The 115,343-nt window shown below is 67.3% G+C and carries 93 protein-coding genes and 1 tRNA gene (1 of these 94 cut by a window edge); 35 read left to right on the top strand and 59 right to left on the bottom strand.

The genetic code is table 11. The features are described from left to right. Nucleotides 1–1,157, bottom strand: partial view of a TonB-dependent receptor gene (locus tag XAN126_RS0119705; RefSeq protein WP_024280283.1) — the 5' portion only. It extends 1,090 nt beyond the left edge of the window; only the first 1,157 of its 2,247 coding nucleotides appear in the window; the start codon lies at nt 1,155–1,157; its stop codon lies off the left edge, out of view. 420 nt (nt 1,158–1,577) lie between these two features. Between XAN126_RS0119705 and XAN126_RS27315 the strand changes: the two genes are divergently transcribed. Both XAN126_RS27315 and XAN126_RS0119715 read left to right on the top strand, forming a co-directional pair. Further along, on the top strand, nt 1,578–2,090 hold the full coding sequence (locus XAN126_RS27315) for a LysR family transcriptional regulator (RefSeq protein ID WP_024280284.1): 513 nt from the start codon (nt 1,578–1,580) through the stop codon (nt 2,088–2,090). Beyond that, nucleotides 2,087–3,151 (top strand): iron ABC transporter permease, encoded by a 1,065-nt coding sequence (locus XAN126_RS0119715; protein ID WP_024280285.1) that lies wholly within the window; start codon nt 2,087–2,089, stop codon nt 3,149–3,151. The genes XAN126_RS27315 and XAN126_RS0119715 overlap by 4 nt, the downstream gene beginning before the upstream one ends. A gap of 226 nt (nt 3,152–3,377) precedes the next feature. Here the strand turns inward: XAN126_RS0119715 and XAN126_RS0119720 are convergent, their stop codons facing one another. The 6 genes from XAN126_RS0119720 to XAN126_RS0119745 all read right to left on the bottom strand — a co-directional run bounded on the left by XAN126_RS0119720 (nt 3,378) and on the right by XAN126_RS0119745 (nt 11,053). Next, on the bottom strand, nt 3,378–3,791 hold the full coding sequence (locus XAN126_RS0119720; protein ID WP_029877467.1) for a hypothetical protein: 414 nt from the start codon (nt 3,789–3,791) through the stop codon (nt 3,378–3,380). A 5-nt stretch (nt 3,792–3,796) separates the two neighbouring features. After that, nucleotides 3,797–5,776, bottom strand: a complete 1,980-nt coding sequence (locus XAN126_RS0119725; RefSeq protein WP_024280286.1) for a conjugal transfer protein TraG — start codon at nt 5,774–5,776, stop codon at nt 3,797–3,799. Nucleotides 5,777–5,800: 24 nt separating this feature from the next. Continuing rightward, nucleotides 5,801–7,462: a DUF3363 domain-containing protein gene (locus tag XAN126_RS28785; RefSeq protein WP_245272299.1), complete on the bottom strand. Its 1,662-nt coding sequence runs from the start codon at nt 7,460–7,462 to the stop codon at nt 5,801–5,803. Next, nucleotides 7,357–8,691: a ParB/RepB/Spo0J family partition protein gene (locus XAN126_RS28790; RefSeq protein WP_024280288.1), complete on the bottom strand. Its 1,335-nt coding sequence runs from the start codon at nt 8,689–8,691 to the stop codon at nt 7,357–7,359. The genes XAN126_RS28785 and XAN126_RS28790 overlap by 106 nt, the downstream gene beginning before the upstream one ends. Nucleotides 8,692–8,864: 173 nt before the next feature. Beyond that, nucleotides 8,865–10,061 (bottom strand): hypothetical protein, encoded by a 1,197-nt coding sequence (locus tag XAN126_RS0119740; protein ID WP_024280289.1) that lies wholly within the window; start codon nt 10,059–10,061, stop codon nt 8,865–8,867. A gap of 428 nt (nt 10,062–10,489) precedes the next feature. Beyond that, nucleotides 10,490–11,053 (bottom strand): TetR/AcrR family transcriptional regulator, encoded by a 564-nt coding sequence (locus tag XAN126_RS0119745; protein WP_024280290.1) that lies wholly within the window; start codon nt 11,051–11,053, stop codon nt 10,490–10,492. Nucleotides 11,054–11,162: 109 nt separating this feature from the next. On the opposite strand from XAN126_RS0119745, the gene XAN126_RS0119750 reads away from it, so the two are divergent. From XAN126_RS0119750 to XAN126_RS0119760, 3 genes are all read left to right on the top strand, one after another. Next, a complete protein-coding gene (locus tag XAN126_RS0119750; protein ID WP_024280291.1) occupies nt 11,163–11,951 on the top strand; it encodes an SDR family oxidoreductase in 789 nt (262 codons plus the stop codon). Nucleotides 11,952–12,043: 92 nt separating this feature from the next. Then, nucleotides 12,044–13,045 (top strand): NADP-dependent oxidoreductase, encoded by a 1,002-nt coding sequence (locus XAN126_RS0119755; protein WP_024280292.1) that lies wholly within the window; start codon nt 12,044–12,046, stop codon nt 13,043–13,045. 114 nt (nt 13,046–13,159) lie between these two features. Next, nucleotides 13,160–13,975 carry an oxidoreductase gene (locus XAN126_RS0119760; RefSeq protein ID WP_024280293.1) on the top strand — a complete coding sequence of 272 codons (816 nt, stop codon included), beginning with the start codon at nt 13,160–13,162 and terminating at the stop codon, nt 13,973–13,975. A gap of 823 nt (nt 13,976–14,798) precedes the next feature. On the opposite strand, the gene XAN126_RS0119765 is transcribed toward XAN126_RS0119760, so the two are convergent. Together XAN126_RS0119765 and XAN126_RS0119770 are read right to left on the bottom strand one after the other, a co-directional pair. Beyond that, nucleotides 14,799–14,875, bottom strand: a tRNA-Arg gene (locus XAN126_RS0119765). Nucleotides 14,876–15,228: 353 nt separating this feature from the next. Continuing rightward, nucleotides 15,229–15,903 (bottom strand): GntR family transcriptional regulator, encoded by a 675-nt coding sequence (locus tag XAN126_RS0119770; RefSeq protein ID WP_024280294.1) that lies wholly within the window; start codon nt 15,901–15,903, stop codon nt 15,229–15,231. Between the two features lie 304 nt (nt 15,904–16,207). On the opposite strand from XAN126_RS0119770, the gene XAN126_RS0119775 reads away from it, so the two are divergent. The 5 genes from XAN126_RS0119775 to XAN126_RS0119795 all read left to right on the top strand — a co-directional run bounded on the left by XAN126_RS0119775 (nt 16,208) and on the right by XAN126_RS0119795 (nt 22,332). Continuing rightward, nucleotides 16,208–17,578 (top strand): malonyl-CoA decarboxylase, encoded by a 1,371-nt coding sequence (locus tag XAN126_RS0119775; RefSeq protein WP_024280295.1) that lies wholly within the window; start codon nt 16,208–16,210, stop codon nt 17,576–17,578. A gap of 92 nt (nt 17,579–17,670) precedes the next feature. Continuing rightward, entirely contained in the window at nt 17,671–19,200 is a 1,530-nt protein-coding gene (locus XAN126_RS0119780; protein ID WP_024280296.1) for a malonyl-CoA synthase, read from the top strand. A gap of 176 nt (nt 19,201–19,376) precedes the next feature. After that, on the top strand, nt 19,377–20,426 hold the full coding sequence (gene dctP, locus XAN126_RS0119785) for a TRAP transporter substrate-binding protein DctP (RefSeq protein WP_024280297.1): 1,050 nt from the start codon (nt 19,377–19,379) through the stop codon (nt 20,424–20,426). Then, complete coding sequence (locus XAN126_RS0119790; protein ID WP_024280298.1) at nt 20,423–20,983, top strand: TRAP transporter small permease; 561 nt, start codon at nt 20,423–20,425, stop codon at nt 20,981–20,983. The genes dctP and XAN126_RS0119790 overlap by 4 nt, the downstream gene beginning before the upstream one ends. Beyond that, complete coding sequence (locus tag XAN126_RS0119795; protein WP_024280299.1) at nt 20,980–22,332, top strand: TRAP transporter large permease; 1,353 nt, start codon at nt 20,980–20,982, stop codon at nt 22,330–22,332. Before XAN126_RS0119790 ends, XAN126_RS0119795 begins: the two co-directional genes overlap by 4 nt. A 43-nt stretch (nt 22,333–22,375) precedes the next feature. On the opposite strand, the gene XAN126_RS0119800 is transcribed toward XAN126_RS0119795, so the two are convergent. The 5 genes from XAN126_RS0119800 to XAN126_RS0119820 all read right to left on the bottom strand — a co-directional run bounded on the left by XAN126_RS0119800 (nt 22,376) and on the right by XAN126_RS0119820 (nt 34,144). Further along, nucleotides 22,376–23,263, bottom strand: coding sequence for a transglutaminase family protein (locus XAN126_RS0119800; protein ID WP_024280300.1), 888 nt, complete (start codon nt 23,261–23,263; stop codon nt 22,376–22,378). 11 nt (nt 23,264–23,274) lie between these two features. Next, nucleotides 23,275–25,782: a circularly permuted type 2 ATP-grasp protein gene (locus XAN126_RS0119805; protein ID WP_029555240.1), complete on the bottom strand. Its 2,508-nt coding sequence runs from the start codon at nt 25,780–25,782 to the stop codon at nt 23,275–23,277. Between the two features lie 170 nt (nt 25,783–25,952). Then, entirely contained in the window at nt 25,953–29,378 is a 3,426-nt protein-coding gene (locus tag XAN126_RS0119810) for a transglutaminase family protein (RefSeq protein WP_024280302.1), read from the bottom strand. Nucleotides 29,379–29,596: 218 nt separating this feature from the next. After that, nucleotides 29,597–32,818 (bottom strand): efflux RND transporter permease subunit, encoded by a 3,222-nt coding sequence (locus XAN126_RS0119815; protein WP_024280303.1) that lies wholly within the window; start codon nt 32,816–32,818, stop codon nt 29,597–29,599. A 27-nt stretch (nt 32,819–32,845) separates the two neighbouring features. Then, the gene (locus XAN126_RS0119820; RefSeq protein ID WP_245272300.1) at nt 32,846–34,144 is read right to left on the bottom strand and encodes an efflux RND transporter periplasmic adaptor subunit; all 1,299 of its coding nucleotides are present in this window, start codon (nt 34,142–34,144) and stop codon (nt 32,846–32,848) included. Nucleotides 34,145–34,312: 168 nt separating this feature from the next. On the opposite strand from XAN126_RS0119820, the gene XAN126_RS0119825 reads away from it, so the two are divergent. Both XAN126_RS0119825 and secA read left to right on the top strand, forming a co-directional pair. Further along, nucleotides 34,313–34,783: a hypothetical protein gene (locus tag XAN126_RS0119825; protein WP_155982361.1), complete on the top strand. Its 471-nt coding sequence runs from the start codon at nt 34,313–34,315 to the stop codon at nt 34,781–34,783. Between the two features lie 192 nt (nt 34,784–34,975). Next, nucleotides 34,976–37,756, top strand: a complete 2,781-nt coding sequence (gene secA / locus XAN126_RS0119830; RefSeq protein ID WP_024280306.1) for a preprotein translocase subunit SecA — start codon at nt 34,976–34,978, stop codon at nt 37,754–37,756. 51 nt (nt 37,757–37,807) lie between these two features. Here secA and XAN126_RS0119835 read toward each other — a convergent pair whose 3' ends face one another. From XAN126_RS0119835 to XAN126_RS0119850, 5 genes are all read right to left on the bottom strand, one after another. Continuing rightward, nucleotides 37,808–38,437: a Pr6Pr family membrane protein gene (locus XAN126_RS0119835; protein ID WP_029877470.1), complete on the bottom strand. Its 630-nt coding sequence runs from the start codon at nt 38,435–38,437 to the stop codon at nt 37,808–37,810. Between the two features lie 89 nt (nt 38,438–38,526). Continuing rightward, nucleotides 38,527–38,808, bottom strand: a complete 282-nt coding sequence (locus tag XAN126_RS28795) for a hypothetical protein (RefSeq protein ID WP_197024069.1) — start codon at nt 38,806–38,808, stop codon at nt 38,527–38,529. Next, nucleotides 38,805–39,386, bottom strand: a complete 582-nt coding sequence (locus XAN126_RS26570) for an FkbM family methyltransferase (protein WP_197024070.1) — start codon at nt 39,384–39,386, stop codon at nt 38,805–38,807. Before XAN126_RS26570 ends, XAN126_RS28795 begins: the two co-directional genes overlap by 4 nt. A 15-nt stretch (nt 39,387–39,401) precedes the next feature. After that, a complete protein-coding gene (locus tag XAN126_RS0119845) occupies nt 39,402–40,646 on the bottom strand; it encodes a murein L,D-transpeptidase family protein (protein ID WP_051460651.1) in 1,245 nt (414 codons plus the stop codon). A 229-nt stretch (nt 40,647–40,875) separates the two neighbouring features. Then, nucleotides 40,876–41,829, bottom strand: coding sequence for an acetyl-CoA carboxylase carboxyltransferase subunit alpha (locus XAN126_RS0119850; RefSeq protein ID WP_024280308.1), 954 nt, complete (start codon nt 41,827–41,829; stop codon nt 40,876–40,878). Nucleotides 41,830–42,040: 211 nt separating this feature from the next. Between XAN126_RS0119850 and XAN126_RS0119855 the strand changes: the two genes are divergently transcribed. The 3 genes from XAN126_RS0119855 (at nt 42,041) to XAN126_RS0119865 (ending at nt 42,969) form a co-directional block, all read left to right on the top strand. Further along, nucleotides 42,041–42,247, top strand: a complete 207-nt coding sequence (locus tag XAN126_RS0119855) for a hypothetical protein (protein WP_024280309.1) — start codon at nt 42,041–42,043, stop codon at nt 42,245–42,247. Between the two features lie 97 nt (nt 42,248–42,344). Continuing rightward, nucleotides 42,345–42,635 (top strand): YggT family protein, encoded by a 291-nt coding sequence (locus XAN126_RS0119860; RefSeq protein WP_024280310.1) that lies wholly within the window; start codon nt 42,345–42,347, stop codon nt 42,633–42,635. Between the two features lie 10 nt (nt 42,636–42,645). Continuing rightward, a complete protein-coding gene (locus tag XAN126_RS0119865; RefSeq protein ID WP_024280311.1) occupies nt 42,646–42,969 on the top strand; it encodes a DUF167 family protein in 324 nt (107 codons plus the stop codon). Between the two features lie 3 nt (nt 42,970–42,972). Here XAN126_RS0119865 and XAN126_RS0119870 read toward each other — a convergent pair whose 3' ends face one another. The 7 genes from XAN126_RS0119870 to XAN126_RS0119900 form a co-directional block, all read right to left on the bottom strand. Then, complete coding sequence (locus tag XAN126_RS0119870) at nt 42,973–43,323, bottom strand: cupin domain-containing protein (RefSeq protein WP_024280312.1); 351 nt, start codon at nt 43,321–43,323, stop codon at nt 42,973–42,975. Nucleotides 43,324–43,335: 12 nt separating this feature from the next. Continuing rightward, nucleotides 43,336–44,097, bottom strand: coding sequence for a 2-dehydro-3-deoxy-D-gluconate 5-dehydrogenase KduD (gene kduD / locus XAN126_RS0119875; protein WP_024280313.1), 762 nt, complete (start codon nt 44,095–44,097; stop codon nt 43,336–43,338). Further along, entirely contained in the window at nt 44,094–44,933 is an 840-nt protein-coding gene (gene kduI / locus XAN126_RS0119880) for a 5-dehydro-4-deoxy-D-glucuronate isomerase (RefSeq protein ID WP_024280314.1), read from the bottom strand. Before kduI ends, kduD begins: the two co-directional genes overlap by 4 nt. 43 nt (nt 44,934–44,976) lie before the next feature. Further along, nucleotides 44,977–46,257, bottom strand: a complete 1,281-nt coding sequence (locus XAN126_RS0119885) for a TRAP transporter large permease (RefSeq protein WP_024280315.1) — start codon at nt 46,255–46,257, stop codon at nt 44,977–44,979. 15 nt (nt 46,258–46,272) lie between these two features. After that, nucleotides 46,273–46,848 (bottom strand): TRAP transporter small permease, encoded by a 576-nt coding sequence (locus tag XAN126_RS0119890; RefSeq protein ID WP_024280316.1) that lies wholly within the window; start codon nt 46,846–46,848, stop codon nt 46,273–46,275. A 55-nt stretch (nt 46,849–46,903) separates the two neighbouring features. Further along, the gene (locus tag XAN126_RS0119895; RefSeq protein WP_024280317.1) at nt 46,904–47,908 is read right to left on the bottom strand and encodes a TRAP transporter substrate-binding protein; all 1,005 of its coding nucleotides are present in this window, start codon (nt 47,906–47,908) and stop codon (nt 46,904–46,906) included. An 80-nt stretch (nt 47,909–47,988) separates the two neighbouring features. Continuing rightward, complete coding sequence (locus tag XAN126_RS0119900) at nt 47,989–49,503, bottom strand: altronate dehydratase family protein (RefSeq protein ID WP_024280318.1); 1,515 nt, start codon at nt 49,501–49,503, stop codon at nt 47,989–47,991. Between the two features lie 99 nt (nt 49,504–49,602). Here XAN126_RS0119900 and XAN126_RS0119905 point away from each other — a divergent pair, with 99 nt between their 5' ends. The 3 genes from XAN126_RS0119905 to XAN126_RS0119915 are packed head-to-tail and all read left to right on the top strand — an operon-like array spanning nt 49,603 to nt 53,314. Beyond that, nucleotides 49,603–50,421 carry a GntR family transcriptional regulator gene (locus XAN126_RS0119905; RefSeq protein ID WP_029877476.1) on the top strand — a complete coding sequence of 273 codons (819 nt, stop codon included), beginning with the start codon at nt 49,603–49,605 and terminating at the stop codon, nt 50,419–50,421. 5 nt (nt 50,422–50,426) lie between these two features. Further along, nucleotides 50,427–51,839: a glucuronate isomerase gene (gene uxaC, locus XAN126_RS0119910; RefSeq protein WP_024280320.1), complete on the top strand. Its 1,413-nt coding sequence runs from the start codon at nt 50,427–50,429 to the stop codon at nt 51,837–51,839. Further along, nucleotides 51,836–53,314: a mannitol dehydrogenase family protein gene (locus XAN126_RS0119915; protein WP_024280321.1), complete on the top strand. Its 1,479-nt coding sequence runs from the start codon at nt 51,836–51,838 to the stop codon at nt 53,312–53,314. The genes uxaC and XAN126_RS0119915 overlap by 4 nt, the downstream gene beginning before the upstream one ends. A gap of 65 nt (nt 53,315–53,379) precedes the next feature. Here XAN126_RS0119915 and XAN126_RS0119920 read toward each other — a convergent pair whose 3' ends face one another. The 5 genes from XAN126_RS0119920 to ugpC all read right to left on the bottom strand — a co-directional run bounded on the left by XAN126_RS0119920 (nt 53,380) and on the right by ugpC (nt 58,639). Further along, nucleotides 53,380–53,883, bottom strand: coding sequence for a TIGR00645 family protein (locus XAN126_RS0119920; protein ID WP_197024071.1), 504 nt, complete (start codon nt 53,881–53,883; stop codon nt 53,380–53,382). A gap of 124 nt (nt 53,884–54,007) precedes the next feature. Then, the gene (locus tag XAN126_RS0119925; RefSeq protein WP_024280323.1) at nt 54,008–54,898 is read right to left on the bottom strand and encodes a carbohydrate ABC transporter permease; all 891 of its coding nucleotides are present in this window, start codon (nt 54,896–54,898) and stop codon (nt 54,008–54,010) included. Nucleotides 54,899–54,945: 47 nt separating this feature from the next. Then, nucleotides 54,946–55,887 (bottom strand): sugar ABC transporter permease, encoded by a 942-nt coding sequence (locus XAN126_RS0119930; RefSeq protein ID WP_024280324.1) that lies wholly within the window; start codon nt 55,885–55,887, stop codon nt 54,946–54,948. A 252-nt stretch (nt 55,888–56,139) separates the two neighbouring features. After that, a complete protein-coding gene (locus tag XAN126_RS0119935; RefSeq protein ID WP_024280325.1) occupies nt 56,140–57,453 on the bottom strand; it encodes an ABC transporter substrate-binding protein in 1,314 nt (437 codons plus the stop codon). Nucleotides 57,454–57,565: 112 nt separating this feature from the next. Continuing rightward, nucleotides 57,566–58,639, bottom strand: a complete 1,074-nt coding sequence (ugpC, locus tag XAN126_RS0119940) for a sn-glycerol-3-phosphate ABC transporter ATP-binding protein UgpC (RefSeq protein WP_024280326.1) — start codon at nt 58,637–58,639, stop codon at nt 57,566–57,568. 357 nt (nt 58,640–58,996) lie between these two features. Between ugpC and XAN126_RS0119945 the strand changes: the two genes are divergently transcribed. The 3 genes from XAN126_RS0119945 to XAN126_RS0119955 all read left to right on the top strand — a co-directional run bounded on the left by XAN126_RS0119945 (nt 58,997) and on the right by XAN126_RS0119955 (nt 62,236). Then, entirely contained in the window at nt 58,997–59,968 is a 972-nt protein-coding gene (locus tag XAN126_RS0119945) for a 2-hydroxyacid dehydrogenase (protein WP_197024072.1), read from the top strand. A gap of 137 nt (nt 59,969–60,105) precedes the next feature. After that, complete coding sequence (locus XAN126_RS0119950; protein WP_024280328.1) at nt 60,106–60,918, top strand: protease inhibitor Inh/omp19 family protein; 813 nt, start codon at nt 60,106–60,108, stop codon at nt 60,916–60,918. 379 nt (nt 60,919–61,297) lie between these two features. Further along, nucleotides 61,298–62,236 carry a TorF family putative porin gene (locus XAN126_RS0119955; RefSeq protein WP_024280329.1) on the top strand — a complete coding sequence of 313 codons (939 nt, stop codon included), beginning with the start codon at nt 61,298–61,300 and terminating at the stop codon, nt 62,234–62,236. A gap of 177 nt (nt 62,237–62,413) precedes the next feature. On the opposite strand, the gene XAN126_RS0119960 is transcribed toward XAN126_RS0119955, so the two are convergent. Together XAN126_RS0119960 and XAN126_RS0119965 are read right to left on the bottom strand one after the other, a co-directional pair. Continuing rightward, the gene (locus XAN126_RS0119960; protein ID WP_024280330.1) at nt 62,414–63,154 is read right to left on the bottom strand and encodes a hypothetical protein; all 741 of its coding nucleotides are present in this window, start codon (nt 63,152–63,154) and stop codon (nt 62,414–62,416) included. Between the two features lie 121 nt (nt 63,155–63,275). Then, a complete protein-coding gene (locus XAN126_RS0119965) occupies nt 63,276–63,953 on the bottom strand; it encodes an MBL fold metallo-hydrolase (protein ID WP_024280331.1) in 678 nt (225 codons plus the stop codon). A 187-nt stretch (nt 63,954–64,140) separates the two neighbouring features. Here XAN126_RS0119965 and XAN126_RS27985 point away from each other — a divergent pair, with 187 nt between their 5' ends. The 3 genes from XAN126_RS27985 to XAN126_RS0119980 all read left to right on the top strand — a co-directional run bounded on the left by XAN126_RS27985 (nt 64,141) and on the right by XAN126_RS0119980 (nt 67,482). Further along, on the top strand, nt 64,141–64,281 hold the full coding sequence (locus XAN126_RS27985; protein WP_081762717.1) for a DUF3096 domain-containing protein: 141 nt from the start codon (nt 64,141–64,143) through the stop codon (nt 64,279–64,281). Nucleotides 64,282–64,402: 121 nt separating this feature from the next. Beyond that, nucleotides 64,403–67,060, top strand: a complete 2,658-nt coding sequence (gene ppdK, locus XAN126_RS0119975) for a pyruvate, phosphate dikinase (RefSeq protein ID WP_024280332.1) — start codon at nt 64,403–64,405, stop codon at nt 67,058–67,060. 170 nt (nt 67,061–67,230) lie between these two features. Next, nucleotides 67,231–67,482, top strand: a complete 252-nt coding sequence (locus XAN126_RS0119980) for a GlsB/YeaQ/YmgE family stress response membrane protein (protein ID WP_024280333.1) — start codon at nt 67,231–67,233, stop codon at nt 67,480–67,482. 21 nt (nt 67,483–67,503) lie between these two features. Here XAN126_RS0119980 and XAN126_RS0119985 read toward each other — a convergent pair whose 3' ends face one another. The 12 genes from XAN126_RS0119985 to XAN126_RS0120040 form a co-directional block, all read right to left on the bottom strand. Continuing rightward, entirely contained in the window at nt 67,504–68,277 is a 774-nt protein-coding gene (locus XAN126_RS0119985; protein ID WP_024280334.1) for a fumarylacetoacetate hydrolase family protein, read from the bottom strand. A 201-nt stretch (nt 68,278–68,478) separates the two neighbouring features. Beyond that, nucleotides 68,479–69,363 (bottom strand): succinate--CoA ligase subunit alpha, encoded by an 885-nt coding sequence (gene sucD, locus XAN126_RS0119990; protein WP_024280335.1) that lies wholly within the window; start codon nt 69,361–69,363, stop codon nt 68,479–68,481. Beyond that, entirely contained in the window at nt 69,363–70,592 is a 1,230-nt protein-coding gene (gene sucC, locus XAN126_RS0119995; RefSeq protein WP_024280336.1) for an ADP-forming succinate--CoA ligase subunit beta, read from the bottom strand. The genes sucD and sucC overlap by 1 nt, the downstream gene beginning before the upstream one ends. 448 nt (nt 70,593–71,040) lie before the next feature. Further along, on the bottom strand, nt 71,041–72,294 hold the full coding sequence (gene frc, locus XAN126_RS0120000) for a formyl-CoA transferase (RefSeq protein ID WP_024280337.1): 1,254 nt from the start codon (nt 72,292–72,294) through the stop codon (nt 71,041–71,043). 130 nt (nt 72,295–72,424) lie between these two features. Beyond that, a complete protein-coding gene (locus XAN126_RS0120005; protein ID WP_024280338.1) occupies nt 72,425–72,868 on the bottom strand; it encodes a PAS domain S-box protein in 444 nt (147 codons plus the stop codon). Between the two features lie 84 nt (nt 72,869–72,952). Beyond that, complete coding sequence (gene frc / locus XAN126_RS0120010; RefSeq protein WP_024280339.1) at nt 72,953–74,230, bottom strand: formyl-CoA transferase; 1,278 nt, start codon at nt 74,228–74,230, stop codon at nt 72,953–72,955. Between the two features lie 141 nt (nt 74,231–74,371). Further along, nucleotides 74,372–76,132: an oxalyl-CoA decarboxylase gene (gene oxc, locus XAN126_RS0120015; protein WP_024280340.1), complete on the bottom strand. Its 1,761-nt coding sequence runs from the start codon at nt 76,130–76,132 to the stop codon at nt 74,372–74,374. Nucleotides 76,133–76,172: 40 nt separating this feature from the next. Beyond that, a complete protein-coding gene (locus XAN126_RS0120020) occupies nt 76,173–76,808 on the bottom strand; it encodes a GntR family transcriptional regulator (RefSeq protein WP_051460935.1) in 636 nt (211 codons plus the stop codon). Between the two features lie 288 nt (nt 76,809–77,096). After that, entirely contained in the window at nt 77,097–78,611 is a 1,515-nt protein-coding gene (locus XAN126_RS0120025) for a tripartite tricarboxylate transporter permease (RefSeq protein ID WP_024280342.1), read from the bottom strand. 211 nt (nt 78,612–78,822) lie between these two features. Continuing rightward, nucleotides 78,823–79,347, bottom strand: coding sequence for a tripartite tricarboxylate transporter TctB family protein (locus XAN126_RS0120030; protein WP_024280343.1), 525 nt, complete (start codon nt 79,345–79,347; stop codon nt 78,823–78,825). Nucleotides 79,348–79,621: 274 nt separating this feature from the next. Beyond that, the gene (locus tag XAN126_RS0120035; protein WP_024280344.1) at nt 79,622–80,650 is read right to left on the bottom strand and encodes a tripartite tricarboxylate transporter substrate-binding protein; all 1,029 of its coding nucleotides are present in this window, start codon (nt 80,648–80,650) and stop codon (nt 79,622–79,624) included. Nucleotides 80,651–81,007: 357 nt separating this feature from the next. Next, on the bottom strand, nt 81,008–81,862 hold the full coding sequence (locus XAN126_RS0120040) for an IclR family transcriptional regulator C-terminal domain-containing protein (RefSeq protein WP_024280345.1): 855 nt from the start codon (nt 81,860–81,862) through the stop codon (nt 81,008–81,010). Between the two features lie 207 nt (nt 81,863–82,069). Between XAN126_RS0120040 and XAN126_RS0120045 the strand changes: the two genes are divergently transcribed. After that, nucleotides 82,070–83,110, top strand: coding sequence for a 2-dehydropantoate 2-reductase (locus tag XAN126_RS0120045; RefSeq protein WP_024280346.1), 1,041 nt, complete (start codon nt 82,070–82,072; stop codon nt 83,108–83,110). A gap of 208 nt (nt 83,111–83,318) precedes the next feature. On the opposite strand, the gene XAN126_RS29330 is transcribed toward XAN126_RS0120045, so the two are convergent. Beyond that, nucleotides 83,319–83,453: a hypothetical protein gene (locus XAN126_RS29330; RefSeq protein WP_280938294.1), complete on the bottom strand. Its 135-nt coding sequence runs from the start codon at nt 83,451–83,453 to the stop codon at nt 83,319–83,321. A 474-nt stretch (nt 83,454–83,927) separates the two neighbouring features. On the opposite strand from XAN126_RS29330, the gene XAN126_RS0120055 reads away from it, so the two are divergent. Beyond that, nucleotides 83,928–84,509 (top strand): YqaA family protein, encoded by a 582-nt coding sequence (locus XAN126_RS0120055; protein ID WP_024280347.1) that lies wholly within the window; start codon nt 83,928–83,930, stop codon nt 84,507–84,509. A 15-nt stretch (nt 84,510–84,524) separates the two neighbouring features. On the opposite strand, the gene XAN126_RS27320 is transcribed toward XAN126_RS0120055, so the two are convergent. Further along, a complete protein-coding gene (locus XAN126_RS27320) occupies nt 84,525–85,406 on the bottom strand; it encodes a hypothetical protein (protein ID WP_024280348.1) in 882 nt (293 codons plus the stop codon). 649 nt (nt 85,407–86,055) lie between these two features. On the opposite strand from XAN126_RS27320, the gene gltB reads away from it, so the two are divergent. Next, nucleotides 86,056–90,759 carry a glutamate synthase large subunit gene (gltB, locus tag XAN126_RS0120065; protein ID WP_024280349.1) on the top strand — a complete coding sequence of 1,568 codons (4,704 nt, stop codon included), beginning with the start codon at nt 86,056–86,058 and terminating at the stop codon, nt 90,757–90,759. A gap of 198 nt (nt 90,760–90,957) precedes the next feature. Continuing rightward, nucleotides 90,958–92,379: a glutamate synthase subunit beta gene (locus XAN126_RS0120070; protein ID WP_024280350.1), complete on the top strand. Its 1,422-nt coding sequence runs from the start codon at nt 90,958–90,960 to the stop codon at nt 92,377–92,379. Nucleotides 92,380–92,700: 321 nt separating this feature from the next. Here the strand turns inward: XAN126_RS0120070 and XAN126_RS0120075 are convergent, their stop codons facing one another. From XAN126_RS0120075 to XAN126_RS0120095, 5 genes are all read right to left on the bottom strand, one after another. Beyond that, a complete protein-coding gene (locus tag XAN126_RS0120075; protein WP_024280351.1) occupies nt 92,701–93,651 on the bottom strand; it encodes a 3-keto-5-aminohexanoate cleavage protein in 951 nt (316 codons plus the stop codon). A 45-nt stretch (nt 93,652–93,696) separates the two neighbouring features. After that, nucleotides 93,697–94,644 carry a 3-hydroxyacyl-CoA dehydrogenase gene (locus XAN126_RS0120080; protein ID WP_024280352.1) on the bottom strand — a complete coding sequence of 316 codons (948 nt, stop codon included), beginning with the start codon at nt 94,642–94,644 and terminating at the stop codon, nt 93,697–93,699. A 177-nt stretch (nt 94,645–94,821) separates the two neighbouring features. Next, nucleotides 94,822–97,347, bottom strand: coding sequence for a branched-chain amino acid ABC transporter ATP-binding protein/permease (locus XAN126_RS0120085; protein ID WP_024280353.1), 2,526 nt, complete (start codon nt 97,345–97,347; stop codon nt 94,822–94,824). 86 nt (nt 97,348–97,433) lie between these two features. Continuing rightward, nucleotides 97,434–98,309, bottom strand: coding sequence for a branched-chain amino acid ABC transporter permease (locus XAN126_RS0120090; protein ID WP_024280354.1), 876 nt, complete (start codon nt 98,307–98,309; stop codon nt 97,434–97,436). Between the two features lie 443 nt (nt 98,310–98,752). Continuing rightward, entirely contained in the window at nt 98,753–100,033 is a 1,281-nt protein-coding gene (locus tag XAN126_RS0120095) for an ABC transporter substrate-binding protein (protein WP_024280355.1), read from the bottom strand. A 132-nt stretch (nt 100,034–100,165) separates the two neighbouring features. Here XAN126_RS0120095 and XAN126_RS0120100 point away from each other — a divergent pair, with 132 nt between their 5' ends. Both XAN126_RS0120100 and XAN126_RS0120105 read left to right on the top strand, forming a co-directional pair. Next, nucleotides 100,166–100,921, top strand: a complete 756-nt coding sequence (locus tag XAN126_RS0120100) for a GntR family transcriptional regulator (RefSeq protein WP_024280356.1) — start codon at nt 100,166–100,168, stop codon at nt 100,919–100,921. 72 nt (nt 100,922–100,993) lie between these two features. Beyond that, nucleotides 100,994–101,770, top strand: a complete 777-nt coding sequence (locus XAN126_RS0120105; protein ID WP_024280357.1) for an SDR family oxidoreductase — start codon at nt 100,994–100,996, stop codon at nt 101,768–101,770. Nucleotides 101,771–101,836: 66 nt separating this feature from the next. On the opposite strand, the gene XAN126_RS0120110 is transcribed toward XAN126_RS0120105, so the two are convergent. Then, nucleotides 101,837–103,279, bottom strand: a complete 1,443-nt coding sequence (locus XAN126_RS0120110; RefSeq protein WP_024280358.1) for an NAD-dependent succinate-semialdehyde dehydrogenase — start codon at nt 103,277–103,279, stop codon at nt 101,837–101,839. Nucleotides 103,280–103,576: 297 nt separating this feature from the next. Here XAN126_RS0120110 and XAN126_RS0120115 point away from each other — a divergent pair, with 297 nt between their 5' ends. Together XAN126_RS0120115 and XAN126_RS26580 are read left to right on the top strand one after the other, a co-directional pair. Further along, entirely contained in the window at nt 103,577–103,870 is a 294-nt protein-coding gene (locus XAN126_RS0120115; RefSeq protein WP_024280359.1) for a hypothetical protein, read from the top strand. Between the two features lie 241 nt (nt 103,871–104,111). Further along, nucleotides 104,112–104,519 (top strand): FUSC family protein, encoded by a 408-nt coding sequence (locus XAN126_RS26580; RefSeq protein ID WP_348550922.1) that lies wholly within the window; start codon nt 104,112–104,114, stop codon nt 104,517–104,519. Nucleotides 104,520–104,535: 16 nt separating this feature from the next. Here the strand turns inward: XAN126_RS26580 and XAN126_RS0120125 are convergent, their stop codons facing one another. The 4 genes from XAN126_RS0120125 to XAN126_RS0120140 form a co-directional block, all read right to left on the bottom strand. Then, nucleotides 104,536–105,162, bottom strand: a complete 627-nt coding sequence (locus XAN126_RS0120125) for an FkbM family methyltransferase (protein WP_024280361.1) — start codon at nt 105,160–105,162, stop codon at nt 104,536–104,538. A gap of 248 nt (nt 105,163–105,410) precedes the next feature. Continuing rightward, complete coding sequence (locus XAN126_RS0120130; RefSeq protein WP_024280362.1) at nt 105,411–106,166, bottom strand: response regulator; 756 nt, start codon at nt 106,164–106,166, stop codon at nt 105,411–105,413. 353 nt (nt 106,167–106,519) lie between these two features. After that, entirely contained in the window at nt 106,520–107,416 is an 897-nt protein-coding gene (rpoH, locus tag XAN126_RS0120135; protein WP_024280363.1) for an RNA polymerase sigma factor RpoH, read from the bottom strand. A 160-nt stretch (nt 107,417–107,576) separates the two neighbouring features. Then, nucleotides 107,577–108,647 carry an RluA family pseudouridine synthase gene (locus tag XAN126_RS0120140; protein WP_024280364.1) on the bottom strand — a complete coding sequence of 357 codons (1,071 nt, stop codon included), beginning with the start codon at nt 108,645–108,647 and terminating at the stop codon, nt 107,577–107,579. A 29-nt stretch (nt 108,648–108,676) separates the two neighbouring features. Between XAN126_RS0120140 and XAN126_RS0120145 the strand changes: the two genes are divergently transcribed. After that, on the top strand, nt 108,677–109,024 hold the full coding sequence (locus XAN126_RS0120145) for a hypothetical protein (RefSeq protein WP_024280365.1): 348 nt from the start codon (nt 108,677–108,679) through the stop codon (nt 109,022–109,024). Nucleotide 109,025: 1 nt separating this feature from the next. Here XAN126_RS0120145 and XAN126_RS0120150 read toward each other — a convergent pair whose 3' ends face one another. Both XAN126_RS0120150 and trxA read right to left on the bottom strand, forming a co-directional pair. After that, on the bottom strand, nt 109,026–109,697 hold the full coding sequence (locus tag XAN126_RS0120150) for an LON peptidase substrate-binding domain-containing protein (protein ID WP_024280366.1): 672 nt from the start codon (nt 109,695–109,697) through the stop codon (nt 109,026–109,028). A gap of 111 nt (nt 109,698–109,808) precedes the next feature. Then, nucleotides 109,809–110,735, bottom strand: coding sequence for a thioredoxin (trxA, locus tag XAN126_RS0120155; protein WP_024280367.1), 927 nt, complete (start codon nt 110,733–110,735; stop codon nt 109,809–109,811). 338 nt (nt 110,736–111,073) lie between these two features. Here trxA and smc point away from each other — a divergent pair, with 338 nt between their 5' ends. Then, nucleotides 111,074–114,526 carry a chromosome segregation protein SMC gene (gene smc, locus XAN126_RS0120160; protein ID WP_024280368.1) on the top strand — a complete coding sequence of 1,151 codons (3,453 nt, stop codon included), beginning with the start codon at nt 111,074–111,076 and terminating at the stop codon, nt 114,524–114,526. Between the two features lie 254 nt (nt 114,527–114,780). Next, complete coding sequence (locus tag XAN126_RS0120165) at nt 114,781–115,164, top strand: AtpZ/AtpI family protein (protein WP_024280369.1); 384 nt, start codon at nt 114,781–114,783, stop codon at nt 115,162–115,164. Nucleotides 115,165–115,343: the final 179 nt, after the last annotated feature.

Here is a 115,343-nt window from a genome sequence, read left to right on the forward strand (position 1 = left end):
TAGGCCGTATTTCCGTTGTAGTAGAAATTGGTGTTCTTTCCGGCAATCTGGTAGTAAAGACCGGAATTGTCGGTAACGAGGTTCACCGTGTAGATGTTGTTGCGCGTCGCCACATCCGAATTATAGGCCGCGGCGCGCACGGTGAAGATGTCGTTCAGGTCCCATTTCGATTCCGCGCCGACACGGTTCTGCTGGGCCCAGTATCCGCTCCAGGGCTGGCCCCAGTTCAGCGAGGCATCCGGCGCAGAGGGGTGACGCACGGCGCTTGAGCCATCCTCATTGGTGGCGAAGCTCCAGAAGGCGTCCGTACCGGTCACCTTCTGGTCGGAATGGGAAGCGAGCACCATCAGCTCAAAAGTATCGATCGGCTTGTAGGTGAACGCCGCGGTGAGAAGGTCCCGCGACACGCTCTGCTGATCGACCGATGTATCCCCGTCCTGGCCGAGTATATTGAGCCGGTAGGTCAATACGCCCTGGGAATCGACCTTGCCGCCGAAATCACCGTGAATAAAGCCCGATCCGCCACCATAATTGCCAGCCTCCACGCTGGCGATGGTTTCTTCCGTCGGGCGCTTATAGACATAGTTCACGAGGCCGCCCACATTGGCCGGGCCAAACAGGAAGCTTGTGAGCCCGGTGAAGGTCTCGATGCGCGCCTTGTCCTCGATGGGCTCCACATAAAGGTTCTGCAGGCGCATGCCATCGAGCGCCGTGCCGTAGCCGTTGATGAGGGTGAAGCCACGGATGACCATGTTGGGCGAGAAGCCTCGCGTGCTGGTCGTATAGGGCTGGATCTGGGGATTGATCTGATAGAAATCATCCGCAGAAGATGCCAGTGTATTCTCCAGCAGCGCGCTCGACACGACGTTCACCGAATAGGGAACATCCAGTATGTTCATGGTTCCGAGCGGTCCGACGCCCGAGACAGTGGAGGGACGATAGCCGGCGGCTTCACTCCCTTCCTCCGCGCCATCTTTGTCGGATGAGACCTCGACGGGCGGCAGCGATACGCTCTGGGCCCGCGCCCGCTCGCTCGCGCACAAGGCCAGCATGGACACGCACAGGCCGAGGGCCCGCACCAGGTGATGATTGCCAGACACCCTGCCGCCGACCACGGTCAGGCCGGGCCGCCCGGCCCGCGAGACAACAGACATCATTACGAAACCCCCGCAGAAAATAATGAGGTTACGATTATTTTTATACTTATTTTATATATTATAACTTAATTATATACTTTGACCTGACGGGCCGCGCAGACGAACGAGCTGCCCGCCGTATTTCGGTGAGAATACACACGCGCAGATGCTCCTGCCCCGGGGTGGGGGCCAGCGTTGCGCCCTGTTTCATCTGTCGATCGCCCCTCAGCTATGTACGAGTGGATATAGCGTAGATATGCCAGCCCTTACATGAAGTCAACTACATCTTTGAGGCGCGGTCCGGACTGCCGCACAATCGGGAATGCCCCGAATTCCTCCATGTTCTCCCATAGCAGCAATGGCTTGACGTCATTGACAGGCAGACAGTCGCCGGTTCGTCTGCTATAAGCCGAGTACATTTTTCGAATTGCGGACGCTTGCATGGCCGCCTGGCTGTTTCTGAAACTCCATTTCAATCGCTCGAACGGTGGCGCCATCGGCCCCGGCCGTGTGGCCATCATGGAGGCCATCAGCCGGTTCGGCTCCCTCACCAGCGCAGCCCAGGAACTGGGCCTGACATACCGGCACGTGTGGAACGTGGTCCAAACCATCAATTCTGAATTTGATGAACTGGTTGTCGTAAAACGTGGCCGACACGGGGGCGGCGCTGTATTGACCCCGCGCGGAGTGGAGCTTGTGAATTATTTTCGTGCTATGGAGCAGAAATTCTACAATGTCTTCTCCGACGACCTGAGGCGGATGGAAAGCCTGCTCGGCGAAACCCCGGACGTCCCCTATCCCGTTCCCCAGGACATGCGGGTCTTTCCGCCCTCTCCTCCCGAACCGCTTGCCGCGCCCGAGACGACAGCCCGCAAGGCGCCATCCAAGCGGGCCCTCCCCGGTGGCGAAAAAGCGAAGGCGAAGGGGACCGGCAAGCCCCGCGTCGGGTCATGAGCGTGGGCAAAGCAACCGCTGCTCGCGCCTCGGGCGCGTGGGCCGGCCGCAACTTTCCTCTTTTGCCGGTGCTCGGCCTCGCGCTCGCGCTCACCATGGCCGCGTCGCTCACGATGGGTCGCTATCCCCTTGGCCTATGGGAGGTGTTGCGGCTGCTAGCAACGACGAATCCGTTCGGCGCGAGCGGCACCTATGCGGACAAGGCCTTCATTGCCGTGGAGCTGGTGCGGCTGCCACGGGTGCTACTGGTGACCCTATGCGGCATGGGACTCGCCTTGTCTGGTGCGGCGATGCAGGGGGTGTTCCGCAATCCGCTGGTGGGGCCGGAAGTGACCGGCGTCACCTCCGGGGCGGCGCTTGGCGGAGTCGCGGCCCTCATGTTCGGCGTATCGGTATTCGGTGTGGTCGGGCTGGCATTCTGCGGCGGGCTTCTCGCGCTCGCCTGTGCCTTTGCACTGGCCACACTCGCTGGGCGCGAGGGCACTCTCGCCCTCGTCCTGTCCGGCGTCATCGTGGGAGGCTTCTGCTCCGCCGTGGTCGGCCTATTGGAACTGGTGGCGGATCCGACGACGCAATTGCCGTCCATCGTCTTCTGGCTGCTCGGCAGCTTCGTGGGCGCCACCTACGACAAAGCCGCAGTTGCGGCCGCAGCGCTGCTGGCGGGCGGCGCACCATTGCTACTCCTGCGCTGGCGCATCAACCTGCTCGCGTTGGGCACAGCAGATGCCCGCGCCCTGGGTGTGCGTGTGGAGGCACTGCGCTGGGCCATCATGGGGCTGGTGACGCTGATCGTGGCGGCGCAGGTCTCGGTCAGCGGCGGGGTGGGCTGGGTCGGGCTCATCGTGCCGCACCTGGCGCGGGTAATGGTGGGGCCAGACCATAGCCGGCTCCTGCCAGCGTCGGCTCTCCTTGGAGGCCTCTATCTCTTGGCCATGGACGACCTCGCCCGTTCGGCCCTGGCAAGCGAGATCCCCATTGGCCTGCTGACTAGCCTTCTGGGAACGCCGGTCTTCGCAATCCTGTTCTGGCGTTTGCAATGCCGGGGATGGCACCAGCTGTGACCGAACGACGGCGGCACTTCCGATAAGCGTTGCGTTGGCGATACCCTGCCTTCGCTTCCACACAGACCCTTTCGGATCGGAGAAAGGTTCGGCTAGGATCGCCCCCAACGGCTTTGTTCGGAACGCCGTCGTGGCGAGCGGATCGCGCCCAAGGTCGGCCCTGCGAACGAGAGCCAATGTCTCCTCCTGGCGCGAAAGCCCCTTTTCTTAAGGCACTGGCAGCACGTCAGCCCTCCTCTGCAATCTCCTGCGCCAGCCTCGGCCCCTTCGCGAGCCGCCGCCCCAGCGCCGCGACAAACGCTTCGTACCGCTCCGCCGCCTTGGCTCGGGCCGCCTGGGCCGCCGGCTCCGCCACGGTGGGAGTGGTGGCCAACCAGAACCGCACGAATACCGCCAGCGTCTCAACGGCAATGCCGAGGTCCCGCTCCAGTCGAGCCGTCCGTCGGTCCAACTGGTCGAGGCGTTTGGCGACGGCAGCTTCCCGTTGCTCGGCCGCGTCGGGCGACAAGAACGACGCGATGGCGGCCTCCGCGATCAGGGACTGGGGCTGATCCCGCCGCGCGGCATAGTCGGCCAGCAGCCCCATCGTCGTCGGATCCAGATAGACCGAGATCTGCGCCTTCTTCTTGCGAGGGGCCATCGCCGTCACAGCTCCATTCCATCGTTGGGATCGAGCGCGACCTGACGCGCGACGCCCTGCATGACACGGGTCATGCGACTGGCCTGGGCCACATCGTCCTCGCTGTCATCGACCAGATCGATCTCGAACTCGTTGCGGGGGTGCGCAGGGGCCTCCACCGTCTCCACCCGCGCCAGCTCCGGCTGGCGCCGTTGCTCCGAACCCGTAGTGTCCTCGTCGTCGCTTCCCTCGACTATCAGGTTGAGCTGTGACGGCACCGGCAGCGGAAAGACGCTCCAGTCGTCGGGCTGGCGATCGCGAGGGACCAAGAGCTCTGGCGGGTACAGCAACCGTTCCCGAAACCGCTCATCCTCGTAGTAGCGCGCCTTCTTCGCCCGGATGGGCGGCGTGCCAGCGACCATGACGATCTCGTCCGCAGGCGGAAGCTGCATCACCTCGCCCGGCGTCAGAAGCGGGCGCGCCGTCTCCGAGCGCGAGACCATGAGGTGACCGAGCCACGGGGAGAGCCGGTGCCCGGCATAGTTCTTCATGGCCTTCATCTCGGTGGCGGTACCAAGGGCGTCGGAGACGCGTTTGGCGGTGCGCTCGTCATTGGTGGCGAAGCTCACCCGCACGTGGCAGTTGTCGAGGATGGAGTTGTTCGGACCGTAAGCCTTCTCGATCTGGTTGAGGGATTGAGCGATGAGGAAGCTCTTGAGCCCATAGCCCGCCATGAAGGCGAGCGCGCTCTCGAAGAAGTCGAGCCTCCCGAGCGCGGGGAACTCGTCCAGCATGAGCAGGAGGCGAGGCCGGCCGGCCTTCGCCTGCAGGTCTTCCGTGAGGCGGCGCCCGACCTGGTTGAGGATCAGTCGGATGAGCGGCTTGGTGCGATTGATGTCCGAGGGCGGCACAACGAGGTAGAGCGTGGTCGGCTGGATCCCTGAAACGAGATCGGTGATGCGCCAGTCACAGCGCCGCGTCACCTCTGCCACCACGGGATCACGGTAGAGCCCGAGGAAGGACATGGCGGTGGAGAGCACGCCGGACCGTTCGTTCTCGGATTTGTTGAGGAGCTCGCGGGCGGCGCTGGCGATTACGGGATGAGGACCCTCCTCTCCGAGGTGAGCCGTCGCCATCATGGCGGCGAGGGTCGTCTCGATGGGCCGCCGGGGATCGGAGAGGAAAGCGGCGACACCGGCCAGCGTCTTGTCCCGCTCGGCATAGAGGACGTGAAGGATGGCGCCGACGAGGAGAGCGTGGCTGGTCTTCTCCCAGTGGTTGCGCTTTTCCAGCGAGCCCTCGGGGTCCACGAGGATGTCGGCGATGTTCTGGACGTCGCGGACCTCCCATTCCCCGCGGCGGACCTCCAAGAGGGGATTGTAGGCGGATGAGTGGACGTTGGTGGGGTCAAACAGCAGCACACGCCCGTGCCGGGCCCGGAAGCCGGCGGTAAGCTGCCAGTTCTCGCCCTTGATATCGTGGACGATGGCCGAGCCCGGCCAGGTGAGCAGGGAGGGCACGACGAGGCCCACGCCCTTGCCGGACCGGGTCGGGGCGAAGCACAGGACATGCTCGGGACCATCATGGCGCAGATAGTCCCGACCATGGCGCCCCAACACCACGCCGTCGGGCCCGAGCAGCCCCGCCGCGCTGATCTCCTCCGGCTCGGCCCAGCGGGCGGAACCATAGGTCTCGACGCGTCTTGCCTCCCGCGCCCGCCAGACCGAGAGGCTGATGGCGGCGGCGATGGACAGGAAGCCACCCGAGGCGGCGATGATCGCGCCCTCGGTGAAGACCGCCGGCGCATAGGCGTCGTAGAAATACCACCACCAGAAGAAGGCCGGCGGGGGATAGACGGGCCAGGGCCCCAGCAGGAACCAGGGCGGGCCGAGCTGGTCCTGGAAGCCCAGCCGCCACGCCACGAACTGTGTGGCGCCCCAGGTGGTGGCCAGCACGATGGCGAGGACGAGGAGGATCTGGCCCCAAAGGATCTTGGTCGCGGACATGCGGCGCTCCGGTGAGGGATGAGGTCAGAGACTGAGGCCGCGCTTGCGGCCGAAGGACCAGTCGATGCCGCCGTCGGTGCGGGCGACGCCGGAGATGTGCTTGCCGAGTTGCTTCTCCAGGGAGGGTGACCAGGGCACGAGCTGGAAGCCGAGGCCGTCGTCCAGCATGGCGAAGCGGCCGGAGGCGAGCGCCATACGCCGACGGTAGGTGCCGGAGACATACTCTCCGTTTCCAGACCGCCGGAACGGCAAGCCGCTCTCGACAGCGATTTTCTCGCCCAACGTGTCGACCTCTCGCCGGCGCATTGTCTCGATCAGGTCACGGGCGAAGGTGACGCGCTGGCCCTGCCGCTCAGCCAGCCCCTCCCGGACCAGATGGTCGGCCCGGCGATCCATAGCCTCACACACCTCGGCGCCGAAGCCGCCTTCGGAGAGCGATGTCGGCGCGCGGCTGAGCGCCTGCCGGTCGAGCCAGGTGGCGCCCGAAGCTGTGACCTGTTGTTCGATGGCGAGATCGGAGCGGACGGCCAGGGCGACCCGCTGCTGGCCGCGCCCGTCCTCGAACCGCCGGAGCTCCACGATGGCGCCGGACGCGCCGTCACTGGCCGCATCGAGGTCGGGCAGCCGGATGTGATGGGTGCGGCCGTCGACGCCGTCCACCACGGCATAGGCCGTGCCCTTCAGTTCGTCATCGAGACCGCGGTCAATGAGGCGGCCGATGATGGGCGCGGCCAGGCTCTCTCCCGCGAGCACATAGCTCGCTGTTCCGCGCTCGATCCCCTGTGCCGTGAGGGCGCGGTGCATCCGCTTGATGATGTCGCCGCGTTCGCCAAGGGCACGCAGCGTCGCCTCGGCCTTCTCGTCGATCACCCACTGGCCGGGGCCGATCTCATCGGCGAGCCCGAGGGCCTCGAGTTTGCGCAGCCGGCCGACCTTCAGAGGGAGGAAGGCGTCCGGCCCGCCATCGGCGTTATGCGCCACGTCGATGACGCCCGCCTCGCGCTGATCGCGAACCAACTGGCGATCGAGCTGGGTCCAGCCCTCCGCCTCCACCTGTCGCTCGACGGCGCGGTGGATGTCGAGGTCGGCGCGTGGGCCCAGCTCCTGCGTGACCAGATCCTGCGCGCGAGCGCGCATGCCCTCCTTGATGTAGTCGCGGGAGATGACGAGGTCCTGGCCGTCATAGGTCCGGCCCTGCACCAGGATATGCAGGTGGGGATTGTCGGTGTTCCAGTGGTCGACGCCGACCCAGTCGAGCCGCGTGCCGAGGTCCTTCTCCATCTGTCCCATGAGGTCGCGGGCGAACGACCGGAGGTCGGCCATGTCCCAGAGCGCACCCGGCTCCTTGGGCAACGCCTTCGCCCAGCTCTCGTGCCGGACGCGGATGGCCTCAGCCGAGACGCTGCCGTTGAGGCCCGGTGCTTGGGCGTTGAACGACACGCTCTTGAGATCGAGCTCGAGGCAGCTATCCGAGCCATAGGCGTAGAAGGCCTTCAGCGTCAGGGCGTGGACCGCCGCGAGGAATGCGATGTCGGGCTGTTCGCCCAGCGCATGGCGCAGGCCGAGGGTCCGATGGGTCGTCAGCTCCGTGAGCAACCGGTCGGAGATCGGAGTGAGGCCGTCCTCCTCCTCGGGCTCAGCAGGGGCATCGGGTGTGGCCGCCTGCTGGAGAGAAGTCGATGCCACATGGTCTGCATCATCGGTCTCGGTGGAAGTGGCATGCTCCTCTTCGACCGGCACCTCGTCCTCCGGGCGGACATAACCCCGCTCCACCCGGAGCTTGCCGTCCTGGGCGATGCTGACGAAGGCGCCGGCGCGGCCACCTCCGCCGGATCGAACGCAAGGGGCCGCGTCTCGAAGGCCTCCAGCATCGCTTCAAGCTCGCCGAGCCGTGCATCCACCTCCTCCGGCAGATCGTCGGCATCGGCATGTTGGTCGGACAGACGATCGTATTCCGCCTGGGCGGTCTCTCGTGCAGCCTCCTCCTCCTCGGTCACCGACGCGGGCTCGCCCCGCAACTGGCGCAGGCCGTAAGTGTGGCCATAGGCGAAGTCCGGCGCCACCTCGATCCACTTCCAGCCTTCACTCCGGATCGCCTCGGCATCAGCGGCAAGCTTCTCCGCCACCATCCGGTCGACGAGGGTTACGTCCTGCAGCCAACCGCCATCATCACTCTGGAACAGGTCGCGCAGCACCGTGCCGCCGGCCGTCCCGTAGGCTTCGATGCCGATGAAGCGGGCCCGCTTGTCGCAGGCCCGAACCGCGCCTTCGGTCAGCATGCGCCGGATGGCATAGGGCTGCTTGTCGTAAGTCTGGGCGAGACGCTCCAGCACCTGCTCCTGCCGCTCATGGTCGCCCGACACGGTGAATGCCATGAGCTGGTCGAGGCTGAGGCCATCCTCGGCATAGGTGTCGAGCAGCTTTTGAGAAAGGGAGGCGAGCTTCAGCCGCTGCTTCACGACCGCGACGGAGACGAAGAAGGCCGCCGCGATCTCCTCCTCCGACTGGCCCTTCTCCCGAAGGGCGAGGAAGGCGCGGAACTGGTCGAGGGGATGCAGCGGTGCGCGCTGGACGTTCTCGGCCAGGGAATCCTCCTCGGCGATGCCGCCCTCGCGGACGATGCAGGGCACTGGCGCGGTCCGGGCGAGGCGCTTGCGCTTCACCAGAAGCTCCAGCGCCCGATAGCGCCGCCCGCCGGCGGGGATCTCGTACATGCCGGTCTCGACGCCATCGGCATCGACCACGGCGCGGACGTTGAGGCCCTGGAGCAGACCGCGTCGGGCGATGTCCTCGGCGAGTTCCTCGATGGAAATGCCCGCCTTCACCCGGCGAACGTTGGACTGGCTGAGCACCAGCTTGTTGAAGGGGATGTCCCGCGAGGACGAAAGGGTGATCTTCTGAACAGCCGTGGCCATGGGTATTTCTCCGCGACGGGCGGCCGGAGAACCTTTCTCTGACCTCCAACCCGTCACTAAGCACGGCGCCGCCCTCTCCCTCTGGAGGACGGCGCCGTAAAGCCCACGATCCGGAAAGCTGAAACGACACAAAGCGGGAGAGACGACGATCCGCATCTCCGGCTTTGCGGATCTCAGGCGGCCCGGTCGAGGAGCTTCTTTGCCCGGGCCTCCAGATCGAGGCGGGCATCTTGGTGCGGCTTGTCCCGGGCCACGGCGGTGATGCCCTGCACGAAGTCGAAGATGCTCTCGGGTTTCCGGCCCTCCTCGGCGAGCACAGTGTCGATCACCTTCTGCGTCTCCGCCTTGGAAAACCCCTTGCGGCGCAGGAACTCGGAGCGGTCCTCGTCGCTACGCGCCACGATGCGCTCGCGGGCCGCCCTGATACCGTTGACGAAGGGCAGGGGCGAGGAATTGGCAAAGCGCTCCAGGGCCGGCGCGGCCTGATGGGCGAAGCGCGAGGCGGCGTATTTCGAGTGGCGGATGGTGATCTCCTCGAAATCCTCCACGCCCCAGAGGTTGCGGTTCTGGCAGACGGCCCGCAGATAGAAGCTGGCGATGCCGAGCGTCTTCGCCCCCACCTCCGAGTTCCAGCAATAGAAGCCCCGAAAGAACAGGTCGGGCGAGCCATCCGGCAGCCGACCGGCCTCGATGGGGTTGAGGTCGTCCACCAGGAACAGGAAGACGTCCCGGTCCGAGGCGTAGAGCGTGGTCGTGTCCTTGGTGATGTCGACGCGGGGATTATAGATGCCGGTCGACCAGTCGAGTACGCCTGGCACCTTCCATCGGGTGTCGCCGGTGCCATTGCCGGCAATGCGGCGCACGGCGTCCACCAGCTGATGGTCATAGATGCGGCCGTAGTCGGGACCGGTCACGGCGCGAAGCTCGACCCGGCCATCCTCCACCTCCAGCGTCTTCACCTGCTCGGCGCGGTGCGACAGCAGGCCGTGCTGCAGGTTGATGCCGGCCAACGGTGCTGGGAGCTGACGCAGATAGGAGGCCGGTGCCCCAACGAGGCTCGCAAGCTGGCCGAAGCTCCAGTGGGTCGGGGCCACAGGCGCCTCCGCCCCGGGCAGCGCGAGCGTCAGCCGGTCCGGAGCCTCCCGGCTCGCCTCGACGCGGATGGCGGCGCTCTCCACGGTGCGCGTCCGGCTCCGGTCGGACCGCCCGCGCACCGCGCCATAGAGCTCAGACAGGGACAGGTAGCGCTCGTCCGCCGGGCGGGAGAACCACTCGGAGGACACGCGGCCGATCACCCCGCCGCGGTTCGCATCCACCCTGTATCCGCCTGCCACTTCCCGGCTCGTCTCTAGAACCTGAACCTCAGTCATGGGACCAAACTCCGTGACGGGCGCCGGAAGCCTCTCTCCCGATCTTCAACCCGTCACGGAAATCCGATCCAACCTCTCACTCTCGACAATGCGGTCGGAACGCCGGCCGAATACCGAAGAGCGTCTCGCTCCGGTGGATGGTATCCCGCCGGATTGACGCGTGAGGGAGCGAGGCTGTCACTGCCTCGGGAGCGCCGTAAGCAGAAGTTCGCTGCGGTGAGGACGAACGGCCGGTATGGGGCCGGTGGCAGACTGGCCGCTATTGGGGACTTCAAACGAGCAGCGGACATATCTCCCCGATGAATTGCCAAAGGGTGGAGCTGACCAAAAGGTACCTTCGAAACCTCCGCTTCGAAGTCCATGTCAAATTGCTGGGTGGTCTACTGCCAGCCGAGGATGCGATCCAACACCGTTCGCAGGCCTCGGAACTACAAGGCTGACCCGTCCGTGATCCCCGCTTCGATCCAGGCGCGCGTTTGCGCCAGGATCTCGTCCGAAAGAGCGGGGTCATCAATGGCGCGGGCGAGGATGACGGCGCCCACCATAGCCGCCCAGCTTCCAATCGCGGTGCGGCGCCGGTCTGCCGGATGCGCCTGCGGGAGCGCCGTCTCGATACGGGCGATCTGCGAGCGAAGCCCTTCCGTCATCGCCGCGCGTGCCGCTGGGGTCTGGTGGCGTATGGCGGCGGCAAGGCCCGCCGTGGGGCAACCCGCGGCCGGATTGTCACGATGGCGTGGCGACAGATAGGTGCTCAGATAATGGCTGAAATCGCCGTTTTCGTCTGAGCCCGCCGCGAGGACATGGGCCAGCGTCTGCGCGACCAGATCGTCCTTTGAACTGAAATGCCCATAGAAGCCGCCATGGGTGAGCCCGGCGGCCTTCATCACCTCGGCAACGCTGACCGCGTCGAACCCCCGGTCGCGAAACAGCAAGCTGGCGGCTTCGAGGATGCGGCGGCGGTTCTCCGCCATCTGCTCGCGGCTGACCTTCATTTCAGATTCCTCCGCCCCCGTCATTGACAGTTACATGATGATCATCATATTTATGGTCAAACATGATGATCATCATGTATATGCCCACGAATTGAAGAGAGAGCAACCCATGGCCGCACACCCCTCCGTTCTCGTGACCGGCGCCTCGACCGGCATCGGCGCGGCTTATGCCGAGCGTTTCGCCCGCCGTGGGCATGATCTGGTGCTGGTTGCCCGCAACACGGCGCGCATGGAGGCGCTGGCGGCTCGGCTGCGTGAAGAGACCGGCGTGGCGATCGAGATCGTCACGGCTGACCTGACCCAGCCCGCCGACCTCGCGGTCGTTGAGGCCCGCCTGCGCGACGACGCCCGCATCGGCATCCTCATCAACAATGCCGGAACGGCCATTGGGGGCAGCTTCATCGAGCAGAGCACTGACGCCGTCGCGCAGTTGCTCGCCCTCAACACCACCGCCGTCCTGCGGCTGGCTAGTGCCATCGCGCCGCGTCTGGCACAGGCCGGCGCGGGCGCGATCGTCAATATCGGCTCGGTGGTCGGGCTGGCGCCGGAATTCGCCATGACCGTCTACGGTGCCACCAAGGCTTTCGTGCTGTTCCTGTCGCAGGGGCTCAGCCTCGAGCTCGGCCCGAAGGGCGTCTATGTCCAGGCAGTGCTTCCCGCCGCCACGCGTACCGAGATCTGGGGTCACGTCGGCGCGGACGTCGACGCCATGGCCGGGGTGATGGACGTCAATGAGCTGGTCGACGCGGCCATGATCGGGTTCGACCGCCGCGAGGCCGTCACGATCCCGCCGCTGCCGGATGTGGAGCAGTGGAACGCCTTCCAGGCCGCGCGTCAGGCCATGCTGCCGAACACACGCCAGGAACACGCCGCCGCGCGCTACCGGACGGCCAACTGAGCCTTTGCCCGCCACGGCCCGGCGCGCCGGCAACAGTCCCGTCCTTCCGACCCGCGGCGGGCAATCCGCAGGAAACCAGAAAGCACACCATCATGAAGGCCTTCACCCTCGACAAGTACAAAAAGAGCGGCATCCTGCGCTTTGGCGAAAGGCCGGAGCCCTCATTGGGTGATGAGGATGTCCTGGTCGAGATTCACGCCGCCGGGCTGAACCCTCTGGATTCCAAGATCCGGGATGGCGCCTTCAAGCCCCTTCTTCCGTATCGCCCGCCTTTCGTGCTGGGACACGACATGGCGGGACGGGTCGCGCGGGTTGGCGCGAAGGCCCGCCGCTTCAAGGCGGGGGATGAGGTCTATGCCCGTCCGCGCGATGGCCGGGTCGGAACCTTCGCGGAGCGGATTTCCATCCATGAGGATGATCTCGCGCTGAAGCCGAAGAACCTGACCATGGAGGAAGCGGCGTCCATCCCTCTGGTCGGGCTGACGGCCTGGCAGGCCCTGGTCGACCGCGCCGATTTGCGCAAGGGACAGAAGATCCTCATCCACGCGGGCTCGGGCGGCGTTGGGACATTCGCCATTCAACTGGCCAAGCATCTCGGCGCGACGGTCGCGACGACCACAAGCACCGCCAATGTCGGTCTGGTCCGAAACCTCGGCGCCGATGTCGTGATCGACTACAAGACGCAGAACTTCGAGAAAGTCCTGACGGGCTACGATGTCGTCCTGAACAGCCTGGACGGCGATACGCTCAAGAAGTCCCTGAGCGTGCTGAAACCCGGCGGGAAGCTGATTTCGATCTCCGGCCCACCTGACGCCGATTTCGCGCGGCAGCAGAGGCTGAACTGGATGCTGAGTCAGCTCATGCGCCTTCTGAGCTTCGGCATCCGCAGGAAGGCCAAAGCCCGGGGTGTCCACTACTCCTTCCTGTTCATGCGGGCGGATGGCGGGCAACTGAGCCAGGTCACGGCGCTGATCGAGGCCGGGATCATCCGCCCGATCATGGACCGGGTCTTCCCGTTTGAAGCGACCAACGAAGCCCTGACCTATCTCGACACCGGACGGTCCAAAGGCAAAGTCGTCGTCCGGCTGAAGTGACGGTGGCGTCGCCCTCATCCTGGCTCCGGCCGCCGCCGCAGAGCCAGCCGGCGTTGAATATTGGGGCCGCGATGGCGGACCCGTTCCCTCGTCCAGCAAACAGGATCAGCAGCTATGTCCTCTACATCTCTGAAAACGGCTCTCGTGACGGGGGCATCATCCGGCATCGGCCGTGCGAGCGCCGAGGCCCTGGCGCGGGCCGGCTTCACCGTCTTCGGCACCAGCCGCAAACCGGGCGGAACCGCCCGGAGCCAGGTCACGATGCTGGCCTGCGACGTGACGGATGACAGCTCTGTAGCCGCCCTCGTGTCGGAGGTGCTCGCGCGCACGGGGCGCATTGATGTTCTCGTCAACAATGCCGGCGTCGGCATGTTCGGAGGCGCCGAGGAATCCTCGGCCGCGCAGGTTCAGCGCCTTTACGACGTCAATCTGTTCGGCGTTGTCCGTGTCATCAACGCGGTGCTGCCGTCAATGCGGGCGCGCGGGCAGGGCCGCATCATCAATCTCAGCAGCGCACTGGGGTTTATCCCCGCGCCGTATTCGGCCCATTATGCCGGAAGCAAGTTCGCTGTTGAGGGCTATTCCGAGTCGCTCGATCACGAGGTCCGCGCCTTCAATGTCCGCGTCTGCCTGATCGAGCCCGGAACGGTGACCGGCAATTTCGACCAGAGCGCGCTGGAGCCCGACGCCAAGAAGGCGGAGTATGATGGCGGCCGCGCCTGGGTGCATGACTTCCTCAGGAAGTCGTTGCCGAAGGCGGTCACGCCGGAAGAAGTGGCAGAGGCGGTACTTCTGGCGGCCACGGCTTCGCGCCACAGCCTGCGTTACCCGGTCGGCAAGGTCGCGAAACAGGTTAGCCTGCTGCGTCGCCTGATGCCCGCGCGGCTGTTCGACAAGGCTCTGCGCCAGCAATTTGGCCTGCCCAGTTGAGGACGCTGCAGCCCCGCTCTTGCTGAGTGCTGGTCATACTGCGGAAGACCAGGACTCGGCGCGAACCAGAATGCGATGAGGTATGCAGGAAGGCCAGTTGGAACGGCGTTGCCGTGCAACCTTGGCAGGACGGGCTCAGTTACTCGGCCCAATGTCCGTTCGTGGACGACCCGCCGACTTTAGCTTCTGGCGAAAGGGTGGCGGCGAACCATTTCTCGCGGATGTCCGCTTTTGGGCTGCGACCGTTCCCAGCTCAATGTCAGCAATGGGGGCGCAAAGCGGACGTCGCTGCAGGGCAGTCGAGGGTCGGCCAAGGGTCACTTTGACTCTTGCAAACAGCGCTACCCTCTTCGGCCGATCGTTAGGGCTCAACAAATCCTGAAGCGCAGTCCCGTTAAAAGCGGCAGCAGGGACGGCGGTTGCGGTTGCTGTGCCCCATCATTTAGATCGGCAGGATGGCGCCCTCTCTCGCACGTCGGATCCGTCACGGAGATTGTCAGATCGGCGAACAAGCAGCGAGAAGTGAGGGCGAGGGCTGGGCCGCATGGTGAAAGACGGAGGCTATCCTAGGGCTTTTAAACGAAGACTTGATCGTGGCGGAGGGACGACATCGGCGTCTACCGACCTCATGACAAACCAGAGGCCCTGGCAGCACGGATTGCCAAGCCGAGCATCTCATAGACCATTGAATTTGGAGCAGACGGGATTCGGATGCAGGAACGATCCGCGCCACGCCCCTGCCAAGGCGTGCCAATCAGCTTCCAGCACGAGGACAAAAACGGGGCGCCTGCCACGCAAACACCAAAGCAACTCTTAGTTGCAATGGCGCACCCGACACGATTCGAACGTGTGGCCTCCGCCTTCGGAGGGCGGCGCTCTATCCAGCTGAGCTACGGGTGCCTGCTGCTTACGCAGTGCTTACTCGGATTTCCTGCGAAAGTGAAGCCCTCGGCGATACGCTCGCAAGTCATTGAATTCAAAAACGCTTTTCTTCACACTTTTCGCACCAGCCGGCTTGACACGTGCCTTCGGAGGGCGGCGCTCTATCCAGCTGAGCTACGGGTGCGTGGCGCAGGAGCGGGTTCCTTTTAACGGAAGGCTTGCGGCGCGGCAACAGGGGATGGAGCCGTGTCCACGGCGGCTTGCGGCGAATGCCCGTGCCTTGCGGGAGAACGGGTGGTCCGGTTCGGCGGGGGTGTGGGGCAGGCACCTGGGGCGCTTCAGGCGGCGCGGAGGGGCGCACGCCGGAGCCATCAGCCCGCGTCCTCCAGCGCCTCCGATTCGGCCTGGAGCGCGGCGAGGAGGGTCATGAAACGCTCGCCCTGGACCAGCACGTGAGCCCTGAGGCGCTCGGCGGCGCGGGGGCCGTCGCCGGCGAAGAGTGCATCGACGATGCCCTGGTGCTCGGCGAAAGACGCCTCCACCCGCCGCGGCACTTTCAGCTGAAGACGACGGTAGGGCTGGAGGGCGCGCTGCAATCTCAGCGCCTCCCCCGCCAGAACCCGGTTGCCGGTGGCGGCATAGATGGCGCCGTGGAAACGGGCATTGGCGGGATAATAGGCTTCCTCGTCACCGGCATCGGCGGCGATGCGGCAGGTCTCGTGTGCCTCCGAGATCGCCTCGCGGTCGGAGGGGCCCATGCGCTGCACGGCGAGCCGGCCGCAGGAGGCCTCGATCTCGGCCATCAGCTCGAAGGATTCGATCAGTTCGCGCGGGCCGAGCAGCACCACGAAGGCGCCGCGGCGGGGGCGGATCTCCACCAAGCCCGATGACGAGAGCTGGATCAGCGCCTCGCGGATGGGCGTGCGCGAAACGCCGAACCGCTCGGCGAGGCCCACCTCGTCGAGCCGCTGCCCGGGCTTCAGCCGGCCGGCGACGATATCGTCCTCCAGCGCCTCCCTGAGCCTCGGCGTCTGCTCTCCCCGCACGACGGCGCTCCTTGCGATCTCCCCGTCATCAGAAAGCCGAGTCCGATCATTCAATGCAAGAGAGAAAATCTTGCATACATGATCGTTGACAAAAAATGCAATCTGATCTCTATTGGCCAAAGACGCCGCGGGGATCCTGAAAGATGCCACATCTTGATACCGGAGCGCCATTTTCGCCCCAGACCGAAGGCGGGATCACCCGAAAGAGAACGCCCCGACCCGTCCCCATGGGCTTGCCTTCGCGGACCGGGCACCGTCCCATGATGGCAGGGACATCCGGCAGCGGGGCTGGTGGAGTGCGGCGATGAGTTCGAATACGTCCTTCTTCGGCGATCTTCTCACCACCATCGCGGATCGCGGCCGTGCCCTGCTCGACCGCAACACACGCACGTCCGGCGCCACCAAGGCGGCGACGCTGGTGGAGCGGTGCGAGCAGCTTCTCTCCGGCCGCGGCGAAGCCTCGGGCGTCGCCCTCGCTACCGACATTCTCGATCGCTACGCCCGCATGAAGACCGGCGAGCGCATCGCCTTCTTCGAGGCGCTCGCCGAGACCTTCGGGCCGGACCGCGCCCGTCTTGATGCCGCCATCGCCAGCTATGGCCGCACCGGGTCGGATGCGGCTGTGGCCGAACTCCACCTCGCCAGCGAGCCGCGCCGGCAGGAGCTGTTCCGCCGCTTCAACATGGCCGCCGGCGCGACGCTCTCCCTCGTCCGCATGCGCGAGCACCTGATGGACGCCATGGTGCACCGGCGCGACCTCGCCGCCGTGGATCGCGATTTCAGCCACCTGTTCTCGTCCTGGTTCAACCGGGGGTTCCTCGTGCTGCGACGCATCGACTGGTCGACGCCCGCCAACGTGCTGGAGAAGATCATCCGCTACGAGGCGGTGCACGCCATCCGCGACTGGAACGATCTGCGCGCCCGCGTCGACAGCCCGGACCGGCGTTGCTACGCCTTCTTCCATCCGGCGCTGGTGGACGAGCCGCTGATCTTCGTGGAAGTGGCGCTCACAAAGGACATTCCCGGCGCCATCGCCCCGGTGCTGGACCAGTCGCGCGAGCTGCTGGAGCCGGAGAAGGCCACCACGGCGGTCTTCTATTCCATCTCCAACTGCCAGCGCGGGCTCGGTGGCGTCTCCTTCGGCAATTTCCTCATCAAGCAGGTAGTGGAGGAGATTTCCCGCGAGATTCCCTCGCTCACCACCTTCGTCACCCTCTCCCCCGTCCCCGGCTTCCGCGCGTGGCTGGACGGCGAGCGCAAGGCCGAGACGCCGGCCGCCCTCACCGCCGCCGACAAGGAGACCCTCAAGGCGCTCGATACGCCGGACTGGGCCGAGAAGGCGGAGGTGCGCGAGGCCCTGACACCGGTGCTGAGCGCCGCCGCGGCCTATTACTTCCTCGTCGCCCGCACGTCCAAGGGCAAGCCGGTGGACCCGGTGGCCCGCTTCCACCTCGGCAACGGCGCGCGGCTGGAGAAGATCAATCCCATGGGCGACCTCTCGCCCAAGGGCATCGCCCAGGCGGCGGGGCTCATGGTGAACTACCGCTATGTCCTCGCCGACATCGAGAAGAACCACGAGACCTTCGCCGGCAAGGGCGAGGTGGTCGCGAGCCCGGCGGTGAAGAAGCTGCTGCGGGCGGATGCGGGCGCCCGTGCGCTTGTTCCGGTGTCCTGACCTGCCGGTGTCCTGAACGGCCGGTTTCCTGAACTGCCCGTGTCCTGAGCTGCCCGCCGCCCCACAGGCACTGTCGCCAACGAGACGAAGACATGAGCGAGAACCACCTCTTCAGCGCCATCCGCGCCGCCATCCCGGCGATGGACAAGCCCCTCGCCCGCCTCATCGACGGGACGGTGGAGACCTATGGCGACGCCCTCGCCCTTTCCGCCCGCCTCGCCAACCTCCTGGTGGCGCGCGGCGTGAAGCCCGGCGACCGGGTGGCGGTGCAGGTGGAGAAATCCTGGCCCGCGCTCGCGCTCTATCTCGGTGCGATCCGCGCGGGCGCGGTCTACCTGCCGCTCAACACGGCCTATACGCTGAACGAAGTCGAATATTTCCTCTCCGATGCCGAGCCCACCGTGTTCGTGTGCCGGCCGGAGATCGAACAGGACGCGCGGGCGCTGGCCGCCCGGCTCGGCGTCGGCGCGGTGGAGACGCTGGGCACCGACGGCAAGGGGGCGCTGACCGAGGCCGCCGCGGGCTTCCCCGACACGTTCGCGGATGTGGCGAGCGGGCCGGACGATCTCGGCGGCATCCTCTATACCTCGGGCACCACGGGCCGCGCCAAGGGCGCCATGCTCACCCACGACAACCTGCTCTCCAACACCAGTGCGCTGAAGGACTACTGGCGCTTCACAGCGGACGACGTGCTGCTGCATGCGCTGCCCATCTTCCACACCCATGGCCTGTTCGTGGCCACGAACATCGTGCTTCTGGCGGGCGCGAGCATGGAGTTCCGCTCCAAATTCGACCCGAAGGAGGCCATCGCGCTGATGGCGGCGGGCAAGGTGACGACGCTCATGGGCGTGCCCACCTTCTACACCCGCCTCCTCGACCAGCCGGGCCTCACACGCGAGGCGACGAAGGGCATGCGCCTGTTCGTCTCCGGCTCCGCGCCGCTGCTGGCCGAAACGCATCGCGCCTTCGAGGAGCGCACCGGCCACGCCATTCTCGAGCGCTACGGCATGACCGAGACGGGGATGAACACCTCCAACCCCTATGACGGCGCGCGCATCGCCGGCACGGTGGGCTATCCCCTGCCCGGCATCAGCGTGCGCGTCACGGATCCCGAGACCGGCGCGGTGCTCCCCACCGGCGAGATCGGCATGATCGAGGTCCAGGGCCCGAACGTGTTCAAGGGCTACTGGCGGATGCCGGAGAAAACGGCCTCCGAATTCCGCGACGGCTTCTTCATCACCGGCGATCTCGGCAAGATCGACGAGACCGGCTACGTCCACATCGTCGGCCGCGGCAAGGATCTGGTCATCACCGGCGGCTTCAACGTCTATCCCAAGGAAGTGGAAGGCGAGATCGACGCCATCCCGGGCGTCGTGGAAAGCGCGGTCATCGGCGTGCCCCACCCGGATTTCGGCGAGGGCGTCACCGCCGTCATCGTCGCCCAGAAGGATGCGAGCCTCACGGAGGAGGCCATCCACCGGGCCCTCGAAAATCGTCTTGCCAAGTTCAAGCAGCCGAAGCGCGTCTTCTTCGTCTCCGAGCTGCCGCGCAACACCATGGGCAAGGTGCAGAAGAATATCCTTCGGGACACCTACAAGGACATCTATCGTAACGTCGCCTGACCCAAGGGACCGCGCCGCCGGCAACGCCAATCAGCCGCCGGCCAGTCCCCGCCAAGTATCTGGTCCCTCAAGGATTATGAAGTCGACCTGCCGGACCCCGGATCAACCGGGGCCGGCCACATGAAACGGGAAGAAACGCCACAGGCCCACAGCCACCGGGCCAAGAGAGGAAACGCATGTCCAACGACCATTCCCTCATCCATCGCCCGGTTTCCCGCCGCCTCGTGCTCGCCGGCGCTCTGGCCGCGCCTGCCGTGCTGCGCTTCACCGGCACCGCTCATGCGGCGACGACCCTCAAGATCTCCCATCAGTTCCCCTCCTCCTCCGGCGAGGAGGGCGACTTTCGCGACCGGCTCGTGCGCCGTTTCGCGGCGGAGGTGACGAAGCGCACCAACGGGGAGCTGGCCTTCGAGGTCTATCCCGGCTCGTCCCTGATGAAGACGAACGCCCAGTTCTCGGCCCTGCGCAAGGGCGCCCTCGACCTCTCGCTCTATCCCATCTCATACGCGGGCGGCGAGGCGCCGGAGTGCAACATCGGCCTCATGCCGGGGTTGGTGGTCTCCTACGACCAGGGTCTCGCCTGGCGCACCAAGCCGGTGGGGCAGGCGTTCTCGGAATATCTCGAAGGCAAGGGCGTCAAGATCCTCACCTGGGTCTGGCAGGCGGGCGGCGTCGCCAGCCGCGAGAAGCCGCTCATCGCGCCCGAGGATGCCAAGGGCATGAAGATCCGCGGCGGCTCGCGCGAGATGGATATGGTGCTGCAGGCCGCCGGCGCCGCCGTGCTGTCACTGCCGTCCAACGAGCTTTACGTCGCCATGCAGACGGGCGCGTGCGACGCCGGCATCACCTCTTCCACCTCCCTCATCTCCTTCCGTCTGGAAGAGCTGGCGAAGCAGCTCACCACCGGGCGCGGCAAGTCCTACTGGTTCATGCTGGAGCCGTTGCTGATCTCCAAGGCGGTGTTCGACAAGCTGCCCAAGGCGCAGCAGGACGTGCTGACCGCCGTGGGTCTGGAGATAGAGGCCTTTGGCAAGGCCGGCGCCATGGCCGACGACACCAAGGTCGCCGAGGTGTTCGCCAAGGCCGGCGCCAAGATCCACGATCTCGACGCCGCGACGGTGGAGAAGTGGCGCGCAATCGCCCGCGACACCGCGTGGAAGGACTATTCCGCCAAGTCCGCCGGCTGCGCCAATCTCATGAAGCTCGCGCAGGAGGTGCCGGCATGAGCCACGGGCTCGATCTCGGCCACGGCGCGGGCGCGCGGGCGGAGGCGACTCACGCCCCTCCCCTGCTGGCGGCGGCGCACGGGCTGCTCAGGCGGGCCAACCGGCTCATCCTCGCCCTCGGCTCGATCGCCCTCGTGGCGGCGAGCCTCATCCTCTCCTACAGCGTGGTGTCGCGCTTCTTCTTCCACGCGCCCACCTATTGGCAGGACGAGGCCTCCGTCTTCCTGCTGGTGGGCGTCACCTTCATGACCGCCGCCTTCGTGCAGAGCCAGCGCGGCCATGTGGCCATCGATGCCCTCGCCCACATGCTGCCGCCGGGCCTGAACCGGGTGCGGCAGTTCGTGGTGGATCTGTTCAGTTTCGCCTTCTGCGCCTTCTTCACCTGGAAATCCTTCACCCTGTGGCACGAGGCGTGGGTGGACGGGCAGGTGACCTCCTCCACCTGGGCGCCGCCCCTCTCCATCCCCTACGGCGTGATGACCGCCGGCATGGGCCTGCTCTCGCTGCAGATCCTCATTCAGGTTCTCGCCGGACTTCTGGAAAGGGTGGAACGATGAGCACGGCTCTCGTCGGCCTCCTCTATGGCGGGGCCACCCTCGGCACCATGTTCCTCGGCATGCCCATCGCCTTTGCGCTGGGCGCGGTTGCGGTGCTGTTCATGGTCGGCTTCATGCCGGCCGCCTCCCTCGATACGGTGACGCAGAACGTCTACGAGGAGATGGCCTCCATCACCCTCCTGTCGATCCCGCTCTTCATCCTGAAGGGGGCGGCCATCGGCAAGTCGCGGGCGGGGCAGGACCTCTATTCGGCGCTGCACGCCTGGATGCACAAGATCCCCGGCGGCCTCGGCATCGCCAACGTGTTCGCCTGCGCCCTGTTCGCCGCCATGGCCGGCTCCTCGCCCGCCACCTGCTCGGCCATCGGCTCGGCCGGCATTCCGGAGATGCGCAAGCGCGGCTATTCCGGCGCCTTCGCCGCCGGGCTGATCGCAGCCGGCGGCACGCTCGGCATCCTGCTGCCCCCGTCCATCACCATGATCCTCTATGCGGTGGCGGCCGAGCAGTCGCTGGGCCGCCTGTTCCTCGCCGGTCTGGGGCCGGGGCTGCTACTGGTGACGCTGTTCGCCGGCTACGCCATGGTGCGCTTCCGGCAGGAATATGCGGCGGCGAAGAAGGCCTATGCGGAGACCGGGGCGCCCTCCGCCTTGCTGCACGAGGAAAATCTCACGTTGCGCGACCGCTTCGCCGCCCTGCCCCGGGTGCTGCCCTTCGTGGTGCTGCTCACCGGCGTGATGGTGGCGCTTTATGGCGGCTATGCGACCCCCTCGGAGACTGCGGGCCTCGGCGGCGTGCTGGCGCTGGCGCTCATCGCTTTGATCTACGGCGTTTGGACGCCGAAGGAGCTGTCGCCCATCCTCACCTCGACCATCCGCGAATCCACCATGCTGATGATGATCATCGGCATGTCCCTGCTCTATTCCTACGTCATGAGCTACCTGCACATCAGCCAGGCAGCGGCGCAGGCGATCGTGGCGCTCAATTTGTCCAAATGGCTGCTGCTTGCCACCATCCTGGTGCTGGTGGTGGTGCTGGGCTTCTTCCTGCCGCCGGTGTCCATCATCCTGATGACCGCGCCGATCATCCTGCCGCCGCTGAAGGCGGCCGGCTTCGACCTGATCTGGTTCGGCGTGGTGATGACCATCGTCATGGAGATGGGGCTCATCCACCCGCCGGTGGGGCTCAACATCTTCGTCATCAAGAACATCGCGCCCGACATCCCGCTGAAGGACGTGATCTGGGGCACGGTGCCCTTCGTGCTGCTGATGCTGCTGGCGGTGATCCTGCTCTGCCTGTTCCCGCAGATCGCCACCGGCTTCCCCGACCTCGTGATGGGCAAAGGCCGCTGAGGCGGCCGACGTAACGGGAAAGGGCCGCTGACGCCCCGCGACCCTATCGTCCCTGCACCGGCACCACGTCCACGCCCACGGCGAGGATGTGGTCGCCGGAGGAGACGATCACCCCGTCCACCGGCGAGACATCCGCATAGTCGCGCCCCACGGCGAGGATGATGTGGTCGTCCCCCGCCGGGATGGCGTTGGTGGGGTCGAGCCCGATCCAGCCGAAGGCCGGCCCGCACCACACCTCGGCCCAGGCGTGGGTCGCATCCGCCCCCTCCAGCCGCGGCTGGCCCTCGGGCGGGATGGTGCGCAGATAGCCGGAAACGTAGCGCGCCGGCAGGCCGAGCCCGCGCAGGCCGGCGATCATCACCTGCGCGAAATCCTGGCACACGCCCGCCTTTGCCGCGAAGGCCTCGTGGGGCGAGGTGGTGACGATGGTGGCGCCCGGCTCGTAGGTGAATTCGTCATGCACCCGGTGCATCAGCTCCAGCGCCGCTTCCAGCACGGGGCGGTCGCCGCGGAAGCTGGTCGCCGTCCAGTCGGTGATCTCGTTGTCGATGGGCACCGCCCGGCTCGGGAACAGGCCGTGGGCGGCCGCGTCCGGCCCGAGGTCCATCTCCTCCAGCGCGGCGGCGCGCACCTCGTCCACCAGCGGGGTCGTCGCCGGGTCCGGCAGTGGCGTCGAGGTCACGTCCACCCGGCTGCGGGTGGTGATGGAGAGATGGCCGTGCGGCTGGTCGATGGTGAGCCAGGTCAGGCCGTTGCCGAAGAAATCGGTGCCCTGCTCCAGCTCCGCCGGCTCGGGGTCCACATCGAGGATGTGGGCGATGACGTGCTGATGGCCGAAGCGGTCCACCGGCGTCATCCGCAGCACCTGCCGCACCACGCGCACCGGCACCTGATAGCTGTAGGTGGTGGTCTGGCGAATATCATAGAGCATTGGATATCGCCTCACATGCCGAAGGTCAGCGTCATCTCCGGGGAATGTCCCTGGAGGAAGTAGTGCGACGACACCTCGTCGGAGAGCTGCATCAGCATCTTCTCCATGGCGTCGAACCATTGCGGCTCGAAGCTCTCGGCCGTGCTGGCGGCCAGCTCCGCCTGCATGCGGGCGACGATGCGCTCCCACAAGGGCGGCGGCGCATCCTGGTCGCGGCCGGGGAGCACCTTCAGATGGTTCGCCATGCGGTGCACCTGGAAGGCCACCGAGCGCGGATTGTCCGGGTCCAGCAGCACGAGGTCGAGCACCGGCCCGCGGGCCTCCATCATCACATAGCGCGTGCGGTAGGTGATGAGGCTGTCCGCCACCTGCAGCAGCGCGTCGAGCGAGCCCTGCGGGGCGCCGATCTCGCCGAAGGTGCGGGCGAAGCGCAGGGTGCCGATGGCGCGCTCCGTGCGCCGGCCGATCTCCAGGAAGCGCCAGCCGGTGAGCCGGTTCATGTTCTCCGAGGCGAGGCCCGAGAAGGCGGCGATGATGCGCAATGCCGCGTCCGCCCGCTCCGCCACATCGGCTTCGGAGGGGGCGGCGGGGACCGGCTGGGAGACGCAGGTCTCGAGATCCACCAGCGCGCGCCACGCATCCGGCGAGAAGCGGTCGCGGATGACGGAAGCCGCCGAACGCGCCGCCTGCACCAGCTGCGGCAGCGCGCCGGGCACGTCGCGGCGGGTGAGCACGGCCACGGCATAGCGGGTGGGCGTGGCGCGGGCGAGATCGCGCGGCATGGCGCCCCACGCCCCGAGCAGGCCCAGCAGGCGTGACACCAGCGGGCTGGTGCCGGTGTCGCCGCTCTCGGCGAGGCGGCCCACCAGCACGCGGGAGAGGCGCAGCGTCGCCTCGGCCCGTTCCACATAGCGGCCGAGCCAGAACAGATTGTCGGCGGCTCGGCTCGGCAGGGTGCCGGACGAGCGGCGGACCTTCACATTGTCCGGGCTCGGCAGAAGCGTGGTGTCAGCCACCTCGCCGTCCGCCAGCACCCACACGTCCGCCGAGCGGTCGCCCTTCTGCATGGAGACGGCGCGGGCATCGGCGGCCGAGGAGATGCGGCAGAAGCCGCCCGGCATAACCGACCAGCCCTTTTCGGTGGCGGTGAGGAACACCCGCAGCATGAACGGGCGGGGGGTCAGCTTTTCCCCGGTCCACACCGGCGTGGTGGAGAGGCGGGCGATGTCCTGTCCCACCACGTCCGCCCCGCGCCGGGCGAGCAGGGTGGAGAGGCGCCGCCGGTCGGCCTGGGTCAGGTCCGCCCCCAGCACCGATCCGCCATCCGGCAGGCCCGGCAGCGCCCGGCCGAAGGCGGAGGAGATGACCAGTTCGTCCAGATGCTCCATCACCTGCGCCCGCTCGGCCGGCTGGCCGCACCACCATGTGGCCACATGCGGGAGGCTGAGCGGCCGCCCGGTGAGCCGGGTGGCGATGCGCGGCAGGAAGGCGAGCAGCGCCGGCGCCTCGATGATGCCGGTGCCCAGCGCATTGGCCATCGCCACGCCGCCCATGCGGACTGACTGGACGAGACCCGGCACGCCGAGGCGCGAGCCGGCGTTCAATTCCAGCGGATCGGCGAAATCGGAATCGAGGCGGCGCAGCAGCACGTCAATGCGCCTGAGGCCCGCCACGGTGCGCACATGCAGCGTATCGCCCCGCACGGTGAGGTCCTCGCCCTCCACCAGCAGGAAGCCGAGATAGCGGGCGAGCAGCGCGTGTTCGAAATAGGTCTCGTTCAGCGGCCCGGGGGTGAGGAGGCCGATGCGGCCCTCCCCCGACCGGTCGAGCTTCATCAGCGAAGTGCGCAGCGCCTGGAAGAAGGCGGCGACGCGCTTCATGTTCAGGTTGCGCGAGACGTCCGGCAGCGCGCGGGTGGAGGCGAGGCGGTTCTCCAGCGCATAGCCGGCGCCGGATGGCGCCTGGGTTCGGTCGGCGAGCACCCACCAGCGCCCGTCCGGGCCACGGCCCACGTCGGCCGCATAGACCCGCAGGAAGCGCCCGCCCTCGGGACGCACGCCCACCAGCGGACGCAGGAATTCCGGACTGCCGGCCACGGCTGCCGCCGGCAGATCGCCATCGGCGACCAGATGGGCGTCGCCATAGAGGTCCTGAAGCACCTCTTCCAGCAGCTCGGCGCGCTCGATGAGGCCGGCGGAGAGGGCTTCCCAGTCCGAATTGCCGATGATGAGGGGCATGTGGCTGAGCGACCACGGCCGCTCGCCGCCCCCAGCGTCATCATAGACGCGATAGAAGACGCCGCTGTCCCGGAGATAACGGTCCGCGGCGGAGAACCGCCGACGCAATTCCTCGGGGCCAAGCTCGGCCAGTGCGGCGAGGAAGGGCTGCCAGTGACGGCGCGGCTGGCCGTCCGCATCCATCATCTCGTCGCGGGTGGCCGGAAGGGTGCGGTAGCCGCCGATCAGGCTTTCCGCCGCGGCCCGCTCGAATACCTCGCTCCGCTGCTCCGCCCCCGACACGATCACCCCTTCCGCGGGCACCCCTGCCCGCGTGTCATCTTCCTGCGCCCGGTGGGTCCGGGTTCTCCATTATGACCGTGGCGGCGCCAGATGCACCCCTCTTCCGAGCGCTTCCAGCCTGCGCCCGCCGCGGGACTGGTCCGCGACGGCGCCTCGGGGATGGTTGTCGATCAGGCGCTTGCCGGGCGCCTGAGGTCGAGGGTGGTCGGGAACTCGTCCGGCGCCGTCTCCAGCACCACGTCGAGGGTGCCGGGGGTGTGGCCAAAGGTCTGGAAGCGGGCGAGGCGCCGCGCCTCCGCCTCATAAGAGTTCACCGGGAAGGTATCGTAGTTCCGCCCGCCCGGATGGGAGACGTAATAGAGGCAACCGCCCCGCGACCGCTCGCTCCAGGTGTCCACGAGATCGAACGTGAGCGGCGTGTGCACCGGGATGGTCGGGTGCAGGCCCGACCACGGCTGCCACGCCTTGTAGCGCACGCCCGCGACATAGGTGCCATTGCGGCCCGTGGGGGCCAGCGGCATCTTGCGGCCGTTGCAGGTGAGGATGTGGCGCGAGGGGTTGAAGCCCTCCACCTTCACCTGCAGGCGCTCCACGGAGGAGTCCACGTAGCGGGCCGTGCCGCCGGTGACGCCTTCCTCGCCGAGCACGTGCCAGCATTCCAGCGCCTGCCGCACCTCGATGTCCACGCCCGCCTGCTGGACCTTGCCGAAGGCGGGGAAGCGGAACTCGAACTGGGCGCGGAACCACTCGGGATCGATCTGGTAGCCGGCGTCGGAGAGGTCTTCCACCACGTCGAGGAAGTCCTGCCAGACATAATGCGGCAGCATGAAACGGTCGTTGAGGATGGTGCCCCAGCGGGTGCAGTGGCCGTGCACCGGCTTGTTCCACAGCCGCGCGATGAGGGCCCGCAGCATCAGCTGCTGGGCAAGGCTCATGCGCCAGTCCGGCGGCATCTCGAAGCAGCGGAACTCCACGAGGCCCAGCCGGCCGGTGGGACCATCCGGCGAATAGAGCTTGTCGATGGAGATTTCGGTGCGGTGGGTGTTGCCGGTGACGTCCACCAGCAGGTTGCGCAGCAGCCGGTCCACCAGCCACGGGGCCGGAGGCTCGCCCTGCCCGGGCGCCGGGAACTTGGAGAAGGCGATCTCCAGTTCATAAAGGCTGTCGTGCCGCGCCTCGTCCACCCGCGGATGCTGGGAGGTGGGACCGATGAACAGGCCGGAGAAGAAGTAGGACAGGCAGGGATGGCGCTGCCAGTAGAGCAGCAGGCTCTTCAGCAGGTCCGGCCGGCGCAGAAAGGGGCTGTCGGCGGGGGTGGAGCCGCCCACCACCACGTGGTTGCCGCCGCCGGTGCCGGTGTGCCGCCCGTCCACCATGAACTTCTCGGTGCCGAGACGGGCGAGACGCGCTTCCTCATAGAGGATGCGGGTGATCTCCACGCAGCCGGCCCAGCTGGCGGACGGGTGGACGTTCACCTCCAGCACGCCCGGATCGGGGGCGATGCGGATGAGGTTGAGGCGGTAGTCGAAGGGCGGCGGATAGCCCTCCATGTGGATGGGCGTGTTCAGCTCGATGGCCACCTGCTCTAGGGCGGCGACGAGGTCGAGATAGTCCTCCAGGATCTCCACCGGCGGCAGGAACACGCACAGGCGGCCGTTGCGCGGCTCGACGCATAGCGCGGTGCGGGTGTCGGCGGTGAAGATCTGGGTGTCGTACTTGGCGAGATATTCGCGCGCCAGCTCCTGCGCCCGTTCACCGACGCCGTAGGCCTCGGTGCGCGGAGCGATGGAATGGCGCGGCATGCCGCCCGGCCCGCCGGGGGTGCCGGCATCGGTGCCTTCCGAACCCGCGCCGGGGCCGCCCTGCCCTGACGCGTAGCGGGCGGCGAAATCGGCGGCGTCGGGCAGCGGGTCGCGCGGCTCGAAGGGGTCGGCCTCGACGATGTAGGGGTAGCGCGTGGGCGCCAGATACTGCAGCGATTCCAGCGGCAGGCGGTAGCCCATGGGGCTCTCGCCGGGAATCAGGAACAGGAACTGGCGGCGGTAGGTCCATTCCTCCGAGCGCCACGCCGGACCGGCGGGGGTCCAGACGCGGCGCAGCGGCAGCACCGAGCCGGTGGCCGTACCGAGGCCCTGGTTGAAGGTGCGCGCCAGCATGCGCCGCTGCACCTCGTCCGCCATGCGCGGATCGCCGGGGGCGATGTTCTCGGGAAGGTTCTGCTCCTTCCACATGTAATAGATGTTGTCCTCGAACGCCTGCTGGACGAACTCAGTGCCCACGGCAAGCTTCTCGGCGACCGCCTTGCAGAAGCGCTCCGCATCGGCCGGGGTGACGCCGTAATTGACCTTCTCGTCGGCGATCAGGTCCTCGCGCTGCCAGATGGGCTGGCCGTCCTTGCGCCAGAACAGGTCGAAGGACCAGCGCGGCAGCGTCTCGCCGGGATACCACTTGCCCTGGCCGTAATGCAGCACGCCTTCGGTCTCGAAGCGGCGGCGCAGGCGGCGGATCAGGTCGTCGGCGCGCTCGCGCTTGTGCGGGCCGAGCGCCTCGGTGTTCCACTCGGGCGACTGGTAGTCGTCGATGGAGACGAAGGTGGGCTCGCCACCCATGGTGAGGCGCACGTCGCCGGCCTTGAGGTCCTCGTCCACCTTGTGGCCGAGCTGGTCGAGGGCGGCCCAGGTCTCGTCCGAGAAGGGCAGCGTGACGCGCGGCGCCTCGGCGACGCGGACCACGTTCATCTCGAAGCCGAACTCGACCTCGGCCTTCTCGTTCACGTAGCCGGTGATGGGCGCGGCGGAGCTGTAGTGCGGGGTGGCCGCCAGCGGGATGTGGCCTTCGCCGCAGAGCAGGCCCGAGGTGGGGTCGAGGCCGATCCAGCCGGCACCGGGCACGAACACCTCGCACCAGGCGTGCAGGTCGGTGAAGTCCACGTCGGTGCCCGAGGGGCCGTCGAGGGCCGCCACGTCGGGCTTGAGCTGGATCAGATAGCCAGAGACGAAGCGGGCGGCGAGGCCGAGGTGGCGCAGGATCTGCACCAGCAGCCAGCCGGTGTCGCGGCACGAGCCGAGCTTGCGGCTCAGCGTCTCGTCGGGCGTCTGCACGCCCGGCTCCATGCGGATCACATAGCCGACCTCGCCCTGGAGGCGCTGGTTGAGGTGAACCAGGAAGTCGACGATGCGGGTCTTCTCGCGCGGGACGGAGGCGAGATAGTCGGCGAACAGGGCGCCCTCATCCTCCAGCTCGAGATAGGGCGCCAGCTCCGCCTTGAGCGCGGGCGCATATTCGAAGGGGAAGTTCTCGGCATATTCCTCGACGAAGAAGTCGAAGGGGTTGATGACATCGAGCTTGGCGAGGAGGTCCACCTCGACCTTGAACTCCGTGACCCGCTCCGGGAACACGATGCGGGCGAGCCAGTTGCCGAACGGATCCTGCTGCCAGTTGATGAAGTGGTCAGCCGGCGAGATCTTCAGCGAATAGGCGGGAATGTCGGTGCGGCTGTGCGGTGCCGGCCGCAGCCGGATGACCTGCGGCCCCATGGAGACCGGGTGGTCGTAGGTGTAGCTCGTGACGTGATGCAGGCTCGCGAGGATCGACATTTAGGGCACCAGGTCCTGCGGGCGACAGCCCAGGGATAGGATCGACTGTGGGTTCAGCGGTGGGCTCGGCAGCGGGTCCGAGAGTCGGTCGGGGAACGGCTCCTGTTTCCGGTCAAGGTTAGACAAGCCGGACAAGGGGCGGAAGCGCGACTTTGCGGCGGCAACCGCCCCGATCGAGGGCAGTTGCCGAAGGAAGAGGCAATGCGCACGCGCCCGGATCAGGCAGATGCGGGCGCCGGGGGCACGCCGGCGTCCGGGGCCGGCGGCGGCGCGGGCGGGGCATTTCCAGCGCCATGGCCGGCGCTGGACTTCTTCTTGCCCTTGCGGCCTTCCTCGAAACGCTGGAGCACCGTGTAGAAGGACGGCACGAACAGCACGGCGAGGCAGGTGGAGGCGAGCATGCCCGACACCACCGCGATGCCGATGGACTTGCGCGAGTTGGCGCCGGCACCGGTGGCGAACACCAGCGGCAGCACGCCGAGGATGAAGGCGAAGGAGGTCATGAGGATGGGGCGGAACCTGAGGCGCGAGGCCTCCACCGCCGCATCCATGATCTCCATGCCCTCCGCCCGTTTCTCGCGGGCATACTCGACGATGAGGATCGCGTTCTTGGAGGCGAGCGCGATCAGCAGCACGAGGCCGATCTGGGTGTAGAGGTTGTTCGCCACCCCGAGGCCCAGCAGCGCGCTGACGGTGCCGAGCAGCGCCAGCGGCACCGCGAGGATCACCGACATGGGCTGGATCCAGCTCTCATACTGGCCGGCCAGCACGAAGTAGACCAGCAGGATGGCGAGCCCGAACACGTAGTAGATCTGATTGCCGACCGCCTTCTCCTGGTAGGACATGGCGGTCCACTCGAAGCCCGTTCCCGGAGGCAGGGTCGAGGCGGCGATCTGCTCCATCAGCGACAGCGCCTGGCCCGACGAGAAGCCCGCGGCGTTGGTGCCGACGATGGTGGAGGAGGGATAGAGATTGTAGAGCGAGATCAGCGGCGGACCCAGCGTCATCTTGATGTCCACCACGGTCCCGAGGGGGATCATGGCGTTCTGGGTCGGCGAGCGCACCTTCAGCTGCATCAGGTCGGCCGGCGTCACGCGGAAGCCCGCGTCGGCCTGGATATAGACCTGGAAGACGTTGCCGAACTTGTTGATCTGGTTGACGTAGGTGGAACCCAGATAGGCCGAGATGGTGTCGAACACCTGCCCCACCGTGATGCCCAGCGTCTCCGCCTTGATGCGGTTCACGTCCACCTGGATCTGCGGCGCCCCGGCGCGGAACGACGAGGACACGTGGGAAAGGGCCGACTGCGCCCGCCCCTTGTCCACCATGGACGAGGTGATCTGCTCCAGCAGCTGGTAGTCGAAATTGCCGTTGCGGATCTGCGGCTGCATGGTGAAGCCGGCGGCGTTGCCGATGCCCTGGATGGCCGGCGGCACGAGGATGACCACCTCAGCCTCCTCGACGCCCGCCACCGCCTTGTTCAGGTTCTCGTACATCGAGAGCAGATCCTGCCCCTTGGTGGCGTAGCGCACGTCCCAGGGGGTCAGGGTGATGTAGGTGACACCGGCATTGGCCAGGGTGGAGGAGTTGTCGAGCACCGAGATGCCGGAGATGGCGAGCACGGTCTGCACGCCCGGCACCTTGCGGATGCGCTCGGAGACATCCGCCATCACCTTCTTGGTGCGGTTGAGGTTCGAGGCGTCCGGCAGCTGGACGTGGGCGAGGAAGTAGCCCTGGTCCTCAATGGGCAGGAAGGCCGTGGGAATGCGGGTGAGGCCGTAGCCGGCGACGCTCATGAGCGCGATGGCGATGAGCACCATCAGCTTGGAATGGTGCACCATGCGGCTGATGACGCCGGTGTACCAGTGCTCCGCCTTGCCGTAGATGGCGTTGAAGCCGCGATAGATGAAGTTGCGCTTTTCCGGCGGCACCGGCTGGCGCAGCCAGAGAGCGCACTGGGTCGGCTTCAGGGTGGCCGCGTTGATGGCCGAGATGAAGGCGGTCGCCGCGATGACGAGGGCGAACTGCTTGAACATCTGGCCTGACAGGCCGGGAATGAACGAGGCCGGCAGGAACACGGACATCAGCACGAGGGTGATGCCCACCACCGGGCCGAACAGTTCGTCCATGGCCTTCTCGGCCGCTGGCTGTCCCGCCATGCCCTCCTCGATGTGCCGGGCCACGCCTTCCACGATGACGATGGCGTCGTCCACCACGATGCCGATGGCGAGGATGATCGCGAACAGGGTCGAGAGGTTGATGGTGAACCCCATGGCATCCATGGCGGCGAAGGCGCCGATGATGGTCACCGGGACGGTCGTGGCAGGCACCAGCGTCGCGCGCCAGTCCTGCAGGAACAGCAGGATGACGACGAGGACGAGGATCGCCGCCTCGAACAGGGTCTTCCACACCTCATCGATGGAGGCGGTCACGAACAGGGTCGTATCGAAGGGGATGGCGTAGTCGAGACCTTCGGGGAAGTTTTTCTTCAGGTCTTCCATCTTCGCGGCCACGCGCTTGGCCACATCGAGCGCGTTGGCCGCGGGAAGCTGGAAGATGCCGATGCCGGCCGCAGGCTTGTTGTCCTGCATGAAGTCCTTGGAATAGCTCTGCGCGCCGAGCTCGACGCGGCCGATGTCGCGGATGCGCACGATCCGGCCGCCGTCGGAATTGTCCACCTTGACGATGATGTTCTCGTAATCCTTCACGTCGTCGAGGCGGCCGGAGACGTTCACCGTGTACTGGAACGACGCGTTCGACGGTGCCGGCGGCAGGCCCAGCTGTCCGGGCGTGACGATCTGGCTCTGCTTCTGGATGGCGTTCGAGACATCGGTGGGGGTCAGGCCGAACGCCTGCATGCGGTCAGGGTCCATCCACACGCGCATGGCGTAGGTGCCGGCGCCGAACACCGCGACGTTGGCGACGCCGTCCACCCGCTCCAGCTCGTTCTGGATGTTGATGATGGCGTAGTTGTTCAGGAACAGGCCGTCATAGCGCCCGTCCGGCGAGATCAGGGTCACGAACTCGAGGATCGAGGTGCCCTTCTGCAGGATGGTCACGCCCTGCGCCTGCACCGCCGTGGGCAGCGAGGCGAGGGCGATGTTGACGCGGTTCTGCACCAGCACCTGCGCCATGTTCGGATCGGTTCCGATGGCGAAGGACACGACCAGCGTGTAGGTGCCATCCGACGCCGACCACGACTGCATGTAGATCATGCCCTCGACGCCGTTGACCTGCTGCTCGATGGGCAGGGCCACGGTGTCGATCATCGTCTTGGCGGACGCGCCCGGGTAGGAGGTCGTGACCGACACGGTGGGCGGCACGATGTTCGGATATTGCGACACCGGCAGGCGGATCAGCGAGACGAGGCCGATCAGCACGAACACCAGCGCGAGGACGTTCGAGAGGACCGGCCGCTCGATGAAAAAGCGCGAAATCATGGGCGCTGCCTCATGTTCGAGGGCGGGTCAGTTCTTCGGCGTCGCAGGGGTCGCACCCGGCGTCGCCGGAGCATTGGGGGTCGGCGGCACCGAGGGGATGGCGCGGGCCGGCGCATCCGCCGGTGCGACACCCGCCGGCTTCGGCAGGGGCTTGGTCCCGTCGTCCACCGGCGGGGCGATGGCGACGATCTTGCCCACCTCCACGTCGATCTTGGAGCCGGGCACCGCGCGCTGCATGCCGTTGATGATGACGCGATCCGTCGTCTTCAGGCCGCTGAGCACGGCGCGCAGGCCGTCCGCCTGGAGCTGGCCGAGGGTGATCTGCGTCTGGCCGACCACATTGTCGGAGCTGACGGTGAGCACGTACGGGCCGAGCTGGTTGTAGCTGACGGCGGAATCCGGAACGAGGATGGTCGGCGCCGACTTACCCAGCGGCACGCGCACGCGGGCAAACAGCCCGGGCAGCAGCACAAAGTCGTCGTTCTGGAAGATGCCGCGGACGGTGAGCGTCCCGAGGTTGGGGTCCACCTGCGGCGCAATGTAGTCGATGCGGCCGGCGTGGGGATAACCGGTCTCGGTCTGCAGGCCGATCTCGATGGGAATGTCCGGCAGGTCGCGGGTGAGGCTGGTCAGGGAGCGCCCCTGCTTGGCCAGCTGCTCCTTGATTCGCAGCACCTCCTGCTCGCTCAGCGTGAACCACACCCAGATGGGGTTGAGCTGGACGATGGTGGCGAGCTTGGTGGGGCCGCTGTAGCCGACGAGAGCGCCGACGTCCTGGAGATGGGCCGTCACCGCACCGTCGAACGGAGCGTTGACCTTGGTATAGCCGAGATTGATCTGGGCGAGCTGCAGCGATGCCTGGGCGTTGGCCACCTCGGCCACGGCGGAATCGCGCTTGGCGCGGGCCTGGTCGAGGGTCGCCTGCGAGGCGAAGTCCTGCTTGGCGAGCTGGGCCTGCCGGTTATACTCGGCCTCGGCCTGCACCTGCGACGCCTGGTTGGCGGCAAGCGTGGCCTTCGCCTGATCGAGCTGCGCGATGTAGGTGTCCTGCTCGATCACGAACAAGGTGGTGCCTTTCTTGGCGAAGGCGCCGTCCTTGTAGTTGATGTTGGTCAGGAAGCCCTGCACGCGGGCGTTCAGATCCACCGAATTGATGGCGGCGGTATTGCCGGTCAGTTCGAGGAAGCGCGTGACCGGCTGCTCCAGCACGGTCGCGACCGTCACCTTGGGCGGCGGCGGGGGTACATAGGTATTCTTTTCCTCGCACGCGGACAGGAGGAAGGCAGCCCCGAGGGCCACGCTCGCGTAGCCCAACCGACCCGACACCCGGATACCCCCCACCATACCCATACCCCCACTGTGCAGATGCGGCGGATACTAAGCAGCGGGTTATTGCGTGTCCATGAAAGGAATTGCCCGGACGCGCCGCGACGCTCTATTGCTGCCGCACCTGTGCACCGCGGCAACATTTCACGCGGAACCGAGGGGGTGAGGATGCCGCAGTACCTGGCCGGGCACATCGCAGGCACCGCGTGGGCCACCGCCGCTCTGATGGCCGTCCTTTTCGCAGCCGGGATTTCCAGCGGCTCTTTCTCGCTGGAGAACCTCATCCTGAGCGGCATCCCGGCCGCCCTCATGGGAGGCATCTATTTCACGGGCCTCTTCGTCGTAGGCGCCCTGCCGGCGAAGCTCTTCGACGTGATCGCGAAACGCCTTGTCCTGCGCCACCGGGTTTGGCCAATGCTGTACGGCAGCCTCGTCGGCCTGCTTTGCGGGTGGTGCCCCGCCATCGTCCTCGTCTTCTTCTTTGAATCTTCCGACGCTCCGCTCGGTCAGCTCTTGCGCGATCCACGCGTCGTCACCGAATGGTTCTTCGGCTACATCCTCCCCGGTGCGGCGTGGGGTGCCGGATGGTGGCGGACGATGCAGCGCCCTCGCATTGACATTGCACCGACCCGTTCATAAGTGTCCGCTTGGTGCGCTGCCCGCGGAAGCGGGGCGGTTGCGGCTGCGCGTTCGTTCGCTGCGCCCGCCTGCCTCGCCTTCGGACTTGCTGACGCCCCATTGCGGGTGTCCAACGGCGCGCATCGTTGCCCGGAGGTCCGGCGGTCCGTCTCCGCCCTCCTTCAGACCTGACGGAACGGAATAGAGAAACCCATGTTTGGTGGACTTGCCCGCAAGCTCTTCGGCTCCGCGAATGATCGCCGGGTGAAGGGTTATCGTCCCCGCGTACAGGCCATCAATGCGCTGGAGAAGGAGCTGGAATCCCTCTCCGACGACCAGCTGCGGGCCCGCACCGAGGATTTCCGCCGCCAGCTGGCCGAGGGCAAGACCACCCTCGACGACCTGCTGGTGCCCGCCTTCGCCACCGTGCGCGAGGGCGCCAAGCGCGCGCTCGGCATGCGCCACTTCGACGTGCAGCTCATCGGCGGCATGGTGCTGCACGAAAGCTCCATCGCCGAGATGAAGACCGGCGAAGGCAAGACGCTGGTCGCCACCCTCCCCGTCTACCTCAACGCGCTGGCCGGCAAGGGCGTGCACGTGGTGACGGTGAACGACTACCTCGCCAAGCGCGACGCCGAGTGGATGGGCAAGCTCTACCGCTTCCTCGGCCTGTCCACCGGCATCATCGTGCACGGCCTCGACGACGACGAGCGCCGCGCCGCCTACGCCAGCGACGTCACCTACGCCACCAACAACGAGCTGGGCTTCGACTATCTGCGCGACAACATGAAGTACGAGCGCGCCCACATGGTGCAGCGCCCGCACTTCTACGCCATCGTCGACGAGGTGGACTCCATCCTCATCGACGAGGCGCGCACGCCCCTTATCATTTCCGGCCCGCTCGACGACCGCTCGGACTTCTACAACACCATCGACCAGTACATCCCCCGCCTCTCCAAGGAGGATTACGAGGTGGATGAGAAGCAGCGCTCCGTCTCCATGACGGAAGCGGGCATGGAGAAGATGGAGCAGATGCTCACCGAGGCCGGGCTGCTGAAGTCCGAGAGCCTCTACGATATCGAGAACGTCTCGGTGGTGCACCACGTGAACCAGGCGCTGCGCGCCCACTCCCTGTTCCAGCGGGACAAGGACTACATCGTGCGCAACGACGAGGTCGTCATCATCGACGAGTTCACCGGCCGCATGATGCCCGGCCGGCGCTATTCGGAAGGCCTGCACCAGGCGCTGGAGGCCAAGGAGCGCGTCCAGGTCCAGCCGGAGAACCAGACGCTCGCCTCCATCACCTTCCAGAACTATTTCCGCCTCTACGAGAAGCTCGCCGGCATGACCGGGACGGCGGCCACCGAGGCGGCCGAGTTCCAGGACATCTACAAGCTCGAGGTGGTGGAGGTCCCCACCAACGTGCAGGTCTCGCGCATCGACGACGATGACGAGGTGTATCGTTCGGCCAGCGAGAAGTATGCGGCCATCATCGAGCTTATCAAGGAGTGCAGCGCGCGCGGGCAGCCGGTGCTCGTGGGCACGACGTCCATCGAGAAGTCCGAGCTTCTGGCCGAGCTGCTGAAGCAGGCCGACTTCCACCAGATCGACTTCTCCGATCCGGCCGCCTTCGCCCACGACCGCTCGGGCAAGGCGTTCGCGGTGCTGAACGCGCGCTATCACGAGCAGGAGGCGTACATCGTCTCCCAGGCCGGCGTGCCGGGCGCGATCACCATCGCCACGAACATGGCCGGCCGTGGCACCGACATCAAGCTGGGCGGCGCCGCAGACATGCGCATCGCGGCCGAGCTGAAGGACCTCCCCGAGGGCGAGGAGCGCACCGCCGCCGAGACGCGCATCCGCGCCGAAGTGGAGGAGCTGAAGCAGAAGGCGCTCGCCGCCGGCGGCCTCTTCGTGCTCGGCACCGAGCGCCACGAGAGCCGGCGCATCGACAACCAGCTGCGCGGCCGCTCCGGCCGCCAGGGCGACCCCGGCCACTCCAAGTTCTTCCTGTCGCTGGACGACGATTTGATGCGCATCTTCGGGTCGGACCGGCTCGACGGCATGCTGCAGCGCCTCGGCCTGAAGGAAGGCGAGGCGATCATCCATCCCTGGATCAACAAGGCCCTGGAGAAGGCGCAGCAGAAGGTCGAGGCGCGCAACTACGACATGCGCAAGAACGTCCTCAAGTATGACGACGTGCTCAACGACCAGCGTAAGGTGGTGTTCGAGCAGCGCCTCGAGCTGATGAACGACGAGGACGTGGCCGAGACCGTGGAGGACATGCGCCATGCCCTCATCACCGAGACCGTGGCCAAGTTCATCCCCGAGAACGCCTATCCCGAGCAGTGGGACGTGGACGGGCTCGACACCGCCATCAAGGAAGTGCTCGGCATCGAGCTGCCGGTGAAGGACTGGGCCAAGGAAGAAGGCATCGCCGGCCCCGAGGTCACCGAGCGCATCACCCGCCGCGCCGACGAATGGATGGCCGCCAAGACCGCCCAGTACGGGCCGGACATCATGCGCTATGTGGAGAAGTCCATTCTTCTCCAGACCCTCGACCACCTCTGGCGCGAGCATATCGCCATGCTCGACCACCTGCGCCAGGTGGTGGGCCTGCGCGGCTATGCCCAGCGCGATCCGCTGAACGAGTACAAGTCCGAGGCGTTCAACCTCTTCTCCGCGCTGCTGAACCGCCTGCGCGAGGTGGTCACCGCCCAGCTGATGCGGGTAGAGATCGTCACCCAGCAGCCCATGGAGGAGGAGTTGCCCCCCATGGAGGCGCACCATCTCGATCCCTTCACCGGCGAGGACGAGATGGCGAGCATCGGTGCCGCCCTCGGCGCGCGGCCGGAGCCGCTGCTGTCCGGCGATGTGGCGGTGATGGAGCGCAATCCGAACGACCCCTCCACCTGGGGCAAGGTGGGCCGCAACGAGGCCTGCCCCTGCGGTTCGGGCAAGAAGTACAAGCACTGCCACGGCCGCTTCGCCTGAGGCGGCCTGCCCCGGCGCGGCCCCACCGCGCCGGGCTTTGAGACTTCAGGTTCAGCCGCGCCGGTGGCCGATCGCCCGGTCGACACCGACGAAGATCAGCGCGGTGGTGAAGAACACAACCGCCAGCACCACGGCATTCTGCGCCATCTTCTCCGCGCCGAGCTTGGCCGGGTCGAGGAACCAGTAGGCATACCAGCCGTCCGCCTCGCCGCGCGCCAGCGCGTAGACGAGATAGGCCAGCGGCGGCGCCATGGCCCACACCGTATCGGCCAGCCGCAGCCGGCCGTGGGGCCCAACCAGCCAGACGATCAGGAACAGCACCGGCACCGCCTGATGCAGCAGTCGGTCGGCGATAAGCTGCGCGCCTTGCGGGTTCCACACATGGCGCAGCAGCAGGGCATAGATGATGCCCACCAGCACGATGGAGACCACGCTCGTCAGCCGCGCCCGCGCCCCGGTGAGGGCGTGCAGCCCGCCCAGCGCGATCTCCGTGACGACGATGGCGACGCCCAGATTGGTGAGCACGGTGAAGAAGCCGAGGAAGCGCCAGAGCGCGGGGCCGACCCCCTGGCCGACCGCCGCCATCTTCTGGACCACGATGACGAGCTGGAGGATCAGGGCCGCCCAGCTGACCACGGCCGTGAGCGCGGCCATCCGCCGGCACCACACATCATGCCCCATGCCCCGCCTCCCCCGGCCGCGCCCCCCCGGGCGTGGAAAAAGGGTAGGCCGAAGCATCGGCCATGGGCAAGGCCATGGCCGGGCCGCAATCAGCCGCCGGTCTGGACGATGCGCATGTACTGCCCCGGCGCACCGGCCGGAACCACGCCGCGGCGCCCGAGATGATGCAGGCCGTTCAGCGCGAGATCGAACGAGCGGTAGCAATAGTGGGCGACGAGCACGAGGTGCTTGAGCTGCTCGGACGTCTTGGCGTCCGGTTCAAGGAAGTTGCGCACATAGACCGCATCGCCCTCCACCAGCTGGTTCAGGGCGGCGTAAACGTCGGGGCCGCGCATGGGCAGGATCATCCGCCGGCTGGTGGATGCCATCATGTGCGGGATGAACCCCCGCGCGCCCGGAGCGCGAGATCCATCTCCCCATACGTCGCCTGGCCCTTGTAGAGCGGCACGAACGAGACATCGAGCTGAATGCAGACCGCCTCGGCGAGGGTATCGCCCGCGCCGTCCAGCACCGCGCGCTCGCCGCCCTGGAGGTCCATCTTCAGCATCTCGATGCCATCGATCTCCGGCACGGCCGAGAGGGCCACCGTGTCGATCTCCCGACGCTCCAGCACCCGCCCCCACTCGGCGAGGCCGGGGAAATGGGAGAGGACGTGCGGATCGGGCTCCAGCAGGCTCGTCATGCCGGACGCGGCGCAGACGTGGAGCGTCCGGCGCTGTCCGTCAGCGATCGCGTGGGGCAGGTAGGTCTCCAGATCGCTCTTGGCAGCGTCCAACCGGGCCAGCGCCTCCGGCTGGGCCTCGAAGCCGACGACGCGGCACAGGCGCCGGGCGAGAAGGGGCTTGTAGGGCGGATCGCCGTCGATGGGATTCGCGCCGATATCCACCACCCGGGTGAGGTGCTCCGGGCGGAGCAGCAGCGCGAGCTGGGACCGCGTGGCGTCTGTCACTCCGGTCCCTTTATGTCACCGCGCGGCGCTGGTGGCATTGGTCGCGGACGATCCCGCGTTGAGCGTGCCGGAGGCCGAGGCGCTGACCGGCCTTGCCGCTGCCGTGACCACCGGCTGGGCCTTGGCGCCCGAAGCCGCCGACGCGGCCGCCGGGTCGGCAGGGTCGGCCGGCCGGATGCTGGCGGTGGAGGCCGGAGCGCCGTCGCCCTCGTCGGCGCGCAGCAGCGCGTCGGCCTGGAGCTTGGCCGCGGTCTCCTTGGGCGGGTTCACATATTCCGGCAGCCGGCCGGGCGCCTGGGTGTAGGAGAGCTGGCCGGTCTCGCGCTCCTTGAGCTTGGCGAGGAAGATCGGATGCATGCCGCCATCGGCACCGGTCTTCACCGGGGCAACGGGCGAGGAGGTCGAGAGCGCGGCGAACTGCGCATCGTCGGCCCGCTGCTTGGCGGCCACGGCGGAGGCGATCTGCGGTGCCACCTGATAGGGCGGGCAGGCCTGGGCGGCATCGAAGGCGCGGCCCGGCGCAGGCGTGGCGTCGAACACGTAGGTGCGGTTGCAGACCGACACCTTCGGCTCCTGCTTCGTCACCTCGAAATGGTCGGAGCCCTGCTTCAGGTTCCGCCAGAACGCCATGTTGGGGTTGTTGCGGTAGCGGGCAAGGTTCTTCGCCGTCATCCGGAAGGGATAGGCCTGCACCTGGAAGGCGCGCTGCCCGCCGGCGAAGCTCTCGCGGGCGAGGGAGAAGATCTCGGAAATCTGGTCGTCGGTCATGGCGTAGCAGCCCGAGGACGAGCAGTCGCCATGCACCATCAGGAAGTCGCCGGTGCGGCCGTAGGCCTTGTCATAGGCGTTGGGGAAGCCGAGGTTGAACGCCAGATAATAGCTGGAGTTCGGGTTCATCTGGCCGGGGGTGATGGTGTAGAAGCCCTCCGGCGCCTGACGGTCGCCGGTGCCCACCTTGGGGCCGAGCTCGCCGGACCAGCGGCAGATGGGATAGGTCTTGAGCAGGGCATAGTTGCCCTCGGACGTGACCTTCCAGACCTCCAGCTCGGATTCCTGCTTGAAGATGCGGACGAGGATGGGCGTTGACGGCGCCATGTCCTTCTTGGCCAGCAGCGACACCATTTCCGGCGACAGCGGCTTGTTGGCCTTGCGCGCGACCTCGGAATCGGTGGCGTTGCAGCCCGCGAGGGCAAGGGCCGCGCAGGCGGCAAGGCCAGCCATGCGCAGGCGCGAGGCGAAGCGCGAGGAAGGGGTCGTCATCGGACGGCTCATGGCGAAGCGGCTCAACGCAAACTCCCGGGTCCGGACCGGCCAATCAGGCCGAGAAGGCTAACCGGTCCCCCTTGACGCGACGTTATCAACGCCGCTCCGGCTCGATGGAGAAAATAAGGCAAATGCGGCCAAGATGGGGAAGTTCCGTCGCCGATCCCCCATGCCGCAGCGCCATGGTTAAGGATTCCTTACCGCTGTGGCCGCGAAACCGCGCCCCTCACAGGGAGCGGCCGATGGCGAGGAACTTGTCGCGGCGCGCCTTGCGCACCTGCGCGCCGTCGAGGCCAGCGAGGGAGGACAGCGCATCGGCGATGGCATCGCCCGCCGCGGCGATGGCCGCATCCGCGTCACGGTGGGCGCCGCCGGCCGGCTCCTTCACGATGCCGTCGATGACGCCGAACCGCAGCAGGTCCTGCGCAGTGATCTTCATGTTGGTGGCCGCGTCCTGCGCCTTGGCGGTGTCGCGCCACAGGATGGAGGCCGCGCCTTCCGGCGAGATCACGCTGTAGATGGCGTGCTCCATCATCAGCACCTTGTTGGCGGTGGCGATGGCGATGGCGCCGCCGGAGCCGCCCTCGCCGATGATGAGGGCGACGTTGGGGGCGGAGAGCGCGAGGCAGGCGTCGGTGGAGCGGGCGATGGCCTCGGCCTGTCCGCGCTCCTCGGCGCCGATGCCGGGATAGGCGCCGGCGGTATCCACCAGTGAGATCATGGGCACGCCGAAGCGGTCGGCCAGCTCCATGATGCGGGCGGCCTTGCGATACCCCTCGGGGCGGGCCATGCCGAAATTGTGCCGGATGCGGGTCTCGGTGGAGGAGCCCTTCTCGTGGCCCAGCACGCACACCGCCTCGCCACGGAAGCGGGCGAAGCCGCCGATGATGGCCTCGTCCTCGCCGAACTTGCGGTCGCCGGCGAGGGGGGTGAAGTCCTCGAACAGGCCGCGGGCGAAGTCGGCGAAATGCGGCCGCTGCGGATGGCGGGCCACCAGGGTCTTCTGCCAGGGCGTCAGATTCGCATAGAGCGCGACCAGGGCGTCCCGCGCCTTGCCCTCCAGCTTCAGCACCTCGTCGGTGATGGCCACGCCGTCGCCGGAAGAGGAGAGCGCACGCAGCTCTTCCACCTTGGCCTCGAGTTCGGCAACCGGCTTCTCGAAGTCCAGATAGCTGCGCATGAGGGTCCGTGAGGTTTGAGGAGGTCGGCGCCCCCTAAAGCGGCGGGAAGCTGCCTTTGCCACGCGGTCAAGTCAAGGTCGCCAGATCAAGTCGGCGCGCGGCGCGAACAAAAGGCCCGTCGCGCGGCCCTGCCGTGAGGCAAGGCGACGCTGCAACGGAACCGAGCGGGGAGCGTTGTCCCCAAATCATGGTGACATCATGGAGGCTGTCATGAAGCCGCAAGACGCGACGCCGCAGAAGGCCAAGGAAGGCCACCCGCCCGCCCCTGCCGCTGAGGAGCGCCCTCCGGAGGCGCAGCGCCAGAAGCCGGCCGCCGGACCCCATGCCAAGCCGCAATTGACCGATCCCGACAAGACGCCGGGGGCCGGCGCCCTGGCCGATCCCGACAAGCCGCAGGACCCGGACGCGACCGGCTGACGCAGCCGGCCGGCGCCGGGGGCCGGCGGCCGGCCTTGTTCCCGGGGGGCTGCTGGGGCTATTGCTGGCACGCCACTTCCCGGGGACCCTTCCGACGATGCGCGCGCTGCTCGACGTTATCCTTGTCGTTCTCCAGCTCTATGTCTGGATTCTCATTGCCGCGGCCGTGCTGTCCTGGCTGGTCGCATTCAACGTCGTCAATCCGTACAACTCGTTCGTGCGGAACGTGGGCGAGTTCCTGTTCCGGGTGACGGAACCCCTGCTCGCGCCCATCCGCAACGTGCTGCCCAATCTCGGCGGCATCGACCTGTCGCCGATGGTGCTGATTCTCCTCATTTTCTTCCTGCAGCAGGTCATCGCCTACTACATCTACCCCTACGTGTTCTGAGCCGGCTGCCGTGGCGACCGACCCGTCCTTCCTGCGCGTCCTGCCGGACGGCGTGGAGGTGACGGTGCGGGCGACGCCGCGCGGCGGGCGCGATACCGTGGACGGCGTCGCCGCCCTCTCGGACGGGCGCGAGGTATTGAAGGTGCGGGTGCGGGTGGCGCCGGAGGATGGCGCCGCCACCGCCGCCGTCGCCAAGGTGGTGGCCGGCGCGGCCGGCGTCGCCGCCTCCCAGGTCCGGCTCACCTCGGGCGCGACGGCGCGAGTGAAGACCTTCCGCATTGCCGGCGACGGTCCGGCCCTCGCCGCGAAGCTTGCCGCCGCCGCGGGGAAATGAGCCTCAGGCGGGCTTCACAAAATCCTCGCGCATGGGCGTGAACACGTCCACCAGCACGCCGGGCTCGATGCACACCGCCCCGTGGTGCACGCCGGAGGGCACATAGAAGCTGTCCCCCGCCTTCAGCCGCTCCGTCCGCCCGCCAATGGTCAGCTCGAACAGGCCGCTTTCCACGCTGGTGATCTGCGTGTGCGGATGGCTGTGCGGCACCCCCATCTGCCCCGGCGCGCGGGCGATGACGCGGACCAGCATGATCTCGTCGTTGAAGGTGAGGATCTGCCGGCTCACCACCTCGTCCAGCACCTCCACCGGTGTGGTCTCGGCGAAGGCGAAGACGTTGCCCTTCTCGCTCATCTCTTGATCCTTTCAGCGCGCCAGCCAGCCGCCGTCCACGGGCAGCACGATACCATGCACATAATCCGCCGCGCGCGATGAGAGGAACACCGCCGCCCCCCCGATGTCGGTCGGGTCGCCCCAGCGGCCGGCCGGGATGCGGCCGAGGATGGCGGCGTTGCGATCGGCATCCGCGCGCAGGGCCTCGGTGTTGTTGGTGACGAAATAGCCGGGGGCGATGGCGTTCACGTTGATGCCCTTCGCCGCCCATTCGCAGGCGAGCAGCCGGGTGAGGCCGGCCAGCCCGCTCTTGCTCGCCGTGTAGGACGGGATGCGGATGCCCCCCTGGAAGGAGAGCAGGGAGGCGATGTTGACGACCTTGCCGCCCTTCCCGTCCGCCAGCATCCGCCGGGCGAAGGCCTGGGTGAGGAAGAAGGTGGACTTGAGATTCACGTCCATCACCTCGTCCCAGTCTTCTTCCGTGAAGTCGATGGCGTCGGCGCGGCGGATGATGCCGGCATTGTTGACGAGGATATCGACGCGCCCGCCGATCTCCGCCTCGGCGACGATGCGGTCGATGGGCTTGAGGGTGGCAAGGTCGGCGCGGACGGCGGTGAAGCTGCCGCCGGCGGCCGCCACCAGGGTGGCGGTCTCGTCCATGGCGGAGCGGCCCACCCCCACTACGCCCGCGCCGGCCCGCGCGAGCGCGACGGCGATGGCCTGGCCGAGGCCGGTATTGGCGCCGGTGACGACGGCCCTGCGGCCGGACAGATCAAACGGAATCACGACACTCACTTCAGTTGGTCCATGGCAACCATGTCCATGTCCGTATAGTCGATATTGTCGCCGCCCATGCCCCAGATGAAGGTGTAGGCGCGCGTGCCGCAGCCGGAATGGATGGACCAGGGCGGCGAGATCACCGCCTGCCCGTCCGCCACCACGATATGGCGCGTCTCGGTCGGCTGGCCCATCAGGTGGATGACGCGGGCGTCCGCCATGAGGTCGAAATAGAGATAGACCTCCGAGCGCCGGTCATGGACGTGGCAGGGCATGGTGTTCCACACATTGCCCTCGTCCAGCTGGGTCATGCCCATCACCAGCTGGCAGGAGGTCACCACGTCCGGGTGGATCATCTGGTAGATGGTGCGCCGGTTGGCCGTGGCGGCCTCGCCCAGCAGCATCTTCCTGGCTTGTGCGATCCGCACCACCTTGGTCTCGTGGCGCGCATGGGCGGGCGTGGAGAGCAGATAGAAGCGGGCCGGCACATCGGCGCTGTCGGAGGTGAACAGCACCTCCTTCGTGCCCATGGGCACATAGATGGCGTCCCGGTTCCCCAGCGCATGGGCGACACCGTCCACGCTCACCTTGCCGGCGCCGCCGATGTTGAAGACGCCCAGCTCTCGCCGGTCGAGGAAGTTGGGCGAGCCGATGGTCGCCTTGTCGCTCTCCAGCGCCAACGGCACCGTGACCGGCGTGGCCCCGCCGATGACGAAGCGCTCCACATGGCTGTAGGTGAGCAGCACCATGCCCGGCTCGAACAGGCGCTCCACCAGATAGTTGCGCCGAAGCGCGTCGGTGTCGAAGCCGCGTGTGGCGTCCTGGTGGTGCACGTGGCGCACGTCGATCATCATGGGCAGTCTCGGGGCAGGAGAGCAGGGACGAGCGGAACGGCGGCTAGCGGAACACGGCCGGCAGCCAGAGCGACACGGCCGGCACGTAGGTGACGATCATCAGCACCGCGACGGAGGCGCCGAAGAAGGGCCAGATGGTCTTCATCGCCTCGCCGATGGTGATCTTGCCCACCGCGCAGCCCACGAACAGCACCGAGCCCACGGGCGGCGTGTTCAGCCCGATGCCGGCGTTGAGGATGAGGATCACCCCGAAATGCACGGGATCGATGCCGAAGGCCTTCACCAGCGGCAGGAAGATGGGCGTGCAGATGATGATCATCGGCGCCATGTCCATGAAGGTGCCGAGGATGAGCAGGATGATGTTGATGAGCAGCAGGATGACGTAGGGGTTGGACGAGACCGCCTGCATCAGCTCGATGGTGGCCTTGGGCACCTGGAGGAAGGCCATGAGCCAGCCGAAGGAGGCCGCCGTGCCGATGACGAGCAGCACCATGGCCGTGGTGCGCACCGCGCCCAGCGTCGCCTCCACGAAGCCCGCCCAGTCCATCTCCCGGTAGACGAAGGTCGTCACCAGCAGCGCATAGATGACGGCGATGCAGGAACTCTCCGTCGCGGTGAAGATGCCCGAACGCACGCCGCCGAAGATGATGCCGATGAGCATGATGCCGGGAATGGCCGCCACCACCGAGCGCAGCACCGCATACCAACCGGGAAAGGTGCCAGCGGGGTAGCCGCGATTGCGCGCCACCATGTAGGCCGTGATCATCATCGCCGCGGCGAGCAGCAGGCCGGGCATGATGCCGGCGGTGAACAGGTCGGCGATGGAGATCGTGCCGCCCGCCGACAGGGAATAGATGATCATGTTGTGCGACGGCGGGATCATCAGAGCGATGATGGCCGAGTTCACCGTGACGTTGACCGCATAGTCCTTGGCATAGCCGTGGCGCGCCATCTGCGGGATCATGATGCCGCCGATGGCCGAGGCATCCGCCACCGCCGAGCCGGAGATGCCGCCGAACAAAGTGGAGGCCACCACGTTCACCTGCCCCAGGCCCCCACGCAGATGCCCGACGAGGCTCGCCGCCATGCCGATGAGCCGGTCGGCGATGCCGCCGCGCATCATCAGGTCACCGGCGAAGATGAAGAAGGGGATGGCCAGCATGGAGAAGGCGTTCATGCCGGAATTCAGCTGCTGGAACACCACCACCGGCGGCAGATCGAGATAGAGCACGGTCGCCAGCGAGGCGAGGCCGAGGCAAAAGGCCACCGGCGTGCCGATGACGAGGAGCAGCGCGAAGACGCCGAAGAGGATGGTGATGGCCATGGGTCTGGTCCGGCGTCATTCCACGGTGTGGACATGGGCGAGCGGCACCTCGGGCACCCGGCCCTCGGTGAGGTCGGTGAGGAGCCGCTCGAACGAGAAAAGGCAGATGAGCGCGCCGCCGCCCACCAGCGGCAGGTAGTCCACGCCCTGCGGCAGGTCCACGCCCGCCATCTTGGCGCTCCAGGTGCCCATGGCGAGATCCCAGCCGTACCAGGCCATGGCGCCGCCGAAGCCCATGACGAGGACGTGGGTGGCGATCTCCATCACGCGCCGCACCGGAGGGGAGGCGAAATGCAGGCCGATCTCGAAGCCGAGATGCATGTTCTCGCGCACGCCCACCGCCGCGCCGAGCAGGATGAACCAGCTCATGAGCAGCAAGGACAGCGGCTCGGTCCAGCTCGGCGAGGCGTTCAGCACGTAGCGGCCGATCACCTGCCAGAACACCGCCGCCGTCATGGCGACGAGGCCGGCGCCGGAGATCCACAGCGCCACCGCCGACAGGAAACGCACCACGCGCCTCAGCGCGAGCAGCGGAGCCGGCCTTGCAGCCTCTCCGCTCCCGCCGGAACGCTCGCTGGACTTGATGTTCATGCCGCTGCGCCTCCCGGGGATGGCCGGGCGCGCAGGCCCGGCCGGTGCCGCGCCTTCAGTTCACCGCCCGGATGCGGGCGACGAGGTCCTTCATCTTGTCGGTGGTGACGAACTTGTCGTAGACCGGCTTCATGGCGTCGATGAAGGGCTTCTTGTCCACCTCGTTGATGATGGCGCCGCCCTTGACCACGTGATCCTTGGCCTCGACGTCGCGCTTGGCCCACAGCTCGCGCATCTTCTTGGTGGCCTCGAGCCCGGCCTCCTTGAACATCTTCTGCTCGTCCGGGCTCAATTTGTCGAAGGCGCGCTTCGACATCACGAACACCTCCGGCGCCAGCGAATGCTCGGTGAGCGAATAGTATTTCGCCACCTCGTAGTGCTTCACCGAGTCATAGGAGGGATAGTTGTTCTCCGCGCCGTCCACGAGGCCGGTCTGCAGGCCCGAGTAAAGCTCGCCGAAGGGCATGGGCGTCGCGTTGGCGCCCAGCGCGTTGATCATGGCGATGAAGAGGTCCGACTGCTGCACCCGGATCTTCATGCCCTTCATGTCGTCGAGGGTCTTGATGGGCTTCTTGGAATTGTACATGGAGCGGGCGCCGCTATCGAAGAAGCCCAGCACCACGAGGCCGTGCGGCTCGAAGGCTTTCGCGATCTCCGCGCCGATGGGGCCGTCCACCACCTTGTACATGTGATCGGTGGAGCGGAACAGGAACGGCATGCCGAGCACCGCCGTCTCGGGGATCAGATTGTTGAACGGCGCGGTGTTGACGCGGTTGAGATCGATGACGCCGAAGCGGGTCTGCTCGATGGTGTCCTTCTCGCCGCCGAGCTGGCCGGAGGAGAAGACCTGCACCTTGTACTTGCCGTTGGACTTCTTCTCGATGATCTCGCCGAAATACTTCACGGATTCGACGGTGGGGTAGCCGTCCGGATGGATGTCGGCGGACCGCAGCGTGGTCTGTGCCATCGCCGGCAGCGCCGAGAGCGCAAGGCCGGAGAGCGCAAGGCCCGATAGCGCAAGCGCGACGGCGCGGGAGGTCAGTCGGCGTCGGGTCAGCATGGGCGTTCTCCCTGTGTGTCGGATATTTTTCCGCTTTATTGCGGCCTTTGCGGCCGTTCACTTCCCACGGGCGCGGCGGCCTACATCACCGCGCCGATCTGCCAGGGCACGAACTCGGCATCGCCGTAGCCCAGTTCCTCGGACTTGGTGTGGGCGCCGGAGGCGACGGCCAGCACCTTGTCGAAGATCTCGCGGCCCTTCTCCTCCAGCGACACGCCGTCGAGCACGTCGCCGCAATTGATGTCCATGTCCTCTTCCATCCGGCGATAGATGTCGGAATTGGTGGCGAGCTTGATGGACGGGGTGGGCTTGGCACCGAAGGCGGAACCGCGCCCGGTGGTGAAGCAGATGACGTTCGCCCCGCCCGCCACCTGCCCAGTGGCGGCCACCGGATCGTAGCCGGGGGTATCCATGAAGACGAAGCCGGCATCCGTCACCGGCTCGGCATATTCATAGACCGCGCGCAGGGTCGAGGAGCCGCCCTTGGCGGCGGCGCCGAGCGACTTTTCCAGAATGGTCGTGAGCCCGCCGGCCTTGTTGCCGGGCGAGGGATTGTTGTTCATCTCCCCCGCATTGCGGGCGGTGTAGTCTTCCCACCACTTGATGCGGGCGACCAGCTTCTCGCCCACCTCGCGCGTGGCCGCGCGGCGGGTAAGGAGGTGCTCGGCGCCGTAGATTTCCGGCGTCTCGGAGAGGATGGAGGTGCCGCCCTGCGCCACCAGCAGATCGGAGGCCACCCCCAGCGCCGGATTGGCGGTGAGCGCCGAATAGCCATCCGAACCGCCACATTGCAGCGCCAGCACGATCTCAGACGCCGGCCGCGCCTCCCGCCGCGCCGCGGCGGCGCGGGGCGCCATCTCCTTCAGCGTGCCGAGGATATGCTCCACCGTGCGGCGCGTGCCGCCCTCGTCCTGGATGGTGAGGGTGCGGAAGCCGTCCGCCTCCTCCACCCCGTATTCCTGCTTGAAGCGGGCGATCTGAAACATCTCGCAGCCCAGGCCCACCATCACCACCGCGGCGAAGTTGGGGTGGGTGGCATAGCCCCAGAGCGTGCGCGAGAGCACGTCATAGCCCTCGCCCTTGGAGGCCATGCCGCAGCCGGTGCCGTGGATGATGGGCACGATGCCGTCGATGCCCGGAAACTCGCTGAGAATGCCCGAGCGCTCGGCCGCCTGCGCCGCGAACCGGGCCACCGAGGCCGAGCAGTTCACGCTGGTGAGGATGCCGAGATAGTTGCGCGTGCCGGTGCGCCCGTTGGAGCGGCGAAAGCCCATGAAGTGGGCGCGCTCGGCCTCCGGCAGCAGGGCGTCGTCGCGGGCGTCGGCGGCGAAGGCGTAGTCGCGGGCAAAATCGTGCAGCACCACATTGTGGGTGTGGATATGCGCGCCGGGGGCGATGTCTTCGCTGGCGAAGCCGATGACCTGGCCGAACTTCACCACCGATGCGCCGGCGGGAATCGGCTCGATGGCCACCTTGTGGCCGCGCGGGATGCGCTGGATGGCGACGATGCCCGCGACCGAACCGCCGGGCGCGACTTCGTCCAGCGCCACCGCCAGATTGTCCTTCGCAGAAAGCCGAAGGGTGCGTGGCGCCATGCCCGCCTCCATCCCCATGAGCACGTCTCCCCGACCTGTTTCACGGCCACTCTCGGACCCGCGCCTTCGTTGACGCTCTTGATATGCTAATATATTAGTATGGAAGACCTCGCAAGAGCGGGCAGGCTGCCGGGGGAGGCTGGAACGGTGGTGGTGACGGGGGCGGATCTCAGGCGCAGGCCGGCGCTTCGCAGCGAGAATGTCCGCGCGGTGCCGGCGTCCTCACGCATCCACGCCGCCCTGCGCGACGACATCGTGGCCATGACCCTTCCGCCCGGCGCGCCGCTGCAGGAAAAGCAGATCGCCCTCGCCTACGGCGTCAGCCGCACGCCGGTGCGCGAGGCCATCCTGAAGCTCGCCGACGAGCGGCTGGTGGACATCTTTCCCCAATACGGCACCTTCGTCTCCCGCATCTCCGTGCCGGAGGTGCGCGACGCCATGATCATCCGCAACGCGCTGGAGCGCACCAGCGTGCGCGAGGCGGCCGCCCAGGTGGCGTCGCTGCCGGAGAAGGAGCGGCGACAGGTGATGGCGCCGCTCGTCGCCACCCTGCGCCAGCAGCGCGCCGCCCACCGCGCCGGGGCGCTGGCGGAGTTCCACGCCGCCGACGAGGCCTTCCACCAGATCATCGCCGAGCTTGCCGGACACCCCAACATCTGGCGTGTCATCCGGCAGGAGAAGGCGCACGTGGACCGCTGCCGCCTCCTCACTTTGCCCTCCCCCCAGCGCCGCGCCAGCGTCATCGCCGAGCACCAGATGGTGGCCGATGCCATCGGCGAGGGGGATGCGGACGGGGCGGAAAAGGCCATGGCGGCCCATCTCGGCCGGGTCATCCCCAGCGTCGAGGATCTGGGCGCCGCCCACCCCGATTATTTCGAGGCGGAAGGTGCGCCCGCCGATGCCGTGAACGCGAGGTGAGTTCCGTGTCCAGCCTCCTCCATCCCGATCGCCTCCTGCCCGCCGATCCCTCCGTGCGCGCGGTAGCGCGCCGGCTCTATGCGGAGGTGGAGGCGCTGCCCATCGTCTCGCCCCACGGCCACACCGACCCGCGCTGGTACGCCTTCAACGAGAACTTCCCCGATCCCGCGCGGCTGTTCGTGGTGCCGGACCATTATGTGTTCCGGATGCTCTACTCACAGGGCATCCCGCTGGAAAAGCTGGGTGTTCCCCGCGCGGACGGCGGCGCCACGGAGCAGGACGGGCGGGCCATCTGGCGGCTGTTCGCGTCCAACTACCACCTCTTTCGTGGCACCCCCACGCGGGCGTGGCTGGACCATGCCTTCGCCACCCTGTTCGGGCTCGAAGAGCGGCTCAGCGAGAAGACGGCGGATGCCGCCTACGACCTCATCGCCGAGAAGCTGCAACAGGAGGCGTTCAAGCCCCGCGCCTTGTTCGAGCGCTTCAACATCGAGGTGATCGCCACCACGGAGAGCCCACTGGACGACCTTTCCGCCCATGCGGAAATCCGCGCCAGCGGCTGGGGAGGACGGGTGGTGACGGCCTATCGGCCCGATCCGGTGGTGGACCCGGAGTTCGAGGGCTTCACCGCCAATCTCGCCAGGTTCGCCGAGATCACCGGCGAGGACACCTTCTCCTGGCCGGGCTATCTCGCCGCCCATCGCAAGCGCCGCGCCTTCTTCAAGACCTTCGGCGCCACCTCCACCGATCACGGCCACCCCACCGCCGCGACCTTCGACCTGCCGCCGCAGGAGGCCGAGGCGCTGTTCCGCCGTGTCACCGGCAATGCCCCCGTGAGCGCGCAGGATGCCGAGCTGTTCCGCGGCCAGATGCTCACCGAGATGGCGCGCATGAGCCTGGAGGACGGGCTGGTGATGCAGATCCATCCCGGCGCGGTGCGCAACCACAACGGCCAGATCTTCGCCCGCTTCGGCCGGGACAAGGGGGCCGACATCCCCTCCCCCACCGGATATGTGCGCGCGCTGAAGCCGCTGCTGGACCGCTTCGGCAACGATCCGGGCCTCACCCTCATCCTCTTCACGCTGGACGAGACGAGCTATGCCCGCGAGCTGGCGCCGCTGGCCGGCCACTACCCCGCGCTGCGGCTCGGCCCCGCCTGGTGGTTCCACGACAGCCCGGAGGGCATGAAGCGCTTCCGCGCCATGACCACCGAAACCGCCGGCTTCTACAACACCGTCGGCTTCAACGACGACACCCGCGCCTTCCCCTCCATTCCCGCCCGGCATGATGTGGCGCGGCGCATCGATTGCGGCTTCCTCGCCGAACTCGTGTGCGAGCACCGGTTGGACGAGGACGAGGCGGTGGAGGTGGCGCGCGATCTCGCCTACGGCCTCGCCAAGAAGGCCTACAAGCTTTGAGCCCCCGGCTCTCGCTTTCGACCCTCGCCGACCTACCCGCCACCGTCGCCCGCCCGGCCTATGACATCGCGGCGGCGGAGGTGGGGGTGGTGCATCTGGGGGTCGGCGCCTTCCACCGTGCCCATCAGGCGGCCTATCTCGACGCCATCCTCGCGCGCGGGCACACGGGCTGGGCGATCTGCGGCGCCAGCCTGCGCTCGCCCGACACCTCCGACGCGCTCGATCCGCAGGATGGCCTCTACACGCTCGCCGAGCGCTCGGGCGCGGGGGACAAGCTGCGCGTCATCGCATCGCTCCGCCGGCTGCTGGTGGCGCCACGCAATCCCGAGGCGCTTTTGGCGGCCATGTGCGATCCGCGCGTGCGCATCGTCACCCTCACCGTCACCGAGAAGGGCTATTGCCATGATCCCGCCTCGGGCACGCTGGACGAGGCGCACCCGGACATCCGCGCCGATCTGGCGAACCCGCACCGCCCGGTGAGCGCGCCGGGCTATCTGGTGGAGGCGCTCGCCCGCCGCCGCGCCGCCGGCATCGCGCCCTTCACCGTGCTCACCTGCGACAATCTCCCCGCCAACGGCAAGACCGTGGCGCGGGTGACGGCCCGCCTCGCGGCCCTGCGGGACGATGATCTCCGCCGCTTCGTCGCGGGTGAGGTCGCCTTCCCTTCCACCATGGTGGACCGCATCGTGCCCGCTACCACGGACGAGGACCGCGCGCTGGTGGCCGCAGGGCTGGGGATGGAAGATGCGTGGCCGGTGATGGCAGAGCCCTTCACCCAATGGGTGGTGGAGGACCGTTTTCCCCTCGGCCGCCCGCCTCTGGAGGAGGTGGGGGTGGAGCTGGTTTCGGACGTGGCGCCGTTCGAGCACATGAAGCTGCGCCTGCTCAACGGCGCCCATTCCACCCTCGCCTATCTCGGCTATCTCGCGGGCCACGCCACCATCGCCGAGACCATGGCGGTGCCCGCCTTCGCCCGGCTGGTGGCGCGCCTTCAGGATGAGGAGGTGACGCCCACGCTGCATCTGCCGGCAGGCGTGGATGTGGCCGCCTACAAGCGCGCGCTTCGGGAGCGGTTCGCCAATCCGGCGCTCCGGCACCGCACGTGGCAGATCGCCATGGACGGCTCGCAGAAGCTGCCCCAGCGGCTCGTCGCCACCGCCCGAGACCGCCTTGCGACGGGTGCGCCCATCCCCCTCCTCGCCCTCGGCGTCGCCGGATGGATGCGCTACGTGACCGGGCGGGACGAACAGGGCAAGGCCATCGACGTGCGCGACCCCCTCGCCGCCCGGCTGAAGGCGCTGGCGGACGAGGCCGGCCCCGATGCGGCGCGGCTCGCCCCGGCTCTGCTCTCGGTGCGCGAGGTGTTCGGCGATCTCGGCGCCGACCCGCGCCTCGCCGGCCCGGTGCGCAAGGCGCTCGCCCGCCTCATGGCGCGCGGTGCCGCGGCGACGGTGGAGGAGATGGCGGGCGTTTGACAGCAAAGCGCCCCTCGGCGCCGGTCAGAGACGGGGGCTGAGGGCACACGAGGCGGCCGCGCCGCTCAGTGCTTGCTGTTGGAGAGCTTGTCCGACCAGGCCAGCACCAGGCTCGATCCCACGAACACCATGTGGATGATGACCAGCCACATGAGCGTGTTCTCGCTCATGTTCCCCTTGTCGAGGTTCATGAACGCCTTGAGCAGCTGGATGGCGGAGATGGCGACGATGGAGGCCAGCAGCTTCTGCTTGAGGCCGGTGAAGTCCACCCGCGTCATCCAGTCCGGCCAGTCGGGGTGGCCTTCGGGATCGATCTTCGAGACGAAATTCTCGTAGCCGGAGAAGATGACGATCACCACGAGGTTGCAGGTGAGCGTCAGGTCCACGAGGGCCAGGATGCCGAGGATGATGTCGCTTTCGGTGGCCGCGACCGCGTGCAGCACGAAGTGCAGCAGCTCGTGGCCGAACTTGAACAGCAGCACCAGCATGCCCACCACGAGGCCGACATAGAAGGGCGCGAGAATCCAGCGGCTGCGGAACAAAATCCCTTCGATCACCCGCTCGATCATCCCTCACCCCCGCTTTCCCCCGGCGCATGATGCACCGCAACGAGCCGCGGCAAGGGGTGCCACGGCGCGTGCGCGAGGGCAAGCGGGCAAATTCGGCAGGCGCGGCCTCCCGGAGGGGTGCGCCCTACTCCTTCACCGCTCCGGTCATGGACGAGACGTAATAGTCCACGAAGAAGGAATAGAGGATCACCACCGGCAGCGAGCCGATGAGGGCGCCGGCCATCAGCGATCCCCATTCATACACGTCCGAGCGCACCAGCTCGGTGAGCACGCCCACCGGCACGGTCTTGTTCTCCGACGACTGGATGAAGGTGAGCGCGTAGATGAACTCGTTCCACGACAGGGTGAAGGAGAAGATGCCCGCCGAGATCAGCCCCGGCACCGAGAGCGGCAGCAGCACCTTGATGAGGATCTGCCAGCGCGAGGCGCCGTCCACCAGCGCGCACTCCTCCAGCTCGAACGGGATGGAGCGGAAATAGCCCATCAGCAGCCAGGTGGAGAAGGGCACGAGGAAGGTGGGATAGGTGAGGATCAGCGCCAGCTTGGTGTCGTAGATGCCGAGGCCGAACACCATGATGGCGAGCGGGATGAACAGGATGGAGGGCGGCACCAGATAAGCGAGGAAGATGCCGAGACCGACCCAGCGCGAGCCGTTGAAGCGCAGGCGCTCGATGGCATAGGCCGCGAACACGCTCGTCACCAGCGAGATGACGGTCGCCGCCACCGAGATGTAGACCGTGTTCCACAGCCAGTGCGGATAGGAGGTCTCGAACAGCAGATACTTGATGTGCTCCAGCGTCGGCTCGACCACCCAGAGCGGAGAGTAGTTGTTGTAGTCGGTAAGCTGGTAGTTCGGCTTTATGGCGGTGATCGCCATCCAGTAGAACGGGAACAGCAGCACGAAGACAAAGACGATGAGCGGCAGGAAGACGGTGACGATCCGACGGGGCAGGCTGTCGAGATAGCTCATGCCCGAGGAATTATCTGTCATCTCAATGGGTTGTGGCTGGGCCATGGTGGTCCTCGCAGAATTGGGGAGCGGCGCGGGCGTGACGGGCGGGCTCAGTCCGCCCCGCCCTGCTGCCACTTGCGGCGCTGCAGGCCGAAATAGCTGAACAGGATCGCCGCCAGCAGGAAGGGGATCATGGCCACCGCGATGGCCGCGCCCTCGCCCAGCGAGCCGCCGGGAATGGCGCGCTGGAAGGAGAGCGTCGCCATCAGGTGGGTGGAGTTCAGCGGGCCGCCGCGGGTCAGCACGTAGATGAGCTGGAAGTCGGTGAAGGTGAAGAGCACCGAGAAGGTCATCACCACCGCGATGATCGGCGAGAGCATGGGCAGTGTGATGTAGCGGAAGCGCTGCCAGTTGGTGGCGCCGTCCAGCGTTGCCGCCTCGTGCAGCGAGGGCGAGATGGTCTGCAGGCCGGCGAGCAGCGAGATGGCGACGAAGGGAATGCCGCGCCAGACGTTGGCCGCGATGACCGAGGCGCGGGCATTGGTGACGTCACCGAGGAAGTTGATGGGCGCGGAGATGAGCCCCATCTTGATGAGCGCCCAGGAGATGATCGAATACTGGCTATCGAAGATCCACCAGAAGGCGATGGCCGAGAGCACGGTGGGCACCACCCACGGCAACAGCACCACGGCGCGGAAGAAGGCCTTGAACGGCAGGTTCTCGTTGAGCAGCAGCGCCAGCCACAGGCCGAGGCCGAACTTCAGGATCGAGGCGGCGATGGTGTAGAGGAGCGTGTTGAACACCACCAGCCAGAACAGGCTGTCACCCCAGAGCGATTCGTAGTTCTCGAGGCCGATGAACACGCCCTCGCGGCCGATGCGCGTGTCGGTGAAGCCGAGCCACACGCCGAGGCCGAGGGGATAGGTGAGGAAGAACAGCAGGAAGACGGCCGCCGGCACCATGAAGGCGATGCCGAGCACGTGCCGGCCCTGACCGATGCCGGCCCAGAAGGACCGTTTGTGGGTCGGCTCAGCCGCTGCGACGTTGGCCATGAATGGGTCTCCGGAAGCATTTTGACGAGCGCCTCCCGACCGGGAGGGAAAGCCCCTCTCCCCTTGCGGGAGAGGGTGGATCGCGGCTGCGCCGCGAGACGGGTGAGGGGTTGCTCCCCCACCCAGCACCGGCCCCCTCACCCCCTGCCCCTCTCCCGCCCGAACTCGGCTGGCGCCGAGTTCGGTTCGTGAAAGGCGAAGTCGGCAACAGCCGACTTCAAGGGGGAGAGGGGAGGAGGCGTCAGTTCCGCCTCAGCGGTAGATGCGCTCGGCGCGCTGCTGGGCGCGCTTGGCGGCCTCTTCCGGAGTGCGCTGGCCGGTGGCGGCTTCCGCCACCATGTCCACCACGATCCAGTCGGCCATGGCCGCGGCCGACTTCGGCCCCAGCGGACCCGCATAGCCGTTGGGCTGCAGCGTCTCGGAGGCGAGCGCATAGGCGGCGTGGATGGGCTTGGAGGTCCACACCGGATTGTTGGAGAAGGACTTCAGCGTCTGACAGCAATAGGCGCTCGCGCCGGTGAGCCAGGCATTGTACTGGTCGGCCTGGAACATGAAGGCCAGATACGCCTGCGCCGCCTTCGGGAACTTCGAATACTTGAAGATGCAGGCGGTGGTGGTCTGGTGCAGTTCCACCTTCTTGCCGATGGGGCCGACCGGGAAGTTGGTGGACCGCATGTCCGCCGCCATCTCGGCAAGCTTGGGGTCGTTCGCCGCCGCGTAATAGACCGACACGCCGTTCGCCGTCACCGACAGGTCGCCGGCAATGAAGGCGCGGTTGTTGTTCACGTCGAGCCAGCTCTCCGTGCCGGGAATGAAGGTCTTGTACAGCTCGGAGACATACTTCAGGCCGGCGACGGTCTCCGGCGAGTTGATGACGACCTTGCCGCCCTCGTCCACCATCTTGCCGCCGTGGCTCCACAGCACCCAATGGCAGAAGTTGTTGCCGTCGCCCACGCCGTGGCCGAGGGTGAAGCCCATGGGGTGGTTGTTGGCCTTGAGCGCCTTGCCGAGTTCGAGAAGGCCCTTGGTGTCCTTCGGGAATTCGGAAAAGCCCGCCTGCTTCACCCAGCTGTCGCGATAGACCACCGCATTGCCGATGGTGGCGAGCGGCAGGCCGACGAAGCGGCCCTTGACCGTCGCATAGGCCGCGCAGGCCGGATAATAGCCGCCATATTGCTTGGCGAGGCCGTCGGCGAGGTCGGTCACGTCGAGCAGCTTGTCGGGATACTGCTGGGCGTCGTCGAACCACACCCACACGATGTCAGGGCCGGAGCCCACGTTGGCGGCGACGGCGGCCTTGGGACGGATGTCCTCCCAGCTCTCCTTGTCGATGCGCACCTCGATGCCGGTGGCCTCGGTGAACTTCTTGGTGTTGGCGATCCAGGCGTCTTCCTCGCCCTTCACGAACGGCGACCAGCGCAGCAGGCGCAGGGAGGCGCCGGCCTCCGGCTCGAACTTGGCGACCGCCTGGGCGATGGCCTCCTTGGTGGAGAGCATGGGCAGGGCCATGGCGCCGGCGGCGAGGCCCGCGCCGCTCATGAGAAGGTCACGTCTGGAAATGGTCATTGGTCTTCCTCCCGTGAAGCGTTTCCTCGAGGACGGACCGTTTCGGACGACAGTCTCGAACGGTCTTCTTTCCCCCTGATCGTACCGGTGCCCGGCACGGTACCGGACCTTGTCAGAGGCGACTGCCGGTCGCCTCGTCAAAAAGATGTGTGAGGCCTGGCTGCGGCGCGATGCGGATGACCTCGCCGGGGCTGAAGCTCAGCCGCTCGCGGAACAGGCAGGTGATCTCCTGCGCCGCGCCGCCCTCGCCGAGGCGGGCGACGACCAGGATCTCGGAGCCGGTGGGCTCGGTGACCACCACCTGCGCCGGCACCCCCGCGGGATCGAGGCGGATGTGCTCGGGGCGCAGGCCGTAGACCACCTTCTGGCCGTCGGCGAGGCCCTGCGCGTCCGGCAGGGGAACCTCGACGCCGCTGTCCGTCACCAGCATGGGATTGGCGCCGAGCCGCACCTTGCCCTTGACGAAGTTCATGGAGGGCGAACCGATGAAGCCGGCGACGAACTGGTTGGCGGGCCGGTCGTAAAGGTCGAGCGGGGCGCCGATCTGCTCCACGATGCCGTCGTGCATCACCACGATCTTGTCGGCCATGGTCATGGCCTCGATCTGGTCGTGGGTGACGTAGACCGTGGTGGTCTTCAGCCGCTGGTGCAGTTCCTTGATCTCGGTGCGCATCTGCACGCGCAGCTGGGCGTCGAGATTGGAGAGCGGCTCGTCGAACAGGAACACCTGCGGATCGCGCACGATGGCGCGGCCCATGGCGACGCGCTGGCGCTGGCCGCCGGAGAGCTGGCGGGGATAGCGGTCGAGCAGCTTGGTGAGGTTGAGGATCTCGGCGGCGCGCTGGACCCGGCTCTCGATCTCGGACTTCGGGGCTTTGCGCAGCTTCAGCGAGAAGCCCATGTTGTCCGCCACCGTCATGTGCGGATAGAGCGCGTAGTTCTGGAACACCATGGCGATGTCCCGTTCCTTCGGCGGCATCTCGTTGATGACGCGATTGCCGATCAGGATTTCGCCACCGGAGATGTTTTCGAGGCCGGCGATCATGCGCAGCAGCGTGGACTTGCCGCAGCCCGAGGGGCCGACCAGGACCACGAACTCACCGTCGCGGATGTCCACGTCCACGCCATGGATGACCTGCGTCGACCCATAGGCCTTCTTCACACCGCGAATGTCCACGGTCGCCATGCAGCGTCCTCTCCCCTCGCCGTTTCCTCGTGCCGCGCGGGGGTCCTTGAGGACCTTGCCCGATGCAGCCGCACCATTCTTGGGCCGGAACAGACCTCCGGCCGGGCATCCCTTCCGGAACGCGGCGCGATCATGGTGCGAGGCGAGAACGGGATCAAGTGGAAATTTAAAACGATTGAACCTTCATTGGACGAAGGTCTGAGATGGGGCTAGAGATACCCCTCCCGCCGAGGGGATGGCCGCTTCCGGCCGTGCTCTGCGGGCTCCGGCGCGGGTTCAGGGGGCAGCGCTCCCGCCTGCCCGCCGGTGACATTTCCATCCGTTTTTCCTGCCCAGCCGCCATAGCGGAGACTTGCGATGACCGGATCTGCCATGACCGATGCCGCCCGCCCGGCCCTTCTCCTCACCGGCTCCGTGATGGAGGAGGTCGTCGAGCGCCAGCTTTCCGGCCGCTTCACCCTCGTGCCGCTGGACACCCTGAACGAAAGCAATGCCGGCGCGGTCGAGGCCATCGCCACCCGCGGCAAGGTGAAGGTGGACGACGCGCTCATGGCGCGCCTGCCCAACCTGAAGATCGTCGGCAATTTCGGCGTCGGCTACGACACGGTGGACGCTGCGGCGGCGGCGAAGCGCGGCGTCATCGTCACCAACACGCCGGACGTGCTGAACGAGGAGGTGGCCGACCTCACCCTCGGCCTGCTGCTCGCCACCGTGCGGCAAATCCCCCAGGGCGACCATTTCGTGCGCTCGGGTCAGTGGACCCGTGGCGCCTTTCCCCTCGGCCCCACCCTGCGCGACCGCACCGTGGGCATCCTCGGCATGGGCCGCATCGGCAAGGCCATCGCCAAGCGGCTGGAGGCCTTCTCCGTGCCCGTCGTCTATCACAGCCGCCGTCCGCAGGCGGACGTGGCCTATCGCCATTATCCCGACCTCGTGGAGATGGCGCGGGCGGTGGACGTTCTGGTGGCGATTCTTCCCGGTGGACCGGCCACGCGCCACATCATCAATGCCCAGGTGCTGGCGGCGCTCGGCGCCAACGGCATCCTCATCAACGTGGCGCGCGGCACCGTGGTGGACGAGGCGGCGCTGCTATCGGCGCTCCAGTCGAAGACCATCCTCGCCGCCGGCCTCGACGTGTTCGAGGACGAGCCCAATGTGCCGGAGGCCTTCTTCGCCCTCGACAACGTGGTGCTGCTGCCGCACGTGGGCTCCGCCACCCACTTCACCCGCGCCGCCATGGGACAATTGGTGGTGGACAACATCCTCTCCTTCTTCGACGGCAAGGGGCCGCTGACCCCCGTCGCCGAGACGCCCTGGCCGCGGGGCTGACCCACGGACGCCCCCAGGCTGCGACGCGCCAGTCCACGCGCCGGCGCGCGTACCTGATGATCCCCTGCCCGCGCGGTGCTAAACTCGCAGCGCGACGCGGCGGGGCGACCGGGGCGCGGGTCGTCGTGGAGGGCAGCATGGCGCATCTGAACGATTTTCCGCGGGTTCAAACGCGCCGCGGCGCGCTGTGCCGTGTGGTTGCCGCCCCGCTTCTTGTCGTCCCCCTTCTTGCCGGCCTGATCGCCATCGCGCCTGCTTTCGCCCAGAAGGCCGATCCGGCCGCGAAGCCGCCGTCCGCCGCCACCGCGGCGCCGAAGCTCGATCCCGCCGTGCGTGAGGCGGCGGCCCGCATGGCCGCGCCGCTCCGGCTCTCCAGCGCCGACGGCGCACGCGGCTGCGCCTTCGCCCTGAAGCCCGACGCCGCCGGCCCCGGCCTCGCGGTGGAGTTCGACCGGCCCGCCTGCGCCGACATCGGCTTTTCCGCGCAGGTCGTCGCCTGGCTGCCCGATCCCTCCGGCTCCATCCGCCTTCTCAATGCGCAGGGCCGCACCGTCGCCGAGTTCACCGAGGGCACCGAAGGCAGCTACGAGGCGCTGCGCGAAGGCGACGGCGTCTATTTCCTCGCCAACCCCGCCGTGGCCGAGGGCACCGAACTGAAGCCCGAGGAGGTGGTCGGCGACTGGGACCTCGCCCGACAGGCGGGAACGCCCGTGTGCCGGGTGACGCTCCTCGATTCGCCGGCCAAGGGCGGCGGTTTCCGCCTGAGCATCGCCAGCGGCTGCGATGCGGCCTTGCTGCGCTTCGGTCCCACCGCGTGGGACATTGAGGGCGGCAACATCCTCGTGCGCGGCGAGGGCGGCGCCTCGGTCATCCGCTTCGCCCGGCAGGAGGACGGCGGCTGGGCCCGCACGCCGGAACGCGGACGCCCGCTGCTGATGACGCGCCCCTGACACTCGGACATCGGCCCCGACCTCGCGCCGGAGCAGCCTCCGCGGTCGGCCCCGCGGGCCGGACCGGGCGTGCTCCGAGTCACGCCCATGAGTCACCCGTGTGACCGGCCCTGTGATCGGAAAGCGTCACCCCGCCGGATCATAATACCATTTTCATGGCCTTTTTGAGGCGCCCGATCCCTTTCCCGGCACATCATTTTCCTGGCAGGAACGGGCCGCCGTACCGTTTCGGGACAGTGCGTTGCAACCATGCAACAGCAGATTCCAGCAACTGCAACGGTTTGCCTAAAGCGGATGCAATCGCTGCCTCAAATTTCGCATTGGACTTGAAGCCGCGACCTGATTTTTATCATTCCAGATCGCTGCGGGGAAAACCGTTATGAACAAGATTGCAGTCGTGGCCGCTTCCATGCTCCTGGCCGGAGCCGCTTCCGTGGGTGCCGCCGGCGCCGCGGACCTGAGCTCGCCCATGCCCGTGAAGGCCGCTCCCGCGCCCGAGGCTCCCCTGTGGGATGTGGCCTTCGGCGTGAAGCTCGGCACCGACTACGTGTTCCGCGGCATCTCGCAGACCGACGGCAACCCGACCGTTCAGGGCTACGCTGAACTGCGCCTCTTCGACTGGGTCTACGCCGGCATCTTCGCCTCGAACGTCGACTTCCCCCCGATCAACCAGTTCGGCGGCTACACCGGCCTCACCGACGCCTCGGCTGAGATCGACCTGTACGGCGGCCTGCGCCACACCTGGGGCGCCTTCACCGCCGACGTCGGCTTCGTCTACTACTACTATCCCGGTGAGATCGGCGTGAACACGCTGGGCGCCGGTCTCCCCGCGGTCAACATCGACTACTGGGAAATCTACTTCAAGCCGACCTACGTCATCAACGACGTGTTCACCGTCGGCGGCAACCTCTACTACACCAACAGCTACGCGGGCTCCGGCTCCACCGGCACCTACCTGTCGGGCACCGCCAAGGTCGACTTCACCAAGTGGAGCCCGATCAAGGACGTCGGCTTCTACGTGTCGGGTGAGCTCGGCTATCAGTGGCTCGGCCAGACCGACCTCGGCAACATTTTCGTCGCCAACTACGAGCTGCCCTCCTACACGACCTGGAACGTGGGCGTCGCCTTCACCTACAAGGCTGCCACCCTCGACCTGCGCTACTACGGCAGCACCCTGTCCTCCGGTCCGTCCTACGTGTCCGGCGTTGGCTATGCGCCCTTCGGCACCTGCGGCGTGGTCTCCGGCCTGCAGAACGTCTGTGGCGACCGCTACGTGGCCAGCCTCTCCTTCGACACCTCCTTCCTCGCCCTCAAGTGAGATTGGCCGGGTCGCCTGACCCGGGTCGAGACGAACAAAGGCGTCGCGCTCTGCGCGGCGCCTTTTTCTTTTAGGTTGAGCATTTAGTGCCAGCGACTGAAGCGAGCCGACGGAGCACCCGTGGTCCGCCCCCTCGCATCCGGTGCCTACACATCGGCGCGGACGGATACCGTGGGCTTAAGCCCAGAGCCTCGCCGGATCGAGCTTCGCCATGGGCACAGCGCATTCCATGATCAACTTTCCGGCCACGGGCGGAGGGATCACGTCCTTGCCGATCTGCATGACGTTCTGGGCGGCAAGGCCGAAGACCACGACCCTCTCCTCCAGCACCGGAACCCAATGCTCGACTAGAGGGAGGACAGCCGGCCAGGCCCCCCGGACATAATTGACTGGGAGATCGCGGGGCTCGATGTGTCCGGGCAGGCGCGGGAATCCGAATTCCGGTTCTCCGATCGTTCTCGCGACATGTCCGGCAATCTCAGGGAAATCGGGATATTCCTCGCTCCCCAGCTCATTTATCATCCCCGCAACCAGTCCCCAGAGGGACATGTTCGATTCCCCTAAAAAGTAATTGATCGGGTCGCCGAAATAATAACGACCGCCATCGTGCGTCTCGACATCGACGATCCCGAACTCGCGACTGCTCTGCTTCAATGCAGCCGCCTGCTTCAGCGCGGTGTCGACACAGCAGAAGCCGCCGAGTGATCCGATGATCGCAAGGAGGCTATCCAGGTGAACTCCCTGCTCGTCCTTCATGGCCTCAAACAGACGATGGACCAGTTCTTCCGCGCAGACCTTCAGATGAACGACCGGATTCGTTTCGCGAGCCGCATCGATCACGGCTTTGAACGTAGCGGCCTTCCGCCGATCCTGCTCTTCGCGCGCCATTTTGCCCCTGCCGAAGAGCTTTGCGATCATCGATTTCCCTCGTGTCAGCGCCCGCGCGCATTGGTTGTGCAACCATACAATAGAAGGCCAGACGCCTCCTAGTCGGCCGATCAATTTCGGATTGGCCGGGATGGCGATGGCACCCCTACCCCTACCGCCCCGGCAGCACCAGCACCGTGCGGGTCTTCGGCAGCGTCTCCCGGCTGAGCAGCACGAACGTCTCGGTGGAGCGCCGGATGGTCCATTCCTGCCCCAGCCGGGCGAGGAAGCGCTCCAGCCCGTACTGGCTGAAATAGTGCATGGGGATCACCAGCGGCGCGTTGATGGATTTCAGCACCTCCACCATGCCTTCGAGATCCAGCGTGTAGGAGCCGTCCACCGGCGCCAGCACCACATCGATGCGGCCCAGCGCCTCCAAATGCTCTTTGGTCAGAAGGTGGTGCAGGTGGCCGAGATGGGCGATGCACACGCCCGCCACCTCGAACACGAACATGGAATTGCCGTCATATTCCGTGCCCGCGCCACGGCGGATGTTGGTGGGGACGTTGCGGATCCACACGTCCTCTACCGTCACCTCATGGTGCGCCGGCGCCCCGTCCCGCCCCCAGCCCCTGAGCACATATTCGATGCCGGGGTCGGGCGCGTCCGTGTAGTGGGTATCGTGGGCGTGGTTCATGGTGACGATGCGCGGCACCAGATTCGCCCGCACATAATCGTTGTAGTCGGTGACGATGCTGACCCCGGCCGGGCTCTCGATGAGGAAGCTCGCATGGCCGCATCCAGCGCCGCGAGCCGCACCTTGGGCCGCTCGGCCACCATGCGCGGGCACGTGTTGCGCCGCCCGCGCAATGTCGTCACACGTAACGCCAGCGTGAGGCGCCCTGCCAGCCCCGCGCCGGCCGTGCGATCACCCCGCGCGACGCCCCCCATAGACCTTGCGCCCCGGATCGGCAATCGTGCGCCGCGGCGGCGACGGAAGCCCTTCTGGCCGCCCGGACGAAAGGGGAGGCTTCACAATGTCTTTCAACATGGTCATCGTTCAGCCGGCGGTCGCGCTGATTGCAGGCGTCCTGATCCTCGCCTTCCCGCGACTTCTGAACGTGCTGGTCGCCATTTACCTCATCATCGTGGGCGTCACCGGCCTCATGGGGCACTGATCCGCGACGGCTTCAGAAGGGGCCGCGCAGGAACGGCCGTCCGATTGCCCAGTTGATGCTTTGTGCGCTGCACGTTAAAGCATCCCGCCACTCTGCATAATCCCAAACGGGGCCAACCCACATGACGAAATGGGTCTACACCTTCGGCGACGGCAAGGCCGAGGGCAAAGCCGACATGAAGAATCTTCTCGGCGGCAAGGGCGCGAACCTCGCCGAGATGTCCAACCTCGGCCTGCCCGTCCCTCCCGGCTTCACCATTCCCACCGAGGTGTGCACCTATTATTACGCCCACGGCCAGACCTATCCGGCCGAGCTGAAGGGCGACGTGGAAGCCGCCCTCGCGCAGGTGGGCCAGCTCACCGGCAAGGCGTTCGGCGATGCGGCGAACCCGCTGCTCGTCTCGGTGCGCTCCGGTGCCCGCGCCTCCATGCCCGGCATGATGGACACGGTGCTGAACCTCGGCCTCAACGACGCCACCGTGGATGCGGTGGCCCGTCTCGCCGACCGGCGCTTCGCCTATGACAGCTACCGCCGCTTCATCACCATGTATTCCGACGTGGTGCTCGGCGTTGACCACCACCACTTCGAGGAGATCCTGGAGCACTACAAGCTCCAGCACGGCCACACCCTCGACACCGACCTCTCGGCGGACGACTGGGCGGCCCTGGTGGTGAAGTACAAGGCGAAGGTCGAGGCGGAACTGGGCAAGCCCTTCCCGCAGGACCCGCACGAGCAGCTCTGGGGCGCCATCGGCGCCGTCTTCTCGTCCTGGATGAACGCCCGCGCCATCACCTACCGTCGGCTGCATTCCATTCCCGAGAGCTGGGGCACGGCGGTGAACGTGCAGTCCATGGTGTTCGGCAACATGGGCGAGACCTCGGCCACCGGCGTCGCCTTCACCCGCAATCCCTCCACCGGCGAGAACGCGCTCTATGGCGAGTTCTTGGTGAACGCCCAGGGCGAGGACGTGGTGGCGGGCATCCGCACCCCGCAGGACCTCACCGAGAAGGCCCGCAAGGCCGCCGGCTCCGACAAGCCCTCCATGGAAGTCGCCCTGCCCGACGCCTTCAAGGAGTTCGAGCGCATCTCGCATGTGCTCGAGAACCACTACCGTGACATGCAGGACCTCGAGTTCACGGTGGAGAAGGGCAAGCTCTGGATGCTCCAGACCCGCTCCGGCAAGCGCACCGCCAAGGCGGCCCTGCGCATCGCCGTGGAGCTGGCCGCGGAAGGGCTCATCACCGAGCAGGAGGCCGTCGGCCGCGTCGATCCCGCGGCGCTGGACCAGCTTCTCCATCCCGCCATCGATCCCAAGGCCGAGCGCAAGGTGATCGCCACCGGCCTGCCCGCCTCTCCGGGCGCGGCGGCCGGCGCCATCGTGTTCTCGGCCGATGAGGCCGAGGCGTGGAAGGAGCAGGGCCGCAAGGTCATCCTCGTCCGCGTCGAGACCTCGCCGGAAGACATCCACGGCATGCACGCCGCCCAGGGCATCCTCACCGCGCGCGGCGGTATGACCTCGCACGCGGCGGTGGTCGCGCGCGGCATGGGCAAGCCCTGCGTCTCCGGCGCCGGCGCGCTGCGCATCGACAATGCCGCCCAGACGCTGACCGTGAACGGCCAGACCTTCAAGAAGGGCGACCTCATCACCATCGACGGCGGCACCGGCCAGGTGCTGGCGGGCGAAGTGGCGATGCTCCAGCCGGAGCTTTCCGGCGAGTTCGCCACCCTGATGGGCTGGGCCGACAAGGTCCGCAAGCTCAAGGTCCGCGCCAATGCCGAGACCCCGGCGGACGCCCGCATGGCCCGTTCGTTCGGCGCCGAGGGCATCGGCCTGTCGCGCACCGAGCACATGTTCTTCGACGCCGGCCGCATCCTTGCCGTGCGCGAGATGATTCTCGCCGACGACGAGGCCGGCCGCCGCTCGGCGCTGGCCAAGCTCCTGCCCATGCAGCGCGACGACTTCGTCGAACTGTTCGAGATCATGAAGGGCCTGCCGGTCACCATCCGCCTGCTCGACCCGCCGCTGCACGAGTTCCTCCCCCACACGGCGGAGGAAACTGCGGAGGTGGCGAAGAGCCTCGGCGTGGACATCGAGCGGGTGGAGCGGCGCTACAAGGAGCTGCACGAAGTGAACCCGATGCTCGGGTTCCGCGGCTGCCGCATCGCCATCGCCTTCCCCGAGATCGCCGAGATGCAGGCCCGCGCCATCTTCGAGGCGGCGGTGATCGCCGCCAAGTCGACCGGCGAGGCGGTAGTGCCCGAGGTGATGGTTCCCCTCATCGCCACCAAGGCCGAGTTCGACATCGTGGACAAGGTGATCCGCGACACCGCCAAGGCGGTGGAGCAGGAGACTGGCGCCACCCTCACCTTCCAGGTGGGCACCATGATCGAGCTGCCCCGCGCCGCGCTGCGGGCGGAGGAGATCGCCAAGGGCGCCGAATTCTTCTCCTTCGGCACCAACGACCTCACCCAGACCTGCTTCGGCGTGTCCCGCGACGACGCCGGCACCTTCCTCGGCCCCTATGTCCAGAAGGGCATCCTGGAGGTGGACCCCTTCGTCTCCATCGACGTGGACGGCGTGGGCGAGCTGGTGAAGATCGGCGTGGAGCGTGGCCGCAAGTCGCGTCCCGACATCAAGCTCGGCATCTGCGGCGAGCACGGCGGTGATCCGGCCTCGGTAGCCTTCTGCCACGAGGTGGGGCTCAACTACGTCTCCTGCTCGCCCTTCCGCGTGCCGATCGCCCGCCTCGCGGCGGCGCAGGCGGCGCTGAAGAAGTGAGGAGCCTGTTGCCGCGCGATCAAACCGCGCGGCACAGAGCCTGATTCTGAAAAGGCCGCCTCAGGGCGGCCTTTTTGCTGTCCATTCGCGAGCGTGGCCGGAACCGTTGGCCTGCTGTACCGTTTCCTCCGCGCCCCCACGCGAGCGGGGCGGTACATCGGAGGGACACCATGCAAGAGGCGCAAGTGGGCTGGATCGCAGCCATCATTATCGGCGGCTTTGCCGGGTGGTTCGCCTCCATGTTCATGAAGAGCGACACCGGCCTCTTCACCAACATCATCCTCGGCATCATCGGCGCCGCCATCGCCAGCTTCCTGTTCGGACTGCTGGGCGTGGGCTTCGCCGGCTGGCTCGGCTATCTCGTCGCCGGCTTCGTGGGTGCCTGCATCCTCATTGCCGGCGCACGGGCGGTCAGAGGCTGACCGCCCTTCCCTGACCGGCGCTCACTGAACGAACGTGTTCACCAGCGTGCCGATGCCGGCGATCTCGATCTCGATGGTGTTGGTCGGCTCCTTCATGGTGCCGACCCCCACCGAGGTGCCGCAGGCGATGAGGTCGCCGGGGTTCAGCGTCATCTCCTTCGAGAGGAGCGACACCAGCAGCGCCGGCGGGAAGATCATGTCGGCGAGCGGATAATTCTGCCGCTCCTGCCCGTTCAGGATGGTGCGCACGCGCGCCGCGGCGGGATCGAAATCGGTGACGATCCAGGGGCCGAACGGGCCGTAGCCGTCGATGCCCTTGGCCCGCGCCCACTGGGGGAAGGTCGCGTCGCGATTGAGGATGTCGGCGGCGGTGATGTCGTTGACCACCGTGTAGCCGAAGATGCCGGCCGCAGCTTCCGCTTCCGAAACGTTGGTCAGCGTCTTGCCGATGACGATGCCCAGCTCGCCCTCATAGACGGTCTTGCCCTCGTAGGAGGCCGGCCGGCGCACCACCGAGCCGGGCGCGGAGACGGAGGTGGTGGCCTTGAGCAGATAGAGCGGCTCGGCGGGCTCCGCCACCTTCAGCTTGGCCGCCAGCTCATGGAAGTTATTCCACAGGGCGACGATCTTGGAGGGGGCGCAGGGCGCCTCCAGCGCCACGTCGGCGAGCTTCACGGTCGCGCCGGTCGCGGTGGCGCCCGCGAACATGCAGCCCTCGTGCACGGCGATGGTGTCGCCCTGAAGCGTGCCGAAGCCGGTCTTTCCGTCGGCGGCGAAGCGCAGCCAGGTGGTCATGGGTGTTTCCTCTGGTGATTGTTTGGGGGCGAGCCGCTCTCTCCCAGCCGTCATGCCCCGGCTTGTCCGGCGCATCCACGGTGCCGCGAGAGCAGTGCGGGCAAATCGGCACCCTGCTTGCCGCCCGGTGGATCCCCCGGACAAGCCGGGGGATGACGGCGGTTCTTCAGGCGCAGTTCTAGATCGGCGAAGGGCCCGCCCTCAGCCCTTCAGCACGTCGACGAGGGTCTTGCCGAGACGCGCCGGCGAGGGCGACACGCGGATGCCCGCCGCCTCCATGGCCGCGATCTTGTCCTCGGCGCCGCCCTTGCCACCGGAGATGATGGCACCGGCATGGCCCATGCGACGGCCGGGAGGGGCCGTGCGGCCGGCGATGAAGCCCACCATCGGCTTCTTGCGGCCCTTCTTCGCCTCATCGGCGATGAATTGCGCGGCCTCTTCCTCGGCCGAGCCGCCGATCTCGCCGATCATCACGATCGATTGGGTCTTGGGGTCGGCGAGGAACATCTCCAGCACGTCGATGAACTCCGTGCCCTTCACCGGGTCGCCGCCGATGCCCACCGCCGAGGTCTGGCCGAGGCCTTCCTGGGTGGTCTGGAACACGGCTTCGTAGGTCAGCGTGCCGGAGCGCGAGACCACGCCCACGGACCCCGTCTTGAAGATGTTGGCGGGCATGATGCCGATCTTGGCCTGCCCCGCCGTCACGATACCGGGGCAGTTCGGCCCCACGAGGCGCGACTTCGAGCCGGAGAGCGCCCGCTTCACCTTCACCATGTCGAGCACCGGAATGCCCTCGGTGATGCAGACGATGAGCGGGATTTCCGCGTCGATGGCTTCCAGGATGGCGTCGGCCGCGCCGGCCGGCGGCACGTAGATCACCGAGGCGTCGGCGCCGGTGGCTTCCTTGGCCTCGATCACGGTGTCGAACACCGGAAGGCCGAGATGCACCGAGCCGCCCTTTCCGGGGGAGGTGCCGCCCACCATCTTGGTGCCGTACATGATCGCCTGCTCGGCGTGGAACGTGCCGTTCTTTCCAGTGAAGCCCTGGGTGATGACCCGGGTGTTGGCGTCGATCAGCACGGACATCACGCAGCTTCCTTCTTCACGGCCGCGACGATCTTCTGCGCCGCATCGTCCAGATCATCGGCGGGGATCACGTTGAGCCCGGATTCGCGGATGATCTTCTTGCCCTCGTCCACGTTCGTGCCGGCGAGGCGCACCACCAGCGGCACCTTCAGGCCGACCTGCCGCACGGCGGCGATGACGCCCTCGGCGATCACGTCGCAGCGCATGATGCCGCCAAAGATGTTGACGAGGATGCCCTCGACATTCGGATCGGCGGTGATGATCTTGAAGGCCGCCGTCACCTTCTCCTTGGTGGCGCCGCCGCCCACGTCGAGGAAGTTGGCGGGCTCGCGGCCGTAGAGCTTGATGATGTCCATGGTGGCCATGGCAAGGCCCGCGCCATTGACCATGCAGCCGATGGTGCCATCGAGCGCGATATAGGAGAGATCGTAGCGCGAGGCCTCGATCTCCTTGAAATCCTCCTCGCTCTCGTCGCGCAGCTGGGCCACGTCCGAGTGGCGGAACAGCGCGTTGGAATCAAAGCCCACCTTGGCGTCGAGGCAGACGAGGCGCGCGTCCTTCGTCACCACCAGCGGGTTGATCTCCAGAAGGCTCATGTCCTTCTCGGTGAAGGCCTTGTAGAGGTTGGCGGTGAGCGCACCGGCCTGCTTGGCGAGATCGCCGGTGAGGCCGAGGGCCTGCGCCACCTTGCGGCCGTGCAGGGGCTGCACGCCGGTGGCCGGGTCCACGGAGAAGGTGTGGATCTTCTCAGGGGTGGAATGCGCCACCTCCTCGATGTCCATGCCGCCTTCGGTGGAGACCACGAAGGCGACGCGCGAGGTCACGCGGTCCACCAGCATGGAGAGATAGAACTCCTTGTCGATGAGCGCGCCTTCCTCGATGTAAAGGCGGTTCACCTGCTTGCCGTCCGCGCCGGTCTGCAGCGTCACGAGCGTATTGCCGAGCATTTCGGCAGCATTGGCCTTCACGTCGGCGGCGGTCTTCACCACGCGCACGCCACCCTTGGCGCCCCTGGCGCCTTCGGCGCCGTTCGCGCCCTCTTGCAGCTCCTTGAACTTGCCCTTGCCGCGTCCGCCGGCATGGATCTGCGCCTTCACCACGAAGGCGATGCCGCCGAGCTTGCCGGCCGCGGCTTCGGCCTCTTCGGGGGTGAAGGCGGGAAAGCCGCGGGAGACCGGTACGCCGAAATCGCGGAGGATGGCCTTGGCCTGGTATTCGTGAATGTTCATCGGGGTTTCCTCCCTCGTCGAGGGCCGCGTTTGCCGCGGCTCAAGGTGCGCTTTGGCTGCCCATTGCGACGAAAGTCGCAGTCTGCACCCAATCGCGCGCACGCTCCAGTGCGACACGACGCCAGTGGGGGCGCCAGTAAAAGCGCGAGGCGTGACGCACTCGGCGAGGTGAATTTTGCGGACCGCCCTTGCGGACGAAACATCGCCTCTCCCCTCAGGGGCGGCGTGAAGCCGGCGGCCGGAGCGCTCAGCGCATCGGGCAAGGCCGGGAGGAGTACGCGGTGTCGGGCGGATCGTCATGCCCCGGCTCGTCCGGGGCATCCACTTATCCGCATCCCGGTGCTTCAAGACCGGGCGCCCGATGAGCGGGACGGTGGATCGCCCGGACAGGCCGGGCGATGACGCAAGAGAAAGCGGCGGGACGCATCGCCCCGCCGCAAGGCTCAAATCAGACCACGCGACCTTCGTGCATGGACTTGATCTGCTCGGCGGAATAGCCGAGCTCCGCCAGCACCTCGTCGGTGTGCTCGCCGAGCAGCGGGGAGCCGGTGACTTCCACGCTCATGTCGGAGAACTTGATCGGGCTACCCACGGTCAGATACTTGCCGCGCTGCTTGTGATCGACTTCCACGATGGTGCCGCTCTCGCGCAGGGACTTGTCCTCGGCGATCTCCTTCATGGTGAGCACCGGGGCGCAGGGGATGTCGAACTTGCGCAGGATGTCGACCGCCTCGAACTTGGTCTTGTCGGCGAGCCACGCCTCGATCACCGCGAAGATGTCGAAGATCTTGTCCTGGCGCGCGCGGGCGGTGTTGTAGGCCGGATCGTTGATCCACTCGGGCTTGCCGATGGCTTCCGCCACCTTGCCCCAGGCCTGCTCCTGCACGGTGAAGTAGATGTAGGCGTTGGGATCGGTCTCCCAGCCCTTGCACTTCAGCACCCAGCCGGGCTGGCCGCCGCCGCCCGCGTTGCCGCCGCGCGGAACCACGTCCGAGAACGTGCCGTTCGGGTACTGGGGGTATTCCTCCAGATAGCCCACGCGGTCGAGGCGCTGCTGGTCGCGCAGCTTGACGCGGCAGAGGTTGATGACCGCATCCTGCATGGACACGGCGACCTTCTGGCCCTTGCCGGTCTTGTTGCGGGCGTGCAGCGCGGTGAGGATGCCGATGGCGAGGTGCATGCCGGTGTTGGAATCACCGAGCGCCGCCGCGGACACGGTGGGGGGGCCGTCCCAGAAGCCGGTGGTGGAGGCCGCGCCGCCGGCGCACTGCGCCACGTTCTCGTAGACCTTCAGGTCTTCGTAGTGGTGGCCGTCGGAGAAGCCCTTCACCGAGGCGACGATCATGCCCGGGTTCAGCTCGTTGATGCGCTCCCAGGTGAAGCCCATGCGGTCGAGCGCGCCGGGGCCGAAATTCTCGACGAGAACGTCGCTCTCCTGGATGAGCTTGGTGAGAACTTCCTTGCCCTCGGGGGTCTTGGTGTCGAGGGTCAGGGAGCGCTTGTTGGAGTTCAGCATGGTGAAGTACAGCGCGTCGGCATTGGAGATGTCGCGCAGCTGATTGCGGGTCACGTCGCCTGAGCCGGGACGCTCCACCTTGATGACGTCCGCGCCGAACCAGGCGAGGAGCTGCGTGCAGGCGGGGCCGGCCTGAACGTGCGTGAAGTCGATGATCTTGATGCCTTCCAACGGCTTGCTGGTCATTTGCGTTCCCTTTTCAAAAACTGGTCTTCAACAGCGGGACGGCGTCACGCGAGGCATCCGCAGTCCCGAAACCTTCCGGCGTCACGGCACGGGGCCGCCGCCGGCTTCACCCGCCGGTTTGCCCGGTCTGTTATGCTTGGGATGCCGCCTTCATCTGCGCCTCGGCGTCCGCGAGGCGCTTGCGAAGGTCGCGCTCCTCCTTCCATCGCGCCGTCTCGTCCCGGATGACCGAGACGATGTGCGTGGGCACGCCCGCCTCGGACACGAGGAGGGCGACGGTGAAGGCGATGGACAAGGCGTGGCCGTCCTTGTGGATGGCCGGCACGCGCAGCAGCGTCGTCCCGTAGCGGGTGACGCCGGTGCGCATGGTTTCGTTGTAGCCGTCCCAGTGCCGCTGGCGCTGGCGCTCCGGGATGATGATGTCGAGCGACTGCCCCATGGCTTCGTCGGACGTGAAGCCGAACATACGTTCGGCGGCCGGATTCCAGAGCGCGATGTCACCGGCCTTGTCGCAGACCACGATGGCGTCCGCCACGGCATCCATCAGCTCAGCAAGATCGAGGGCCGTACTCATCACGTCTTCCTTTCGAACCTTTCACCTCCCGCCGTCGCCGGCGATGGGGCGGCCCCTTGAAGGACCGCCGCCCCGAGGCGCTGTCTATTCCGCCGCCATGCGGCGGGGGGTACCGATGGCGCCGGAGGCGCGCAAAGCGTCGATGCGGTCGGGGGCGAGGCCGAGCACGCCGGCGAGCACCTCCTCGGTGTGCTCCCCGAGCAGCGGCGAGCGCTCCACCTCGACCTGGTTGTCCGAGAGCTTGATGGGGTTGCCGACGGTCAGATACGTGCCGCGCATCGGGTGCTCCACCTCCACCAGCGTGCCGGTGGCGTAGAGCGACTTGTCCTCGGCGATCTCCTTCATGGAGAGGATGGGACCGCAGGGGATGTCGTACTTGTTGAGGATGTCCATGGCCTCGAACTTGGTGTGGGCCATGGTCCACGCTTCGATGCGCGTGAAGATCTCGTTGAGGTGCGGCAGGCGCGCGGCCGGCGTCGCGTAGTTCGGGTCGGTCTTCCACTCGGGCTCGTGGATGACGTCGCAGATCTTCTCCCAGACCGGGGCCTGGGTGATGAAGTAGATGTAGGCGTTGGGATCGTGCTCCCAGCCCTTGCAGCGCAGGATGCGCCCGGGCTGGCCGCCGCCGGAATCGTTGCCGGCGCGGGGCACGCTGTCGCCGAACGGGATGCCCTCGCCGAACTGGCTGTATTCCTTCAGCGGGCCGTTGGCGAGGCGCTGCTGGTCGCGCAGCTTCACCCGGCAGAGGTTCAACACCGCGTCCTGCATGGCGCACAGGACGCGCTGGCCGCGGCCGGTGTGCTCGCGCTGGAACAGCGCGGTGACGATGCCGAGCGCGAGGTGGAGGCCGGTGCCCGAGTCGCCGATCTGCGCGGCGCTGACCATGGGCAGGCTGTCGCGGAAACCGGTGGTGGAGGCGGCGCCGCCCGCGCACTGGGCGACGTTCTCATACACCTTGCAATCCTCGAACGGGCCGGGGCCGAAGCCCTTCACGGAGGCGAGGATGAGGCGCGGATTGATGGTGGAGAGGCGCTCCCAGGTGAGGCCCATGCGGTCGAGCGCGCCCGGCGCGAAATTCTCGACCAGCACGTCGCACTGGCGCACCAATTGCTCGAGGACGGCCTTGCCCTCGGGGTTCTTGGTGTCGAGGGTGATCGACTTCTTGTTGGAGTTGAGCATGGTGAAATAGAGGCTGTCGGCGCCGTCCACGTCGCGGAGCTGGCCGCGCGTCACGTCGCCCTCGCCGGGACGCTCCACCTTGATGACGTCCGCGCCGAACCAGGCGAGCAGCTGCGTGCAGCTCGGTCCGGACTGAACGTGGGTGAAGTCCAGGATGCGGACCCCCTCTAGTGCCTTGCCCATCGTATCCTCACAATTCCGCTCTGTTTTCGTTCCCGGTTTTACTTTTATTGTTTTGGTATCGTCGGGTTGGGTGGCGGGACCTGAGGCCCCGCCGACCAGCCTTGCATCATGAGTGGCGCCAGCTCATTCGCCGGGCGCCGCTCACTTCTTCTTCTTGACCACGCTCTGCGGGTTCAGCGAGCCGATGTTGCCGCTCTCGGAGCCGGCGGCCGGATCGATTTCCGCGTTGATGAGGGTGGGCTTGCCGGAGTCCATGGCGGCGCTGACCGCGCGATAGAGCTCGTCGGGGGACGTGACGTTCACGCCCACGCCGCCGAAGGCTTCCATCATCTTGTCGTAGCGCGCGCCGGGGACGAACACCGTGGTGCCGGGATCACGCCCGGTGGGATCGGTGTCGGTGCCGCGGTAGATGCCGTTGTTGTTGAAGATCACGATGGTGACCGGCAGGTTGTAGCGGCAGATGGTCTCCACCTCCATGCCGGAGAAGCCGAAGGCGCTGTCGCCTTCCACCGCGAGAACCTTCTTGCCGCTCTCCACCGCCGCCGCGATGGCGAAGCCCATGCCGATGCCCATCACGCCCCAGGTGCCGACATCGAGGCGCTTGCGCGGCTCGTACATGTCGATGATGCCACGGGCGAGGTCGAGGGTGTTGGCGCCCTCGTTCACCAGCAGCGCGTCGGGACGCTCCTTGATGACGTTCTTCAGCGCGCCGAGGGCCGAGTGGAAGTCCATGGGCACCGAGTTCTTCAGAAGCTTCGGCGCCATCTTGGCGATGTTGGCTTCCTTCTTGGTGCGGATGCTCTCGGTCCACTGGGCCGGGGGTGCTTTCCAGGAGCCGTCGAGGCGGGCGTTGAGCGCCGCGATCACCGAGCCGATGTCGCCGACGAGGGGGGCCGCGATTTCGACGTTGGAGTCCATCTCCTTGGGCTCGATGTCCACTTGGATGAACTTCTTCGGGGCATCGCCCCAGGTCTTGCCCTTGCCATGGGAGAGCAGCCAGTTGAGGCGGGCGCCAACCAGCAGCACCACATCGGCATCCTTGAGCGCGGTGGAGCGCGCGGCGCCGGCGGACTGGGGATGGGTGTCCGGCAGCAGGCCCTTGGCCATGGACATGGGCAGGAAGGGAATGCCGCTCTTCTCGATGAAGGCGCGGATCTCGTCGTCGGCCTGCGCGTAGGCCGCGCCCTTGCCGAGGATGACGAGGGGACGCTCGGCGCCCTTGAGCAGCTCCATGGCGCGGTCCACCGCAGCCGGGGCCGGGATCTGCGCCGGGGCGGGATCGATCACCTTGACGAGGGACTTGGCGCCGGCCTCGGCATCCATCACCTGGCCGAATAGCTTGGCCGGCAGGTCGAGATAGACGCCGCCGGGACGGCCCGACACTGCCGCGCGGATGGCGCGGGCGACGCCGATGCCGATGTCGGCGGCGTGCAGCACGCGGAAGGCGGCCTTGCACAGGGGCTTGGCGATGGCCAGCTGGTCCATCTCCTCATAATCGCCCTGCTGGAGGTCGACGATCTCGCGCTCGGAGGAGCCCGAGATGAGGATCATCGGGAAGCAGTTGGTGGTGGCGTTCGCCAGCGCCGTCAGGCCGTTGAGGAAGCCGGGGGCCGACACGGTGAGGCAGATGCCGGGCTTCTTGGTGAGGAAGCCCGCAATCGCCGCCGCGTTGCCGGCATTCTGCTCGTGACGGAAGGAAATGACACGGATGCCCTCGGCCTGGCACATGCGGCCGAGATCGGTGATCGGGATGCCGGGCACGCCGTAGATCGTCTCGATGCCGTTGAGCTTCAGGGCATCGATGACGAGGTGGAAGCCGTCAGTGAGCTCACGCTCGGCCTCGGCGGCCGGGTCGATGTGCACCACGTTGTCTTCGATCTTGGACTTTTCCGCCGTAGCCATGAGGATCTCCTAGGGCGTCGTTCCGTGGCCTGTGACCGGCCTATTCGGGGAAGACGCCGTGCCGTTCCACATGAGCCGCAAGGCCCATGGTGTGTTCCCGCACCAGGCGCTCGGCGAGATCTGGGTCTCTTGTCTCGAGCGCATCGATGATCGCCATGTGTTCCCGCATGGAGATTTCGTGCCGGTTCTCCTGCCGCACCGAGACTGCGCGGATGGCGCGCATGTGCAGGAACAGGTTCTCCGTCATGTCCACGATCAGCCGGCACCCGCCCATGCGGATCACGGCCTGATGGAAGGCGATGTTCGCCTCCGAATACTCGTTCATGTGGCTGGCGGGCGGCTGCGCCTCGAACTCGTGGAACAGCCGGCGCAGGCCCGCAATCTCGCTGTCGGAGGCGTGGGTCGCGGCCAGGCGCGCCGCCATCGCCTCCAGCGCCGCCCAGACCACGATGAGGTCGAGGATCTCGCGCTTGGTCTTGCGCACCACGAAGATGCCGCGGCGCGGAACGGAGCGCACGAAGCCCTCCTGTTCCAGAACGGTCATGGCTTCGCGGATCGGGGTCCGCGAGACGCCCAGCGTCTCGGAGAGCTGGCGCTCGTCGAGACGGAATTCGGTGGCGGAGCCGTAGATGTCCATCTGCGTGATGGCGCGCTTCAGGGCCTCGTAGGCCAGCATGCGCAGGCTGGACGCGGCCTCCAGAGGCTCGACCTTGAGCTTCGGAGGATCAACGACCTCAAGCGCGGGCGTCTGATGCACGGGCGTCTGCACGACCTGGACTTCCTCTCCCTGGAAGCGGCCGCCTTCTGTCGAGGCGTTCCTCATCCGTGAAATACTGTATACGGTGTTCATTGCGCCATATCAATCCCGTCCGCCGGGAATTCGATTGCGCGTCGCAGCACGACCCAGGGTCAACGGCCCGGAAAAGCGATGCGGGCGGAGGCTGTAACCCCCGCCCGCCGTCTTTCACTCGGCCGCCGCCGCCTCTTTCCCCCCGTTGAGGCGGGCCATCACCTTCGACACCAGCGGCCACACCAGCATCACCAACGCGAGGGTGACGATGGAGCCCACCAGCGGGTTGGACCAGAAGATGGAGAGGTGGCCCTGCGAGACCAGCATGGCCTGCCGGAACGACGATTCGGCCATGTCGCCGAGCACCAGGGCCAGCACCAGCGGGGCCAGCGGATACTGGAGCTTCTTGAACAGGTAGCCGATGACGCCGAAGATCAGCATGACGGCGATGTCGAGCCCGGCATTGTGCACCGTGTAGGCGCCCACCGCGCAGATCACCAGGATGATGGGCGCGATCACGCTGAACGGGATGCGCAGGATGGCCGCGAAGATCGGCACGGTGGTCAGCACCACGATCAGGCCGGCGATGTTGCCGAGATAGATCGAGGCGATGAGGCCCCACACGAAGTCCTTCTGCTCCACGAACAGCAGCGGGCCGGGCTGGAGGCCCCAGATGAGCAGGCCGCCCAGCAGCACCGCCGCGGTGGGCGAGCCGGGAATGCCGAGCGTCAGCATAGGCAAGAGCGCCGAGGTGCCGGCGGCGTGGGCCGCCGTCTCCGGCATGATGACGCCTTCCAGCTCGCCCTTGCCGAAGTTGCGCCCGTTCTTCGAGAACTTCTTGGCGAGGCCGTAGCTCATGAAGGAGGCCGGCGTCGCGCCGCCCGGAGTCACGCCCATCCAGCAGCCTACGATGGCCGAGCGCAGAAGGCCCGCCCAGTATTTGGGGATCTGCGCCCAGGTGTGCAGCACCACCCTGGGATTGATGGAGGCGCTCTTGCCCTTGAAGGCGAGACCTTCCTCCATGGTGAGCAGGATCTCGCCCACGCCGAACAGGCCGATGACCGCCACCAGGAAGTCGAAGCCGCGCAGCAGCTCCACCGAGCCGAAGGTCATGCGCAGCTGGCCCGTCACCGTGTCGATGCCCACCGCCGCGAGGGCGAAGCCGAGCATCATGGCCGCGATCACCTTGGCCGGCGGCTCCTTACCCATGCCGACGAACGAGCAGAAGGTGAGGAGGTAGACGGCGAAGAACTCGGCCGGGCCGAACTGCAGCGCGAACTTGGCGATGACCGGCGCGAGGAAGGTGATGAGGAGCACGGCGAAGAAGGCGCCGATGAAGGAGCCGGTGAAGGCCCCCGTCAGCGCCTCGCCGGCCTTCCCCTTCTGGGCCATGGGATGCCCGTCGAAGGTGGTGGCCACGCTCCAGGGCTCGCCGGGAATGTTGAACAGGATGGAGGTGATGGCGCCGCCGAACAGGGCTCCCCAATAGATGGAGGAGAGCATGATGATCGCCGACACCGGCGACATGGAGAAGGTGAGCGGCAGCAGGATGGCGACGCCGTTGGCGCCGCCCAGCCCCGGCAGAACGCCGATGAGGACGCCGAGCGAGATGCCGACGAACATGTAGACGATGTTCATGGGGTCGGCGAGGACACCGAACCCTCCGATGAGTGACGTGAGCGCTTCCACGGGGTCCTCCGTTGCGCCCCCCGGCCGCTTCTGTGGCGGCTCGCGCGGGGTCGGGCGCGTTGCCTGTTGTGCGTCGATGGTCTCGAAAAGATGGATGGGCGTCGCATCGCCCGTGGGTCCGCCGGGCGGGGCCGGGCGGAGATCGTCTGTCGCCTCCCGCGGCCCCGGAGGCGGGGCGCGCGGGCGGGACCGCGGCGCGGGGCGCCGGCGGTCAGTAGCCGAGCGCGGTCTCGAGCGGGCCCTTGGGCAGCGGCACCAGGAACCAGATCTCGAACATGACGAAGAGGGCGAGCGGCACGCCCACGGCGACGGGGATGATCTTCGCCACCGGGTATTTGCCGAGCCACCACATGAAGAAGGCGATGAACACCGCCGAGGCGAGATAGATTCCGACGAGGAAGATCAGGCCCACATAGACCGTCGTCGGGATCAACACCTGCATCACCGAGACGAGCTGCGAGCGATCGACGAAGTTTCCAAGGTCGGGATGGCGGCTCACCAGCGCCGTCACCAGGGTGACGGTGGAGGCGATGAACATGATGAGGCCGACGTAGAAGGGGAAATAGCCGGCCTGCGGGCCGTCCGACGCCCAGCTCGCACCAACGCGCCAGCTGTCGGACATGACGACGGCCGCGAGGGCCATGAACAACACGGCCACCGCCGCATCCATGGTGCGGTTGGTGACGGTCTTCTCATTGTGCGCGGTGTGGACGGAATGTCCGCTTTCAGTGCTCATGGGATCAGATCCTTGAAGCGCCCCGCCGGTTGGCGTCCGTCTCAGGCTTCGTGCGGGGCTTCAAAACGGGGCCGGTCACGGCCGGGGCGCACGGCGGTCGAGTTCCGCGCGGCGTCCCGGATGGGCTTCCCAGATCGGCGCACGGGGTCGGCGGCCGGGTCGGCCCCGCCGTCGCGCGGCGAAGCCTCTGCCGTCCCCTGCCCTTCCCGGTGCCGGCGGCTCTGCGGCCGCTCAGGCACGGTCGGTGCGAACGTTGCGCCGCGAACCTCGTCGCTTATTTGGCGACGAAGCCCGCCTTCTCCATGAGGTCCTTGTGCGTGGCCTCGGCCTTGGTGAGCCAGGCCGAATATTCGGGACCGCTCAGGGCCGTGGTGTTGAAGGCCCCCTTCTGCATGAATTCCTGCCACTCGGGGGTGGCGCGGACCTTCTTGAACAGCTCGACGAAGTAATCGACCTGATCCTTGGTGGCATTCGGCGGCATGAGGATGCCGCGCAACATCAGATATTCGATGTCGAGGCCGGATTCCTTACAGGTCGGAATGTCGTTCCAAGACTTTCCGTTGGCGATGGGCTCCTTGTAGGCGAGCCGCTGCTCGTCGAACACGCAGAGCGGCTTCAATTCGCCCGCGCGCCACTGGGACACCGCCTCGATGGGGTTGTTGACCGAGGCGGTCACATGGCCGCCGACGAGCTGGGCCGCGACGTCGCCGCCGCCCTTGTAGGGCACATAGATGAACTTGGCGCCGGTCTTCTGCTCGATGGCGGCGGTGATGATCTGGTCTTCCTGCTTGGAACCGGTGCCGCCCATCTTGAAGATCTGGTCGCCGGAGGCGGCCTTGAGGGCGGCGAGGAAGCCCTTCACGTCGTCATAGGGCGCCTTGGCGTTCACCCACAGCACGAACTCGTCGAGCGCCAGCATGGAGACCGGGGTCATGTCCTTCCAGGAGAAGGGCACGCCGGTGGCGAGCGGGGTGGTGAAGAGATTCGAGAGGGAGATGATGATCTTGTGGGGGTTCCGGTTGGAGCCCTTAACGTCGAGGAAGCCCTCGGCGCCGGCGCCGCCGGACTTGTTGATGACGACGAGCGGCTGGCTCATCAGATTGTTCTTCTGGACGATGCCCTGGATCATCCGCGCCATCTGGTCGGCGCCGCCGCCGGTGCCGGCGGGAACGATGAATTCCACGGTCTTGGTGGGCTCCCAGGCCGCATGGGCCAAAGACGGCACACCGACGGGCGCGAGCGCCGTCGTGACCGCGAGCGCAGCCGCACCTCTCCTGACGATCTTGGCGATTGCCGAATGCATCTGATTTTTCCTCCCCACGTCCGCGTTCTTTTTGGTGCGGATCGCAATTCCAGAGCTTCAATCAACCGACGCCTGCTGCGCCGGGCAAGGTCCCGAAAACACTTCTGTTCGTCGAACCCCCGGGCTTAGCCTCTATGGAGCAGACGAAAACGGGACTTCAGCCTGTTTTACATCGCGTATCTTCACCAATACGCGATTTATGCCGGCAATTTAGTTGGCGTTCCCACCGTTGCCGTTACGGCGGCTTGGCAAGAGTATAGACCAAGGGAGGGGTGTCAATTGGAATTTTCAATTCGGAATTAGGTACGTTGTATGCCACAACTTTGGAATACTGTATTCCAGTTGCGGAAGGCCGCCTCACCGGAAGGCGGCGTAGTCCTGCGGCAGGTTTTCATCGGCACCGGAATACAGGCGCGTCATCTGCTCAGCCGCCGCCACCACCCGCCGGCCGAGGCGCTGGATGCGGTCCTCGCTCATGCGCACCGCCGGGCCGGACACGGACACCGCGCCGATGGGCTCGCGCCACTCGTTGAGGATGGCGGCCGCCACCGCGCGCATGCCGGGGGCGTGCTCCTCCCGGTCCACGGCGAAGCCGCGCTCCAGGATTTCGGCGACATCATCCATCAGCGCCCGCTCCTCGCGGCGGGTGGCGGTGGTGAAGGGCTCGTAGCGGACCTGGGCGAGACAGGCGCCGCGGAAGGAAGGGCTCGCGGCGGCGAGCACCGCCTTGCCGGCGGCGGTGGCATGCAGCGGCAGCCGCGCGCCCAGGCGGAAGAAGGCGCGCACAGGCGCGTGCGCCTCCGCCTGCGCCACCACCACCAGCTCCATGGCATCGAACATGGCAAGGTTCACGGTCTCGTCGGTCTCGTGGAGGAGACGGCGAATCACCGGACGGCCGATGTCCGGCAGCTTGCGGATGCGCAGATAGGCGGAGCCGATGCGGAACAGGCCGAGCCCCACCGTCCAGAGCCCGGTGGACAGGTCGTGATTGACCAGCTGGCGCTTCTCCAGCGTGGTCAGCAGGCGGTGCACGGTGGAGACGGGCAGCTCGGCGCGCCGGGCAATCTCGGCCAGCGCCATGCCATCCTGATCGGCCACCACGCGCAGCAGGGCGATGGCGCGGTCCAGCGACTGGACCTCGGCCCCGCCCTCCGACGCCGTGCCGGAGGCCGGCCGTCCCCTGCGCCGCGGTGCGACCTCGGTGTCCGGCATGCCGCTTTCTCCTCCCGTTTCGTTGCGCATCAAACTATCTTTCCCCTCGCGCCCGTCCACCCCGTGCGCTGCCCCTGCGTCAAATTTTCCACGTTGCGGAATTAATTTCCATAAGTATTGTGTCCGGGACTTGCCGGACGGCGGGGCTGCCCGCTAATCTGGTATACATAATACGACAAAGATCGCGCTCAGCAGGGAGGATCAGCCATGAAGGTATGCATTTACGGTGCCGGAGCCATTGGCGGCTATCTGGGCGTGCAGCTCGCCCAGGCCGGCGCCGATGTCAGCCTGGTGGCCCGTGGCGGCCATCTGGAGGCCATGCAGACCAATGGCGTGAAGCTGCTGATCAATGGCGAAGAGCGCGTCGCCAAGGTGCGCGCCACCGACGACCCGCGCGAGCTGGGGCCGCAGGATTACGTCATCATCGCCCTCAAGGGCCATTCGGTGCCCGGCGTGGTGCAGCAGATCCGCCCCCTCCTCGGCAACGACACCTCCGTCGTCACCGCCGTGAACGGCGTGCCCTACTGGTACTTCTACAAGCATGGCGGGGCGCTGGAGAACCGCACCCTCGCCACCATCGATCCCGGCGCGAAGCAGTGGGAAGTGCTGCGTCCCGAGCGCGCCATCGGCTGCATCGTCTATCCCGCGACCGAGGTGGTGGCGCCCGGCGTCATCCAGCACATCTACGGCGACAAGTTCCCCCTCGGCGAGCCGTCGGGCGAGATCACACCCCGCGTCACCGCCCTCAGCCAGATGATGGAAAAGGGCGGCCTGCGCGCGCCGGTGATGACCAATATCCGCGACGAGCTGTGGCTGAAGCTGTGGGGCAACCTCTGCTTCAACCCCATCAGCGCCCTCACCCACGCCACCCTCGACCTCATTGCCGCCGATCCCGGCACCCGTGCCGTGGCCAAGGCCATGATGCTGGAAGCCAAGGCCATCGCCGAGCGCATCGGCGTCAACTTCCGCGTGGACGTGGAACGCCGCATCAACGGCGCCGGCGCCGTGGGCGCGCACAAGACCTCCATGCTCCAGGACCTGGAGCGCGACCGCCCCATGGAGATCGATCCGCTGGTCAGCGTCGTCCAGGAAATGGGCCAGATGCTGGACATGCCCACCCCCACCCTCGACGTGGTGCTGGCCCTGGTGCGCCAGCGCGCCGCCATGGCCGGCCTCGGCGGCATCCTCGCCAACCCGCCGCTGACCGCCGCCGATCTCGAGCCGCAGAAGAAGGCCGCCGTCCACTGAGACCTCCCCTCCCGATGGCCGGGTCCGCCCGGTCATCGGACGCGGCAGCAGGGCGACTTGAAAATGAAAAGGCCGGGCGCTTGCCCGGCCTTTTTCATGTTTGCGTCGCTTCAGGAAAACCGCGCGGCCCTCGACCTCACACCCGCCGACGTTCCAACCGAACCTTGGGCAGGAGGCGCCCCGGACGGGCGCCTTGATCGGGATGCGTTCAGTCGGCCTCGCTCTGCGCGGCGGCAGGCGAAACGGGGGAAGCGGCGTCGGCCGGCTGGCTGGCGTTCAGCGCCATGCCTGTCAGCACATAGCCCAGCACGAGAGCGGCAAACACGGCGATTCGCTTGGTCATCCTCGATCCTCAGAACTTGCGTCGCGGCTTCCGTCGCCGACGACACCCGCTTGCGGCGGTGCAGCACGAAATACGCTTCCCGTGCGGCACCGGAGCTGAATGAGTGCGTCAGCAGCGGTTCATAAAGACTGAACGGCACCCGGGTGTTCCCCGGAAATCGTCCGGGGCGTGGCCTGCCCCGCCGGCACCGCGACCGGGGTGACGCCCCCGCGACTCGACCGCAGCGAAATCGGGTTTACACCGCGCCGCGTCATGTGTCTGTGTCCTGCGAGTCACAGCACCCTTGCGTGAACCGGGGTGGTAAAGCAGCGGTTTACGCGGTGCCGCAGCGGGGTACATCCCGGCCAGACGCCGCGAACGGGAGCCCGCGCCGCGGGCTGGCGAAAGACCGCGCCGGCAGGCCCGCGCGGCGCTTTACTCGGATCGTTACAGGCTCTAAGCGAGGGCACCTTTTCGCGACGCAGCAAGGCGCCCATGCTCCGCAAGCTCTACGACTGGATCATCGCGTATTCGTCGAAGCCGTCGGCACCCTGGGCCCTCGCCCTTGTCGCCTTTGCGGAAAGCTCGGTGTTTCCGGTGCCGCCGGACGTGCTGCAGGTGCCCATGACGCTGGCGCGGCCGGACAAGGCCTGGCGCTACGCCCTCATCGCCACCATCGCCTCGGTGCTGGGCGGCCTCGTCGGCTACGCCATCGGCGCGCTGCTCTATGACAGCGTGGGCAAGTTCCTCATCGACCTCTACGGCTACGGCCAGAAGGTCGACCAGTTCCGCGCCGCCTATGCCCATTACGGGCACTGGGTGATCCTGCTGAAGGGGCTCACGCCGATCCCGTTCAAGCTGGTCACCATCACCTCGGGCTTCGCGAACTACAGCCTGTTCTGGTTCATCGTGCTGTCGGTCATCACCCGCGGCGCCCGCTTCTTCCTGCTGGCGGCGCTGCTGCACTATTTCGGCCCGTCGGCGCGCGAGTTCATCGAGAAGCGGCTCGGCCTCGTCACGCTGGGTCTGCTGGCGGTGGTGGTGCTGGGACTGGTGGCCGCGGCCTACTTCATCTGAGGCCGCCGGCCTTCTTTACTGACCTTTCGGACGCGACAGGACCGAGGCGGTGCCCGCCGACGCGCTGTCGGTGGTCGCGGTGCCGGCACCGGCCTTGCGCTTCTGTGGCTGGGCCGGGCTCGCCGGCTGCGCCGGGGTCGCGGAGGGCGCGGCATTGGCCGATTGCTGGGCGGCCGTCTGCCCGGCCGGCGCATTCGCGCTGGCGCCCGGCGCCGACTGGGCCGGAGGCGTCGCTGCAGCGGCAGTAGGCGCGGGTACAACTGCAGGCGCAGGCGTGGTGGCGACCGGCGCGGCGGGGGCCACGGCGGCAGGCGCGGGCGTTACTGCGGCCATGGTGGCCTCCGGCGGGCGCTGGGGCGGCAGCGGCGCCGGGGTTCCGGCCATCGAGGGTGACGGGGCAGCGGAATAGGACGGCGCCGGAGCCGGCGGAACGGCGCGCGCCGTCGCGGGCGGTGCCTGACGCTGGGGCGCGGGAGCCGGCGCAGCCACGGCGGGTCCGCCGGGGATGGTGCGCGCGCTGACCACACGGCCGGTAAAGGCATTCACCCGCAAGAGCGCCCGCCCCTCCTGATCGGATGCGGCAACCAGATAGAAGCGGCCTGAGAGCTTGGGCGCACCGATGCTCCAGTAGCCCATGCTCTGGACGATGGACCGGATCTCCTCAGGCGGCAGCACCGGATAGCGCGCCTGCGGCACGCCATACGCCCCACTGGGATAGGTGCCGGGCGGATAAGCGCCGGGCGGCACCGGATAGCCGCGCGGCGCAAGGCCGGGCTGCCCCTCATAGATCAGCACCTGCGCCGCCGCCGGCAGCGCGCTGCCGAGGAGAAGGGCAGAGACGGCCGCCGCGCGCAGCACCGGCCGGGAGCCGAGGGGAAGGGAGAGGGTGTGGTGCACGGCGCTGCTCCGGATCGGTAGAAACGTGAGGCGGTCGGTCGGCCTGCGCCCCTTCTTCTCCGCGCGCGTCCACGCATGCGAAGACGGGACCCGGCGGAGCCGCCTGATTCCCGTTCACCTAAGCCTTCCAATGCGGCAGCCGTAGGACGCAAGTCGGGACGCAAAATTGGGGCGGGAACCGGCAATCGGCCGCATCGGGCATCGGACCCGCCGGGAGGCGCCGAAATCCCGTTGCGCGCGGGCCAACCGCCCCGTACCGTTCTTGCGCCAGAACCGCCAGTCGCGCAATTTTTCGCCAATTTGACCGCTTCTGCGCCATCGTGGCGCTTGTGAGGCTGCTGCTTTTCTGTCATCTTCGCCGAGATAGGGCAGTCGTACTTCCCTATCTCCCGTGCGCGCTGAATTGCCGAGCTCACGTTCCACAGGGCTGGCCCGCCGCCGGCCGAAGTCGGACGGAGGCGCAGTTCCGCGCGGCGCGGCTGTGGTGCAAAAGTTGCAAAGCAGGTATCGGATATCGCCGGACGCCCCGTCCGGGCGAAGGGGGTCCGGCGCCCGGCGCGATGCGCACGGGCACCGACAGTCTGGGGAAGCCGGCGGCACAGCCGGAAAATGCGGGCGGCGCGCCGCCCTATGGAAAAGGAATGGTCAGATGGCACCGATGGATCGCAAGGATGGCTTGATCGGAAGCGTGGCTCAGACTGCCGCCGCCGTGAAAGACACGGCGATCGTCGGCCGTCCGGACGCCTTCGGCCTGTTCGACCCGGCGCACGAGCGTGACGCCTGCGGCGTGGGCTTCATCGCCGACATCAAGGGCCGCAAGAGCCACCACATCGTGCAGGACGGCATCAACATCCTGCTCAACCTGGAGCACCGCGGCGCGGTGGGCGCCGATCCGCGCGCCGGCGACGGCGCGGGCATGCTGGTGCAGATCCCGCACAAGTTCTTCGCCAAGGAGGCGGCGCGCCTCGGCTTCGCCTTGCCGGAGCCCGGCCAGTATGCCGTCGGCCACATCTTCATGCCGCGCGAGGCCGAGGGTGAGGCCATCGTGCGCGCCGCCTACGAGCGGGTGGTGGCGGAAGAGGGCTTCGAGCTCATCGGCTGGCGCGACGTGCCCACCGACAATTCCTCCCTCGGCGTCAGCGTGCTGCCGACCGAGCCCAAGCACGTCCAGATCTTCATCGGCCGCGGCGAGTTCGCGGGCGACGAGGACGGCTTCGAGCGCCGCCTGTTCGTGCTGCGCAAGGTAATCTCCAACACCGTCTATGGCGCAAGGGACCCGCGCACCGCCGGCTATTATCCGGTGTCGCTGTCGGTCCGCACGCTGGTCTACAAGGGCATGTTCCTCGCCGACCAGCTCGGCGCCTATTATCCGGACCTGCACGACCCGGACTTCGAGAGCGCGCTCGCCCTCGTGCACCAGCGCTTCTCCACCAACACCTTCCCGGCCTGGCCGCTGGCCCACCCCTATCGCATGGTGGCGCACAACGGCGAGATCAACACCCTGCGCGGCAACGTCAACTGGATGGCGGCGCGGCAGGCGAGCGTGGATTCCGAGCTGTTCGGCGCCGACATCTCCAAGCTCTGGCCCATCAGCTATGAGGGCCAGTCGGACACCGCGTGCTTCGACAACGCGCTCGAATTCCTGGTGCAGGGCGGCTACTCGCTGCCCCACGCGGCCATGATGCTGGTGCCCGAGGCCTGGGCCGGCAACCCGCTCATGGACGAGGAGCGGCGCGCCTTCTACGAGTATCACGCCTCCCTCATGGAGCCGTGGGACGGCCCCGCCGCCATCGTCGCCACTGACGGCCGGAAGATCGTCGCGACGCTGGACCGCAACGGCCTGCGCCCCGCCCGCTACATGGTGACGAACGACGACACCATCGTGCTCGCCTCGGAAATGGGCGTGCTCACGCTGCCCGAGGAAAAGATCGTCACCAAGTGGCGCCTCCAGCCCGGCAAGATGCTGCTGGTGGACCTCGAGGAAGGCCGCCTCGTCCCCGACGAGGAGATCAAGACCGAGCTGGCCCGCGCCAATCCCTACAAGGAGTGGCTGAAGCACACCCAGCTGGTGCTCGAGGACCTGCGCCCCGTCGAGGCGCGCGAGGTGCGCACCGACGTGTCGCTGCTCGATCGCCAGCAGGCGTTCGGCTACACGCAGGAAGACCTCAAGCTGCTCATGGCGCCCATGGCCATCACCGGCCAGGAAGCGGTCGGCTCCATGGGCACCGACACGCCCATCAGCGTGCTGTCCAACAAGTCCAAGTCGCTGTTCAGCTACTTCCAGCAGAACTTCGCGCAGGTGACGAACCCGCCCATCGACCCGATCCGCGAGGAGCTGGTGATGAGCCTCGTCTCCTTCATCGGGCCGCGGCCGAACATCTTCGACCTGGAGGGCAACGCCCGCCGCAAGCGGCTCGAGGTGCGCCAGCCCATCCTCACCAACGAGGACCTGGAGAAGATCCGCTCCATCGGCTTCATGGAGGAGCGGTTCGACACCCGCACGCTGGACATCACCTACCCCTCAGACAAGGGCGCGGCGGGCATGGAGGATGCCGTCGAGCGGCTATGCGAGCGCGCCGAGGCGGCGGTCCACGGCGGCTACAACATCATCATCCTGTCCGACCGCATGATCGGACCGGACCGCATCCCGATCCCGGCGCTGCTCGCCACGGCGGCGGTGCATCACCATCTCATCCGCAAGGGCCTGCGCACCTCGGTCGGCCTTGTGGTCGAGACCGGTGAGGCGCGGGAGGTGCATCACTTCGCCTGTCTCGCCGGCTACGGCGCCGAGGCCATCAACCCCTATCTCGCCTTCGAGACCCTGCTCTCCATGAAGGACGAGATTCCGGAGGAGGTGGACGACAAGGAGATCGTGAAGCGCTTCATCAAGTCCATCGACAAGGGACTGCTGAAGGTGATGTCCAAGATGGGCATCTCCACCTACCAGTCCTATTGCGGCGCGCAGATCTTCGACGCGGTGGGCCTCTCCTCCGAGCTGGTGCGGAAGTATTTCTTCGGCACCGCCACCACCATCGAGGGCGTGGGCCTGCCGGAGATCGCGGAAGAGACCGTGCTGCGGCATACCCTCGCCTTCTCGGACGCGCCCGTGTTCCGCATGGCGCTCGATGTGGGCGGCGAATACGCCTACCGCATCCGCGGCGAGGACCATGCGTGGTCGCCGGATTCGGTGGCGGCGCTCCAGCATGCGGTGCGCGGCAACGCGCAGGACAAGTACAAGGCGTTCGCCGCCATGATCAACGAGGAGGACAAGCGCCTCCTCACCGTGCGCTCGCTGTTCCGCATCCGGTCGGCGGGCGAGATCGGGCAGGCGAGCGTGGACGTCGCGGACGTGGAACCCGCCTCCGAGATCGTGAAGCGCTTCGTCACCGGCGCCATGTCGTTCGGCTCCATCTCGCGGGAGGCGCACACCACGCTTGCCATCGCCATGAACCGGATCGGCGGCAAGTCGAACACCGGCGAAGGCGGCGAGGAGCCGGAGCGCTTCAAGCCCCTGCCCAACGGCGACAGCATGCGCTCCGCCATCAAGCAGGTGGCCTCCGGCCGCTTCGGCGTGACGGCGGAATATCTCGTCAATTCCGACGTGATGCAGATCAAGGTCGCGCAGGGCGCCAAGCCCGGCGAGGGCGGCCAGTTGCCCGGCCACAAGGTGGACGCGGTGATCGCCAAGGTGCGCCACTCCACCCCGGGCGTGGGCCTCATCTCCCCGCCCCCGCACCATGACATCTATTCCATCGAGGACCTCGCCCAGCTCATCTACGACCTGAAGAACGTGAACCCCGACGCGGACGTGTCGGTGAAGCTCGTCTCCGAGGTCGGCGTGGGCACGGTGGCGGCCGGCGTCGCCAAGGCGCGCGCCGACCACATCACCATCTCCGGCTTCGAGGGCGGCACGGGCGCGAGCCCGCTCACCTCCATCAAGCACGCCGGCTCGCCGTGGGAGATGGGCCTCGCCGAGACCCAGCAGACGCTGGTGGCCAACCGCCTGCGCTCGCGCGTCGCGCTGCAGGTGGACGGCGGCCTGCGCACCGGCCGGGACGTCATCATCGGCGCCCTGCTCGGCGCCGACGAGTTCGCCTTCTCCACCGCCCCGCTGATTGCGGCGGGCTGCATCATGATGCGCAAGTGCCACCTGAACACCTGCCCGGTGGGCGTGGCGACGCAGGACCCCGTGCTGCGCAAGCGCTTCAAGGGCACGCCCGAGCACGTCATCAACTACTTCTTCTTCATCGCGGAAGAGGTGCGGGAGATCATGGCTTCCCTCGGCTTCCGCAAGCTGGAAGAGATGGTGGGCCGCGCCGACGTGCTGGACCAGAAGGCCGCCATTGACCACTGGAAGGCCAAGGGCCTCGACTTCTCGCGCATCTTCGCGGTGCCGCAGGTGCCGGCCGAGGTTGGCATCCGCCACACCGAGCGCCAGCACCACCCCATCGAGAAGGTGCTCGACCGCACCCTCATCGCAAAGGCGGCCCCGGCGCTGGAGCGCGGCGAGAAGGTGGTCATCGAGACCCCCATCCGCTCGGTGGACCGCTCCGCCGGCGCCATGCTCTCGGGCGCGGTGGCCAAGGCCTATGGCGGCGCCGGCCTGCCCGACGACACCATCCACGTCACCCTCTCGGGCACCGCGGGCCAGGCCTTCGGCGCCTTCCTCGCGGCGGGCGTCACCTTCGACCTCATCGGCGAGGCCAACGACTACGTGGGCAAGGGCCTCTCGGGCGGGCGCATCATCGTGCGGCCGCCGGCCCATTCGGCCATCGTTCCGGAGAACTCCATCATCGTCGGCAACACCGTGATGTATGGCGCGACCCAGGGCGAATGCTACTTCCACGGCATCGCCGGGGAGCGCTTCGCGGTGCGCAATTCGGGGGCAATCGCCGTCGTCGAAGGCACTGGCGACCATGGCTGCGAATACATGACCGGCGGCATCGTGGTGGTCATCGGCCCCACGGGACGCAACTTCGCGGCCGGCATGTCCGGCGGCGTCGCCTACGTGCTCGACGAGGACAAGAGCTTCGCCAAGCGCTGCAATCTCTCCATGGTGGATCTGGAGCCGGTGGAGGAGGAGGAGGATCTGCTGGAGCGCCTCCACCACCACGGCGGCGACCTGGAGTTCAAGGGCCGCATCGACGTGCAGGGCGACATGTCCCGCCACGACGAGGAGCGCCTGCACCAGCTCATCGCCAAGCACCTGCACCACACGGGCTCGGCGCGGGCGCAGATGATCCTCGACAACTGGGCGGACTACCGCTCCAAATTCGTCAAGGTGATGCCGGTGGAATACCGCCGCGCCTTGCGCGAGATGGAGAAGCGCCGCGGCCTCGCGGCGGCCGAATGAGGCGGGAGCGTCCCCTCCCCGGAGGGGACGCCGGCCGGCCCGAGTGGCCGGCGAGCGGGCTCGGGAAGCCCGCGCGGTAACGCGCGCGAAAACCGAGTCCTCAAGCTGGAACAATTCTTGTAATGGAACTCGTGGTGCGGCACGCCGAGACATCCGGCGCGCGCGGCGGTTCCCTCAAGGTTCGCCAACGAGGTTTTTATGGGCAAGGTCACGGGGTTCCTGGAGATTGATCGGCGCGAGCAGAAGTATCAGCCCGCATCCGACCGCATCCGCCATTTCCGCGAGTTCACGCTGCCGCTGCCCGACGCCGAGGTGGAGAACCAGGCGTCGCGCTGCATGGATTGCGGCATCCCCTTCTGCCACGGCTCCACCGGCTGCCCGGTCAACAACCAGATCCCGGACTGGAACGACCTCGTCTATCGCAACGAGTGGGAAGAGGCCGCCCGCAACCTCCACTCCACCAACAATTTCCCCGAATTCACCGGCCGCATCTGCCCCGCCCCGTGCGAGGAAGCCTGCACGCTGAACCTCGAGGACGTGCCCGTCACCATCAAGACGGTGGAGCAGGCCATCGCCGACAAGGCGTGGAAGAAGGGCTGGATCAAGCCCGAGCCTGCCGCCGTGAAGACCGGCAAGAAGGTCGCCATCATCGGCTCCGGCCCGGCGGGCCTCGCCGCCGCCCAGCAGCTCGCCCGCGCCGGCCACGACGTGCATGTCTATGAGCGCGAGCCCAAGGCCGGCGGCCTGCTGCGCTATGGCATCCCCGACTTCAAGATGGAGAAGCACCACATCGACCGCCGGGTGAAGCAGATGGAGGGGGAAGGCGTCACCTTCCACTACAACGAGAATATCGGTGTGGTGCGCCCCCTTCAGGAACTGCTCGACGGCCATGACGCGGTGCTGCTCGCTGGCGGCTCCGAGGCCCCGCGCGATCCGGGCCTCCCCGGGCAGGAGATGGAGGGCGTGCATTTCGCCATGCCCTATCTCGTGCAATCCAACCGCCGCGAGAGCGACGAGCCGGTGAACGAGGTCCCGATCCTCGCCGGCGGCAAGCATGTGGTGGTGGTGGGCGGCGGCGACACCGCCTCCGACTGCGTGGGCACCGCCTTCCGACAGGGCGCGCTCTCCGTCACCCAGCTCGACATCCGCGCCGTGCCTCCCATGAAGGAGGACAAGCTGGCGGTGTGGCCCTTCTGGCCCACCAAGTTCCGCACCTCCTCCTCCCAGGCCGAGGGCGCCGAGCGCGAGTTCGCCTGCGCGACGCTGGGCATCGAGGGCCGCAACGGCCGCGTCACCGGCGTCAAGTGCGCCCGCGTCGATGCCAAGCGCCAGCCCATCCCCGGCACCGAGTTCGTGCTGCGCGCCGATCTCGTCTTCCTCGCCATCGGCTTCGCCCACCCGCTGTTCGCCGGGCTCATCGAGCAGTCCGGCGCGGCTTTGGACAAGCGCGGCAATGTGAAGGCGGACGAGGAGGCCTATGCCACCTCCGTGCCCAAGCTCTACGCCGCCGGCGACATGCGCCGCGGCCAGTCGCTGGTGGTCTGGGCCATCCGCGAAGGCCGCCAGGCCGCCCACGCCATCGACAAGGACCTGATGGGCGCCACCACCCTGCCGCGCTGAGCGCCCGTTCCCCGGACAAGCGACACCGAAGGTGGAGCGCTGATCCGGGGGCCAGCGCAAGACTCCCCAAGCCGTCATCGCCCGGCTTGTCCGGGCGATCCACGGTGTGGTCCGGTAAATCCTCCGGACATTGCTCCAGCGGCCCGGTGGATCGCCCGAAACCCGGCTGTTGCCGGGTTTCGCCATTGGGAACGGAAGTCGGCAACAGCCGGCTTCCGGACAAGCCGGGCGATGACAAGCGGATATAATCGTGCTGGGCCCCGGATCGCATTCCGCTATCGCTGCTGCATGCGTCCGGGGTGCGAGGGCGGTACAGCCTCCTCAGATGTTCGTCTTGTCGGCGCCCTTCAGCTCCAGGATCTCGCGCGCCTCGTCGGGGCTGGCCACTTCCAGCCCCAGGCCCTCGATGATCTTGGCGGCGAGCTTCACCTGATCGGCGTTGGAGGTGGCGAGCTTGCCACGGCCGGCCCAGAGTGAATCCTCCAGCCCCACCCGGATGTTGCCGCCCATGGAGGCGGCCATGGCGGCAATCGGCAGCTGGTTGCGGCCGGCGCCGAGCACGGACCAGCGATACTGATCGCCGAACAGCCGGTCGCAGGTGCGCTTCATGTGCATCACGTCCTCGGGGTGGGGACCGATGCCGCCGAGAAGCCCGAACACGGACTGCACGAACAGCGGCGGCTTCACCAGCCCGCGCTCCAGGAAGTGCGCGAGATTGTAGAGATGGCCGATGTCGTAGCACTCGAACTCGAAGCGCGTGCCGTTGTCGTAGCAGGTGGTCAGGATATATTCGATATCCTTGAAGGTGTTGCGGAAGACGAGATCGCGCGTGTTCTCAAGATGCGTCTTCTCCCACGGGTGCTTGAACTCCTTGTACTTGTCGAGCAGGTGGAAGAGCCCGAAATTCATGGAGCCCATGTTCAGGGAGGCCACTTCCGGCTTGAAGGTGGCGGCGGGCAGCACGCGCTCCTCCACCTTCATGTAGGGGCTGCCGCCGGAGGTGATGTTGATGACCGCGCTGGTGGCCTGCTTGATGCGCGGCAGGAAGGGTGCGAACGCCTCCGGCGTCTGGTCCGGCTGTCCGGTCTCGGGGTTGCGGGCGTGCAGGTGCAGGATGGCCGCGCCGGCCTCGGCCGCCTTCAGCGCGTCGGCGACGATCTCGTCCGGCGTGATGGGCAGATAGGGCGACATGGTGGGCGTGTGGATCGCCCCCGTGATGGCGCAGGTGATGATGACCTTGCGGTTGGATTTCTTGGGGGCGGCCTCGGTCATGACGGTGTTGCCTCAGTGGTCGTGAATGTCGGAAAGGCGAAAGCTTCAGGCGCCGATGTCCTTGTCGGCCTTGCGCTTGTGAGCGGCCAGCGCCATCAGCCGGCGGTCGCGCCACACCTGGCGCTCCTGAAGGGCATCGTGGGCAAGGCGCGCGCGGCGCTCGGCGAGCACGGTTTCCAGCACCGGGCCGGCCCAGTCCACGCGGCGCCACTGGTCGGGCGAGATGCGCTCATAGATCTGCTGGTAGCGCGCCACATAGTCGGCGACGCCGCCGGGCGCGTTGAGGTCGATGGTCTCGAACGGCCCCATGAAGGACCAGCGCAGCGCCAGCCCCTCGCGGATGCCGATGTCCACGTCCTCGACGCTGGCATAGCCGTCCGCCACGAGGCGGAACGCCTCTTCCAGAAGCGCGCCCTGCATGCGGTTCATCACGAAGCCGTCCAGCTCGCGCTTCATCACGATGGGCGACTGGCCGGCGGCGCGCATGAGGTCGGCGGCGCGGGTCATGGTCTCCGCGGAGGTCCAGGGCGCTGGCACCACCTCCACGGCGGGGATGAGATAGGGCGGGTTGATGGGGTGGCACACGCACACCCGCTCGCGATGCGTCAGGGTCTCGGTAAAGCGCGAGGGCAGGATCGCCGAGGTGGAGGAGGCGAGCACCGTCTCGGGCGCAGCGATCGCGTCCAGTTCCGCATAGAGCGCCTGCTTGAGGGCAAGGTCTTCCGGCGCGTTCTCCTGCGCGTGGACGGCGCCGTCCAGCGCTTCCGCATAGGAACCGGCGGCGGAAAGGCGCGCACGCACCGCCTCGGGCGAGGCGCCGTTGAGGAGGTCGTTGGCCGCGAGATCGGGCAGCACGCCCTCGATATAGGCCAGCGCCGCCTCGGGCGCCCCCGGCGCCTTGTCGGCCAGCGCCACGTCGAACCCGGCGCGGGCGAAGGTGATGGCCCAGGCGCGGCCGATGAAGCCGGAGCCGATGATGGCGATCTTGGTCATGACTGCCTCTTCATGGATTCACTGCAAACCGTCGTCATCCCCCGGCTTGTCCGGGGGATCCACCTTGCCGAAAGTCCGGCGCATGGCTGCCGGGAACGCCTCTCCCGGCAGGGTGGATGCCCCGGACAAGCCGGGGCATGACAGTCTTGAAACGCGGCGCATAGGCGCGAACCACACTCACAGCCACAGCACCTGCCTTCTGAGATCGAGGTCGCGGGCGAGCGGGCGGGCGGGGCCTTCGTGGACCACCTCGCCGCGCTCCAGCACAACCGCGCGGTCGGCGAGGTTCAGCACCACGTCGAGATGGTGATCGACGATGACGAGGGTGAGCGAGCGGCGCAGCCGGTCGAAGGCGTCAAACAGCTCCTCGGTGACGGCCGGGGACAGGCCCTCGAAGGGCTCGTCCAGCAGCAGCACGCGGGTGTCGCCCATGAGCGCGCGGGCCACCGCCACCATCTGCTGCTCGCCGCCGGAGAGGAGATCGGCCGGCGTGTCCATGCGCACCTTCAGGCGCGGGAAGAGGTCCAGCACCTCCTCCTCGCTGAAGTGCTTGCCGGCCCCGGTGATGCGCTTCAGACGCCCGAGTTCGAGGTTGTGGCGCACGCTCATGCCGTGGAACAGCGCCCTGCCCTGCGGCACGTAGCCGACGCCGCGCCGGGCGATGGCGGCGGAGGAGAGGCCCATGAGTTCCTCGCCGGCCAGCGTGAGCGTGCCGTTCATGGGCTTGACGATGCCGGTGATGGCCTTGAGCAAAGTGGACTTGCCCGCCCCGTTGCGGCCGAGCAGCGCGAGGATCTCGCCCTCCTTCGCCTCCAGCGAGACGCCGGCGAGGATGCGGCTCTTGCCGTAGAAGGCGTCGATGCCGTGGAGCCGCAGCATAACGGTGTCGGTGGCGGCGGATTGAAGGTCGCGGGCGGCCAGCGCCGCGGCGCCGGAGCCGATATAGACCTCCTGCACGCGCTTGTCGGAGCGTGCATCCTCCACCGTGCCGTCCACCAGCACCGCGCCGTCGGCCATCACGGTCACGGCGTCGGCGAGTTCGAACACGCGGTCGATGTCGTGCTCCACGAGGAGCACCGGCACCTCGGCGGAGATGTCCTTGATGAGGTTGGAGACGCGGTTGCGCTCCGCCGCCGCGAGGCCCGCCAAAGGCTCATCCAGCAGCAGCACGCGCGGGCGGGAGGTCAGCGCAAGGCCCATGTCCAGCAGGCGCTGCCCGCCATAGGAGAGCGCACCCGCCTCCGCCCGCTCCATGCCGGCGACGCCGAGGAAGGCGACCATCTCCGCCGTCTCGGCGTTGATCTCGGGGATGGACGCGGCATCGCGCCAGGGATCGAAGCGGCTCTTGTGGGTCGCCTGCACGCCGAGGCGCAGATTCTCCTCCACGGAGAGCGTGGGGAACAAATTGGTGATCTGGAAGGAACGCGCGAGGCCCTTCATGCACACCGCATTGGGGGAGAGCCCGTCGATGCGCTCGCCGGCGAGGCGGATTTCGCCGGCATTGGGGGCGAACATGCCGGAGATCATGTTGAAGGTGGAGGTCTTGCCCGCGCCGTTGGGGCCGATGAGGGCGTGGAGCGTCCGGTCCTTCACCGCCACCGCGCCGGACCGCACCGCCTTGATGGCGCCGAAGCCCAGAGCGAGGTCCTTCGCCTCCAGCAGCGGGGCGGCACTCTCCCACCGCGCCCGCGCGGTGAGGGAGGACGGCAACGGCCGCCGCTCCGCCGAAGTGCGCCGGCCCATGGCGGCGGCCTCGATGGTCTTTTTCCGGAGCGGCGCCAGCAAGCGGCCGGCGACGCCCACGAGCCCGGTGGGCGAGAAGACGATGAAGGCCATGAACAGCAGGCCGAACCAGAACAGCCAGTTCGCCGTCCACATGGACAGGAACTCGCGGAACAGCACGAAGAACAGCGCACCCAGCGCCGGCCCGAGGAAGGAGCGCATGCCGCCGATGACCACCATGGCCAGAAGCTCGCCCGAAAAGGCGATGGCGATGGGATCGGCCGAGGCGAAGCGGTGGTTGAAGGCGAGCAGCGCCCCGGCGAACGCCGTGAGTCCGGCCGAGAGGGTGAAGCAGGCGATCTTGTAGGCCCGCGTATCGTAGCCGATGAAGCGCGCCCGCTGCTCGTTCTCGCGGATGGCGACCAGCACCGTGCCCACCGGCGAGCGCACGAAGCGCTGGAGGGTGAGGATGATGAGGAAGGCCGCCACCGCCACCACCCAGTAGAAGGTAGCGTTGCGATCCACATCGAGGCCGAGGAAGGGGCCGCGATTGACGCCGCCGAGGCCGTTCTCGCCGCCCGTCACGGCGGTCCAGCGGAAAGCGATGGTGTAGGCGAGCGCGGTGAGCGCCAGCGTCAGCAGCGAGAAATAGACGCCGCGCCGCCGCAGCACCACATAGCCCACCGGGATGGCCGCCAGCGTCACCAGCACCGCCGCCGGGATCGCGAGCACGAGGCCCCACTCGGGAAACAGCCGCTGCTGCACCAGCGCCGCCGCATAGGCGCCGAGCCCGAACCACGCGCCATGGCCGAAGGAGACGAGGCCGGTGTAGCCGACGAGCAGGTTCAGCGCCATGCAGGCAAGGGCGAGGATCACCACGTCGGTGGCGGACGTCACCGTCAGGCCGAGGGCGGAGAGCAGCGCGGGCAGAAGGGCCAGCGCCACCGCGGCGACGATGAGGTTGGCATTGCGGGCGAGCATCGCGGCTCCTGAGGCGGGAGGGGTCGCAGTCACGAAAGGGGCGGAGGGCGCGGTGGAAGGCGCGGCGGTGGCCTTGGGCATGGCGGTCACTCGAAGCGCAGGATGCGCTCGCCGAACAGGCCACGCGGCCGGGCGAGCAGCACCGCCAGCATCAGGACGTACATGGACGCCTCGGCCGCCGGCGGGATGAAGTAGACCGTGAGCCCGCGAACGAGGCCCACCAGCAGCCCCGCCGCCACCACGCCCCAGAACGAGCCGAGACCGCCGATGACCACCACCACGAAGGCGGCGGTGAGGATTTCCGAGCCCATGGCCGGGTGCACGCCGGAGATGGGCGCGAGCATGATGCCGGCGAGGCCCGCAAGGCCGATGCCGATGGCCGCCACCGCCGTGAGATAGGGGGTGAGCGAGATGCCGAGCGCGCCCACCATGTCGGGGTTCTGCACGCCGGCCCGCACCACGCGGCCGAAGGCGGTGCGCTGGAGCAGCAGCCACAGCCCGAGCACCGCCACCGCCGCCACCACCAGGATGGCGAGGCGATAGCGCGAATAGATGAAGTCGCCGAGGAACACCTGCCCCTTCAGGAAGGCGGGAATGGAGAAGGGAATGGGCGTGGCGCCGAAGGCCATGCGCAGCGCCTGCTCGATCACCATGGCGAGGCCGAAGGTGAGCAGCAGCGAGAGGATGGGATCGGCCCGGTAGAAGCGCGAGAACAGGGTGCGCTCGATGACCATGCCGATGAGCGCCACGGAGAGGGGCGCGGCGACGAAGGCGGCGGGAAAGCCGAAGCGGTTGCCGACCTCGACGCCGATATAGGCGCCGATGGCATAGAAGCCGCCATGGGCGAGGTTCACGATGCCGCCCAGAGAGAAGATGAGCGACAGGCCGAGGGCGATCAGCAGATAGGCGACACCCACCAGAAGCCCGTTGAGCAATTGCTCGATGAGGAAGACGAGTTCCATGGGCATTGCATCTTCTCCGGCCTTAGGCGTTTTACTGGCAGACATCTTTGGCTCAGCCGTCATGCCGGACCTTGTGCCGGGCATGACGGCGGTGAGGGCGGGCTCCGATGAGAGCGGACCTCACGCCCCGAACCAGCCGAGCCCCCTGTCCCCTTGCGGGAGAGGGCTGGGGTGAGGGGTATGGCGCCGCGTGAACCGTTGTCCGGCGCAGGCGGAAACATCCCCACCCCTCACCCCCAACCCCTCTCCCGCCCGAACCCGGCTGTTGCCGGGTTCGGTTCGCAAAAGTCGAAGTCGGCAACAGCCGACTTCGAGGGGAGAGGGGAGGAGTTGGTGCCCCGGACCAGCGACGGCGACGCCGGAGCGCCGAGCCGGGGTCCAGCGGAAAGTTCGGCGAAGCCGGCAAAGCCCCTCCGCCCTCCCCGCCGGAGCCACCCGCCTCCTCACCCCGCGGGGAAGGTGCAGGCGTTCTCTTCCGGGGTGGGCGCGATCACGTCGAGGGCGGTGCCGTCACCGGGCACGGCCGGGCCGAGGACCATGATGTCCCAATTGTCCTTCACCTGCGCCACCGGGCGGGGGGTCACCGTGTACATCTCCTGGATGAGCTGGTGGTCCCAGTCGCGGAAGTAGCCCTTGCGGCCCTTCAGGATGTCCAGCTCCTTCTCCTTCTCGAAGAAGGAGATGATCTGCGCGGAATCCGTGCTCTTGGTCTCGATCATGGCGCGGGCCACGAGCTTGGTGGCGACATAATCGCCCCAGGCCTGGTTCTCCGGTGGCTTGCCCCACTTCTTCACGAAGGCAGCGACGAAGGCCTTGGAGGACGGCGCGGAGACGTCATGATGCCAGATGAGCGGCCAGATGCCGCCGAAGGCATCCTTGCCCGCGCCCCAGGCCACCGCCGTATCGAAGCCGAAGCCACCGAACGGATACTGGAGGCCGAATTCCGAATACTGCTTGATGAAGTTGGTGATCTGGTTTCCGGCGAGGTTGGAGATCACCACGTCGGGGCGCGACTGGCGCACCTTCAAGAGATAGGAGGAGAAGTCCGTCGCGTCGGTGGGCACCAGTTCGTCGGCGATCACCTCGCCGCCATTCTGGCCGATGTAGCGCTTGGCGACGCGGGAGAGATCGTGGCCGAAGGCGTAATCAGCGGTGAGGAAAAAGAGCTTCTTGCCCTTGATAAGGCCGTCGCGCAGCATCGCCGCACCCACCGCCTTCACATATTGGGTATTGGCGCCCTCCACATGAAACATGTAGCGGTTGCAATCCTTGCCGCGCAGGGCATCGGAATTGCCGCCTGTGTTGACGAATACGATCTTGTTGCGCGCCGCCACCTGCGAGATGGCCAGGGCCGAGGCGGAGGAAATCTCGCCCACGATCACCGCCGCCTTGTCGCGCTCGATGTAACGCTCCGCCTTGGAGGAGGCGGTGGCGGGGTTCACGCTGTCCTCCATCACGAGGTTGATCTTGCGGCCGTTGATGCCGCCGGCCGCGTTCAGCTCTTCCACGGCAAGCTGCACGCCCATCTGCCCATAGGCGCCGAGCGGGCCGAGGAATCCGGTGAGCGGGGTCAGGTGGCCGAAGGTCACTGTGTCGGCCTGCGCCTTCACGATGGCAGGCATGCCGACGCCGCCGAGAAGCGCAGCTGCGCCGACGCCCTTCAGGAGCGTGCGGCGGCCGATGGATGCGGACGCAATTCGGGCGTGAAGCGGAAAGTCAGTCACGGCGTCGTCTCCTCCCATAGGTCCGGCTTGGATATTGCGGCGGCAGGATTTTTCCCGTCCGGACCGCACCGGAATGATTGCCGACTGGCTCGGCTATCTGTTATCTGTGATCACACATAGCAGACGCGGAACATGGAACACAAGACACCTTCCGCCGCAGACGGCGATGCCTCAGAGGTCCGCGGCGACGAGCCGGCGGCAACGCTCGATGCCCGTGTCGGCCGCATCGTCCGCCAGACTTTGGCCGATCAGGTCTATGGCGATCTGAAGGAGCTTCTGCTCTCCGGCCGCGCCGCGCCGGGCGAGCGCTTCACCCTGCGGGGGCTGGCCGCCGCCATCGGCACCAGCGCCATGCCGGTCCGGGAAGCGGTGTCGCGCCTCGTCGCCGAGAACGCGCTGGAAGTGCTGCCCAACCGCGCCGTGCGCGTGCCCCTCATGCCCCGCGCCCGCTTCGCCGAACTGCGCCTCATCCGCATCAGCCTCGAAGGCCTCGCCGCCGCCACCGCCGCCCGCGAGGCCACGGCGGAAGAGATCGCCGAGGTGGTCCGCTGCGAGCGCGCCTTCGCCGCCGAGCGGGACAAGAAGAGACCGGACGGCGCCGCCGCCATGCGCCACAACAAGGACCTGCACTTCGCCCTCTACCGCGCCGCCCACCTGCCCACCCTGATGGGGATGATCGAGGGCCTCTGGCTGCAGATCGGCCCCGTCCTCAACCTCGATTTCCGCGCCGGCCCGGAGCGGGTGCGGCAGGGGGAGGCGCACCTCCACCACGCCCGCCTCGTCGCCGCCCTCAAGGCCCGCGATTCGGACGCGGCACGGGACGCGCTGGTCGCGGATATCTGGAGCGCGGGCGACTTCATCCTCTCGCGCGACGTGCTTCCGGACTGATTCAAGACTGAACGTGCCCGAACCGGCACCTGACAGCACCGATACCCCACCCGAAAACCTAGGGAGAACGCCATGGACCTCGGCATTGCCGGCATTCGCGTCATCGTCACCGCCGGCGCCGGCGGCATCGGCCTGGAAATCGCCCGCGCCTTCCTGAAGGAGGGGGCGAAGGTGGAAGTCTGCGACGTGGACGAGGCCGCCCTGGAGGCCTTGGGGACCACCGCGCCGGGAGCCGCCGGCACCTGGTGCGACGTGTCGGATCGGGCTTCGGTCGCCGCCTTCATGGACGGCGCGCTGGGCCGGCTCGGAGGCCTCGATGTGCTTGTAAACAATGCGGGAATCGCCGGCCCCACCGGCCGTGTGGACCAGATCTCGCCGGAGGACTGGGACCGCACTTTGGCAGTGGACATCACCGGCCATTTCAACGTCACCCGCCTCGCCGTGCCGGCCCTGAAGGAGAGCGAGAACGCCTCCATCATCGGCCTCTCCTCGGCCGCCGGCCGCTTCGGCTTTCCCCTGCGCTCGCCCTATGCGGCGGCGAAGTGGGGGGTGGTCGGCTTCATCAAGTCCCTGGCCATGGAGCTGGGCGAATTCGGCATACGCGCCAATGCCATACTGCCCGGATCGGTGGACGGCCCGCGCATCCGCTCGGTGTTCGAGAACAAGGCGCGCGAACGCAACATGGCCATGGAAGAGGTGCAGGCGATGGCCCTCTCCGCGACCTCGCTGAAGCGCCTTATCCCGCCGCAACACCTTGCCAATGTTGCGGTTTTCCTGTCGTCGCCGATGGGCTCCACCATTTCCGGCCAGGCCATCGCGGTGGACGGCGACATGCAGATGCTGGTGTAGGCACCTGAACCGCCGCCGCCCTCCAGCCCAGCCGGAGGGCGGCGAAAGTCGTTTTCTGCCTGAGGGTTAGATCCCGGCCTGGGACACGAACTTGGGGTTCAGATAGGCCTCGATGGCCTCCGAGCCACCCTCCGAGCCATAGCCGGAATCCTTGATGCCGCCGAAGGGAACCTCAGGCAGCGCAAGGCCCAGATGGTTGATGGTCATCATGCCCGCCTGCACCCGGTGCGCCACCTGCTGGGCGGTCTTGGCCGAGCGGGTATAGGCATAGGAGGCAAGGCCGTAGGGCAGCCGGTTAGCCTCGGCGACGGCCTCCTCGAAGTCCGAGAAGGGCAGCATCATCGCCAGCGGGCCGAACGGCTCCTCGTTCATCATCCGCATGTCGCGGGTGACACCCGTGACCACCGTGGGCTCGAAGAAATAGCCTTTGTTTCCAATGCGCGAGCCGCCGGTCGCCACCTCGGCCCCCTTCTGGCGGGCATCGGCGATGAGGGCTTCCATGGCCGGGATGCGGCGCTCGTTGGCGAGCGGGCCCATGGTTGTGCCGGCGTCCAGGCCATTGCCCACCTTCACCGCCTTGGCGACGGTGACGAAGGCGTCCACGAACTGCTCGTAGACCTTCTCCTGAATGAGATAGCGGGTCGGCGAGACGCACACCTGCCCGGCATTGCGGAACTTGGCGGTGGCGATCTGCTTGGCCGCGGCGGCCACGTCCGCATCATCGAAAACGATGACCGGCGAATGCCCGCCAAGCTCCATGGTAGCGCGCTTCATATGCTCGCCAGCGAGCGCCGCCAGTTTCTTGCCCACCGGGGTGGAGCCGGTGAAGGTGATCTTGCGGATAGTCGGGTGCGGGATGAGATATTCGCTCACTTCCGCCGGCACGCCATAGACGAGGCCGATGACGCCGGCCGGAATGCCCACGTCTACGAAAGCACGGATCAGCTCGGCGGGGGACGCCGGCGTCTCTTCCGGCGCCTTCACGATGATGGAGCAGCCTGCCGCCAGCGCGCCGCACAGCTTGCGGACCACCTGGTTGAGGGGGAAATTCCACGGCGTGAAGGCCGCGACAGGCCCCACCGGCTCCTTGATGACGAGCTGATAGACGCCGGGCGCACGGGCGGGAATGACGCGGCCATAGGCGCGGCGGGCCTCCTCGGCGAACCAGTCGATGATGTCGGCGGCGGCCAGCGTCTCCATCCGCGCCTCGATGAGCGGCTTGCCCTGCTCCAGCGTCATCAGCCGGGCGATGCCGTCGGCGCGCTCGCGCAGCAGGTCGGCGGCCTTGCGCATGAGCTTGGAGCGATCGAACGCCGATATCTTGCTCCAGGTCGCGAAGCCGCGCTCGGTCGCCTCCAGCGCCGCGTCGAGGTCGGCCCGCGAGCAGTGCGCGACCGAGCCGATCTCCTCCTCCGTGGCGGGATTGATGACCGGGATGCGGCGGCCACCCTCGGCGTCGAGCCAGACACCGTCAATGTGGAGCTGGACGTTGGGATAGGCATCGGACATCGGGCTTCCTCCTTGGGGCGCCGCGCCGTGGATCGCGCAGGCGCCGGTCGAACCGTGCATTCGAATCGGTCTTTGCGCCCCGGTGGGCCGTAGGCCGCCGCTCATCCGGCCGTCCGGCTGGAGCGCTGCGGAAAACGAACACCGAAAGTGGAGTGGCGGGCGGGCGCCGGGGCGGGCGCGCATCCTATGCGGCAACGGAGCGGTTGAGAACCTGCGACCGGCGCGGGGAAACCGGGGCGAGGTCCGCAGCGTTGGCATGGCTGGACGGCGGAACGCCGGGCCAGAGCGGAGAAACCCATGAACACCGCGAACCTGCAATTGGAAGGCGTGCTCCTCGCCTTGTCGCGCCTGCTCGAAGCCATGCGGCACAAGGGCCTCATCACCTCCGGCGAGATCGAGACGGCGCTCGCCGAGGCGGAGGACGCCTGCCGCCGCGATGCCGCCTGCCGCACCATCAGCCCGGGCCAGGCCGAAGGGGTGTTGTTCCCCATCCGCTTCCTGCGCGCGGCCACCAATCGCCAGGAAGGCCCCTCCCCGACCTTCACCGACATCGCCACGTCCATCGGCGAGAACAAGGACAGGCACGGCTGAACCGGAGCGCGGCACCGGAGCCTCCGCGATCGGGCGCTGGCGCCGAGGGACTCCCAAAGGGTATCAAGCGCTTGCACGCCCCGGCATCGTCATCCGGACAGGCCGGCGCAGCGATTGTATGGGGAGGCGCCGTTGACGGCCGATCTCGACCTCATGCAGATCAGCCTTGTCGCCCGCACCTCAGCGGTTGCCATGGTCATTTCATGGGTCGTGGTTCGACCTGCCGTAGCTGCCGCAGGCCATCGGCGCGTCCCTTGCGGTGCTGGACCGGGATTTCGGCACCATCAGTGTGCGCGGGCGCCAGCGCGTGCTCGGCTGCATCCTGGGCGCGTTCGCTGGGCTGGCCGCGCTCCTGCTCCAGCTCGACAATCTTCTCGTCTATCTGACCGTGCTTGCGGGCGGCATCTTCTATTTCTCCCGCCTGCACACCAGCGGCGGACCGCAGAGCTGTATCGGCACGCAGGGCGGCGGCGCCTTCATCACCGCACTCGTCACCGCCGGCGGACCTCCCGCCGAACTGATGCCGGTGATGGAACGCCTCGCCGGCATCTTCGTCGGCGACGCCCTGATGCTGATCGCGTCGCTCGTCCGGTCCGCGCTTCACCGCAGGTGGCTCACGCCAGCCCCAGCGGCCGATCCGGCTGGCTAAGGCGCCTTCTCCAGCATCAAGCCAGAACACGGCGCTGCAGCCGCCGCGCGAGGCGCGCCGGCCCGTAGTGCCACGCGAGCGTCACCCTGTCCGCGAACGCAAGGCCGGCGACCTTGCGGGGCACGAACCAGGCGTTGTGCCCGGTGCGACGGACCGGCACATAATCATGCGCTCGCAACAGGCGGCGGCTGCGGCCGAAATCCACCCGGTCGTCGACCAGAATGAGACGCGGCTTGAAACGGGAAGCGGTGAAGCCGGAAAGGACGTCCGCCTCCGTGCCGCCCACGTCGACGGAGAGGAAGTCGAAGCTGGTGATGCCCGCCTCCGCCAGAATGTCATCGAGCGTTCTGGCCGCAACCCGGATCATGCCGTTCGGCTGGTCGCCGGGGAACAGGTGCGACCGCGCCTCCCATCCGAGAAGCCAGAGCTGAAGTGTATCTGGCGCTTCAGGCCCCGCACAGGCGACCGGGACGACCTGAGACTTTCGCGTCGTCTCCAACGCCTTGGCCAGCTCGACGGACGGCTCGATAAGCAGCCCTTTCCAGCCATTCAACTCGAGATGATAGGTCTGGTTGCCGCGGATGGGATCACCCGCACCGACATCGACGAACGTTCCGACGGCATTTCCGAGCCAAGCCGCCACAAGACCTCTCTCATGGTGAGAGGGATTGATGACGCGACCACCGTCACCAGCAAGAACAGCTGAACCCATGACACTCCACCCGCTTAACTGCGAGGAAAGTGCCCGGATACCAAATTTTTCACAACGCTAATCGAGTTCATATTCTAGCCATAACATCCAGAATGAACCTATTTAATCTCGAATATGAGGCCAAAAATAGTTCATTGCAGATTTTAATTCTCAGAAAATACCAGTCACATTCAGACAAACTACCAAATAAGCGCACGGAGGGTTTCGGCAAAACGGCGACCGGCTTGGCGAACGGATGCCCCACCCTTGTGGGTGAGCTGGAGCCATACCCTTCGGCGATCCTCGGGGTCGGGGTGCCGCTCGACGAGCCCTTCCTGTTCAAGCGCTTCGAGGCGACGCAGGGCCGTGGTGGCTGAGGTTCCGGCCCCCGCGCACAGCGCCGAGACCGAAACCTGACGGCCAGCGGCCTGCGCCATGGCGAGATCAAGCAGCATTTCCCAGGCGGCATCTCCGCCGGCAACCCTCGGAAGTACCCGCTTGCGGTCCATGCGCAGGCCGTCGAGCAGGCGCAGGAGAGCCAGAGGATCGTCGAGCAGGGTCGCAGCCCGCCGCTTCTGCACTGAAAGATCCAGCGCGCGCCGAATGGCGGCCACGAGATCGGCGATTTCGACCGGCTTCTGGAGAAAATCCACTGCGCCCATGCGCAAGGCGGCAATGGCATTCTCCAGCGATGCATTTCCCGTGAGAATGATGGGAAGAATCTGCGCGCCTTGACGAAGTTCACCCACGCGACGGATCAGCTCCAGACCGTCGAGACCCGGCATGGCAAGGTCGGTGACCAAAACGCGTATGGCGAAGTTCTGCTCGACGATATCGAGAGCGCTCAAAGGGGAAGAAGCGCAGACCACCGGCAGGTTCTCGAGTGCGAGGCCCTCTCGCACCTCAAGAAGGAACTCCTTGTCGTCATCGACGACAATGACCGCAACATCCCGCATTGCCTAACTGCCATCACACGCGCCATGGCCACCCCCGGCACGAACAACCGTCGGCACGGGAGTTCCTGTCAAAGCCACCCCAGAGGTCAAGTTAGGCGGGTATCATGCTAAGTCCATGCGATCCAGATCAGATCGATCCAATCCATCCCCATTTGGATCGATTTTCACAAAGGAGCAGATATTTAGAGTTGATTGAGTGCCGTATAGGTCAACCCAGGTGTAGCCCCCCCCACCACGGGAAAGCCTTTGGAGGTATTATAGGATTTCTCGCCAGCCGTGAGCAGCAAGCTACTCTCACGCCAGTCACCTGACGGCACCTCAGGGAGGAATGTGGGAAGTCGCGCGGTCCCGGCTCAGGCCGAGACCGCCTCCGGGGCCTCGATCTGCCGAACGCGGTCCATCACCGCCTTCTGCACCTTCTCGAACGCCCGCACCTCGATCTGGCGCACGCGCTCGCGGGACACGCCGAATTCGGCGGCAAGGTCTTCCAGCGTCATCGGGTCGTCGGAGAGCCGGCGCGCCTCGAAGATGCGACGCTCACGATCATTGAGAACGGACAGCGCGCCAGACAGGGCCGAGCGGCGGTTGGCCAGCTCCTCGCTCTCGGCGAGTTGCTCCTCCTGGTCCTGGCGCTCGTCCACCAGCCAGTCCTGCCACTCGCCGCCTTCCGAATCCTCACGGATGGGGGCGTTGAGGGAGGCGTCCCCGGACAGGCGGCGGTTCATGTCCACCACGTCCTGCTCGGTGACGCCGAGCTTCGTGGCGATCTGCTTCACCTGATCGGGACGCAGGTCGCCCTCTTCCAGCGCAGAAATCTGGCTCTTGGCCTTGCGCAGGTTAAAGAACAGCTTCTTCTGCGCCGCCGTGGTGCCCATCTTCACGAGGCTCCACGAGCGCAGGATGTATTCCTGGATGGAGGCGCGGATCCACCACATGGCGTAGGTGGCGAGGCGGAAGCCCTTCTCGGGCTCGAACCGCTTCACCGCCTGCATGAGGCCCACATTGCCCTCGGAGATCACCTCGGAGATTGGCAGGCCATAGCCGCGGTATCCCATGGCGATCTTGGCCACGAGGCGCAGATGGCTCGTCACCAGCTTGTGAGCGGCATCGCGGTCCCCATGCTCGCGCCAGCTCTTCGCGAGCATATATTCCTCCTGCGGTTCCAGCATGGGGAACCGCCGGATTTCCTCCAGGTACCGCGAAAGCCCGCCCTCTGCGGAGGGAATGGGCATGGACTTCTGTTGGGCCATCACGAGGCCTCCTTCTCCCGCGGCCCCCATCCGGGCAGCCGCTCGTGCGACCGCATGACGCCGACCGCGACGCACGATAATATAGATACGAACGAAAGGCGGATAGGTTTCATCCTCTCACGTCGCTGCGAGAGCGGATTGCGTTTCTGCACGCTCGCGATCAGTCGCGCAGCGCCGCCTCCAGCGCCGCAAGATCCTGCGGCAGCTCGCTTTCAAACGACAATTCCTCGCCGGTCACTGGGTGCGCGAAGCCGAGCCGAGCGGCGTGCAGCGCCTGCCGGCCAAGCGCGGCAAGGCAGGCCCGGGCCTCATCCGGCAGCAGCGAGACCTTGGTCCGGAAGCCCTGGCCGTACACCTCGTCGCCGAGCAGCGGATGGCCGGCATGGGCCATGTGGACGCGGATCTGGTGGGTGCGCCCGGTCTCCAGCCGGCATTCGATGAGGCTCGCAACCTCGGTGCCGGTCTTGCCGACGAAGGTCTCCAGCACGTCCCAGTGGGTCACCGCATGGCGCCCGGAGCTCCGCACCGCCATCTTCTGGCGATGGGTAGGGTGGCGATCGATGGGTGCATCCACGCGGCCCTTCGGCTCGGGCACGCCCCAGACGAAGGCGAGATAGGCCCGCTCCAGCGGCCCGGTGCGGCCGTGGTCGGCGAACTGGGCTGCGAGGCCCTTGTGAGCGGCGTCGGACTTGGCCACCACGAGCAGACCCGAAGTATCCTTGTCGATGCGGTGGACGATACCCGGCCGCCGCACCCCGCCGATGCCGGACAGGCTGTCGCCGCAATGGTGCAGGAGCGCGTTCACCAGCGTGCCGGAGGCGTGGCCGGGGGCCGGATGCACCACCAGCCCGGCCGGCTTGTCGATGACGATGAGATGATCGTCCTCGAAGGCGATGTCGAGCGGGAGGTCCTCCGGCACCGGCTCGGCCGGCTCGGGGGGGGGCAGGGTCAGGGTGTAGACCTCGCCGGCATTGACCCTCGCGGCCGCGTCCCCTACCACTCCCCCGCCGATGGACACCTGCCCTTCCGCAACGAGACGCTGGATGCGGGTGCGGCTGAGTTCGGGCGCAAGACGCGCCAGGACGCGATCCAGCCGCTGCCCCGCATCCTCGGGGGCGACGGCAAGGGTGAGGCTCGCGCCAGCGTCCTGACCGGCTTCGTCCGGCCCGATGTCGTCGGTGAGGTCGTCGAAGCCGTCGACAAGGGCAGCTTCGGTCGTCTTCGCGTTCATTCTCGTCCCGTCAGGAGCCCCGGCCCCTCATGTTCCACCGCCCGCCCCAGATCGACACCCCCGAAGAGGCGCTGACGCCGGAACAGGAGCGCGTCATCCGCAAGTTCCGCCGCTTCTCCAGCATCTCCATGCTGGTCATGGTGCTGGGAGTGGCGGCCGTGTTCGGCGTGATCGGTTATCGCATGATCCGGGCGAAACCGCTTGCGTCGGGCGAAATGACCGCGCTTTTGCCCAAGGGCGCCCGCATTGTCTCCACCGCCGTCTCCGGCGACGTGGTGGTGGTGGCCATCGAGGTCAACGGCGCGACCGAGATCCGCACCTTCGATGCCCGCACCCTCGCCCCGGCGGGTCGGCTGCGCTTCGCGGTGGAGCCCTGAGCTACTGAAGCGAGCCCTCGCCGTCCCCCGGCATGCGGGCCAGCATCATCTGGGTGATGGCCACCAGCATGTCCGCGCGGGCCTTGAGGTTCTCCGCCTCCAGCAGCGCCTGCTTCTCCAGCGCACCATAGGGCGACATCACCGAGAGCGCGTTCACCAGCGTCTCGGTGCCGGCCTGGCGGATACCGTCCCAGTCGGCTTCCAGCTTGTTGGCATCCAGGAAGGCCGCGAGCGCGGCCAGCACCGCCTCCCGGTCCACCTCCGCCTCGCCAGCTGAGACATCGAAATCCTCGGCGAACAGTGCCGTATCGATGCGGAACTGGCGATAGGGGGTGGTCACCGCCATCTCCTCCACCACGCGGAAGCGGCAGATGCCGCTCAGGGTGATGAGGTAGCGCCCGTCCCCGGTCTCGCCGAACTGGGTGAGACGCCCCACACAGCCCACCTTGTGCACAGCCGGTCCGCTCGCGCCCGCAGGCGCCGCCTCGTCGGGCTGGATCATGCCGATGAGCCGCGCGCCGGCCAGCGCATCGTCCACCATGGCGAGATAGCGCGGCTCGAAGATGTTGAGCGGCAGTTCCGCCCGCGGCAGCAGCAAGGCACCGGTGAGCGGAAACACGGGGATCACCGGCGGAATATCCGCCGGCGACAGGTAATTGCGGTTGTTAGCCACGAAAAAATCCTTCTCGAGCGCCTTCGAGCGAAACTCCGTCCGCGTCGGCAAAGCGCATCGACCAATGATCGAAAGCTGCGTCTCGCCCCGGAATAAGGAAAGGCCGCGCTCTCAGGCGAACATGATCGCCGACAATTTCTTACGTCCTGAAAGGGTGAGCGGATCGGTCGGGCCCCAGGCCTCGAACAACTGGACCAGCTGCTTGCGCGCGGCATCCTCGTTCCAGGCGCGGTCGCGCTTGACGATGTCGAGCAGGTGGATCAGCGCATCCTCGCGCCGGCCCTTGGCGTTGAGCCCGATCGCGAGATCAAAGCGGGCCTGATGGTCGGCCGGGTCGAGGTCGAGCTTCGCCTGCAGCGTCGCGAGATCGCCCAGCGAGGCGGCCTGCTCGGCGACATCAAGGGCGGCGCGGGCGGCAGCAACGGACGGGTCACTGGCCTTGTCGGCGGGCGCAAGCGCCAGCGTCGCCTTGGCCTGCTCCAGCGCGCCGGCCGCGACCTGGGTGCGCACGAGGCCGGCGAGGGCCTTCAGATTGTCCGGCTCCTCACCCAGCACGCCGGCGAAGATTTCGGCCGCAGCGGTCAGGTCGCCGTCCGCCAGCGCGCCTTCGGCCGCCGCAAGGGCTTCCTCCAGTCCGTCCGTGGCAGGCCCGATGAGGCGATCGATGAACGCCTTCACCTGACCCTCCGGCAGAGCGCCCATGAAACCGTCCACCGGCTGGCCGTTCACGAAGGCATAGACGGTGGGCACCGACTGGATGCCGAGCTTGCCGGGGATCACCGGATGGTCGTCGATGTTCAGCTTGGCGAGGCGCACCTTGCCCTTGGCGGCCTTCACCACCTTCTCGATGACCGGCGTCAGCGTCTTGCACGGGCCGCACCACGGCGCCCAGAAATCCACGAGGACCGGACGGCGCTTCGATTCCTCCATCACCTCTGCCATGAAGGTCTGGGTGGTGGTGTCGATGATGTCGCCGCCGGCGCTGTCCGAACCCGCAGCCGGTTTGGCACCCGTGGCGCCTGCCTGATTGAGCAGCATGTGTCGCAATCCCCGAAAATCCAGCCCCGCAGCGCCCGAAGGCGCCATCGCCGGGTCGGCCCCCCATAAATGGGGCGCAGACACACCGACGCAATGCGGCGCTTGCCGCCTTGTACCCCTTTCAACGGTGGAAGGTAAGGCAGGAGGCGCCGACGCAACCACAAGACGCATCTGCATGCACCTCCCGCCGACGCACAAGGCACCCCCTGTGGATCGTTGACAAACCAAGGCTTGCGCGGGGGTGATGGCCCATGCACGCTGGTTTGACCTCCACCGGAAAGGCTGGCACACCCCGCGGCAATGACCCTGTTCCCCATTCCCACAGCCAAGATCGCGGCATGAAGTTCGACCGCCTGCGGCTCGTGGGCTTCAAGACCTTCGTCGAGCCCACCGATCTCCTGATCGAGCCCGGCCTTACCGGCGTGGTGGGGCCGAACGGGTGCGGCAAGTCCAATCTTGTCGAGGCGCTGCGCTGGGTGATGGGCGAAAGCTCATACAAGGCCATGCGCGCCAACGACATGGAGGATGTCATCTTCTCCGGCACCACGGGGAGGCCGGCGCGCAATTCCGCAGAGGTGGTGCTGCACCTCGACAATTCCGACCGCACCGCCCCTGCCGCCTTCAACGAGTGGGACCAGTTGGAGATCGTCCGCCGCATCGAGCGCGGCGCCGGATCGAGCTACCGCATCAACGGCAAGGACGTCCGTGCCCGCGACGTCCAGCTCATATTCGCCGATGCCTCCACCGGCGCCCGCTCCCCCGCCCTCGTGCGGCAGGGGCAGATCGGCGAGATCGTCGGCGCCAAGCCCAATGCCCGCCGCCGCATTCTGGAAGAAGCCGCCGGCGTCGCCGGCCTTCACGCCCGCCGCCACGAGGCCGAGACCCGTCTGAAGGCCGCAGAGCAGAACCTGCTGCGGCTGGAAGACGTCATCACCCAGCTGGGCACGCAGGTGGACAGCCTGCGCCGCCAGTCCCGCCAGACCGTGCGCTACAAGTCGCTGGCCGCCGAAATCCGCCAATGCGAAGCGACCCTGCTCTGGTTGCGCTGGCAGGACGTCACCAAGGCGCTGGCCGACGCCGAGCAGGCCGTTGAAGCCGCCAAGCGCGACGGCGCCGAGCACACGCGTCTGCAGGCCGAGGCCGCGCGCCTTCAGGCCCTTGCCGCCCACGCGCTCCCGGCGCTCCGCCAGAAGGAGGCGGAAGCCGCCGCCGCCTTGCAGCGCCTGACCCATGCCCGGCAGGAGCTGGACGCCGAAGAGGCGCGCCTTGCCGCCCGCAAGGAGGAGCTGGAACGTCGCCTCGTTCAGCTGGCTCAGGATACCGCCCGCGAGGAAGCCCTCTCCCACGACGCCGAGAGCGTGCTGGAGCGTCTCGCCGCTGAGGCCGAAAACCTGCGCTTCGAGCAGGAGGAGGCGGCCGAGCGCGAGGCCATCGCCGCCGACATGCAGGAGGAGGCCGCCGCCTTTCTGGAGGAGGCCGAGCGCGCCCTTGAGGAGAAGACCGCGCACTTTGCCGATCTCGGCGCCCGCCGCGCTTCGCTGGAGCAGCTTCTGCGCGAGACACGCGACCGGCTGGTGCGCAACGCCGCCGAGCGCGCGTCCGTGGAGGCCGAGGAAAGCCGCCTGAAGCAGCAGGCCGGCACCGACGCCCTCGAAGGCCTGCGCATGGAGGCCGAGGCCGCCCGCGACGCCTTGGCCGAGGCCGAGGAAGCAAGCATCGACGCAGAGGTGGCCCACACTGTCGCCCGCCGCGCCATTGAGGAACTGCGCCCGACCCTCGCCGAAGCGCAGGCCCGCTTCGGCCGACTGGAGACCGAGGCGCGGACGCTGGCGAAGGTGCTCCAGTCCAGCGATGCGCGCTTCCCGCCTGTGGCCGATCTCGTCACCGTCGCCAAGGGCTATGAGACGGCGCTGGGCGCCGCCTTGGGCGACGACCTCGACCTGCCGGTGGACGGCGCCGCCCCCGCCCGCTGGGCCGGTGCGGCATTGGACCCGTCCGACCCCCCGTTGCCGCACGGCGCCCAGCCCCTCTCCCATTTCGTCTCCGGCGCCCCGGCGCTGGCGCGACGGCTGGCGCAGGTGGGCATCGTGGCCCGCACGGACGGCCCCGCGCTGGCAGGCCGGCTCAAGGCGGGCCAACGCCTCGTCTCCATGGAGGGGGACCTTTGGCGCTGGGACGGCGTGGTCGCCGCCGCCGATGCCCCCACAGCCGCCGCCCGCCGCCTCGCCGAGCGCAATCGGCTCGCCGATATCGAGGCAGAAGCTGCGCTGGCGGAAGCACATCTGGACGAAGTGCGCGCGACCCTCGCCGATCGCGAAGGCGTCTTGCGTCAGGCCGCCGAGGGCGAAAATCTCGCCCGGGAAGCCCGCCGCGCAGCGCAGCGATCCGCCGAGGCGAGCCGCGCCACGCTGGAGGCGGCCGAGCGCCGCGCTGCCCAGCATCTCGCGCGCCTTTCCGCTCTGGCCGAGGCGCGCAATCGTCTCGCCGCCGTGCGGGCCGAATCGGAGGCGTCGCTGGCCGACGCCGAGCGCCAGCTCGCCGCCCTCGACACGCCGCAGGTGCTCGAATCGGAGCTGGCCCGTGCCCGTGCGGAGACGGCGGAACGCCGCGCCGCCGTGGCCGAGGCGCGCGCCCGGCTCGATGCACTGCGGCGCGATGCCACCCAGCGCATGCGCCGACTGGAAGCCATTGCCGCCGAAGAACGCTCCTGGCGCCAGCGCGCCGGAGGTGCCGGGGAACGGCTTGCCGCGGTCGCTGCCCGAGAAACCGAGGCGAAGGCGGAACTCGCCGAGATCGAGGAGGCCCCCTCCGAGTTCATCCGCCGCCGCCGCGCGATCATGAACGCGCTGGAAGAGGCGGAGGCCGCCCGCCGCGAGGCTGCCGATCGGCTCGCCGAGGGCGAGGAGGCACTCGCTGCCGCCGATCGGGCCGCCCGCGACGCGCTGGAAGCCATGTCCGGTGCCCGCGCCGAGGCCGCCCGCGCCGACGCCCGGCTGGAAGGTGCCCGCCAGCGCCGCGACGACCTCCAGCGCGAAATCGCCGACATTCTCGACGGCCCGCCGGACCTCGCCCGCGAACAAGCCGGCCTCACCGACTCATCCCCCCCTCCCAACGTCGCCGCCATCGAGGCGACGTTGGAGCGGGCGAAGCGGGACCGGGAGCGACTCGGCGCCGTGAACCTGCGCGCCGACGTGGAGCTGGAGGAAACGGAAGCCCAGCACACCAAGCTCACCAGCGAGCGCGACGACCTGAACGAGGCCATCCGGCGCCTGCGCGCGGCCATCCAGAGCCTCAATCGCGAGGCGCGCGAACGGCTTCAGGCCTCCTTCGCGGTGGTGGACGGGCACTTCCGCAAGCTGTTCGACACGCTGTTCGGCGGCGGCGAGGCGCAACTGGTGCTCACCGATGCGGACGATCCGCTGGAGGCTGGCCTCGACATCATCGCCAAGCCCCCGGGCAAGAAGCCGCAGACGCTGATGCTACTCTCCGGCGGAGAGCAGGCGCTGACCGCCATGGCGCTCATCTTCGCCGTCTTCCTCACGAATCCCGCCCCCATCTGCGTTCTGGACGAGGTGGACGCGCCGCTGGACGACGCCAACGTGGAGCGATTCTGCACCCTGCTGGAGGAAATGACGCGCCTCACGGACACGCGCTTCCTCACCATCACCCACAATCCCATCACCATGGCCCACCAGAATCGCCTGTTCGGGGTGACGATGGCGGAGCGGGGAATCTCCCGACTGGTGTCGGTGGATCTGCAGAGCGCAGAGCGCCTGCGGGAGGCTGTGTAACGCTTTGGAGCACGCTTGAGCGGGACCTTTCCGTCGCAACGGAGTGGCCCTTGCTGAAGCTGGCAGGCGCAAGCTTTCCGCCGCGGCAGCGCCGAGACGGCGAAGCACGATGTCGCAGCCACATTTTTCTCTTTTATTTTCAGCAGCTTGATACCATATACGGCCGCCTTGACACCTAATTTTGACGCAACTATGGTGCGCCGCGGTTCAAGGGAGAGGGCTGCTGTCCTCCACCGGAGCCAGGAACTTGCGCCATGTCCGGACCTGACGACACCTCCGCAGGAGGCAAAAGCGGACCGGACGGGGCGGGAAGCTCCCGGCCCAGCGATACCGAGCTCTCCGCAAGGCTTGAGCGGCTCAACACCTCGTTGGGCCACGTGCGCGCCAAAGCCGAGGTCCCGGCTCCAAAAGAGCAGGATACCTCGTCCAAATCGGGCGTCGCGCTTGCCTTCCGGTTGGGTGCCGAATTTGTGTCGGGCGTTCTGGTGGGGTCTCTCATCGGCTACGGCATCGACCGCTTCTTCTCGATCACGCCTTGGGGGCTGATCGTGTTCACGCTGGTCGGCTTTGCTGCAGGCGTGACGAACATGCTGAGGGCGTCCGGCGAAGGCCGGAAAAAGGGCCCCGGCACGTCCTGACGAGCGCCGCCTCGAAAGCGGGGACGGCGCGGCGGGACAGGGTTTTCGGGGCGGCGCGAGCCGTCCGGGTCATTGGGGCGGGGTCCGGCAACGGATTTCGACCTGTTGATACATTTGGCGGCTTCGGCCGTGATCTTGGGTTCAGCGGCCGAGGCCGCGATGGCAGGGGGCGCGTTCGG

The organism is Xanthobacter sp. 126 (assembly GCF_000526175.1).
GTDB classification, from domain to species: domain Bacteria; phylum Pseudomonadota; class Alphaproteobacteria; order Rhizobiales; family Xanthobacteraceae; genus Xanthobacter; species Xanthobacter aminoxidans.

What these genes read in the sequence shown, in the direction of transcription:
- XAN126_RS0120115 (WP_024280359.1), top strand. Translation starts at nt 103,577, where the DNA reads ATGAACACCGCGAACCTGCAATTGGAAGGCGTGCTCCTCGCCTTGTCG.
- XAN126_RS0119895 (WP_024280317.1), bottom strand. Translation starts at nt 47,908, where the DNA reads ATGCTGACCCGACGCCGACTGACCTCCCGCGCCGTCGCGCTTGCGCTA.
- XAN126_RS0119935 (WP_024280325.1), bottom strand. Translation starts at nt 57,453, where the DNA reads ATGACCATTTCCAGACGTGACCTTCTCATGAGCGGCGCGGGCCTCGCC.
- frc (WP_024280339.1), bottom strand. Translation starts at nt 74,230, where the DNA reads ATGGGCAAGGCACTAGAGGGGGTCCGCATCCTGGACTTCACCCACGTT.
- XAN126_RS0120075 (WP_024280351.1), bottom strand. Translation starts at nt 93,651, where the DNA reads ATGACCGAGGCCGCCCCCAAGAAATCCAACCGCAAGGTCATCATCACC.
- XAN126_RS0119795 (WP_024280299.1), top strand. Translation starts at nt 20,980, where the DNA reads ATGAGCACGGCTCTCGTCGGCCTCCTCTATGGCGGGGCCACCCTCGGC.
- XAN126_RS0119980 (WP_024280333.1), top strand. Translation starts at nt 67,231, where the DNA reads ATGCAAGAGGCGCAAGTGGGCTGGATCGCAGCCATCATTATCGGCGGC.
- ppdK (WP_024280332.1), top strand. Translation starts at nt 64,403, where the DNA reads ATGACGAAATGGGTCTACACCTTCGGCGACGGCAAGGCCGAGGGCAAA.
- XAN126_RS0120085 (WP_024280353.1), bottom strand. Translation starts at nt 97,347, where the DNA reads ATGCTCGCCCGCAATGCCAACCTCATCGTCGCCGCGGTGGCGCTGGCC.
- XAN126_RS0120090 (WP_024280354.1), bottom strand. Translation starts at nt 98,309, where the DNA reads ATGGAACTCGTCTTCCTCATCGAGCAATTGCTCAACGGGCTTCTGGTG.
- XAN126_RS0120110 (WP_024280358.1), bottom strand. Translation starts at nt 103,279, where the DNA reads ATGTCCGATGCCTATCCCAACGTCCAGCTCCACATTGACGGTGTCTGG.
- XAN126_RS0119815 (WP_024280303.1), bottom strand. Translation starts at nt 32,818, where the DNA reads ATGATTTCGCGCTTTTTCATCGAGCGGCCGGTCCTCTCGAACGTCCTC.
- XAN126_RS0119905 (WP_029877476.1), top strand. Translation starts at nt 49,603, where the DNA reads ATGGAAGACCTCGCAAGAGCGGGCAGGCTGCCGGGGGAGGCTGGAACG.
- XAN126_RS0120035 (WP_024280344.1), bottom strand. Translation starts at nt 80,650, where the DNA reads ATGCATTCGGCAATCGCCAAGATCGTCAGGAGAGGTGCGGCTGCGCTC.
- XAN126_RS0120020 (WP_051460935.1), bottom strand. Translation starts at nt 76,808, where the DNA reads ATGCTGGCCTACGAGGCCCTGAAGCGCGCCATCACGCAGATGGACATC.
- frc (WP_024280337.1), bottom strand. Translation starts at nt 72,294, where the DNA reads ATGACCAGCAAGCCGTTGGAAGGCATCAAGATCATCGACTTCACGCAC.
- XAN126_RS0119860 (WP_024280310.1), top strand. Translation starts at nt 42,345, where the DNA reads ATGCGCGCGCTGCTCGACGTTATCCTTGTCGTTCTCCAGCTCTATGTC.
- XAN126_RS0119775 (WP_024280295.1), top strand. Translation starts at nt 16,208, where the DNA reads ATGAGTTCGAATACGTCCTTCTTCGGCGATCTTCTCACCACCATCGCG.
- XAN126_RS0119780 (WP_024280296.1), top strand. Translation starts at nt 17,671, where the DNA reads ATGAGCGAGAACCACCTCTTCAGCGCCATCCGCGCCGCCATCCCGGCG.
- trxA (WP_024280367.1), bottom strand. Translation starts at nt 110,735, where the DNA reads ATGCTGCTCAATCAGGCAGGCGCCACGGGTGCCAAACCGGCTGCGGGT.
- sucD (WP_024280335.1), bottom strand. Translation starts at nt 69,363, where the DNA reads ATGTCCGTGCTGATCGACGCCAACACCCGGGTCATCACCCAGGGCTTC.
- XAN126_RS0119760 (WP_024280293.1), top strand. Translation starts at nt 13,160, where the DNA reads ATGTCCTCTACATCTCTGAAAACGGCTCTCGTGACGGGGGCATCATCC.
- XAN126_RS0120040 (WP_024280345.1), bottom strand. Translation starts at nt 81,862, where the DNA reads ATGCCGGACACCGAGGTCGCACCGCGGCGCAGGGGACGGCCGGCCTCC.
- XAN126_RS0119745 (WP_024280290.1), bottom strand. Translation starts at nt 11,053, where the DNA reads ATGAAGGTCAGCCGCGAGCAGATGGCGGAGAACCGCCGCCGCATCCTC.
- dctP (WP_024280297.1), top strand. Translation starts at nt 19,377, where the DNA reads ATGTCCAACGACCATTCCCTCATCCATCGCCCGGTTTCCCGCCGCCTC.
- XAN126_RS28795 (WP_197024069.1), bottom strand. Translation starts at nt 38,808, where the DNA reads ATGATGGCATCCACCAGCCGGCGGATGATCCTGCCCATGCGCGGCCCC.
- XAN126_RS0119955 (WP_024280329.1), top strand. Translation starts at nt 61,298, where the DNA reads ATGAACAAGATTGCAGTCGTGGCCGCTTCCATGCTCCTGGCCGGAGCC.
- XAN126_RS28790 (WP_024280288.1), bottom strand. Translation starts at nt 8,691, where the DNA reads ATGGCCACGGCTGTTCAGAAGATCACCCTTTCGTCCTCGCGGGACATC.
- XAN126_RS0120030 (WP_024280343.1), bottom strand. Translation starts at nt 79,347, where the DNA reads ATGAGCACTGAAAGCGGACATTCCGTCCACACCGCGCACAATGAGAAG.
- XAN126_RS0119870 (WP_024280312.1), bottom strand. Translation starts at nt 43,323, where the DNA reads ATGAGCGAGAAGGGCAACGTCTTCGCCTTCGCCGAGACCACACCGGTG.
- XAN126_RS27985 (WP_081762717.1), top strand. Translation starts at nt 64,141, where the DNA reads ATGTCTTTCAACATGGTCATCGTTCAGCCGGCGGTCGCGCTGATTGCA.
- XAN126_RS0119750 (WP_024280291.1), top strand. Translation starts at nt 11,163, where the DNA reads ATGGCCGCACACCCCTCCGTTCTCGTGACCGGCGCCTCGACCGGCATC.
- secA (WP_024280306.1), top strand. Translation starts at nt 34,976, where the DNA reads ATGTTTGGTGGACTTGCCCGCAAGCTCTTCGGCTCCGCGAATGATCGC.
- XAN126_RS0120165 (WP_024280369.1), top strand. Translation starts at nt 114,781, where the DNA reads ATGTCCGGACCTGACGACACCTCCGCAGGAGGCAAAAGCGGACCGGAC.
- XAN126_RS0119720 (WP_029877467.1), bottom strand. Translation starts at nt 3,791, where the DNA reads ATGGCCCCTCGCAAGAAGAAGGCGCAGATCTCGGTCTATCTGGATCCG.
- rpoH (WP_024280363.1), bottom strand. Translation starts at nt 107,416, where the DNA reads ATGGCCCAACAGAAGTCCATGCCCATTCCCTCCGCAGAGGGCGGGCTT.
- XAN126_RS0119725 (WP_024280286.1), bottom strand. Translation starts at nt 5,776, where the DNA reads ATGTCCGCGACCAAGATCCTTTGGGGCCAGATCCTCCTCGTCCTCGCC.
- XAN126_RS0120070 (WP_024280350.1), top strand. Translation starts at nt 90,958, where the DNA reads ATGGGCAAGGTCACGGGGTTCCTGGAGATTGATCGGCGCGAGCAGAAG.
- kduI (WP_024280314.1), bottom strand. Translation starts at nt 44,933, where the DNA reads ATGATGATCGACGTGCGCCACGTGCACCACCAGGACGCCACACGCGGC.
- XAN126_RS0119950 (WP_024280328.1), top strand. Translation starts at nt 60,106, where the DNA reads ATGGCGCATCTGAACGATTTTCCGCGGGTTCAAACGCGCCGCGGCGCG.
- XAN126_RS0120145 (WP_024280365.1), top strand. Translation starts at nt 108,677, where the DNA reads ATGTTCCACCGCCCGCCCCAGATCGACACCCCCGAAGAGGCGCTGACG.
- XAN126_RS0119835 (WP_029877470.1), bottom strand. Translation starts at nt 38,437, where the DNA reads ATGGGGCATGATGTGTGGTGCCGGCGGATGGCCGCGCTCACGGCCGTG.
- XAN126_RS0119930 (WP_024280324.1), bottom strand. Translation starts at nt 55,887, where the DNA reads ATGGCCAACGTCGCAGCGGCTGAGCCGACCCACAAACGGTCCTTCTGG.
- XAN126_RS0119800 (WP_024280300.1), bottom strand. Translation starts at nt 23,263, where the DNA reads ATGCTCTATGATATTCGCCAGACCACCACCTACAGCTATCAGGTGCCG.
- ugpC (WP_024280326.1), bottom strand. Translation starts at nt 58,639, where the DNA reads ATGGCGACCGTGGACATTCGCGGTGTGAAGAAGGCCTATGGGTCGACG.
- XAN126_RS0119845 (WP_051460651.1), bottom strand. Translation starts at nt 40,646, where the DNA reads ATGACGACCCCTTCCTCGCGCTTCGCCTCGCGCCTGCGCATGGCTGGC.
- XAN126_RS29330 (WP_280938294.1), bottom strand. Translation starts at nt 83,453, where the DNA reads ATGACCAAGCGAATCGCCGTGTTTGCCGCTCTCGTGCTGGGCTATGTG.
- XAN126_RS0119985 (WP_024280334.1), bottom strand. Translation starts at nt 68,277, where the DNA reads ATGACCACCTGGCTGCGCTTCGCCGCCGACGGAAAGACCGGCTTCGGC.
- XAN126_RS0119740 (WP_024280289.1), bottom strand. Translation starts at nt 10,061, where the DNA reads ATGACTGAGGTTCAGGTTCTAGAGACGAGCCGGGAAGTGGCAGGCGGA.
- smc (WP_024280368.1), top strand. Translation starts at nt 111,074, where the DNA reads ATGAAGTTCGACCGCCTGCGGCTCGTGGGCTTCAAGACCTTCGTCGAG.
- XAN126_RS0120100 (WP_024280356.1), top strand. Translation starts at nt 100,166, where the DNA reads ATGGAACACAAGACACCTTCCGCCGCAGACGGCGATGCCTCAGAGGTC.
- XAN126_RS0119790 (WP_024280298.1), top strand. Translation starts at nt 20,423, where the DNA reads ATGAGCCACGGGCTCGATCTCGGCCACGGCGCGGGCGCGCGGGCGGAG.
- XAN126_RS0119810 (WP_024280302.1), bottom strand. Translation starts at nt 29,378, where the DNA reads ATGTCGATCCTCGCGAGCCTGCATCACGTCACGAGCTACACCTACGAC.
- XAN126_RS0120140 (WP_024280364.1), bottom strand. Translation starts at nt 108,647, where the DNA reads ATGAACGCGAAGACGACCGAAGCTGCCCTTGTCGACGGCTTCGACGAC.
- XAN126_RS0119885 (WP_024280315.1), bottom strand. Translation starts at nt 46,257, where the DNA reads ATGGCCATCACCATCCTCTTCGGCGTCTTCGCGCTGCTCCTCGTCATC.
- gltB (WP_024280349.1), top strand. Translation starts at nt 86,056, where the DNA reads ATGGCACCGATGGATCGCAAGGATGGCTTGATCGGAAGCGTGGCTCAG.
- XAN126_RS0119960 (WP_024280330.1), bottom strand. Translation starts at nt 63,154, where the DNA reads ATGATCGCAAAGCTCTTCGGCAGGGGCAAAATGGCGCGCGAAGAGCAG.
- XAN126_RS0119715 (WP_024280285.1), top strand. Translation starts at nt 2,087, where the DNA reads ATGAGCGTGGGCAAAGCAACCGCTGCTCGCGCCTCGGGCGCGTGGGCC.
- XAN126_RS0119825 (WP_155982361.1), top strand. Translation starts at nt 34,313, where the DNA reads ATGCCGCAGTACCTGGCCGGGCACATCGCAGGCACCGCGTGGGCCACC.
- XAN126_RS27315 (WP_024280284.1), top strand. Translation starts at nt 1,578, where the DNA reads ATGGCCGCCTGGCTGTTTCTGAAACTCCATTTCAATCGCTCGAACGGT.
- XAN126_RS0119900 (WP_024280318.1), bottom strand. Translation starts at nt 49,503, where the DNA reads ATGGCGCCACGCACCCTTCGGCTTTCTGCGAAGGACAATCTGGCGGTG.
- XAN126_RS0120005 (WP_024280338.1), bottom strand. Translation starts at nt 72,868, where the DNA reads ATGAGTACGGCCCTCGATCTTGCTGAGCTGATGGATGCCGTGGCGGAC.
- XAN126_RS0119855 (WP_024280309.1), top strand. Translation starts at nt 42,041, where the DNA reads ATGAAGCCGCAAGACGCGACGCCGCAGAAGGCCAAGGAAGGCCACCCG.
- XAN126_RS0119920 (WP_197024071.1), bottom strand. Translation starts at nt 53,883, where the DNA reads ATGATCGAGCGGGTGATCGAAGGGATTTTGTTCCGCAGCCGCTGGATT.
- XAN126_RS0120045 (WP_024280346.1), top strand. Translation starts at nt 82,070, where the DNA reads ATGAAGGTATGCATTTACGGTGCCGGAGCCATTGGCGGCTATCTGGGC.
- XAN126_RS0120055 (WP_024280347.1), top strand. Translation starts at nt 83,928, where the DNA reads ATGCTCCGCAAGCTCTACGACTGGATCATCGCGTATTCGTCGAAGCCG.
- XAN126_RS0119925 (WP_024280323.1), bottom strand. Translation starts at nt 54,898, where the DNA reads ATGGCCCAGCCACAACCCATTGAGATGACAGATAATTCCTCGGGCATG.
- XAN126_RS0120105 (WP_024280357.1), top strand. Translation starts at nt 100,994, where the DNA reads ATGGACCTCGGCATTGCCGGCATTCGCGTCATCGTCACCGCCGGCGCC.
- XAN126_RS0119945 (WP_197024072.1), top strand. Translation starts at nt 58,997, where the DNA reads ATGACCGGATCTGCCATGACCGATGCCGCCCGCCCGGCCCTTCTCCTC.
- XAN126_RS0120080 (WP_024280352.1), bottom strand. Translation starts at nt 94,644, where the DNA reads ATGACCAAGATCGCCATCATCGGCTCCGGCTTCATCGGCCGCGCCTGG.
- oxc (WP_024280340.1), bottom strand. Translation starts at nt 76,132, where the DNA reads ATGGCTACGGCGGAAAAGTCCAAGATCGAAGACAACGTGGTGCACATC.
- XAN126_RS0119890 (WP_024280316.1), bottom strand. Translation starts at nt 46,848, where the DNA reads ATGAACATCAAGTCCAGCGAGCGTTCCGGCGGGAGCGGAGAGGCTGCA.
- sucC (WP_024280336.1), bottom strand. Translation starts at nt 70,592, where the DNA reads ATGAACATTCACGAATACCAGGCCAAGGCCATCCTCCGCGATTTCGGC.
- XAN126_RS0120130 (WP_024280362.1), bottom strand. Translation starts at nt 106,166, where the DNA reads ATGCGGGATGTTGCGGTCATTGTCGTCGATGACGACAAGGAGTTCCTT.
- XAN126_RS0119850 (WP_024280308.1), bottom strand. Translation starts at nt 41,829, where the DNA reads ATGCGCAGCTATCTGGACTTCGAGAAGCCGGTTGCCGAACTCGAGGCC.
- XAN126_RS0119755 (WP_024280292.1), top strand. Translation starts at nt 12,044, where the DNA reads ATGAAGGCCTTCACCCTCGACAAGTACAAAAAGAGCGGCATCCTGCGC.